This is a genomic window from Amycolatopsis sp. NPDC048633 (genome assembly GCF_040650695.1).
GTDB lineage: Bacteria > Actinomycetota > Actinomycetes > Mycobacteriales > Pseudonocardiaceae > Amycolatopsis.
Genome location: NZ_JBEZHS010000012.1, coordinates 1 through 111,864, shown reverse-complemented (window position 1 = coordinate 111,864; position 111,864 = coordinate 1). Strand labels below are relative to the sequence as shown.

General features: G+C 71.0%; 112 protein-coding genes (1 of these 112 only partly in view). 59 read left to right on the top strand and 53 right to left on the bottom strand.

Going from position 1 to position 111,864, the window contains the following annotated elements; all coding sequences use genetic code 11:
* A protein-coding gene (locus AB0C38_RS22650) for a short-chain fatty acyl-CoA regulator family protein (RefSeq protein ID WP_360676507.1) crosses the window boundary here: on the top strand, positions 1–1,184 show its 3' portion. The gene continues 241 nt to the left of window position 1, outside the view; 1,184 of the gene's 1,425 nt are visible here — the last part of the coding sequence; its start codon lies off the left edge, out of view; the stop codon is at positions 1,182–1,184.
* Here the strand turns inward: AB0C38_RS22650 and AB0C38_RS22645 are convergent, their stop codons facing one another.
* Together AB0C38_RS22645 and AB0C38_RS22640 are read right to left on the bottom strand one after the other, a co-directional pair.
* Positions 1,185–2,159: a hypothetical protein gene (locus AB0C38_RS22645; RefSeq protein WP_360676504.1), complete on the bottom strand. Its 975-nt coding sequence runs from the start codon at positions 2,157–2,159 to the stop codon at positions 1,185–1,187. It abuts the gene before it with no gap.
* Positions 2,156–2,650, bottom strand: coding sequence for a SigE family RNA polymerase sigma factor (locus tag AB0C38_RS22640; RefSeq protein ID WP_360676501.1), 495 nt, complete (start codon positions 2,648–2,650; stop codon positions 2,156–2,158). The genes AB0C38_RS22645 and AB0C38_RS22640 overlap by 4 nt, the downstream gene beginning before the upstream one ends.
* An 86-nt stretch (positions 2,651–2,736) precedes the next feature.
* On the opposite strand from AB0C38_RS22640, the gene ilvA reads away from it, so the two are divergent.
* Together ilvA and AB0C38_RS22630 are read left to right on the top strand one after the other, a co-directional pair.
* Positions 2,737–3,993, top strand: coding sequence for a threonine ammonia-lyase IlvA (gene ilvA, locus AB0C38_RS22635; RefSeq protein WP_360676498.1), 1,257 nt, complete (start codon positions 2,737–2,739; stop codon positions 3,991–3,993).
* 20 nt (positions 3,994–4,013) lie between these two features.
* Entirely contained in the window at positions 4,014–4,583 is a 570-nt protein-coding gene (locus tag AB0C38_RS22630; protein ID WP_360676495.1) for an NADAR family protein, read from the top strand.
* Between the two features lies 1 nt (position 4,584).
* Here AB0C38_RS22630 and AB0C38_RS22625 read toward each other — a convergent pair whose 3' ends face one another.
* On the bottom strand, positions 4,585–5,982 hold the full coding sequence (locus tag AB0C38_RS22625; protein WP_360676492.1) for an alpha/beta fold hydrolase: 1,398 nt from the start codon (positions 5,980–5,982) through the stop codon (positions 4,585–4,587).
* 362 nt (positions 5,983–6,344) lie between these two features.
* On the bottom strand, positions 6,345–7,076 hold the full coding sequence (locus AB0C38_RS22620) for an FCD domain-containing protein (RefSeq protein WP_360676489.1): 732 nt from the start codon (positions 7,074–7,076) through the stop codon (positions 6,345–6,347).
* A gap of 75 nt (positions 7,077–7,151) precedes the next feature.
* Here AB0C38_RS22620 and AB0C38_RS22615 point away from each other — a divergent pair, with 75 nt between their 5' ends.
* Both AB0C38_RS22615 and AB0C38_RS22610 read left to right on the top strand, forming a co-directional pair.
* Positions 7,152–8,027, top strand: a complete 876-nt coding sequence (locus AB0C38_RS22615) for a carbon-nitrogen hydrolase family protein (RefSeq protein ID WP_360676487.1) — start codon at positions 7,152–7,154, stop codon at positions 8,025–8,027.
* On the top strand, positions 8,024–9,349 hold the full coding sequence (locus AB0C38_RS22610) for an APC family permease (RefSeq protein WP_360676484.1): 1,326 nt from the start codon (positions 8,024–8,026) through the stop codon (positions 9,347–9,349). Before AB0C38_RS22615 ends, AB0C38_RS22610 begins: the two co-directional genes overlap by 4 nt.
* Here the strand turns inward: AB0C38_RS22610 and AB0C38_RS22605 are convergent, their stop codons facing one another.
* Positions 9,350–9,727: a hypothetical protein gene (locus tag AB0C38_RS22605; protein ID WP_360676481.1), complete on the bottom strand. Its 378-nt coding sequence runs from the start codon at positions 9,725–9,727 to the stop codon at positions 9,350–9,352.
* A 43-nt stretch (positions 9,728–9,770) separates the two neighbouring features.
* Positions 9,771–10,523 carry an acyltransferase gene (locus AB0C38_RS22600; RefSeq protein WP_360676478.1) on the bottom strand — a complete coding sequence of 251 codons (753 nt, stop codon included), beginning with the start codon at positions 10,521–10,523 and terminating at the stop codon, positions 9,771–9,773.
* A 52-nt stretch (positions 10,524–10,575) separates the two neighbouring features.
* On the opposite strand from AB0C38_RS22600, the gene AB0C38_RS22595 reads away from it, so the two are divergent.
* The 7 genes from AB0C38_RS22595 to AB0C38_RS22565 all read left to right on the top strand — a co-directional run bounded on the left by AB0C38_RS22595 (position 10,576) and on the right by AB0C38_RS22565 (position 17,004).
* A complete protein-coding gene (locus AB0C38_RS22595) occupies positions 10,576–11,538 on the top strand; it encodes a nucleoside hydrolase (RefSeq protein ID WP_360676475.1) in 963 nt (320 codons plus the stop codon).
* Positions 11,539–11,561: 23 nt separating this feature from the next.
* Entirely contained in the window at positions 11,562–12,692 is a 1,131-nt protein-coding gene (locus tag AB0C38_RS22590; RefSeq protein ID WP_360676779.1) for a C40 family peptidase, read from the top strand.
* A 205-nt stretch (positions 12,693–12,897) separates the two neighbouring features.
* Positions 12,898–14,340 carry a rifampin monooxygenase gene (gene rox / locus AB0C38_RS22585; RefSeq protein WP_360676472.1) on the top strand — a complete coding sequence of 481 codons (1,443 nt, stop codon included), beginning with the start codon at positions 12,898–12,900 and terminating at the stop codon, positions 14,338–14,340.
* A 63-nt stretch (positions 14,341–14,403) separates the two neighbouring features.
* Positions 14,404–14,808: a YciI family protein gene (locus AB0C38_RS22580; RefSeq protein WP_360676468.1), complete on the top strand. Its 405-nt coding sequence runs from the start codon at positions 14,404–14,406 to the stop codon at positions 14,806–14,808.
* 86 nt (positions 14,809–14,894) lie between these two features.
* The gene (locus AB0C38_RS22575) at positions 14,895–15,392 is read left to right on the top strand and encodes a pyridoxamine 5'-phosphate oxidase family protein (RefSeq protein ID WP_360676465.1); all 498 of its coding nucleotides are present in this window, start codon (positions 14,895–14,897) and stop codon (positions 15,390–15,392) included.
* A gap of 13 nt (positions 15,393–15,405) precedes the next feature.
* A complete protein-coding gene (locus AB0C38_RS22570; RefSeq protein ID WP_360676464.1) occupies positions 15,406–15,855 on the top strand; it encodes a VOC family protein in 450 nt (149 codons plus the stop codon).
* 3 nt (positions 15,856–15,858) lie between these two features.
* Positions 15,859–17,004 carry a DUF6596 domain-containing protein gene (locus AB0C38_RS22565; protein WP_360676460.1) on the top strand — a complete coding sequence of 382 codons (1,146 nt, stop codon included), beginning with the start codon at positions 15,859–15,861 and terminating at the stop codon, positions 17,002–17,004.
* A 140-nt stretch (positions 17,005–17,144) separates the two neighbouring features.
* Here the strand turns inward: AB0C38_RS22565 and AB0C38_RS22560 are convergent, their stop codons facing one another.
* Positions 17,145–17,966 (bottom strand): hydrolase, encoded by an 822-nt coding sequence (locus AB0C38_RS22560; protein WP_360676457.1) that lies wholly within the window; start codon positions 17,964–17,966, stop codon positions 17,145–17,147.
* Between the two features lie 69 nt (positions 17,967–18,035).
* Between AB0C38_RS22560 and AB0C38_RS22555 the strand changes: the two genes are divergently transcribed.
* The gene (locus AB0C38_RS22555; RefSeq protein ID WP_360676454.1) at positions 18,036–18,494 is read left to right on the top strand and encodes a hypothetical protein; all 459 of its coding nucleotides are present in this window, start codon (positions 18,036–18,038) and stop codon (positions 18,492–18,494) included.
* Positions 18,495–18,571: 77 nt separating this feature from the next.
* Here the strand turns inward: AB0C38_RS22555 and AB0C38_RS22550 are convergent, their stop codons facing one another.
* On the bottom strand, positions 18,572–18,940 hold the full coding sequence (locus AB0C38_RS22550; RefSeq protein ID WP_360676451.1) for a VOC family protein: 369 nt from the start codon (positions 18,938–18,940) through the stop codon (positions 18,572–18,574).
* A 60-nt stretch (positions 18,941–19,000) separates the two neighbouring features.
* On the opposite strand from AB0C38_RS22550, the gene AB0C38_RS22545 reads away from it, so the two are divergent.
* Positions 19,001–19,630 (top strand): winged helix-turn-helix transcriptional regulator, encoded by a 630-nt coding sequence (locus AB0C38_RS22545; protein WP_360676448.1) that lies wholly within the window; start codon positions 19,001–19,003, stop codon positions 19,628–19,630.
* Position 19,631: 1 nt separating this feature from the next.
* Here AB0C38_RS22545 and AB0C38_RS22540 read toward each other — a convergent pair whose 3' ends face one another.
* Positions 19,632–20,480 carry an NAD(P)H-binding protein gene (locus tag AB0C38_RS22540; protein WP_360676445.1) on the bottom strand — a complete coding sequence of 283 codons (849 nt, stop codon included), beginning with the start codon at positions 20,478–20,480 and terminating at the stop codon, positions 19,632–19,634.
* Positions 20,481–20,558: 78 nt separating this feature from the next.
* Between AB0C38_RS22540 and AB0C38_RS22535 the strand changes: the two genes are divergently transcribed.
* Positions 20,559–21,350: a helix-turn-helix transcriptional regulator gene (locus tag AB0C38_RS22535; RefSeq protein WP_360676442.1), complete on the top strand. Its 792-nt coding sequence runs from the start codon at positions 20,559–20,561 to the stop codon at positions 21,348–21,350.
* Here the strand turns inward: AB0C38_RS22535 and AB0C38_RS22530 are convergent.
* Entirely contained in the window at positions 21,340–22,491 is a 1,152-nt protein-coding gene (locus AB0C38_RS22530; protein ID WP_360676439.1) for an MFS transporter, read from the bottom strand. The genes AB0C38_RS22535 and AB0C38_RS22530 overlap by 11 nt on opposite strands.
* 21 nt (positions 22,492–22,512) lie before the next feature.
* On the opposite strand from AB0C38_RS22530, the gene AB0C38_RS22525 reads away from it, so the two are divergent.
* From AB0C38_RS22525 to AB0C38_RS22500, 6 genes are all read left to right on the top strand, one after another.
* Positions 22,513–22,908, top strand: a complete 396-nt coding sequence (locus tag AB0C38_RS22525) for an MmcQ/YjbR family DNA-binding protein (protein WP_360676436.1) — start codon at positions 22,513–22,515, stop codon at positions 22,906–22,908.
* 66 nt (positions 22,909–22,974) lie between these two features.
* The gene (locus AB0C38_RS22520; RefSeq protein ID WP_360676433.1) at positions 22,975–23,370 is read left to right on the top strand and encodes a YciI family protein; all 396 of its coding nucleotides are present in this window, start codon (positions 22,975–22,977) and stop codon (positions 23,368–23,370) included.
* A complete protein-coding gene (locus AB0C38_RS22515) occupies positions 23,370–24,587 on the top strand; it encodes a sigma-70 family RNA polymerase sigma factor (RefSeq protein ID WP_360676430.1) in 1,218 nt (405 codons plus the stop codon). The genes AB0C38_RS22520 and AB0C38_RS22515 overlap by 1 nt, the downstream gene beginning before the upstream one ends.
* A gap of 42 nt (positions 24,588–24,629) precedes the next feature.
* Complete coding sequence (locus tag AB0C38_RS22510) at positions 24,630–25,400, top strand: maleylpyruvate isomerase family mycothiol-dependent enzyme (protein WP_360676427.1); 771 nt, start codon at positions 24,630–24,632, stop codon at positions 25,398–25,400.
* A gap of 87 nt (positions 25,401–25,487) precedes the next feature.
* Positions 25,488–26,063 (top strand): PadR family transcriptional regulator, encoded by a 576-nt coding sequence (locus tag AB0C38_RS22505; protein ID WP_360676424.1) that lies wholly within the window; start codon positions 25,488–25,490, stop codon positions 26,061–26,063.
* 10 nt (positions 26,064–26,073) lie between these two features.
* Positions 26,074–27,546: an FAD-dependent monooxygenase gene (locus AB0C38_RS22500; protein ID WP_360676421.1), complete on the top strand. Its 1,473-nt coding sequence runs from the start codon at positions 26,074–26,076 to the stop codon at positions 27,544–27,546.
* Between the two features lie 235 nt (positions 27,547–27,781).
* Here the strand turns inward: AB0C38_RS22500 and AB0C38_RS22495 are convergent, their stop codons facing one another.
* Positions 27,782–28,300 (bottom strand): GNAT family N-acetyltransferase, encoded by a 519-nt coding sequence (locus tag AB0C38_RS22495; RefSeq protein ID WP_360676418.1) that lies wholly within the window; start codon positions 28,298–28,300, stop codon positions 27,782–27,784.
* A 157-nt stretch (positions 28,301–28,457) separates the two neighbouring features.
* Here AB0C38_RS22495 and AB0C38_RS22490 point away from each other — a divergent pair, with 157 nt between their 5' ends.
* Positions 28,458–29,423 (top strand): chitinase, encoded by a 966-nt coding sequence (locus tag AB0C38_RS22490; RefSeq protein WP_360676415.1) that lies wholly within the window; start codon positions 28,458–28,460, stop codon positions 29,421–29,423.
* 96 nt (positions 29,424–29,519) lie between these two features.
* Entirely contained in the window at positions 29,520–29,903 is a 384-nt protein-coding gene (locus AB0C38_RS22485) for a class I SAM-dependent methyltransferase (RefSeq protein ID WP_360676412.1), read from the top strand.
* Here AB0C38_RS22485 and AB0C38_RS22480 read toward each other — a convergent pair.
* From AB0C38_RS22480 to AB0C38_RS22450, 7 genes are all read right to left on the bottom strand, one after another.
* Positions 29,893–30,723, bottom strand: coding sequence for a LysR family transcriptional regulator (locus tag AB0C38_RS22480; protein ID WP_360676777.1), 831 nt, complete (start codon positions 30,721–30,723; stop codon positions 29,893–29,895). The genes AB0C38_RS22485 and AB0C38_RS22480 overlap by 11 nt on opposite strands.
* Before the next feature lie 16 nt (positions 30,724–30,739).
* Positions 30,740–31,120 (bottom strand): DUF427 domain-containing protein, encoded by a 381-nt coding sequence (locus AB0C38_RS22475; protein ID WP_360676409.1) that lies wholly within the window; start codon positions 31,118–31,120, stop codon positions 30,740–30,742.
* Positions 31,121–31,182: 62 nt separating this feature from the next.
* Entirely contained in the window at positions 31,183–31,947 is a 765-nt protein-coding gene (locus tag AB0C38_RS22470; protein ID WP_360676406.1) for an HAD family acid phosphatase, read from the bottom strand.
* An 85-nt stretch (positions 31,948–32,032) separates the two neighbouring features.
* Complete coding sequence (locus AB0C38_RS22465; RefSeq protein ID WP_360676403.1) at positions 32,033–33,196, bottom strand: class I SAM-dependent methyltransferase; 1,164 nt, start codon at positions 33,194–33,196, stop codon at positions 32,033–32,035.
* On the bottom strand, positions 33,197–34,162 hold the full coding sequence (locus tag AB0C38_RS22460) for a class I SAM-dependent methyltransferase (RefSeq protein WP_360676400.1): 966 nt from the start codon (positions 34,160–34,162) through the stop codon (positions 33,197–33,199). It abuts the gene before it with no gap.
* Between the two features lie 4 nt (positions 34,163–34,166).
* Complete coding sequence (locus AB0C38_RS22455) at positions 34,167–34,946, bottom strand: enoyl-CoA hydratase-related protein (RefSeq protein WP_360676397.1); 780 nt, start codon at positions 34,944–34,946, stop codon at positions 34,167–34,169.
* Positions 34,947–35,001: 55 nt separating this feature from the next.
* Positions 35,002–35,823, bottom strand: coding sequence for an ABC transporter ATP-binding protein (locus AB0C38_RS22450; protein WP_360676394.1), 822 nt, complete (start codon positions 35,821–35,823; stop codon positions 35,002–35,004).
* Positions 35,824–36,149: 326 nt separating this feature from the next.
* Between AB0C38_RS22450 and AB0C38_RS22445 the strand changes: the two genes are divergently transcribed.
* Positions 36,150–36,695: a cysteine dioxygenase family protein gene (locus tag AB0C38_RS22445; RefSeq protein ID WP_360676391.1), complete on the top strand. Its 546-nt coding sequence runs from the start codon at positions 36,150–36,152 to the stop codon at positions 36,693–36,695.
* Positions 36,692–37,087, top strand: a complete 396-nt coding sequence (locus AB0C38_RS22440) for a rhodanese-like domain-containing protein (RefSeq protein WP_360676388.1) — start codon at positions 36,692–36,694, stop codon at positions 37,085–37,087. Before AB0C38_RS22445 ends, AB0C38_RS22440 begins: the two co-directional genes overlap by 4 nt.
* Here the strand turns inward: AB0C38_RS22440 and AB0C38_RS22435 are convergent.
* Both AB0C38_RS22435 and glgP read right to left on the bottom strand, forming a co-directional pair.
* Positions 37,084–38,070, bottom strand: a complete 987-nt coding sequence (locus tag AB0C38_RS22435) for an LLM class F420-dependent oxidoreductase (RefSeq protein WP_360676386.1) — start codon at positions 38,068–38,070, stop codon at positions 37,084–37,086. The two genes, AB0C38_RS22440 and AB0C38_RS22435, sit on opposite strands and share 4 nt — an antisense overlap.
* 102 nt (positions 38,071–38,172) lie before the next feature.
* Positions 38,173–40,701 carry an alpha-glucan family phosphorylase gene (glgP, locus tag AB0C38_RS22430; RefSeq protein WP_360676383.1) on the bottom strand — a complete coding sequence of 843 codons (2,529 nt, stop codon included), beginning with the start codon at positions 40,699–40,701 and terminating at the stop codon, positions 38,173–38,175.
* A gap of 134 nt (positions 40,702–40,835) precedes the next feature.
* Here glgP and AB0C38_RS22425 point away from each other — a divergent pair, with 134 nt between their 5' ends.
* Positions 40,836–42,269 carry a neutral zinc metallopeptidase gene (locus AB0C38_RS22425; RefSeq protein ID WP_360676775.1) on the top strand — a complete coding sequence of 478 codons (1,434 nt, stop codon included), beginning with the start codon at positions 40,836–40,838 and terminating at the stop codon, positions 42,267–42,269.
* Positions 42,270–42,341: 72 nt separating this feature from the next.
* Here the strand turns inward: AB0C38_RS22425 and AB0C38_RS22420 are convergent, their stop codons facing one another.
* Positions 42,342–43,322: a tetratricopeptide repeat protein gene (locus AB0C38_RS22420; RefSeq protein WP_360676380.1), complete on the bottom strand. Its 981-nt coding sequence runs from the start codon at positions 43,320–43,322 to the stop codon at positions 42,342–42,344.
* A 91-nt stretch (positions 43,323–43,413) separates the two neighbouring features.
* Between AB0C38_RS22420 and AB0C38_RS22415 the strand changes: the two genes are divergently transcribed.
* On the top strand, positions 43,414–43,821 hold the full coding sequence (locus AB0C38_RS22415; protein ID WP_360676378.1) for a hypothetical protein: 408 nt from the start codon (positions 43,414–43,416) through the stop codon (positions 43,819–43,821).
* A gap of 113 nt (positions 43,822–43,934) precedes the next feature.
* Here the strand turns inward: AB0C38_RS22415 and AB0C38_RS22410 are convergent, their stop codons facing one another.
* Positions 43,935–44,237 (bottom strand): thiamine-binding protein, encoded by a 303-nt coding sequence (locus AB0C38_RS22410; RefSeq protein ID WP_360676376.1) that lies wholly within the window; start codon positions 44,235–44,237, stop codon positions 43,935–43,937.
* 77 nt (positions 44,238–44,314) lie between these two features.
* On the opposite strand from AB0C38_RS22410, the gene AB0C38_RS22405 reads away from it, so the two are divergent.
* The gene (locus tag AB0C38_RS22405) at positions 44,315–44,815 is read left to right on the top strand and encodes a MarR family transcriptional regulator (protein ID WP_360676373.1); all 501 of its coding nucleotides are present in this window, start codon (positions 44,315–44,317) and stop codon (positions 44,813–44,815) included.
* 61 nt (positions 44,816–44,876) lie between these two features.
* On the opposite strand, the gene AB0C38_RS22400 is transcribed toward AB0C38_RS22405, so the two are convergent.
* From AB0C38_RS22400 to AB0C38_RS22390, 3 genes are all read right to left on the bottom strand, one after another.
* On the bottom strand, positions 44,877–45,242 hold the full coding sequence (locus AB0C38_RS22400) for a DUF3817 domain-containing protein (protein ID WP_360676370.1): 366 nt from the start codon (positions 45,240–45,242) through the stop codon (positions 44,877–44,879).
* Between the two features lie 228 nt (positions 45,243–45,470).
* On the bottom strand, positions 45,471–47,858 hold the full coding sequence (locus AB0C38_RS22395) for a GH92 family glycosyl hydrolase (RefSeq protein WP_360676368.1): 2,388 nt from the start codon (positions 47,856–47,858) through the stop codon (positions 45,471–45,473).
* 69 nt (positions 47,859–47,927) lie between these two features.
* Complete coding sequence (locus tag AB0C38_RS22390) at positions 47,928–51,152, bottom strand: GH92 family glycosyl hydrolase (RefSeq protein WP_360676773.1); 3,225 nt, start codon at positions 51,150–51,152, stop codon at positions 47,928–47,930.
* Between the two features lie 314 nt (positions 51,153–51,466).
* Between AB0C38_RS22390 and AB0C38_RS22385 the strand changes: the two genes are divergently transcribed.
* The 12 genes from AB0C38_RS22385 (at position 51,467) to AB0C38_RS22330 (ending at position 63,331) form a co-directional block, all read left to right on the top strand.
* A complete protein-coding gene (locus AB0C38_RS22385; RefSeq protein ID WP_086673103.1) occupies positions 51,467–52,450 on the top strand; it encodes a LacI family DNA-binding transcriptional regulator in 984 nt (327 codons plus the stop codon).
* A complete protein-coding gene (locus AB0C38_RS22380; protein ID WP_360676364.1) occupies positions 52,447–53,484 on the top strand; it encodes a class I mannose-6-phosphate isomerase in 1,038 nt (345 codons plus the stop codon). The genes AB0C38_RS22385 and AB0C38_RS22380 overlap by 4 nt, the downstream gene beginning before the upstream one ends.
* Entirely contained in the window at positions 53,481–54,245 is a 765-nt protein-coding gene (locus tag AB0C38_RS22375; protein ID WP_360676361.1) for an ATP-binding cassette domain-containing protein, read from the top strand. The genes AB0C38_RS22380 and AB0C38_RS22375 overlap by 4 nt, the downstream gene beginning before the upstream one ends.
* Positions 54,242–55,279, top strand: a complete 1,038-nt coding sequence (locus AB0C38_RS22370; RefSeq protein ID WP_360676358.1) for an ABC transporter permease — start codon at positions 54,242–54,244, stop codon at positions 55,277–55,279. Before AB0C38_RS22375 ends, AB0C38_RS22370 begins: the two co-directional genes overlap by 4 nt.
* A gap of 29 nt (positions 55,280–55,308) precedes the next feature.
* The gene (locus tag AB0C38_RS22365; protein ID WP_360676355.1) at positions 55,309–56,307 is read left to right on the top strand and encodes an ABC transporter substrate-binding protein; all 999 of its coding nucleotides are present in this window, start codon (positions 55,309–55,311) and stop codon (positions 56,305–56,307) included.
* Positions 56,308–56,555: 248 nt separating this feature from the next.
* The gene (locus tag AB0C38_RS22360) at positions 56,556–57,263 is read left to right on the top strand and encodes a hypothetical protein (RefSeq protein WP_360676352.1); all 708 of its coding nucleotides are present in this window, start codon (positions 56,556–56,558) and stop codon (positions 57,261–57,263) included.
* A 45-nt stretch (positions 57,264–57,308) separates the two neighbouring features.
* Complete coding sequence (locus AB0C38_RS22355; protein WP_360676349.1) at positions 57,309–58,361, top strand: histidine kinase; 1,053 nt, start codon at positions 57,309–57,311, stop codon at positions 58,359–58,361.
* Positions 58,358–59,113: a LytTR family DNA-binding domain-containing protein gene (locus AB0C38_RS22350; RefSeq protein WP_360676346.1), complete on the top strand. Its 756-nt coding sequence runs from the start codon at positions 58,358–58,360 to the stop codon at positions 59,111–59,113. The genes AB0C38_RS22355 and AB0C38_RS22350 overlap by 4 nt, the downstream gene beginning before the upstream one ends.
* Complete coding sequence (locus AB0C38_RS22345) at positions 59,110–59,460, top strand: hypothetical protein (protein ID WP_360676343.1); 351 nt, start codon at positions 59,110–59,112, stop codon at positions 59,458–59,460. Before AB0C38_RS22350 ends, AB0C38_RS22345 begins: the two co-directional genes overlap by 4 nt.
* Positions 59,461–59,569: 109 nt before the next feature.
* Positions 59,570–61,294 carry a cation acetate symporter gene (locus AB0C38_RS22340; RefSeq protein ID WP_360676340.1) on the top strand — a complete coding sequence of 575 codons (1,725 nt, stop codon included), beginning with the start codon at positions 59,570–59,572 and terminating at the stop codon, positions 61,292–61,294.
* Positions 61,295–61,364: 70 nt separating this feature from the next.
* A complete protein-coding gene (locus AB0C38_RS22335; protein WP_360676337.1) occupies positions 61,365–61,727 on the top strand; it encodes a DUF485 domain-containing protein in 363 nt (120 codons plus the stop codon).
* A complete protein-coding gene (locus tag AB0C38_RS22330) occupies positions 61,724–63,331 on the top strand; it encodes a cation acetate symporter (protein ID WP_360676334.1) in 1,608 nt (535 codons plus the stop codon). The genes AB0C38_RS22335 and AB0C38_RS22330 overlap by 4 nt, the downstream gene beginning before the upstream one ends.
* 57 nt (positions 63,332–63,388) lie before the next feature.
* Here AB0C38_RS22330 and AB0C38_RS22325 read toward each other — a convergent pair whose 3' ends face one another.
* Entirely contained in the window at positions 63,389–64,126 is a 738-nt protein-coding gene (locus AB0C38_RS22325; RefSeq protein WP_360676332.1) for an isocitrate lyase/phosphoenolpyruvate mutase family protein, read from the bottom strand.
* On the bottom strand, positions 64,123–64,584 hold the full coding sequence (locus tag AB0C38_RS22320; RefSeq protein ID WP_360676330.1) for a carboxymuconolactone decarboxylase family protein: 462 nt from the start codon (positions 64,582–64,584) through the stop codon (positions 64,123–64,125). The genes AB0C38_RS22325 and AB0C38_RS22320 overlap by 4 nt, the downstream gene beginning before the upstream one ends.
* Positions 64,585–64,629: 45 nt before the next feature.
* Between AB0C38_RS22320 and AB0C38_RS22315 the strand changes: the two genes are divergently transcribed.
* Complete coding sequence (locus tag AB0C38_RS22315; protein ID WP_360676327.1) at positions 64,630–66,012, top strand: PLP-dependent aminotransferase family protein; 1,383 nt, start codon at positions 64,630–64,632, stop codon at positions 66,010–66,012.
* 258 nt (positions 66,013–66,270) lie between these two features.
* Here AB0C38_RS22315 and AB0C38_RS22310 read toward each other — a convergent pair whose 3' ends face one another.
* Entirely contained in the window at positions 66,271–66,996 is a 726-nt protein-coding gene (locus tag AB0C38_RS22310) for a peptidylprolyl isomerase (RefSeq protein ID WP_360676324.1), read from the bottom strand.
* Between the two features lie 196 nt (positions 66,997–67,192).
* Here AB0C38_RS22310 and AB0C38_RS22305 point away from each other — a divergent pair, with 196 nt between their 5' ends.
* The gene (locus AB0C38_RS22305; protein WP_360676321.1) at positions 67,193–67,744 is read left to right on the top strand and encodes a hypothetical protein; all 552 of its coding nucleotides are present in this window, start codon (positions 67,193–67,195) and stop codon (positions 67,742–67,744) included.
* A 149-nt stretch (positions 67,745–67,893) separates the two neighbouring features.
* On the opposite strand, the gene meaB is transcribed toward AB0C38_RS22305, so the two are convergent.
* Both meaB and AB0C38_RS22295 read right to left on the bottom strand, forming a co-directional pair.
* The gene (meaB, locus tag AB0C38_RS22300) at positions 67,894–68,859 is read right to left on the bottom strand and encodes a methylmalonyl Co-A mutase-associated GTPase MeaB (protein ID WP_360676318.1); all 966 of its coding nucleotides are present in this window, start codon (positions 68,857–68,859) and stop codon (positions 67,894–67,896) included.
* On the bottom strand, positions 68,860–70,047 hold the full coding sequence (locus AB0C38_RS22295) for an acetyl-CoA C-acetyltransferase (RefSeq protein WP_360676771.1): 1,188 nt from the start codon (positions 70,045–70,047) through the stop codon (positions 68,860–68,862).
* Between the two features lie 137 nt (positions 70,048–70,184).
* On the opposite strand from AB0C38_RS22295, the gene mce reads away from it, so the two are divergent.
* Positions 70,185–70,640, top strand: coding sequence for a methylmalonyl-CoA epimerase (mce, locus tag AB0C38_RS22290; protein WP_360676315.1), 456 nt, complete (start codon positions 70,185–70,187; stop codon positions 70,638–70,640).
* A gap of 301 nt (positions 70,641–70,941) precedes the next feature.
* Here mce and AB0C38_RS22285 read toward each other — a convergent pair whose 3' ends face one another.
* Together AB0C38_RS22285 and AB0C38_RS22280 are read right to left on the bottom strand one after the other, a co-directional pair.
* Positions 70,942–71,514: a TetR/AcrR family transcriptional regulator gene (locus AB0C38_RS22285; RefSeq protein ID WP_360676312.1), complete on the bottom strand. Its 573-nt coding sequence runs from the start codon at positions 71,512–71,514 to the stop codon at positions 70,942–70,944.
* Positions 71,515–71,542: 28 nt separating this feature from the next.
* Positions 71,543–71,911, bottom strand: coding sequence for an SPW repeat protein (locus tag AB0C38_RS22280; RefSeq protein ID WP_360676309.1), 369 nt, complete (start codon positions 71,909–71,911; stop codon positions 71,543–71,545).
* Between the two features lie 205 nt (positions 71,912–72,116).
* Here AB0C38_RS22280 and ccrA point away from each other — a divergent pair, with 205 nt between their 5' ends.
* The 4 genes from ccrA (at position 72,117) to AB0C38_RS22260 (ending at position 76,473) form a co-directional block, all read left to right on the top strand.
* Positions 72,117–73,457 carry a crotonyl-CoA carboxylase/reductase gene (gene ccrA, locus AB0C38_RS22275; RefSeq protein ID WP_360676306.1) on the top strand — a complete coding sequence of 447 codons (1,341 nt, stop codon included), beginning with the start codon at positions 72,117–72,119 and terminating at the stop codon, positions 73,455–73,457.
* A gap of 147 nt (positions 73,458–73,604) precedes the next feature.
* Complete coding sequence (locus AB0C38_RS22270; protein ID WP_360676304.1) at positions 73,605–74,822, top strand: chromosome segregation protein; 1,218 nt, start codon at positions 73,605–73,607, stop codon at positions 74,820–74,822.
* A gap of 93 nt (positions 74,823–74,915) precedes the next feature.
* Complete coding sequence (locus tag AB0C38_RS22265) at positions 74,916–75,368, top strand: universal stress protein (RefSeq protein WP_360676301.1); 453 nt, start codon at positions 74,916–74,918, stop codon at positions 75,366–75,368.
* Between the two features lie 4 nt (positions 75,369–75,372).
* A complete protein-coding gene (locus AB0C38_RS22260; RefSeq protein ID WP_360676298.1) occupies positions 75,373–76,473 on the top strand; it encodes an adenylate/guanylate cyclase domain-containing protein in 1,101 nt (366 codons plus the stop codon).
* Here AB0C38_RS22260 and paaE read toward each other — a convergent pair whose 3' ends face one another.
* From paaE to paaZ, 6 genes are read right to left on the bottom strand one after another with little or no spacing between them, the layout of a single operon-like run.
* Positions 76,474–77,523 (bottom strand): 1,2-phenylacetyl-CoA epoxidase subunit PaaE, encoded by a 1,050-nt coding sequence (paaE, locus tag AB0C38_RS22255; protein WP_360676295.1) that lies wholly within the window; start codon positions 77,521–77,523, stop codon positions 76,474–76,476.
* A 1-nt stretch (position 77,524) separates the two neighbouring features.
* The gene (gene paaD / locus AB0C38_RS22250) at positions 77,525–78,013 is read right to left on the bottom strand and encodes a 1,2-phenylacetyl-CoA epoxidase subunit PaaD (RefSeq protein WP_360676292.1); all 489 of its coding nucleotides are present in this window, start codon (positions 78,011–78,013) and stop codon (positions 77,525–77,527) included.
* Positions 78,007–78,864 (bottom strand): 1,2-phenylacetyl-CoA epoxidase subunit PaaC, encoded by an 858-nt coding sequence (gene paaC / locus AB0C38_RS22245; RefSeq protein ID WP_360676290.1) that lies wholly within the window; start codon positions 78,862–78,864, stop codon positions 78,007–78,009. The genes paaD and paaC overlap by 7 nt, the downstream gene beginning before the upstream one ends.
* Positions 78,861–79,175, bottom strand: coding sequence for a 1,2-phenylacetyl-CoA epoxidase subunit PaaB (gene paaB / locus AB0C38_RS22240; RefSeq protein ID WP_360676769.1), 315 nt, complete (start codon positions 79,173–79,175; stop codon positions 78,861–78,863). The genes paaC and paaB overlap by 4 nt, the downstream gene beginning before the upstream one ends.
* A gap of 38 nt (positions 79,176–79,213) precedes the next feature.
* Complete coding sequence (paaA, locus tag AB0C38_RS22235; protein ID WP_360676288.1) at positions 79,214–80,149, bottom strand: 1,2-phenylacetyl-CoA epoxidase subunit PaaA; 936 nt, start codon at positions 80,147–80,149, stop codon at positions 79,214–79,216.
* Positions 80,146–82,173 carry a phenylacetic acid degradation bifunctional protein PaaZ gene (gene paaZ, locus AB0C38_RS22230; protein ID WP_360676285.1) on the bottom strand — a complete coding sequence of 676 codons (2,028 nt, stop codon included), beginning with the start codon at positions 82,171–82,173 and terminating at the stop codon, positions 80,146–80,148. The genes paaA and paaZ overlap by 4 nt, the downstream gene beginning before the upstream one ends.
* Positions 82,174–82,342: 169 nt before the next feature.
* On the opposite strand from paaZ, the gene paaI reads away from it, so the two are divergent.
* From paaI to AB0C38_RS22215, 3 genes are read left to right on the top strand one after another with little or no spacing between them, the layout of a single operon-like run.
* On the top strand, positions 82,343–82,759 hold the full coding sequence (gene paaI / locus AB0C38_RS22225; RefSeq protein ID WP_360676282.1) for a hydroxyphenylacetyl-CoA thioesterase PaaI: 417 nt from the start codon (positions 82,343–82,345) through the stop codon (positions 82,757–82,759).
* Positions 82,756–84,033: a phenylacetate--CoA ligase PaaK gene (gene paaK / locus AB0C38_RS22220; protein ID WP_360676279.1), complete on the top strand. Its 1,278-nt coding sequence runs from the start codon at positions 82,756–82,758 to the stop codon at positions 84,031–84,033. Before paaI ends, paaK begins: the two co-directional genes overlap by 4 nt.
* Positions 84,030–84,629 (top strand): TetR/AcrR family transcriptional regulator, encoded by a 600-nt coding sequence (locus AB0C38_RS22215; RefSeq protein ID WP_360676275.1) that lies wholly within the window; start codon positions 84,030–84,032, stop codon positions 84,627–84,629. The genes paaK and AB0C38_RS22215 overlap by 4 nt, the downstream gene beginning before the upstream one ends.
* Here the strand turns inward: AB0C38_RS22215 and AB0C38_RS22210 are convergent.
* Both AB0C38_RS22210 and AB0C38_RS22205 read right to left on the bottom strand, forming a co-directional pair.
* Positions 84,618–85,793 (bottom strand): hypothetical protein, encoded by a 1,176-nt coding sequence (locus AB0C38_RS22210; protein WP_360676272.1) that lies wholly within the window; start codon positions 85,791–85,793, stop codon positions 84,618–84,620. The two genes, AB0C38_RS22215 and AB0C38_RS22210, sit on opposite strands and share 12 nt — an antisense overlap.
* A gap of 20 nt (positions 85,794–85,813) precedes the next feature.
* Entirely contained in the window at positions 85,814–86,125 is a 312-nt protein-coding gene (locus AB0C38_RS22205) for a hypothetical protein (RefSeq protein WP_360676269.1), read from the bottom strand.
* A 195-nt stretch (positions 86,126–86,320) separates the two neighbouring features.
* Here AB0C38_RS22205 and AB0C38_RS22200 point away from each other — a divergent pair, with 195 nt between their 5' ends.
* Positions 86,321–86,992 (top strand): helix-turn-helix domain-containing protein, encoded by a 672-nt coding sequence (locus AB0C38_RS22200; RefSeq protein ID WP_360676266.1) that lies wholly within the window; start codon positions 86,321–86,323, stop codon positions 86,990–86,992.
* Here the strand turns inward: AB0C38_RS22200 and AB0C38_RS22195 are convergent.
* Complete coding sequence (locus tag AB0C38_RS22195) at positions 86,913–87,968, bottom strand: AraC family transcriptional regulator (protein WP_360676263.1); 1,056 nt, start codon at positions 87,966–87,968, stop codon at positions 86,913–86,915. The two genes, AB0C38_RS22200 and AB0C38_RS22195, sit on opposite strands and share 80 nt — an antisense overlap.
* Positions 87,969–88,047: 79 nt before the next feature.
* Here AB0C38_RS22195 and AB0C38_RS22190 point away from each other — a divergent pair, with 79 nt between their 5' ends.
* The 3 genes from AB0C38_RS22190 (at position 88,048) to AB0C38_RS22180 (ending at position 92,345) form a co-directional block, all read left to right on the top strand.
* Positions 88,048–89,145, top strand: a complete 1,098-nt coding sequence (locus tag AB0C38_RS22190; protein ID WP_360676260.1) for a winged helix DNA-binding domain-containing protein — start codon at positions 88,048–88,050, stop codon at positions 89,143–89,145.
* Between the two features lie 75 nt (positions 89,146–89,220).
* On the top strand, positions 89,221–90,684 hold the full coding sequence (locus tag AB0C38_RS22185) for an NAD(P)/FAD-dependent oxidoreductase (protein WP_360676257.1): 1,464 nt from the start codon (positions 89,221–89,223) through the stop codon (positions 90,682–90,684).
* Positions 90,684–92,345, top strand: a complete 1,662-nt coding sequence (locus AB0C38_RS22180) for a GMC family oxidoreductase (protein ID WP_360676254.1) — start codon at positions 90,684–90,686, stop codon at positions 92,343–92,345. The genes AB0C38_RS22185 and AB0C38_RS22180 overlap by 1 nt, the downstream gene beginning before the upstream one ends.
* Before the next feature lie 53 nt (positions 92,346–92,398).
* On the opposite strand, the gene AB0C38_RS22175 is transcribed toward AB0C38_RS22180, so the two are convergent.
* Complete coding sequence (locus AB0C38_RS22175) at positions 92,399–93,889, bottom strand: glycosyl hydrolase family 18 protein (protein WP_360676251.1); 1,491 nt, start codon at positions 93,887–93,889, stop codon at positions 92,399–92,401.
* Between the two features lie 150 nt (positions 93,890–94,039).
* On the opposite strand from AB0C38_RS22175, the gene AB0C38_RS22170 reads away from it, so the two are divergent.
* Entirely contained in the window at positions 94,040–96,460 is a 2,421-nt protein-coding gene (locus AB0C38_RS22170; protein ID WP_360676248.1) for a Tex family protein, read from the top strand.
* 651 nt (positions 96,461–97,111) lie between these two features.
* Here the strand turns inward: AB0C38_RS22170 and AB0C38_RS22165 are convergent.
* Genes AB0C38_RS22165 through AB0C38_RS22145 form a run of 5 tightly spaced genes read right to left on the bottom strand, consistent with a single transcriptional unit; the run spans position 97,112 to position 101,142 of the window.
* On the bottom strand, positions 97,112–97,714 hold the full coding sequence (locus AB0C38_RS22165; protein WP_360676244.1) for a helix-turn-helix domain-containing protein: 603 nt from the start codon (positions 97,712–97,714) through the stop codon (positions 97,112–97,114).
* Positions 97,715–97,768: 54 nt separating this feature from the next.
* Positions 97,769–98,182 (bottom strand): hypothetical protein, encoded by a 414-nt coding sequence (locus AB0C38_RS22160; RefSeq protein ID WP_360676242.1) that lies wholly within the window; start codon positions 98,180–98,182, stop codon positions 97,769–97,771.
* A gap of 28 nt (positions 98,183–98,210) precedes the next feature.
* Positions 98,211–98,993, bottom strand: coding sequence for a fumarylacetoacetate hydrolase family protein (locus AB0C38_RS22155; RefSeq protein WP_360676239.1), 783 nt, complete (start codon positions 98,991–98,993; stop codon positions 98,211–98,213).
* On the bottom strand, positions 98,990–99,439 hold the full coding sequence (locus tag AB0C38_RS22150; protein ID WP_360676236.1) for a nitroreductase family deazaflavin-dependent oxidoreductase: 450 nt from the start codon (positions 99,437–99,439) through the stop codon (positions 98,990–98,992). Before AB0C38_RS22150 ends, AB0C38_RS22155 begins: the two co-directional genes overlap by 4 nt.
* Positions 99,436–101,142 (bottom strand): acyl-CoA dehydrogenase, encoded by a 1,707-nt coding sequence (locus AB0C38_RS22145; protein ID WP_360676234.1) that lies wholly within the window; start codon positions 101,140–101,142, stop codon positions 99,436–99,438. Before AB0C38_RS22145 ends, AB0C38_RS22150 begins: the two co-directional genes overlap by 4 nt.
* A gap of 237 nt (positions 101,143–101,379) precedes the next feature.
* Here AB0C38_RS22145 and AB0C38_RS22140 point away from each other — a divergent pair, with 237 nt between their 5' ends.
* Both AB0C38_RS22140 and AB0C38_RS22135 read left to right on the top strand, forming a co-directional pair.
* Positions 101,380–102,936: a DEAD/DEAH box helicase gene (locus AB0C38_RS22140; RefSeq protein WP_360676231.1), complete on the top strand. Its 1,557-nt coding sequence runs from the start codon at positions 101,380–101,382 to the stop codon at positions 102,934–102,936.
* Between the two features lie 99 nt (positions 102,937–103,035).
* Positions 103,036–103,392, top strand: a complete 357-nt coding sequence (locus AB0C38_RS22135; protein ID WP_360676228.1) for a hypothetical protein — start codon at positions 103,036–103,038, stop codon at positions 103,390–103,392.
* A gap of 21 nt (positions 103,393–103,413) precedes the next feature.
* Here AB0C38_RS22135 and AB0C38_RS22130 read toward each other — a convergent pair whose 3' ends face one another.
* From AB0C38_RS22130 to AB0C38_RS22120, 3 genes are read right to left on the bottom strand one after another with little or no spacing between them, the layout of a single operon-like run.
* The gene (locus AB0C38_RS22130) at positions 103,414–104,298 is read right to left on the bottom strand and encodes an ABC transporter permease (protein ID WP_360676225.1); all 885 of its coding nucleotides are present in this window, start codon (positions 104,296–104,298) and stop codon (positions 103,414–103,416) included.
* The gene (locus AB0C38_RS22125; RefSeq protein WP_360676222.1) at positions 104,285–105,076 is read right to left on the bottom strand and encodes an ABC transporter ATP-binding protein; all 792 of its coding nucleotides are present in this window, start codon (positions 105,074–105,076) and stop codon (positions 104,285–104,287) included. Before AB0C38_RS22125 ends, AB0C38_RS22130 begins: the two co-directional genes overlap by 14 nt.
* A gap of 19 nt (positions 105,077–105,095) precedes the next feature.
* Positions 105,096–106,157: an ABC transporter substrate-binding protein gene (locus AB0C38_RS22120; RefSeq protein WP_360676219.1), complete on the bottom strand. Its 1,062-nt coding sequence runs from the start codon at positions 106,155–106,157 to the stop codon at positions 105,096–105,098.
* Positions 106,158–106,449: 292 nt separating this feature from the next.
* On the opposite strand from AB0C38_RS22120, the gene AB0C38_RS22115 reads away from it, so the two are divergent.
* The gene (locus AB0C38_RS22115) at positions 106,450–106,836 is read left to right on the top strand and encodes a hypothetical protein (RefSeq protein ID WP_360676216.1); all 387 of its coding nucleotides are present in this window, start codon (positions 106,450–106,452) and stop codon (positions 106,834–106,836) included.
* A gap of 180 nt (positions 106,837–107,016) precedes the next feature.
* On the opposite strand, the gene AB0C38_RS22110 is transcribed toward AB0C38_RS22115, so the two are convergent.
* The 3 genes from AB0C38_RS22110 to AB0C38_RS22100 are packed head-to-tail and all read right to left on the bottom strand — an operon-like array spanning position 107,017 to position 110,089.
* Positions 107,017–108,015, bottom strand: a complete 999-nt coding sequence (locus AB0C38_RS22110; protein WP_360676213.1) for an S-adenosylmethionine:tRNA ribosyltransferase-isomerase — start codon at positions 108,013–108,015, stop codon at positions 107,017–107,019.
* Complete coding sequence (locus AB0C38_RS22105) at positions 108,012–108,677, bottom strand: SDR family NAD(P)-dependent oxidoreductase (RefSeq protein ID WP_360676210.1); 666 nt, start codon at positions 108,675–108,677, stop codon at positions 108,012–108,014. Before AB0C38_RS22105 ends, AB0C38_RS22110 begins: the two co-directional genes overlap by 4 nt.
* Positions 108,678–108,721: 44 nt before the next feature.
* On the bottom strand, positions 108,722–110,089 hold the full coding sequence (locus tag AB0C38_RS22100) for a cytosine permease (protein WP_360676207.1): 1,368 nt from the start codon (positions 110,087–110,089) through the stop codon (positions 108,722–108,724).
* Positions 110,090–110,260: 171 nt separating this feature from the next.
* Here AB0C38_RS22100 and AB0C38_RS22095 point away from each other — a divergent pair, with 171 nt between their 5' ends.
* Positions 110,261–111,793 carry a sensor histidine kinase gene (locus tag AB0C38_RS22095; protein ID WP_360676767.1) on the top strand — a complete coding sequence of 511 codons (1,533 nt, stop codon included), beginning with the start codon at positions 110,261–110,263 and terminating at the stop codon, positions 111,791–111,793.
* The last annotated feature ends 71 nt before the right edge of the window (positions 111,794–111,864 follow it).

The window sequence follows — 111,864 nt, the reverse complement described above, 5'->3', positions numbered from 1 at the left end:
TCGACGAGGTCCTCGGCGTCGACGTCACGACCAGCGAGCTCAACGAACTGGCGTCGAACCTGCCGGCGGTCGCCCAGGCGCTGGTCAAGCTGCACCGCAGCTACCGCAACGCCGTCGAGAACACCGCCGCGCTGACCACCGAAAACGGCCTGGGCATGCACGGCAGTGCGGCTTCAGCGCTACCGCACGAGGAGGTCCGGGACTTCTTCTACGAACGCGAGAACTACGTCGCCGAACTGGACGAACGCGCCGAGAAGATGGCGGCCGACATCCCGCTGCAGCGCGGCCAGGTGCTCGGCGCGCTGAAGGAACGGCTTTGGCAGCGCTACGGCGTCGAGGTGACCAACGACGGGATCGACGAGTCCGCCGGTCAGCAGCACCGCTACGAGCCGGTGACGCGGGTGCTGCGGCTGGCGCCGAGCCTGCGGGTCGGCCAGCAGGCGTTCCGGATGGCTTCGCAGATCGCGCTGCTCGAGTACGACGACCTGATCACCGAGCTGGCCGACTCGTGGGCGTTCTCCGGGCCGGCCGCGCGCTCACTGGCACGAGTGGGCCTGGCGAACTACTTCGCGGGGGCGCTGATCCTCCCCTATGGACCATTCCTGGCCACAGCCGAGCGGTTCCGCTACGACATCGAGCGGCTGTGCGACCACTACGGCGTCGGCTTCGAGACCGTGTGCCACCGGCTGTCCACCCTGCAGCGTCCGAAGCAGCGCGGGGTGCCGTTCTCGTTCGTGCGGGTGGACCGGGCGGGGAACATGTCGAAGCGCCAGTCGGCCGCGGGCTTCCACTTCTCCCGGGTGGGTGGCGCCTGTCCCTTGTGGAACATCTACGAGGCGTTCACCCAGCCGGGGAAAATCCTCACCCAGATCGCGACGTTGCCCGACGGGAAGAGCTACTTCTGGATCGCGCGGACGATTTCGCGCAACATCGGCGGGTACGGCAGCCCCGGGAAGACGTTCACGGTCGGCCTGGGCTGCGAACTGCGCCACGCCGGGCGGCTCGTCTATTCGACCGGTCTCGATCTGGACGAGCCGGCCGCCGCGACACCCATCGGGATGGGCTGCAAAGTCTGCGAACGGCCGGCTTGCTCCCAGCGCGCGTTCCCGACGATCGGCAAGCAGCTCACCGTCGACGAGAACACCAGCACCTTCGTCCCCTACCCGGCGGTGCCGAAGGGCTGATCACCCGATCACGTGCGTGGTCCACTTCGCCTCGTCCGGGCCGAGCAGCGTGATGCGGTCGAGCAGGCTTTGCGCGTCGATGCCCGCCGCCGCCGGCTGGTCGATCCGGACGCAGGCCTGCAGGCTGTTGCCCTTCGTGCAGAGCGGCGAGCCGTAGTCGGTTTTCCGGCCACCCGGTACGGAGACGGTGATCTCTGCGTGCGTCCCGTTCGACGCGTACGCCAGCATCACCCGCCACGGGACGCCATCGGTGTCCGGGCGGCGCGTCAAGAAGCCGTCCTCGAGGCGGAACGTCCCCGGCAAGCCGGCGATGCGCAGCGGCAGCGGCACCGGCCGGTCCGCGAAGACAGCGTGCTCGGCCACCCGGACCAGCACCTGCTGCCGGTCCGGGCCGGTGAGGTGGAAGGCGAGCAGCTCGGCCCACCGGCCGTCCGGCGTCCGCCACCGCAGGTGGCTCTGGCCGTGGTTGAGCGGGTCGTTCGCGTAGCTCGTGAGCCAGTAGCCGTCGCGGTCACCGATCCGGACCGGGATCCGCGTCGCCTGGTCGCCCAGCTCACCCGGCACGGGCGGCTCCTGGTCGGAAACCGACAACGAGATCTGCGGCGGCTGCTCGCCACGGCCGACGGCCTCCGTCGTGTCACCGTGCGCGCCCACGGAGTACCCGATGCCGGCGACCTCCTCCGGCAGCCAGCCGAAGCCCGTCTTGGCCACGATCGGATCACGGGACGGATCCGGGGTCGGCGGGAGCGCGGTCCCCACGGCGTCCGTGGCCGCGGGCACCGAGGGGCGCGAGACCGACACCGCGGTCACACCCCCGGCCGCGACCACCGCGGCACAGCCCAGGACCAGCGCCGTGGTCCGAACGCGACGACGACGTCCGCCGGCCCGGCGCGCGCGGTCGATGTCGATCCGGGGCGGCGGCGCGGGCGCGTCGGCCAGGTCCTTCAGCATCGTGGACAGCTCGGTGTCGGTCATGTTCGTCCCTCCGCGATCGGCTCGCCCAGCAGCTCGCGGAGCGTCTCCACGGCTTTCGCGGTCTGGCTCTTGACGGTGCCTTCGGAACACCCGAGGGTCCGGGCGGTGTCGGCGACCGGCAGGTCGCCGAAATAGCGCAGGACGACGGTCGCCCGCTGGCGCGCGGGCAGCCGGTCCAGCGCGGCCCGCAGGTCGAGCGCCGAGTCGACGTCCGGGCCGGGCGCCGGCGGCGGGTCGTGGTCGGCGCCGCGCAGGTCCACCCGCCGCCACCACGACGTCCGCTGCTCGGCCAGGTACGCGTTGACCAGCGTGCGGCGCGCGTAGCCGTCGAGGTTGTCCGCCCGGGAAGCCCGCGGCCAGTTCGCGTAGAGCCGGGTGATCGCCGTCTGGACGAGGTCGTCGGCCCGGTGCCAGTCCCCGCAGAGCAGGTACGCGACCTTGCGCAGCCAAGCCGACCGCGCCGTCACGTAGTCCGTGAAGCCCGCCTCCATGGAACCCCCATCCTGTTCGTCACCCCTTTGATGCGGCCGGAGGGCCGGGCGGTTGCCCGGGACGCGCGAGTCGTAGATTCATCGGGGTGCACGACATCGACACGGTGACCGCGGCGACCATCGAAAAGGCCGCCGAGCGGCTGGCCGGGGTGGTGACCCGCACGCCGCTGGAGCCGAGCGCGCGGCTGTCGTCCCGGGTGAACGCCCAGGTCTGGGTGAAGCGCGAAGACCTGCAGACCGTCCGGTCGTACAAGATCCGCGGCGCCTACAACTTCATCGTCCAGCTCGAAGCGGACGTACGCGCGCTCGGCGTGGTCTGCGCCAGCGCCGGCAACCACGCCCAGGGCGTCGCGTACGCGTGCCGGAGGCTCGGCGCGAACGGCCGCGTGTACGTCCCGGGGACCACGCCGCGGCAGAAGCGCGAACGCATCGCGACGCTCGGCGGCGCGCACATCGAGGTCATCGTCGTCGGCGAAACGTACGAAGACGCCTTCGCCGCGGCCAACGAGGACGCGCAGCGCACCGGCGCGACGCTCGTGCCGGCCTTCGACGACGTCCGCACCGTCGCCGGCCAGGGCACGGTCGCTTTGGAGGTCATCGAGCAGCTCGGCTTCGTCCCCGACGTCGTGGTCGTCCCGGTCGGCGGCGGCGGGCTGCTCGCCGGCGTCGGCAGCTTCCTGCGCGAACGGCACCCGGACGTCCGGATCGTCGGCGTCGAACCCGCGGGCGCGGCGTGCATGGCGGCCGCTTTGGAGGCTGGGCAACCGGTGCGGCTGCCCGAGCTCGACTCGTTCGTCGACGGCGCCGCGGTGCGCATCGCCGGCAACGTCACCTACCCGCTGATCCGCGAGAGCGGCGCCGAGCTGACCTCGGTCGCCGAGGGCGCGATCTGCACCGAGATGCTGGCGATGTACCAGTCCGACGGGATCATCGCCGAGCCCGCGGGCGCGCTGGCCGCGGCCTCGCTCGGCTCGGTGGTCGAGGTGGAGCCGGGGCAGACCATCGTCGTCGTGGTCTCCGGCGGCAACAACGACGTCAGCCGCTACAGCGAGATCCTCGAACGCTCGCTGATGCACGAAGGGCTGAAGCACTACTTCCTCGTCGGGTTCCCGCAGGAGCCGGGCGCGCTGCGGCGGTTCCTCGAGCAGGTACTCGGGCCCGAGGACGACATCACCCGCTTCGAGTACGTCAAGCGCACCAACCGCGAAATGGGCCCGGCGCTGGTCGGCGTGGAAATCGCCCGGTCGTCCGACCTGCCGGGCCTGCTGTCGCGGATGGACGCGAGCCCGCTCCAGGTGGAGCGGATCGAGCCGGGCAGCCCCCTGTTCCACTTCCTGCTCTGACCACGTGGTCCACTAGGCGGATGGTGAAGGTCGACGGGGTCCGCAGTGTCGAGGCGTTGCGCGAAAAGGTCCACGAGGGTGCGGAGCCCGAATACCTGCTGTTCTACGGGCACACGCCCACGAAGTCCGGGCGGGTGACGTCGAGCTGCCTGAGCCAATGGTGGGTCGACCCGTTCGAGGCCGACGGCGTCGTCTACCCGACCGCCGAGCACTACATGATGGCCGGCAAGGCCGAGCTGTTCGGCGACCACGAGAAGGCTGCGCTGATCCGGGAGACGCCCGACGCGAAGGCGGCGAAGGTGCTCGGCCGCGAGGTCGCCGATTTCGACGCCGCCCTCTGGGAGCGGCACCGGTTCGACATCGTCGTCGACGGCAACCTGGCCAAGTTCCGCGCTCACCGTGACCTGCGCCGGTTCCTGCTCGCCACCGGCGAGGCGGTGCTCGTCGAGGCGTCGAAGAAGGACCTCGTGTGGGGCACCGGGCTCGCGCGCGAGGAGAAGAACGCGACCAAGCCGGACTACTGGCGCGGGTTGAACCTGCTCGGCTTCGCCCTGATGGAGGTTCGCGAGCAGCTGCGGGCTCGCACCTGAGTCACGGCTTGGGGGTCGGTGCGCCCGGGCACGACTCCGACGTCGTCTCGCCCGTGTCGAAGAAAGTGACAGCGGCTTCGGCGCAGGGCAGCGACGACAGCGAGCCGTGCGCGTCGTCCTCGACGGTCATGAGCGTGCCACCGATCTTCTGCTGCATCCGGATCGCCCAGCCGATGGGCGTGACCGGCTCGTAGGCGTGGCCGACGAGCTGCAGCGGGCTTTGCCCTTTCGCGAACGACCACGGCCGCGCGTCCAGCGGCCAGCCGACGCAGAGCTGTTCGTAGAGGCCGTAGCCGCCCGCGACCGGGAGGCGCTTCATCCGGTCGAGGCGGTGCTGCCAGACGGTGTCGAAGTCCCGGGGGCTCGGCGACTCGTTGCAGAGCAGGGCCGTCTGCTGGAAGTGGTTGAACGCTTGCGGCTCGCCGTCCCAGCCGAAGCCCGTGGTCTTCTTTTCGACAACGGGCGCGCCGCCGTCTCGGATGGCCGCGAGCTGCTTCGCCAGGCCTGCCCACTCCCGGCGCGGGTTGGCGAGCATGCCGTTCACGGTCGCGCCGAACTCGGCGCGCAGGTCGAGGAGAGCTTTCGCGACTACAGGCTCAGTGGTCCCGAAGTGGTAGACGGCGTCGTAGCGGGCGATCCAGGACGCGAACTCGTGGAAAGTGTTCTCACCGGCGGTTGCCTGGTCGTCGTCCATTTCGGTGACGTTCAGGTCCGGTGACATGACGGAGTCGAGCAGCATCTTGTCGACGTGGTCGTCGAAGAGCGACCGGTACTGCGCGCCGAGCGCGGTGCCCCAGGAGACGCCGTAGTAGCCGATCTTGTCCTCGCCGAGGGCCTGCCGGATCCGGTCCAGGTCGCGGGCGATGGTCGGCGTGGTCAGGTTCCGGACGAAGGCGGGGTGCGCGGCGACGCACTCGCGGTTCGCGGCGGCCGCGCGCTCCGCGGCTTCGCGGGCCTTGTCTTTGTCGGGGACGCCGGGGTCGGGCTCCGGGAAGTCGACCGCGCACGGCAGGTCGGCGCTGTAGCCGACGCCCCGCGGGTCGAAGCCGATGAGGTCGTGATGGACGCCGATGCCACCGGCCCGACTGCCGGCGATACTGCGCGGCATGGTCAGCCCGGACTGACCGGGGCCGCCGGGATTCAGCAGGACGGCGCCGGTGCGCGCACCGGTCGCCCGGATCCGGCTCACGGCGATGTCGATTTTCGGACCACCGGGGTCGGCATAGTCGAGCGGGACCGGGACGAGGGCGCACTCGCTGCGCTGGTCATCGGAATCCCAGCCTTTCGCGACGGCGGAGCAGAGCTGCCAGGAGACACCCTCCGCAGCGGCAACCGCGGGAGCAACAGGGACGAGCGCCACGGCGGCGAGCAACGGGACGGCGAACCGGGTGATCGACATGGGCCCAGGCTGCCGGGAGTGCGCCGGCGGGAGATCGGCCGATCAGCCGATGATCACCGCCGAACGGCCGGGGACCGAGGAGATGGTCGCCTTCCGGACCACAACGGCGGCCGCGGCTCAGCTGGGCTGTGGTCGGGTTCCGGACCATCGCCCTGCCGAGCCCGGCTCACTGCGGGGCGGGCCAGTTGGCCCCATGGTCGAGTTCCGACCATCGCCGAGCCGGGCAGGCCGCGAGCCAGGATCAGCCGAGCCTTGGCCGATTCCGACCATCACCGGACCGAGCCCAGCCGACTGCCCGTAAGACGGATCGAGCTCCTCCGTTCCGACCGTCGCCGTGCCGAGCCAGATCGGCCGAGCCGTCGTCAGTTTTCGGCTATCGGCGAGTCTCCTCCGCCGAGGCCGACGAACATTGTCTGGTGCAGGCCGCGTACGTGCTTCCTCGTCACCCTCGCCGCCGCATCCGGGTCGCCTGCCGCCAGTGCCTTCACCAATCGCGCGTGGTCGCGGTTCGACTCTCGCAGCTTCGCCATTGGGTACGGCAAGTAGAACCGGTACAGCTCGGCCAGCACCGCCTCGTACTGGGCCACCGCCGCGGGCGGGCCGGGGGCGGCTACCGCTCGGTGGAACTCCGCGTCCAGCTCGTGGAACTCCGCCCAGCCCGTCGCCGTGTCCATGCGGGCGACCAATGTCCGCAAGCGCGGTAGGTCCGGTGACCGCTTCGCCACCAGCTGGACCAAGCCCGCCTCCAGGACCAGGCGGTGGTCGATCAGCTCGCGGACCTCGGCCGCCGACTCGCGGTAGGCGCCGACCTCGCGGACTCGCTCCGCCGGTGGATCCGCGGCCACCAGCGTTCCGCCTCCTCGGCCGCGGCGGCGCTCGATCAGGCCCTCGCCGACCAGGGACTCCAAGGCCCTCCGCACGGTGATCTCCGCGACGCCGAGGGCCCGCGCGATCTCGGCGTTCGCCGGTAGGCGCTCGCCCGGCTTCAACAGGCCCAGCTCCACCGCGAGCGCGATGCGGGCGCGGACCGTGTCCAGTGCCGACAGCCGCCGGATGCCGGTCAGGGCCGCCGCGCTCAGGTCTGCCGTCGCCATGAACCGACCGTACCGCACAAATTGCTCACCTTGAGCAGTCTTGTTTAAGTGTTCAAGATGGACTATTTTTCGTCCATGCCGCGACCACTGCCGATCGCCCTTGTGCAAGCGCCGCCCCGGCCCGTCGGAGACGCCGGGTTCGCGGGCGAGGTCGAAGCGGTCCTTCGCCGGTTTCCGGACACGCGCCTGGCCGCGTTCCCCGAGTTGCACCTCTGCGGCGTCGACGGCGAAGGCGACGAACGCACCGAGCAGCTCCGGGCCGCCGCCCAGCCCCTGGCCGGAAAACGGACCACGGAACTCGCCGAGCTGGCCGGCGACCTGGGGATCTGGCTCGCGCCCGGCACCGTTTGCGAAGAAGGCGACCACGGCGAGCTGTTCAACACCGCCCTGGTCTTTTCCCCGCGAGGCGAGCTGGCCGGCTGGTACCGCAAGGTCTTCCCCTGGCGGCCGCACGAGCCCTACGACCCCGGCGACCGGTTCGTCGTCGCCGATCTGGCCGACGCCGGCCGCGTCGGCTTCTCCATCTGCTACGACGCCTGGTTCCCCGAAGTGACCCGGCACCTCGCCTGGATGGGCGCCGAGATCGTGCTCAACCCCGTCCAGACCACGACCCCCGACCGCGCCCAGGAGCTCGTCCTGGCCCGGGCGAACGCCATCGTCAACCAGGTCTTCGTCGCCAGCGTGAACACGGCCGGCCCGTTCGGGATGGGCGACAGCCTGCTCGTCGGGCCCGAGGGCGACGTGCTCGGCGCGCTGCCCGGACCCGGCGACGGCGTTCTCGCCCACACGATCGACCTCGACGAGGTGGCGCACGTTCGTCGCGACGGCACCGCGGGCACCAACCGCATGTGGGCGCAGTTCACCCCCGCCGACGCGCCCCTCGACCTGCCGCTCTACCAGGGCCGGATCGACCCGGACCGCTGGCGTCCACGAGAAGGAGACGACCGATGACCTCCACGGCCGCGGCCCCGGCCGCCCTGCAGCGCCGGCTCGGCCTGCCCGGCGTCGTCCTGTTCGGGCTCGCCTACATGGCTCCGCTGATCGTGCTCGGCACGTTCGGCATCGTCGCGACGACGACCGAGGGCACCGTTCCCTCGGCGTACCTGCTCGCGCTCGTCGCGATGCTGTTCACCGCGGCGAGCTACGGGAAGATGGCCGCGACCCACCCCGTCGCCGGCTCGGCCTACACGTATGTCCGGAAAGCGGTCGACGCCCGCGCCGGGTTCCTCGTCGGCTGGGCCGTGCTGCTCGACTACTTCTTCCTGCCGATGGTGATCTGGCTGATCGGCGGCGCCTACCTCTCGGCCGAGTTCCCGGGCGTGCCCAATTGGATCTGGTTGATCACTTTTATCCTGCTGACGACCATCCTCAACGTCCTGGGCATCAAGATCGCCGAGAAAGCGAACTTTGTGCTGATGGCGTTCCAGATCCTGGTGATCGGGTTCTTCGTCGTTCTTTCGGTCAAGCAGGTGCTGCACGTCGGGGGCTCGCTGGCCAGCACCCAGCCGTTCTTCCACCCGGGCGCCACGCTGGGGACGATCTCCGGCGGCGCCGCGCTCGCGACGTACTCCTTCCTCGGGTTCGACGCCGTGACGACGTTGACCGAAGAGACGACCGAGCCGCGCAAGACGATCCCCCGCGCCATCCTGCTGACCGCGCTGATCGGTGGCGGCATCTTCATCGTGCTGGCCTACTTCACCCAGCTCGCGCACCCGGGCAGCGCGTTCACCGACGAGTCGTCCGCCGCGTTCGAAATCGCGACGACGATCGGCGGCAACCTCTTCGCGTCGTTCTTCCTCGCCGGTCTGGTCGTCGCGCAGTTCGCGTCGGGGATCGCCGCGCAGGCGAGCGCGTCGCGGCTGATGTTCGCCATGGGCCGCGACGGCGTGCTGCCGCGGATCTTCGGCAAGCTCCAGCCGAAGTTCGCGACGCCGGTGTTCGGCATCGTCCTGACCGGGCTCGTCGGACTGGTCGCGCTGTCGCTGGACGTCAGCACGTCGACGTCGTTCATCAACTTCGGGGCGTTCACGGCGTTCACGTTCGTCAACGTCAGCGTCCTGGCGACGTGGCTGCGCGACCGCTCCGGGAAACGCGTCCTGACCTGGGTGGTCTTCCCGGTGATCGGCGCCGTGGTCGATTTGTGGCTACTGGTCAACCTGGACGGCGTTGCGCTGATCTTCGGGCTGGTCTGGCTGGCGATCGGCATCGTCGTGCTGGCGGCCATCACCCGCGGGTTCCGGCGGCCGCCGCCGGAGATGACCTTCGAGGAGTAGTCAGCCGCCCGGGCAGTCGTTGCCGCCGCCGCTGCGCTCGACGCAGTGGCGCGGCTCCGGCGGGGGCGGCGGGGCGTCCCGGACGTGGTGGACCCTGACCATCACGGCGACCACGAGGGCCAGGACCACGCAGATCCCGAAGAACCAGGCATACCCACGGCGCCGCCCGAAGGCCGCCACGACCACGCCCACCAGCGACATTCCCGCGCCGAGCCATGCCGACCAGGTCAGGTAGCCGTCGCCCGCGTGACTGCTCGTGCCGAACAGCGAGAAGCTCGCCGCGAAACCCTGCAAGAACAAGAACGGGACGACGAGCAGCAGGCCCACGGTGCACAGCGCCAGCACGAGCGACGACCAGACGGTCCGGTGTTCCCCCACGCGGCCATCTTGCCCAGGCGAACAAGAGAAAACCTGAGTAGATCTACTGCTCGAGGGTCTTCTGCAGTGCCTTGTTCGCCTTCCGCGCCATGTCGGCGACGGCTTCACGACGGGCAGCGTCGGCCGCGTAGTCCTCTTCGCGGTTACGCACCACGCGGGCCGGCATGCCGACCGCGATCGAGTAGTCCGGAATGTCACCACGGACGACCGCGTGCGCGCCCAGCACCGAGCCGCGGCCGATGCGGGTGCCCTTCAGCACGCTGACCTTCGTGCCCAGCCACGTGTCCGGCCCGATGCGCACCGGCGACTTCACGATGCCCTGGTCCTTGATCGGGACGTGGATGTCGGCGATGACGTGGTCGAAGTCACAGATGTACACCCAGTCGGCGACCAGCGTCGCCGCGCCGAGCTCGATGTCGAGGTAGCAGTTGATCACGTTCTGGCGGCCGAACACGGACTTGTCGCCGATCCGCAGCGAACCCTCGTGGCAGCGGATCGCGTTGCCGTCGCCGATGTGCACCCAGCGGCCGATCTCCAGCCGCCCGTAGCCCGGCCGGCAGTGGATCTCGACGTCCTTCCCGAGGAAGAGCATTCCGCGCAGGATGATGTGCGGGTTCGCGACCCGGAACTTGAGCAGCCGGTAGTACCGGACCAGGTACCAGGGCGTGTACGCGCGGTTGCGCAGCACCCAGCGCAGCGAGTCGGCGGTCAGGAACTTCGCCTGCCGCGGATCGCGCCGCGCGCGCCGCCAGGCCCGCACCCGCGACAGTGCGGGCGCACCCCACATCGACGTCATGCCCGTGACCGTAACCTGTGTACGGGACGGGTTCACAGGCAAGGGGAGCTGGATGGGCACGAAGCTGATCATCGACACCGACCCGGGCGTCGACGACGCGCTGGCGATCGCGCTGGCGGCACTGTCCCCGGACGTCGACCTGCTGGGCGTGACGTCGGTGTTCGGCAACGTGCCGCTGGACCGCACCACCGCGAACGCGCGCCGCCTGCTGGAGCTGTTCGGCCGCACCGACGTGCCCGTGGCCGCCGGCGCCGCGCGGCCGCTGGTGTATTCGAAGCCGCGCGACGCCAAGGAGGTCCACGGCGGCGACGGCCTGTCGGGCCACTCCTACACGCTGCCGGAGGCGACCCGCCCGCTCGAGGAGCGCGACGCCGTCAGCCTGATGCTGGACCTCCTGGAGTCGTCGGACGAGCCGGTGACCATCGCGCCGATCGGGCCGCTCACCAACATCGCCGCGCTGTTCGCGGCCCACCCGGGCGCGGCGGCGAAGATCGCGCGGCTCGTGATCATGGGCGGCGGGGTGACGTTCGGCAACAGCACCACCGCCGCCGAGTTCAACATCTGGAGCGACCCCGAATCGGCCCGCCGGGTGCTGGTCGAGGAGGACGTCCCGGTCGTGCTGGTGCCGCTGGACCTCACCCACCGCTGCGCGGTCGACGCCGACTGGCTGGCGAAGCTCGCCGCGTCGGGCCCGATCGGTGCCACCCTCGAGGGCCTCACCTCCACCTATCGGCAGCACTACACGCGCGTGTTCGGCGAGGACCGGATGGTCATGCACGACGCCGTCGCGGTCGCGGAGGCGATTTCGCCGGGAATCCTCCACACCGAGACCTACCGCGTCGACGTCGACTGCGGGCTGGGCCCGGCGCGCGGGCAGACCCTGGTCGACCGGCGACGACTCGGCGAAGACGATCCGCAGTTCAGTCCCGGCCGCCCGATCGAGGTCGCGATGGACACCGACCTCGACGGCCTGCGCGGCTTCGTCCTCGACCGGCTGACCGGAGCCGCCCGGTGAGCGAAGAGCCCGACGTCGTGCCGATCGAAGAGCCCGAGGCCGCACCGGCGGAGAAGCCCCGCCGCCGGAAGGCCGCTGTCGTGGTGGCCGCGGTGGTGGTGATCGCCGCCGCGCTCGTGGTCGGCGTCCAGTTCGCGCCGAAGCAGCAGGAGACGACGAACGCCGCCGCGACGGTCACGCGGTCGACGTCTGTCCCGAAAACGACCACGCCCCCGCAGACGTCCGCGCCGCCGAAGGTGCCCGAAGCGAGCGAGTTCGACGCCTGGGCGTCCAAGACCAGCCAGTGGCTCGACATCCCGCTGCGCGCGATGGTCGGCTACGCGAAGGCGACGACGAAGCTGGCCAAGGACGTCCCCGGCTGCCACCTGTCGTGGGTGACGCTGGCCGCGGTCGGGAAAGTGACCACGGACCACGGCCGCGCGCAGGGCGGGCAGGTCGGCGCCACCGGCGTCCTCGACAAGCCGCTGCCGACGATCGAGGTGCGCGACTTCTACGACAAGGTCGTCTCGACGGCGAACGCCGCCGGGCCGATGCAGGTCGCCCCCGCGATCTGGGCCAAGTACCAGGCGAGCTACGCGGGCGGGAAGCCCGATGTCCAAAACATCGACGACGCCGCGCTGACCACCGGCCGCGCGCTGTGCGACGGCGGCACCGACCTGTCCCAGGGCCAGCCGTGGTGGGACTCGGTCGCGAAGCTGCAGTCGGCGCCGCTGTTCCTGCACCGGACGCTGGCCACGGTCAACGTCTACGGCACGGTCGGCCAGGGCTCGGCGGCCCCGAACGCCGCGGTGCTGAGCGCGGTGAACTTCGCCATCGACAAGATCGGCCTCCCCTACATCTGGGGCGGCAACGGCACCGGCGGCAACGACCCGGGATTCGACTGCTCCGGCCTGACGACGGCGGCGTACGGCAGCGCCGGCCTCAAGCTGATGCGCACGGCCGACACGCAGTTCCGGAGCGTCCCGCACGTGACCGACCCGCAGCTGGGCGACCTGATCTTCTACGGCGAGCCGGCGACGAAGATCCACCACGTCGGGCTCTACATCGGCAACCAGCAGATGATCGACGCGCCGCAGACCGGCCAGGCGGTGCAGGTGCACTCCTACCGCAAGGACGGCGACGACTACGCGGGAGCCGGCCGCCCGACGGCGTGAGCCGTGGTGCTTTTCCGCGCGAAAAGGATTGGACGCGGTCATACCCGGGCTTGTAGCTTGCCGTTGCCCGTGACACGCCCGAGGAGGTGAGACCCATGAACGCTGCATCGCTGTGGGTGCTCCCCCGTCCCGTCACGGCCGGGCGGCTGACTTAGGTGTCGCCGGGAGCGCCTCGACCACAAGGCACTCCCGAAAGGCACCACCCATGGACTCCCCGAAGTTCGACGTGATCATCGCCGGCTGTGGGCCGACCGGCGCGTTGCTGGCCGCCGAGCTGCGGCTGCACGATGTGCGGGTACTCCTTCTGGAGAAGGAAACCGAGCCCGTTTCGCTCGTCCGCATCGTCAGCCTGCACATCCGCAGCATCGAGCTGATGGCGATGCGCGGACTGCTGGATCGCCTGCTCGAACACGGACGACGGCGTCCGGCCGCCGGATTCTTCGCCGCCATCGCCAAGCCCGCGCCCCAGGGCCTGGATTCCGCGCACGCCTACCTGCTGGGCATCCCGCAGCCGGTCATCGTCCGCCTCCTCGAAGACCACGCGATCCGGCTGGGTGCGCAGGTCCGGCGCGGTTGTGCGGTGGCCGGTTTCGAGCAGGACGACGACGGCGTGACCGTCGAACTGGCCGGCGGGCAGCAGCTGCGTTCGCGATATCTCGTCGGCTGCGACGGCGCGCGCAGTACGGTGCGCAAGCTGCTCGGCGTCGGCTTTCCCGGCGAGCCCTCGCGGAACGACACTCTCATGGGCGAAATGGAAGTGGGTGTGCCGCCGGAGGAGATCGCCGCCAAGGTGACTTCGATCCGCGAGCGCCCTCAGCGATTCTGGCTCCGCCCCTTCGGCGAAGCGGTCTACAGCGTCGTCGTCCCCGCCGAGGGAGTCAGCGACCGCGCGGAACCGCCCACCCTCGACGATTTTCGGCACCAGTTGCGCACCATCGCCGGAACGGATTTCGGCGTGCACTCCCCGCGCTGGTTGTCCCGCTTCGGGGACGCCACCCGGCTGGCCGAAAGTTATCGCGTCGGGCGGGTGCTGCTGGCCGGCGACGCGGCGCACATCCATCCGCCCATCGGCGGGCAGGGCCTCAACCTGGGCGTTCAGGACGCGGTCAACCTCGGCTGGAAGCTGGCCGCCCGGGTCCGCGGCTGGGCGCCGGACACATTGCTGGACACCTACCAGGCCGAACGTCATCCCGTCGCCGAGGACGTGCTGGACAACACCCGCGCCCAGACGGAACTGCTGTCCACCGGACCGGGCCCGCGGGCCGTGCGCAGGCTGCTCACCGAACTGATGGACTTCGACGAGGTGAACCGCCACCTGCTCGAGAAGATCACCGCGACCGGGATCCGCTACGACTTCGGCGAAGGCCCTGACCTGCTCGGCCGCCGCCTGCCCGACATCGACGTGCAGCACGGCCGGCTCTACGGTCTGCTGCATCGCGGCCGCGGACTGCTGCTGGACCGCACCGCACGCCTGACCGCCGGCGGCTGGTCGGACCGGGTCGACCACCTCGCGGATCCCACCGCGGCGCTGGACGTTCCGTGCGTCCTGCTCCGCCCCGACGGCCACGTCGCCTGGATCGGCGACGATCAGCGGGACCTGGACGACCACCTCGCCCGCTGGTTCGGCCCGCCCGCCGGGATCGCGTGACCGGCTGCGCCCTCCGGCGAGATGTGGCCAAGATGGGAAGCCCCCGTACCGAGGAGAACCACGATGGCCAAGTACCTCCTGCTCAAGCACTACCGCGGCGCCCCGGCCGCGGGCAACGACGTGCCCATGGACCAGTGGACGCCGGAAGAAGTCGCGGCGCACGTGAAGTACATGGAGGACTTCGCGGTCCGGATCGCGGAGACCGGCGAGTACGTCGACCACCAGGCGCTCGCCCCCGAGGGGACGTTCGTCCGGTTCGACGGCGAAGGGCGCCCGCCGGTCACCGACGGCCCGTTCGCCGAGACCAAGGACCTCATCGCCGGCTGGATGGTGATCGACGTCGACGGCTACGAACGCGCCCTCGAGCTGGCCGGGGAGTTGTCGGCCGCCCCCGGAGCGGGCGGCAAGCCGGTGCAGGAGTGGCTCGAGCTGCGTCCCTTCTACGGGTCACCCTGCATCACCGAGTGACCCACGTCACACAAAGCCGGGGTCGAGAAGCCGCCCACGACTCCGTCCCCGGCACGAACCACAGCCGATCCGACGAGGAGACCGACATGCAGCAGAGCACGATCGACGAGATCCTGAACCGCCCGCTCAGCCAGGAGCTGCTGGCCCGGGACCTGACCCGGCTCGCCTACACCGCCCTCGACGGCACGCCCCGCTCGATCCCGATCGGGTTCACCTGGAACGGCACGCACGTCGTGCTGTGCACCCCGAAGAACGCCCCCAAGCTGCCCGCGTTGCGCCGCAACCCGGCGGTCGCCCTGACGGTCGACACCGAGGTGCACCCGCCGAAGATCCTGCTGATCCGCGGCACGGCCGAGCTGGATGTCGTCGACGGCATCCCGGATGAGTACCTGCAGTTCAGCGGCACTTACAAGATGACGCCCGAGCAGCGGGCCGAGTGGGAGGTGGGCGTGCGGTCGCTCTACGACGGCATGGTCCGGATCGTGATCACCCCGACCTGGGCCAAGCTCATCGACTTCGAGACGACCCTGCCTTCCGCCGTCGAAGAGCTGGTGCAACAGCAGAAGGAACGTCAGCACGCCTGAGAGGGAGATCATCATGAGTGACAACCGCGTGCTGGCCCGGCTCGAACACATCGGCATCGTCGTCGACGACCTCGCGGCCGCGAAAGCGTTCTTCACCGAGCTCGGGCTGGAGCTGGAAGGCGAGATGACGGTCGAGGAGCGCGTCGTCGACCTCATCAACGGGCTCGACGGCGTCCGCTCGGACGTCGCGATGATGCGGACCCCGGACGGCCACGGATGCCTCGAGCTGATCCGGTACCAGACGCCCGCGGGCCCGGCGGGCGACCCGGCCGCGCCGGCGAACACGCCCGGCATCCGGCACATCCTGTTCGAGGTGGCGGACATCGACGACGTCGTCGCCCGCCTGCGGAACCACGGCGCCGAGCTCGTCGGCGAAGTCACGCAGTACGAGAACAGCTTCCGGCTCTGCTACCTGCGCGGTCCCGCGGGGATCATCGTCGAGCTGGCCGAAAAGATCGGGTGAACTGTGGACGAGGTCCTGCTGCGGAGCCTGACGCCGCACGTGCTCGGGATCCTCGTGCGGCGCGGAGCCGACTTCGCGTCGGCCGAGGACGCCGTGCAGGACGCGCTGGTCGAGGCTTTCCGCGTCTGGCCGGCCGAGCCGCCGCGCGACCCGAAGGGCTGGCTGGTCACGGTCGCCTGGCGCAAGTTCCTCGACGTCGCCCGGTCGGACACCGCCCGGCGGCGGCGCGAGGACCTCGTCGACGTCGAGCCGGAGCCCGGCCCGGCGGCCACCGCGGACGACACGCTCCAGCTCTACTTCCTGTGCGCGCACCCGTCGCTGACGCCGTCTTCGGCGGTCGCACTCACCCTGCGTGCCGTCGGCGGGCTGACCACCCGTCAGATCGCGCAGGCCTACCTGGTCCCCGAAACGACCATGGCGCAGCGCATCAGCCGGGCCAAGCGCACGGTCGGAGAGGTGCGGTTCGACCAGCCCGGTGACGTCGCGACCGTGCTGCGCGTCCTCTACCTGGTGTTCAACGAGGGCTACTCGGGCGATGTCGACCTGGCCGCCGAGGCCATCCGGCTGACCCGGCAGCTCGCGGCCGCGATCGACCACCCCGAGGTCGCGGGGCTGCTGGCGCTCATGCTGCTCCACCACGCGCGCCGCGCCGGGCGGACCGAGGCCGACGGCAGCCTGGTGCCGCTCGCCGAGCAGGACCGCGGCCGATGGGACACCGCGGCGATTGCCGAGGGCGTGGGGATCCTGCAGAAGGCCCTCGCCCGCGACCGGCTGGGCGAGTTCCAGGCCCAGGCGGCCATCGCGGCCCTGCACGCCGACGCGCCGGCCGCCGAGGAGACCGACTGGGTGCAGATCGTCGAGTGGTACGACGAGCTCGCCCGCCTGACCGACAGCCCGGTGGTCCGGCTCAACCGCGCGGTGGCGGTGGGCGAGGCCGACGGACCGCGCGCGGGCCTGGCGGCCCTCGCGGAGCTGGACGACGCGCTGCCCCGCCACGCGGCGGTGGCGGCGTACCTCCACGAACGCGACGGCGACCTGGCGACGGCGGCGCGGCTGTACGCCGAAGCGGCCGAGAAGGCGACCAACCTCGCGGAGCGCGGTCATTTGACTCGCCAGGCCGCGCGGCTCAACACCCGCCTGCGTGGTTGAGGGGATGCCCGCGTTGTGGAGAGTGGCGGCCGTCGGCCTGGGTGGCCGCGCGGGCCGCCTCGTGATCAGTCGCCGCCGGCCAGACCCGGCCCTCCTGAACCGGGCAACGGCGGCCCTGCCCGGTCCGAGGCGCGTCGCCCTCAGCCGAGGTGGTCGTTCGCTCCGCTGACCCAGCCGATGTAGCGCTCGGCCGAGCGGCGGACCGCGCCCTTGGCGTCGCCCAGGATCTTGCCGCCCAACAGGCCGTAGAGGCGGTCGAACTCGTACGGCTCGAGGCGGTCCACGATGCGCCGGACCAGGCCGGCCGACAGCGGGATCTTGTTGGGGTAGCTGCGCATGAAGGTCACCCAGCCCGCCGCCGCCACCGGCACCATCGTGTCGCCGACCAGCAAGAAACCGCCGGTCTCGGTTTCGACGTGGGCCACCGCCGCACCCGGGAAGTGCCCGCCCGCCTCAACAAGCGTCACGCCCGGGAGGACCCGCTCGGTGCCGGACCACGCCCGGATCACCGGGTCCTCGCGCCGCACCCACTGCCGGTCCGCGGCGTGCACCAGCACGGGGACGCGCCCGAGCCGATGGCTCCAGCTGACCTGGGAGCCGTACATGTGCGGGTGGCTGGCCACGATCACCGCGGCGCCGCCGAGCTCCTCGATCTCGGTGGCGAGCGCCGGGTCGAGGTGGTTCGGCGGGTCCCACAGGAGGTTGCCCTCGGCGGTCCGGACCAGGTGCGTCCACTGGCCGATGCCGAACGGTGGTTCGCGGTTGAACCGGTGCAGCCCCGGTTCCAGTTCCTCGTGCACGACTTCGTGGCCGCCGGCCGAAAGCTTGTCGAGGGTCGTCCACGCCTGCCCGGAGGCGGGCACCCACTGGCGGTCGTCGGCGCAGATGGCACACGTGCCGGCCGGGGGCCGGTCGGTGTCGGGGTGTTCGACCCCGCAGGTTCCGCAGATCCAGATCGTCATGACGTCAGTCTTGAAGCTCAGGCAAGGTCGAGGTCAACCCCGGTCCGGGAGCCCTGGGACAATCCCGCCATGGACTCGGGGACGACCACGCAGCTGATCACCGTGGGGGCGACGCTCGGCGGCGTGCTGCTCACGCTGCTGACCACCACGCTCGTGGAGGGCCGGAAGCTGAAGGCAACCCAGCGTGCCGAGGAACGCAAGCGCGCGGCCGAGCACGCCACCTGGCTGCGTGACGAACGGGTCAAGGCCTATGCGGGCCTGTCGAACGCCGGCGAAGAGGCCTTCCAGCTGATCCGCTCGGAGTTCGTCAAGCTGCCGGAGAACCGCGACGAGGTCGAGGCCCGGTGGCGGGAACGGCGCAACGACCTGCGCAAGGCGCACAACCAGGTGGCCCTGTTCGGCACCGGAGAACCACGCCGGCGCGGCAAGGAACTGTGGAAAGTAGCCCGCAACGGGGTGAACGACGTCCTCGCCGAACTGGACTCCGGGGAACGAAGGTGCGGCGGGCCAGTCTGGACCGCGTGCTGACCGGGATCAGCGAGACCGGCGACCGGTTCCTCGAAGCCTGCCGCGCCGACATCCAGGGCACGACGACGGACGACTAGTCAGGCCGGGCCGGCGAGACCGATCAGGTTGCCTTCGGGGTCGGTGAAGTGGGCGACCACCAGGTCGCGCCCCTTCGCGCGGTCCGGGCCCATCCGGCGCGTTCCGCCAAGGCGCTCGGCCTCCGCCAACGCCGCTTCAACGTCCGGGACACCCACGTAGAACACCACGTGCCGCTCGTGTCCCGCCCCGCCGCCGACGCCGCCCGGGATGGTCTCCGTTTCGACGAAACCGTAGTTGCCCGCTTCGGACACCTGGTCCGACACCGGCCCCGAGGTGTCGAACTCCCAGCCGAAGAGCTCGCCGTAGTACCCGCGCAGCCCCGCGGGGTCGGTGCCGATGATCTCGAAGTGCACGACCGGATTGCCCATGACGGCCACCGTACGCCGCCATAGTTGTTAAAAACAACCTTAGAGTTGTAAATTGGAACCATGCCGACAAGCCGGAGCTACGGGGACGCCTGCGCCACCGCCCGCGCGCTGGACGTCGTCGGGGAACGCTGGGCACTGCTCGTCGTGCGCGAGCTGCTGCTCGGGCCGCAACGCTTCTCCGACGTCCGCCGCGCGCTGCCGGGCGCCAGCTCGAACCTGGTCACCGACCGGCTCCGCGAACTCGAAGGCCACGGCGTGGTGACCCGCCGGAAGCTGCCGCCCCCGGCGGCGTCCACGGTCTACGAACTGACCGAGTGGGGTCGCGAGCTGGAGCCGATCGTGCTGGCCCTGGGCGCGTGGGCCGCCCGCGTCCCGCTCCCCCGGCCCGCGACGCTCGGCGCGACGTCGATGTTGCTCTTCCTCCGCGGCTCCGCCCGCCCACGCGCGACGGCCTGCTACCGCGTCGAACTGGACAGTCGCGTGTGGACGGTCCGCACCGAGCCGGGCCGGCTGACGGTCGAGCCGGGCGAACCAGCCGCGCCGGACGCGACGATCCGGACCGACCCGCCGACGTTGAACGCCCTGCTCGAGCGTCCCCAAGACCTGGACCAGGCGACAGAAGACAGCCGGGTGGCGGCGGAAGGTGATCTGAGAGCCGTCCGCCGGCTGCTTCGCGAACACGAAGGCTGACTCACGCGAAGTCCCCGGCATGGTCGTCGGCCCAGTCCGCGAAGCTCCGCGCCGGACGGCCGGTGACCGCAAGGACCGTCTCCGTCGTCGCCTGCGGCCGGTCCACCAGGGCGGCCAGCCGCCGGATCCGGGCTTCGACCACCTCCGCCGAACCGACGCGGCCGAGCCCGCGAGCCTCGAACGCCGCGGTGAGCTCGCGGCGGTAGTCGTCGAGGTCCTGGGTCTCGACGCGGACCGAACGCCCGGCAGCCTGACCGACCAACAAGGCCTGGCGCCGAACCGTGAGCGATTCGGGCCCGGTCAGCGAGTACACCGCACCGAGGTGCCCCGACGACGTCAGCGCACACGCGGCGACAGCGGCGATGTCCGCTTCGTGGACCAGAGCCGAGTGCGAGTCCGGGAACGGGTCGCGCACGACGCCGGCGCGGATCGAGTCCGCCCACAGCAGCCGGTTGGCCGCGAAGCCGCCGGGCCGCAGGAACGTCCACGGGATCCCCGCAGCGCGCACGGCTTGCTCGGCTTCGCCGTGGGCGCGGGTGATGGCGTCCTCCGACGCGGGATCCGCGCCCAGCGCGGACAGCAGCACGACCTGGGTCAGTCCGCTTGCCCGGGCGAGGAACCCGCCGAGCCCGGCCGTGCCCGCGTAGAGGAACGCCTTCGTCACGCCGTCCAAGGCCACGTCCCAGCTCTCGGGCCGGCCCAGATCGGCCGCGACCACCTCGACCCCGCCGGGCAGCCGGGCCCGGCCCGGGTCGCGCCCGGCCGCGCGCACCTCGTGTCCGTCTTCGAGCAGTCGTCCCACCAGCGCGCGGGCGACGTTCCCGCGGGCGCCGGTCACCAGAATCGTCATGCCCGAAGGCTCGTCCCCGGTGGCCGGAACGGGGTAGGCACTGGCGGTACCACCCCGGTGCGGGGTGATGATGGAAGCGTGGACAGGGTGGAGCTGAGCGGGTTCCTGCGCAGCCGGCGGGACCGACTGAAACCCGCCGACGTCGGTCTCGCTCCCGGCGGGCGGCGGCAGACGCCGGGGTTGCGGCGCACCGAAGTCGCGCTGCTGGCCGGGATCTCCGTCGACTACTACGTGCGGCTCGAGCAGGGCCGTGGACCGCAGCCGTCGGACCAGGTCCTCACCGCGCTCGGCCGCGCGCTGCGGCTGACGGGCGACGAACACGCGTACCTGCGGCGGCTGGCGCGGCCGGCTCTCACGCCGTCGCCGCGGCCGGTGCCCGGGAACGTCCTGCGGCTGCTCGACCGCCTCGGCGACGTGCCGGCCATGGTGATCGACGCGAGCTACGAACTGGTGGCGTGGAACCGGATGCTGGTCGCGCTGATCGGCGACCCGGCCGCGTGGTCGCCGCGGCGACGAAACCGGCTGCGACGGCTGTTCGACACCGGCGACACGGTCACCGGCAACCGCCTGGACCTGGCCCGGCTGTGCGTCGCGGACCTGCGGGCGAGCGGGCGGTACCCGGCCGATCCCGCGGTCCGGTCGCTCGTGGACGAGCTTCTCGAGGACAGCCCCGAATTCGCCCGGCTGTGGGCCGAGCGGGAGGTCGTGGTGCAGCGGACGCTGACCAAGCGGACCGTCCACCCGGTCGCGGGCCCGCTGGAGCTCGACTGCGAGATCCTCGCCGTCCCGGGCCACGAGTACCGGGTCGTCGTCTACACGGCGGCGCCGGGCACGCCGTCCGCCGAAGGGCTGAAACGACTCACCGCGTGAGCGCCTCCTCGCGGACCCGCAGCGACGGCGCCAGGAACACGATCGCGAACGTCACCACGACCGCCGACGACAACGCCCAGTGCAGCCCGATCCGCGTCGCCAGCGCGCCCACCAGCACCGGCTCCACCAGGAAACCCAGGTACCCGCACGCGGCGACGGCGGCCACCGCGCGGCCTGGCGCGTCCGCCTGCTTGCGGCTCGCCGCGCTCCACGCGATCGGCACGATCCCGGCCACGCCGAGGCCGACCACCGCGAAGCCGAACACCACCGCGACCGGCCATGGCGCGAAAAGGACCACGGCGAAACCCAGCACCGCGAGCGCGGTCGCCACGCGGACGAACCGCACCGCGCCCGTGCGCGCCACGAGCCGGTCGGCGACCAGGCGGACCGCGATCATCGTCCCGGAGAACGCGAAGTAGCCCAGTGACGCGAGCGCGGGCGTCGCGCCGGTGACGTCCGCGAGGTACACCGCGCTCCAGCTGTTGACCGCGCCTTCGGCGACGAACCCGCAGAACGCGATCACGCCCAGCGGCAGCAGCGCCCGGCTCGGCCACGCGAACGCCGCGTCGCCCTGGCCGCGGTCGGCGCCCGTGAGGAAGCGCGTCTTGGCCCACAGCGCCAGCGCGAGCAGCACCGCGCCCGCGATCGGGAAGTGCACCGAAACCGGGACGTGCAGGGCCTCCATCAGCGCGTCGACGCCGGAGCCCGCGAGGCCGCCGATGTTCCAGAACGCGTGGAAGCCGGCGAAGATCGGTCGGCCGTAGCCCTCCTCGACGCGGGCCGCGTGCGCGTTCATCGCGACGTCGAGCAGGCTGTTGCCCACCCCGAGCACGACGAGCGCCGCGACGAACACCGGCGCGGACCACGCGAACGCCACCAGCGGCAGCCCGCCGCACAGCACGACCGCGCCGAGCACGACCGCCGCGCGGCTGCCGATCCGGGTGAGCAGCGCCCCCGCGCCCACCAGGGCGACGACCGATCCCAGGGCGAGGCCGAAGAGCCCGGTCGCCAGCTGGCCAGTGGTCAGCCCCAGCTGCTCCTGCACCGCCGGCACCCGCGCCAGCCAGGTCGCGAACGCCGCGCCGCACACGGCGAAGACGACGGAGACTCCCAGTCGAGCGCGTTTCAGTTCTCCGGTCACTTCGGCGATTATCCTGATCTCGTGGCCAGCTGGGACGACGCCGGCCGGATCGCGCGCGGGCTGCCTGAAGTGATCGAGGACAGCTCGCGCGGGCATCTGGCCTGGCAGGTCGGCAAGAAGGGCTTCGCCTGGGAGCGCCCGCTGCGCAAGGGCGACGTCGAGGCGCTCGGCGCGCGGGCGCCCGCCGGGCCGGTGCTCTGCGCCTACGTGCCGGACGTCGGCGTCAAGGACGCGCTGGTCGCCGACGACCCGGCCGTCTTCTTCACGACCCCGCACTTCCGCGGCTTCCCCGCGATCCTCGTCGAGCTCGACCGGATCGACCGGCCGACGCTGGAAGAAGTGCTGGTCGAGGCGTGGTTGTGCCGGGCGCCGAAGCGGCTGGCGAAGACGTGGCTCGAAAATCGACCAACCATGTAGAGAACGCGGACCGGACTCCGTCCTTTCCCGTGAACGCGCTCACCGGGGCGCGGAAAGGAGCCGATCATGGCGAAGTACATGCTGCTGATGAGCTACAGCGGGGACACCGCGTGCGATCTCCCGATGGGCGAATGGCCGCCGGAGGACATCCGCGCGCACATCGACTTCCAGCACGCGCTCGACGCCGAGCTGCGGGACAAGGGCGAGCTCGTCGACGCGCAGGGCCTGGCCGGGCCCGACCTGGCGAAGACGGTGGTCTCCGACGGCCGGACCAGCCCCGTGGTCACCGACGGGCCGTACCCGGAGGGCAAGGAGCTGCTGGCCGGCTACTGGCTCGTCGACGTCGAGAGCGAGGAGCGCGCGCTGGAGATCGCGGCGAAGGCCTCAGCCGCGCCCGGGCCGGCCGGGGTGCCGATCCGGCAGCCGATCGAGGTGCGCCAGGTGATGAGCGCGCCCGCCTGATGGCCGGCGACCGGGTCGAGGACCTGCTGCGCACGCTCGCGCCGCAGGTCCTCGGCGTCGTCGCGCGACGGTTCCGCGACTTCGACGCCGCGGAGGACGCCGTGCAGGAGGCGCTGCTCGCGGCCGCGCGGCACTGGCCGTCCGGCGGATTGCCGGACAACCCGCGCGGGTGGCTGCTCCAGGCGGCCGTCAACCGGCTGACCGACCAGCTCCGCAGCGACCAGGCCCGTCGTCGCCGGGAAGACGCGGCGGCGCTCGAACCACCGCCGCCGCATGTCCCGGAAACCGACGACACGCTGACGCTGCTGTTCCTCTGCTGCCACCCGGCGCTCACGCCCGCGTCGGCGATCGCGCTGACGCTGCGCGCGGTCGGTGGCCTGACCACGGCCGAGATCGCCGGGGCGTTCCTGGTCCCGGAAGCGACGATGGCGCAGCGGATCAGCCGGGCCAAGGCGCGGATCAAGGCGTCGGACGTGCCGTTCCGGCTGCCCGCGCCCGAAGACCGCGAGGCCCGTCTGCGGTCCGTGCTGCACGTGCTCTACCTGGTGTTCAACGAGGGCTACACGAGCAGCGCGGGCGGCAGCCTGCACCGGACCGAGCTGTCCGGCGAGGCGATCCGGCTGACCCGGCTGCTGCACGGGACGCTGCCGGCCGACGGCGAGGTCACCGGGCTGCTGGCGCTGATGCTGCTCACCGACGCGCGGCGCCCGGCGCGGACCGGGCCGTCGGGCGAGCTGGTGCCGCTGACCGAGCAGGACCGGGCGAAGTGGCACCGCGGCCAGATCCGGGAGGGCGTCGCGCTGGTCACCGAGGCGCTCGCGCTCGGCGACGCGGGCGAGTACCGGCTGCAGGCCGCGATCGCCGCCGCGCACGACATCGCACCGCGCGTCGAAGACACCGACTGGGACCGCATCCTGCGGACCTACCGGCGGCTGGAGCGGCTGACGGACAACCCGGTGGTGACGCTCAACCGCGCGATCGCGACGGCGATGGTGCACGGGCCCGCCGCCGGGCTGGCGCTGCTGGAGACCCTCGAGCTGGGCGGGCACCGGCTCGACGCCGTCCGCGCGCACCTGCTGGAGCTGGCCGGGGACGTCGCCGGCGCCGTCCGGCACTACGACGCCGCGGCCGCGCGGACCACGAACACCCCGGAACAACGGTATCTCCTGACGCGGGCCGCTCGGCTCCGGTCGTCGAGCTCCTTCCAGAGCAGCTGAAAACAACCCCACGGCCGCCTCCGTCCGGACTATCTTGGCGGGGTGAAATCCTTGAGCCATGATCGGCTGGCCGAGGCGCTCGTCGCCGAGGCGGAGGAGTTCGGGATGGCGATCGAAGGCGCCGCGCCGGACGCGCGCGTCCCGACGTGTCCCGAATGGACGCTGCAGGACCTGACCCGCCACGTCGGGCTGGCCTACCACAAGTCCGCCGCCATCATCGCGAGCCGGCCCACCGGGTACGTGCCGTTCGACGCGGTCACCGTCGACGACCCGCCCGGCTTCGACGCTCTCGGCGACTGGCTGGTCGACGGCGCGGAACGGCTCGTCGAGGCCGTGGCCGACGTCGGTCCCGAAACGCCGACGTCGACCTGGACCCCCGATCGCCGCGCCGGGTTCTGGACGCGCCGGCTCACCCACGAGACCGTCGTCCACCGCGCGGACGCCGCGTTCGCGACCGGCGCGCCGTACGACGTCGACGGTGATCTGGCCGCGGACGGGATCGCCGAGGGCCTCGACCTGGTGGCCGTCTTTTCGCGGCTCGAGCATCCGGCGCTGGACCGGACGTCGCTGCGGGGTGACGGCGAAACCCTGCTGTTCCGGTCCACCGCGCCGGAGCTGGCCTGGCTGGCCCGCCGGACGCCGTCGGCCGTCGAGGTGAGTCAGTCGCAGGGAGACGCGGACGTCGTCGTCGAGGGCCGCGCCGTCGACCTGCTCCTCGCGCTGAACGGGCGCATCCCCACCGACGACCCGCGGCTGACGATTTCGGGCGACGCGGGCCTGTTCCGGCATTGGCGGGAGAACACGAAGTTCTGAGGCGCGCTGCCGCCCGTCGCACACCGGTGACGGCGGCCTGCCTTGACGGCTGTCATATAGTCGGTTCCGACTGATAGGGAGCGACTAGTGCCGCCACGCAAGATCCGCAACACCCTCGCGCTGGCCCTGCTCGGCCTGCTGCTGGAACGCCCGATGCACCCGTACGAAATGGCGTCCACGCTGCGCGAGCGCTTCAAGGACAGCAGCTTCAAGATCAACCCCGGCTCGCTCTACGACACCGTGGAGTCGCTGGCGAAGCACCGGTGGATCGAGCCGGTCGAGACGGTCCGGGAGGGCAATCGGCCGGAGCGGACGGTCTACGCGCACACCGAACTCGGCCGCCAGGAGTTCATCGCGTGGCTCGACGAACTGGTCCGCGAGCCGGTCGCGGAGTACCCGAAGTTCGTCGCGGCGGTGAGCTACCTCGGCGCGCTCGGCCCGGAGCGCGCGGCCGACGCGCTGGAGGAACGCGCCCGTCACCTGGCCGCCCGCATCGACGGCGCGAACACCGCGCTCGACGAAACCGTCGGCAAGGGGGCGCCGCGGCTGTTCATGATCGAGGTCGAGTTCGTCCGCCACGCGTGGCAGGCGGAGCTCGACTGGGCCCGCGCCACCGCCGCCGAAATCCGCGCCGGCTCGCTGCCCTGGCCCGACCACTTCTGAGGGGAAACTCGTGCTCGAAACCGATGTCCTCGTCGCCGGCGCCGGTCCGGCCGGCCTGCTCGTCGCCGCGGAGCTCGCGCTGGCCGGCGTCCGCGCCACGATCGTCGAACGCCATCCTTCGCGGCCGCCGTACTGCCGCGGTTTCAACCTCAACTCGCGTTCGCTGGACCTGCTGGCCCGCCGTGGGCTGGCCGAGGGCCTGGTCGCCGAAGGCCACCAGGTGCCGCACGCCCCGGTGACCGGCCTGCCCGGCCCGCTGTCACTCACCGACGCGGCGACCGGCCACCCGTTCTCGCTGGGGATTCCGCAGACCCGCGTCGAAGAGGTCCTGGAAGGGTGGGCCGCCGACCTCGGCGTCGAAATCCTGCGGGGGCACGAGCTGCGGTCCTTCACGCAGTCCCCGGAAAGCGTTTCCTCAGTCGTCCACAACGGACAATTCGGCCGCACGATCTCCGCCCGTTTCCTGGTGGGGTGCGACGGTGGGCGCAGCACGGTGCGCAAGCAGGCCGGGATCGGCTTCCCGGGCGTCGACGCGCGCTGGTACGCGCTGCTCGGCGACGTCGAATGCGAGCTGCCGTACGGGGTTTCGGCCGGGCCGGACGGCCGCACGGTGTTCGTCATCCCGCGGCCGGGCTACGTCCGGATCGTGGTGCGCGAGGACGACCCGCCGGCCGACAAGTACGCGCCCGTGACGCTCGAACGGCTCCAGGCCCAGGTGGACGCGGTGCTCGGCCGGCACGTCGAGCTGCGCGAACCCCGCTGGCTGACCCGCTTCGGCGACGCGGCGCGCTTGGCCACGCACTATCGCGAAGGCCGGGTGCTCCTGGCGGGCGACGCGGCGCACATCCACCCGCCGGCGGGGGCGATCGGGGTGAACGTGGCGCTCGACGACGCGTTCAACCTCGGCTGGAAGCTCGCGGCGACGGTGCTCGGGACCGCGCCGGAGGGGCTACTGGACACGTACCACACCGAGCGGCACGAGGCGGGCTCGCGGATTCTGGCGAACACGCAGGCGCAGGTGGCACTGGGCGAGGCCCCCGACGAGCCGCTCGCCGACCTGATGCGGCGGGTCGCGGCGCATCCGGCGGGGAACCGGGCGCTGGCGGAGATCATCACGGGGCTGGACGCGTGTTACTCGCCGGGAGGGCACCCGTGGCTGGGGCGACTGGCGCCGGACGTGCCGCTCGTGGTCGATGGTCGCGAGACGCATTTGGCCGCGCTGCTGCATTCCGGACGTCCGGTGCTGGTGGATCTGGCGGGATCCTTTGCTGCCTGGTCGCCGGCGGTTGAGGTGGTTGCCGCGTCGAGTCCGTCCGCTTCGGACATCGACGCGGTGTTGTTGCGGCCGGATGGGCACGTGGCTTGGGTCGGTACGTCCGGCTCGGGCGACGAAGGGCTGGCGGAGGCGGTGCACCGCTGGATCGGCGACGCGGCTTCTGCCCTTTCTCTGCAGGGAAACGTTGGGTCCGCGCGGCCGGCTTGACGGCCAGCGATGCTGACCCGAGGGCCGTGGTCGCACGATTGTGTTGTTGTGAATGACTCTTTCACCTCGTCGGACGAGGTGAAAGAGTCATTCACGGCGTCCGAACCGCAGCAGCACCCCCGCCCTTCCCTTGGGGGGCGTCCCCGGCTCCAGTCTATCGGCCAGGTAGGTCCGAACCGCGGGATCGCTCGGCGAGCACCCGAGTTGTCCACATCGGGGCCGGGCTGGGGAAAGGTCAGCGCGGGCGGTCCAGGACCGCCCGCTGCTCGACCCGTCCGTCGAGCGTGAAACGGCTGTGCGGGGTGAAGCCGAGCTTCTCCACCACTCGCGCCGAGGCCTTGTTCACCGGCTCGTACACCGCCAGCAGACGCTCCGCGAAGCCGGCCGAGAAGACGTGGTCGCGGACCGCCGTCGTCGCCTCCGTTGCGTAGCCCCGGCCCCAGCCCGATGGGGCGACCCACCAGCCCATCTCCACCGCCGGCAACCCCAAGCCGGACTCCTGGGGGCTGCGGCTGACCAGCGATACCACTCCGTCGAACGAACCCGGCGCCGCGGACACCGCGAACCAGCCGAAACCGTGCGACGCCCAGTGCGCGAGCGTCGCCTGGTGCTTGGCGAGCGTGTACTCGTGGGTCCACGGCTCGCCCGTGCCCACGAACCGGACCGTGTCCGGAATCTGGGCCAGCGCGAACAAGTCGTCGAAGTACTCCTCGGCCCACTGGTGGAGCGTGAGCCGTTCCGTGGTGATCAGCACCACCGACAGTTTAGGCGCGCGCCGGTTTTCCGCCATCGATTACCGCCGGTCACGAAGAGGTAGCCCGTTCGGCCTATGGTCCGGACCACATTAATGGTCTATACCAATTAGGTCCGGTAGTCCCCGCCGCCGCGCTCGTCGTCGTGGAGGTTCCACCATGCGTCTCCGTTCCCTGCTGGCCGGGCTGGCCGGCTTAGCGCTCGTGAGCACCGGGCTCGGCGCTCCCGCCGAGGCCGCCGCCGGGTCACCGATCCCCGTCGGGCCCTACGTCGACATGGGGGCCTGGCCCACGCCCAGTTTGTCCGCGATGTCCGCCGCGAGCGGCGTCAAAGGATTCACGCTCGCCTTCGTCAACTCCTACGGCTGCAAGGCCAGCTGGTTCGGCGCCTACGACCCGCGCACCGCCTGGCAGAAGGACGAAATCACCAAGATCCGCAACGCCGGCGGCGACGTCAAGATCTCCTTCGGCGGCGCGTCCGGCATCGAGCTGGCCCAGGCCTGCAGCACGTCCGCCCAGGTGGCGGCCGAGTACGACGCCGTCGTCAAGGCGTACGGCCTGAAGTACGCCGACTTCGACATCGAGGGCGCGGCCGTCGCGGATCCGACGTCGATCGCCCGCCGCTCTCAAGCCCTGAAGACGCTCCAGAACAACAACCCGGGGCTGAAGATCTCGCTGACCCTGCCTGCGCTGCCGACCGGCCTCGACGCGAACGGGCTCAACGTCGTCAAGGCGGCCAAGGACGCCAGCGTCACCCTCGACCTCGTCAACATCATGGCGATGGACTACTACCAGGGTGCCGGTGACCAGGGCGCGAAAGCGATTTCCGCAGCCAAGGCGACGCAGGCGCAGCTCAAGTCGCTCTACGGGCTGAGCGACGCGGCGGCGTGGAAGAAGGTCGGCGTGACCCCGATGATCGGCGTCAACGACTCGCAGAACGAGATCTTCTACCAGAAGGACGCGAAGGCGCTGGTGGCGTTCGCGAAGACCGTCCACCTGGGCATGCTCTCGTTCTGGGAGGCCGGGCGTGACGCCAACGCGTGCACCGGCGCGCTCTACAAGTGCACCAACGTGCCGCAGGCGAAGTACGAGTTCGCGAAGATCTTCGCCGGCTACACGGGCTGATCCGGCGCCGGGCGGGGTCCACGGACTCCGCCCGGCGGGCAGGATGGTCACGCCTCCTCGTTCGGTGCCGCCGCGGCCGCGTACGCCGAGGCCGCCGTGCGGTGGGCGCTCGAACCCGCCGCCGGGGTGCGGGTGCTCGATCTCGGCGCCGGGACCGGAAAGCTCACCGCCACGCTGGTCGCGGTCGGCGCCGACGTCACCGCGGTGGAGCCCGATCCGGCGATGCTGGCCGAGCTGCGCGGAGAACTGCCCGACGTCCGGGCGCTGCCGGGGCGGGCCGAGGCGATCCCGCTGCCCGACGCCTCCGTCGACGCCGTGGTGGCGCTCCTCGCGACCAGGGCGGGGATGCTGGTCATGCCGGAACAGGAACGCACCGTCACGCTCGAACGAATCCGCGCTTACCTCGCGCGCACCCCGGAAACCGCCGACGGCGAGTTCACGCTTCCGATGCTGACCCGCGTGCTGCGCGTCACCAGCTGACGGCGTCCGCGATCAGCGCGTCCCGCACCGCCGCGGGCCCCGCCCGGCAGGGTTCCGCACGAGTGACCACGAAGAGCGTGTTGATCGGCGGCTCGACCGGGTCCAGCAGCGCCACCAGGTCACCCGAAGCCAGCTCGGCCGCGCACAGGTACCGCGGGAGCACGCTGACGCCGAAGCCGGCCAGCACGCACGTCAGGACGCCGCGCAGGTCCGGGACGACGACGGATGGCCCGGCGGGCGGCCGGACACCCAGCACCGAACGCCAGTAGCGGCGGATGATCGGCAGGTCCTCGGCGTACGCCACCAGCGGTGCCGTCCGCGGGTCGCCGTCGAAGCCGCGCGGGCCGACCAGGACGAACTCCTCGTCGGTCAGCGGTGTCGCCGTGAGACCGCGGCCGCGCGGCCGGATCGTGGACACGACCAGGTCGGACCGGCGCTGCGAAAGGCCCGCCAGCAGGTCGTCGGCCAGGCCGAACGTGACCCGCAGCTTCAGCCCGGAAGCGACCAGGCCGGCCAACGCGGGCAGCACGCGCGCGGTGGTCAGCTCCGCCGGTCCGGCCAGGTGCACCGGCGCGGCGAAGGGGTCGGCCTCGCCGACGGTCAAGGAAGAAAGCGCGTCGACGTGCGGGGCGACCCGGGCAGCCAGCTCGTCGGCCGCCGGGGTGGGGGTGACGCCGCGGGCACGCCGGACGAACAGCTGCCGCCCGAGCTGCTCCTCCAGGGCTCTGACCTGCGCGGTCACCGTCGGCTGGGACAAGCCCAGCGACGGCGCCGCACCGGTCAGCGAGCCCGCGCGGTGGACCGCGAGGAACGTCCGCAGCAGGTCGAGGTCCAGCTCAGTCCTCGATCAGCTCGATCGAGTCCACGACATTCGGGTAGAACGCGACGTGGTCCTTGATCGCCGCGACCGCGTCGTACGGCTTCTCGTACGTCCAGATCGCGTTTTCCGCCTGCACGTCACCGACGTTCAGGCTGTAGTAGCTGCTGTCGCCCTTGTACGGGCAGTACGTCTCGTGGTCGGTCCGCTCCAGCACGCCGAAGTCGACGTCCGCCCGCGGAATGTACTGCGCCGCCGGGTAGTTCGACTCCTGCAGGGTCAGCGCGTTGCGGCTGTCGGCCACCACGCGCCCGCCCGCCTTGACCACCACGCGGGCCTTGGTCGGCTCGACGGTGATCGGGTGGTCCGGGCCCGGGACCAGCACCTTCTTCTCCGGCATGTCAGCTCCTCGAAAAAGTCGTGTAGTGGGAGCAGCACCCGGGACCCGGCCGTTATTCCGGGTCAGGGCAGGTAGTACATCGGGTTCGGCAGCTTCACCGGACGCAGCCCGTAGCCACCCTCGAGGTCGCTGAACTGGTCACCGACGTTCAGCACGATCTTCGCGCCGGTCGCCTCGATGTGCGCCCGCGTGCCCGACTTGTACTGGACGGTGGTGCAGGTCAGCCCGCACGGCAGGTAGTCCGGCGCGGTCACCTTCGGCTTGAAGAACGCGCCGGCCGGGGCCGGGAAACCCTCGTTGGCGAGGTTCTTCAGCGACTGCGGGCCCTGCAGCTCGTTGCGGCCGGTCAGGAAGTACACCTTCACACCGTGCTGCGCGGCCCAGTTGGTCAGCTCCAGCACCGGCTTGTTCGCGACGAAAGTGCCGTTGTCGATGGCCTGCTGCTGCTTGACCGGGTCGAAGCCGAAGTCGTTGTCGGCTTCCCAGCCGTAGGTGACCTCGGAGGTGTCGTCGACGTCCAGCACGATCGCCGGGTTCTTGACCTTGCCGAGCTGCTGCTGCAGGTAGCGCTTCGCGTCGGCGACGACGTTCTTGGTGTCCTTCACGAACTTGCTCGTGTCGGAGTAGTGGTGCTTGCCCGCGGCGTCGAGGTAGTCGCCGTAGTACGCCTTGACGTCGTTCTTGACCTGGCCGATGTTGGCCGGTTCCTTCGAGCGGGCGGCGGTGGCTTCGTCCGAGCCGGCCAGCGCGGTGGCCCCCGAGGCGACGGTGGCGCCGATGGCCGCGGCGGCGGCGAGCTTGACGAGACCTGACCATTTTCCGGACACGGCGACCCTCCAGTGAAGACTTGACGACGGAGGGAACCTACGTCACGTTCACCCGGAGTTCCACCCTCCGTTGGTTCCTGTTCACCTAGACCCGTTCGGCCCGGCACAAGAACGCCACCGGCGCGCGGCCGATCCGCGTCAGAACCACCGAAACTTCCGCCTCGCCGCGTGGTTTCAGCCTGCGGCGCAACGCGTCCGGGTCGACGTCGAGGCCGCGGATCAGGATTTCCAGCCGTCCGACGGCGTGTCGCTTGAGGACGGCCTTCAACGCCTTCTCGGTGTACGGCCCGTACTCCAGGACGCGGAAGGCCCGCACGCCCGGCGGCGGGGTGTCACCGGTCAGGTACGCGATGCGTTCGTCCAGCTGCCACAACCCGTGCCGCGCCGCGTAGTGCCGGACCAGCCCGGCGCGGACGACGGCGCCGTCCGGGTCGACGATCCACTCCCCCGGCTCCCGTGTGGGCAGTTCGTCCGGTTCGGCGTCGGTGACCGTCCACTGTGTCCCGTCCGAGCGCAGCACGGTGGCCCGCCGGGTGACGCCGGTGCCGAGGCCGCGCCAGAGGCAGGATTCGCGGACCTGGCCGTCGAGGGACACCAGCTCGACCTCGTCGGCCCACGGCGTGATCGCGAAGTCGAGCCCGGGCGCGCACTTCACGGACAGCGCGCGCCCCGGGTAGGCGTCGACCAGCCCGTCCAGCGGCGGGGCGAAGTCCGCGGGTTTCCAGGCCCGGCGTCCGGCGGAGTCGCGGCGAGCGGGGTCGGCGACGACGACGCCCGAGCGGCTCACCGGGTGCAGCGCGTCGGCGCGGGCGAGTCCGAACGCGACACCCGCGGTGGTTCCGTTGTGCCGGGCCATCTCCAGTCGCACCGGGTCCAGATCGGACCCGAGCGCGCGCCGCGCCACCCGGGCGATCTCGACCAGATCGGCGCCCACGGAACACGTGACGTCGTGGACGTCGAGGCCCGCCAGCCGCGAAGCGCGATGCCGGGCGACGGGGGACGCGCTCGCCTGCTGGAGCGCGTCCGAGGTGAACAGCCAGCCCGCCGAATCCACTTTGGACACGGCCTTCCGGCGCAGCAGCACGGTTTCCAGCACCGCGGCCGCGTACTCCTCGCCGGCGATCCGGCGCACGCGGGCGACGTCGGCGATCCGGTCGGTCAGCGGCAGGGCCGAGACCTCGGCGAGCGCCGCCTCACCCGCGCCGGAGCGCAGGTGGGCGACGTCGCCGAGGGTGAAGGAATAGCCCACTCAGGACGGCCGCTTGGTCCCGGTGATCATCACGTTGTAGAACAGCTCGCGCGGCAGCACCCTCGCCAGCAGCTTCTTGTCCACAGCGGACAGCCGCAGCCACAGCTTGTAGGCGAACAGCCGCCACCGGACGGTCAGCTTCTCCTGCGGCACCGCGGCCTCGAACGTCCGGATCGGCCAGCCCGCGAGCGCCGCGGCGAACTCCTCGGTGACCGCGTGGACGTCCTGGGCGCCGGCCCCGCGGGCCCACGACTCCAGCTCCGACGGGTCGAAGGTGTGGATGTCGACGACGGCTTCCAGCGCGGCGGCGCGCGACGACTCGTCGAGCTCCTCCTGCGGACGGCGCCAGCCGCTCAGCGCGGGCAGCTTCGTCACCCGGGTCGTCAGGAACCAGGTGAACTGGCCGAGCTTGCGGGCGTAGAAGTCGCCGATCTTCGTCGGCTCGCCGGCGAAGACGAACCGGCCGCCCGGCTTGAGCACGCGCAGCACCTCGCGGAACGCCGCCTGGACGTCCGGGATGTGGTGCAGCACGGCGTGCCCGACGACGAGGTCGAACGTGTTGTCCTCGTACGGGATGCGCTCGGCGTCGGCGACCCGGCCGTCGACGTCGAGGCCGAGCTTCTCGGCGTTGCGCAGCGCGACCTGCACCATGCCGGGCGAGAGGTCGGTGACCGAGCCCTTCTTGGCGACGCCGCCCTGCATGAGGTTCAGCAGGAAGAACCCGGTGCCGCTGCCCAGCTCCATCGCGTGCTGGTACGGCTGGCCGTCATCGCCCGCGACGGCGTTGAACACGTCGGTGGCGTAGGAGATGCAGCGCTCGTCGTACGAGATCGACCACTTCTCGTCGTAGGTGCCGGCTTCCCAGTCGTGGTACAGCACGTTCGCCAGCTTGGGGTCGGCCCAGGCGGCCTTGACCTCTTCGGCGGTGGCGTGCGGGTTCGGCGCCGGGTCGTTCACGTCGGTCAAGGCGTCATTTCCCTTCGAAAGTGGCCTTGCCGGGCCCGTTTTCGATGAACGACTTCATGCCGTTCTGCTGGTCTTCGGTCGCCCAGAGGGCGGCGAACAGGTGCGACTCGAGCTTGAGCCCGTTCGCCAGGTCCGTGTCGAGACCGCCGTCGATGGCCGCCTTCGCCGCGCGCAGCGCGACGGCGGGGCCGTTCGCGAACTGGGACGCCCACTTGTGCGCGGCCGCGTAGACGTCGTCGGGCGCGACGACCTCGTCGACGATCCCGAGGCGCAGTGCTTCTTCGGCCTTGACGAACCGTCCCGTGTAGACGATGTCCTTGGTCTTGCTCGGGCCGATCAGCCGGGCCAGGCGCTGGGTGCCGCCCGCGCCGGGGATGACGCCGAGCTGGATCTCGGGCTGGCCGACCTTGACGTTGTCGCCGGCGACCCGGCGGTCCGCGGTCAGCGCCAGCTCGAGGCCGCCGCCGAGGGCGTAGCCGGTGATGGCCGCGACGACCGGCTTCGGGATCTCCGCGATCGCGGCGAGGGTGCCGGTGAGGCGGGCGCCGAACTTGGCGATCTCCGGGTAGGTGCGGGTGGCCATCTCCTTGATGTCCGCGCCGCCGGCGAAGGTCTTCTCGCCGCCGTAGAGGATCACCGCGCGGACGTCGTCGCGCTCGGAGACCTCCTTCGCCAGCTCCGCGAGCTCGGCGGTGACCTGGGCGTTCAGGGCGTTGACCGGCGGCCGGTCGAGCCGGATCGTGCCGACCCCGTCCTTGACCTCGAGGGTTACGAACTCTCCCACGCCACTCCTCCTCATTGACGGACTGCCAGCAGGCTACCGGCCGGTAAGCGCCAGCTTAGCGACGGCGGGCGAAGAAGCGATCGCCGGAACGCTCGAGCACGAGGTCCTGGTCGAACGTCTTCGACAGGTTTTCGCTGGTGATGACGTCGTCGACCAGCCCGGAGACGACGGCGTGGCCGTCACGGAGAAGCAGTGCGTGGGTGAACCCGGGCGGGATCTCCTCGACGTGGTGGGTGACCAGCACGAGCGCCGGCGCGTCCGGGTCGAGGGCCAGCGCCGAGAGCCGCGCCACGAGGTCTTCGCGGCCGCCCAAATCCAACCCGGCCGCCGGCTCGTCGAGCAGCAGCATCTCCGGGTCGGTCATCAGCGAGCGGGCGATCAGCGCGCGCTTGCGCTCCCCTTCGGACAGCGTGCCGAAGGTGCGCTCGGCGAGGTTGCCGATGCCCATCGCGTCGAGCAGCTCGGTCGCGCGGGCGGTGTCGAGGGTGTCGTATTCCTCACGCCAGCGGCCGAGCACCGCGTACCCGGCGCTGACCACGACGTCCTTGACGAGCTCGTCGCCCGGCACGCGCTGGGCGATCGCCGCCGAGGTGAAGCCGATGCGCGGGCGCAGGTCGAAGATGTTGACCCGGCCGATCCGCTCGCCGAGCAGGTCGACCTCGCCCGTGGTCGGGTGCAGCTCGGCCGCGGCGAGGCGCAGCAGGGTGGTCTTGCCCGCGCCGTTCGGGCCGAGCACCACCCAGCGTTCGTCCAGTTCGACGCTCCAGTCGAGACCGGCGAGGAGGTCGTTGGTCCCCCGGCGGACGCCGACACCGGCCATCCGGACCACGAGGTCGTCAAGTTCGCTGGGCTGGATCGGCTCGCTCACGAACCCCATTCTGTCTGCCGTCGCGCGCGCGTGCGCACCCGCCCGGGTGAGACGGCGATCCGGCTGGTCGGAGCGTGTCCACGACGTGGAACGGCGCACGCCGGAAGTGCCGTGCGCCACTCGGTTGTGGCAGGATCACCGGCATGTCAGCCGACGTGCACGCCACCCCGGTCACCCGGGGCTCGTTCTGGCGCCGTCGTGCGATCGACCTGCTCCTCGTCGCTTCGGCCGGGTGTACGCGGGCGCGGCTCCGCTGATCCCACGCGTCCTCGTGACGGGTGCGGTGCCGCGCTGGTCCCGTGTCCCCATCACTTCGCGTCCGAGGAGCACCCGCGTTGACCACTTCGATCATCCGTCCCGCCGTCGAGATCCACCCGCAGCTGACCGATCCGCTGCTGCCCGAGCTGCTGCACCCGTCGCGGCTGCTGTGGACCCCGCGTGAGCTGGCGGACCTGACCGCCACCGTCACCACCGAGCTGACCGCGAGCGTCAAGGACATCCTGCGGTTCGACGAGGACCGCCGCTGGTGGGCCCGGCTGGCGCTGACCGACGGCGTCGAGCTGTGGCTGCTGTCGTGGCTGCCCGGCCAGCAGACCAAGCCGCACGACCACGGCGGCGCGTCCGGCTCGTTCACCGTCCTGCAGGGCGAGCTGGGCGAGGAGTACCGCTACCCCGGCGGCCCGGTCCGGCGGCGCACGCACGTCGCCGGCGAGGGCATCGGCTTCGGCGCCGGCCGCGCCCACCAGGTCACCGGGATCGGCGACGCGCCCGCGGCGAGCGTCCACGCGTACTCGCCGCCGCTGGTGCCGACGCGGGAGTACGCGACGCTCGCCGACGTCCCGGCCGAAATCCCGCCGCTGCCGGTTATCGTCCAAGGATGAGCGCGATCGATTCGTTCCTGGAGCAGGCCCGGTCCGGACTGGACCGGGTCGGCCCCGCCCGGGCCCGCGAGCTGCAGGAGGCGGGTGCGCTGCTCGTCGACATCCGGCCTCATCGGAACCGCGAGGCCGAGGGCGAGATCCCGGGCTCGGTGGTCGTCGAGCGGATCCACCTGGAGTGGCGGCTGGCCCCGGACAGCGACTGGCGGCTGCCCGGCGTGACGGCCGATTCGACCGTCGTCGTGCTGTGCAACGAGGGCTACTCGTCGAGCCTGGCGGCGGCGGACCTGCAACGGCTGGGGCTGCCGAACGCGACCGACCTCGAAGGTGGCTTCCGCGCCTGGGCCACCGCCGGCCTGCCCGTGCAGACCGGCGGCAGCCCGGCGGTGCCTTAGGCCAGCGCCGGGGCGACCTGCTTCGCGAACAGGTCGATGCCGGAGCGGTCGTACGCGGCTTCCGGGAAGTTGAAGATCGCGTACGACATGCCCAGCTCGCCCATCGCGGCGAGCTTCTCGGTGACCTGCTCCGGGGTGCCGGTGGTCGGGCTGTTCTCGAAGTTGCCCGCCCAGCGCGCGACGGCGTCGGCCTCGATGTACTTGCCGAGGTGGGACTTCAGCCAGGCCAGCTTGTCCTGGACGTCCTTTTCGGTCTCGCCGAGGACGATGTTGTGGTTGGCCGAGCGCACGATCGCGTCGAAGTCGGTGCCGACGTCCTTGCAGTGCTGCGCGAGGATCTCCGACTTGCGGGTGAACGTCTCCGGGTCGGCGGCGAAGTTCGTGTACTTCGCGTACTTCGCCGCGATCTTCAGCGTCTTCTTCTCACCGCCACCGGCGATCCACAGCGGGATGCCGCCTTCCTGCGGCGGCAGCGGGCGCAGGATCGCGCCGTCGGTCTGGTAGTGCTTGCCGTCCAGTGTGGACGTCCCGGTGGTCCAGAGGTCGCGCATGATCTGCACGCCCTCGTCGAGCTGGCCGAGGCGGTCGCCCGCACCGGGGAAGCCGTAGCCGTAGGCCCGCCACTCGTGCTCGTACCAGCCGGCGCCGATCCCCATCTCGACGCGGCCGCCGGAGATGATGTCGGCGGTGGCGGCCACCTTCGCGAGGTAGGCCGGGTTCCGGTACCCCATGCAGGTGCACATCTGCCCGAGCCGCACGGTGTCCGTCGCGGCGGCGAACGCCGACATCAGCGACCAGGCCTCGTGCGTGGCCTCCTCGGTCGGGACGGGCACGGTGTGGAAGTGGTCGTAGACCCAGATCGATTCGAAGGGCCCGGCCTCCGCGTGCTTCGCGAGGCCGAGCATGGTCTTCCAGTGGTCCGCGGGATCGATGCCGGCCAGGTCCAGCCGCCACCCCTGCGGGACGAACATTCCGAAGCGCATGCCCCCAACTTAACGCGGGCGACGCGGTGGCGCGGTGTGATTTCCGGGGGTCGCGGGGTGGAGTAACTCCAGGTCAGTCCGGTTTTCCGGAGCGGCTCCAGCTCAGGCCAGCACGACGCGTGCCAGTTCGGCCGGGGCCGCCAGCAGGCCGTGCTTCGGGAGCACCCGCACCGTGTAGCCGATCGACCCCGGGCGCGGCAGCTTCAGCCGCGCCGCGAACGCGCCGATGCCGTCCGCCGTCATCGGGACCGTGACCGCGTCGCGCAGCTCGTCGTCGTCGCCGACCTGCCCGACCACCGCCTGGATGTCCACTTCGGACGGATCCAGCCCGGCCAGGTCGATGCGGGCCCGGATGGTCACCTCCGTGCCGACGACCAGCGGCTCGGTCGCCTCCACCTGCAGCTCCGAGTCGAAGATCCGCAGCCGCGGCCACGACACCTCGAGCTTGGTGCGGTAGTCCGCCAGCGACAGCGCGCCGCGGTAGCCGTCACCCGTGGCCGCCGCGACCATCCTCGACGCGGGCAGGTACCCGTTGTCGACGTACTCTCGGACCATCCGGGACGCCTGGACCCGCGGGCCGAGCGTCTCCAGCGTGTGCCACACCATCGACAGCCAGCCGGTGGGCACGCCGTCGGTGGACCGGTCGTAGAACAGGGGCGAGATCTGCTGGCCGAGCAGCTCGTACAGCGCCGCGGCCTCGAGGTCGTCGCGGCGCAGGGGGTCGGTGACGCCGTCCGCGGTCGGGATGGCCCAGCCGTTGCTGCCGTCGTAGCACTCGTCCCACCAGCCGTCGCGGATGGACAGGTTGAGGCCGCCGTTGAGCGCCGACTTCATGCCCGACGTGCCGCACGCCTCCAGCGGCCGCACCGGGTTGTTCAGCCAGACGTCGCAGCCGCGGTAGAGGTACCGGGCCATCGACATGTCGTAGTCCGGCAGGAAGACGATCCGGTGCCGCACGTCCGCGCCGTCGACGAACCGGACGATCTGCTGGATCAGCTGCTTGCCGTTCTCGTCGGCCGGGTGCGACTTCCCGGCGACGACGACCTGGATGGGACGGTCCCCGTCGAGCAGCAGCGTGCGCAGCCGCTCGGGGTCGCGCAGCATCAGCGTCAGCCGCTTGTACGTCGGGACGCGGCGGGCGAACCCGACGGTCAGCACGTCCGGGTCGAACACGGAGTCCACCCAGCCCAGCTCCAGCGGCGACGCGCCGCGCTGCAGCCACGCCGCGCGCACCCGGCGCCGCACCTCGGACACGAGCTTTTCGCGCAGCTCGCGCCGCAGCCCCCACAGCTGGGCGTCCGAGACGCCGTCGCGCAGCGGGCCGTCGCCGACGTCGAGACCCCATTCGCGCCCGAGCAGCGTGCTCAGCTCGCGGGCCACCCACGTCGGGCCGTGGACGCCGTTGGTCACCGACGAGATCGGCACCTCGTCGTGGTCGAACCCGGGCCACAGCCGCGAGAACATCTTGCGGGTGACGCGCCCGTGCAGCTGCGAGACGCCGTTCGCGCGCTGCGCCAGCCGCAGGCCCATGTGCGCCATGTTGAACAGGCCGGGGTTGTCCTCGGCGCCGAGCGCGAGCACGCGCCGCGGGTCGATGTCCGGCACCAGGCGCCCGTCGTTGAAGTACCGCTGCACCAGGTCCACCGGGAACCGGTCGATCCCGGCGCTGACCGGGGTGTGCGTGGTGAACAGCGTCCCGGCCCGGACCGCGGGCATGGCCTCGTCGAACGCGAGGCCGTCGGCCTGCACGATCTCGCGGGCACGTTCGAGGCCGAGGAACCCCGCGTGTCCCTCGTTCGTGTGAAAGACCATCGGTTGCGGGTGGCCGGTGATCTCGCAGTACTTGCGGACCGCGCGGAACCCGCCGATGCCGGCCAGGATCTCCTGCCGCAGCCGGTGGTCGGCGTCGCCGCCGTAGAGCCGGTCGGTGACGCCGCGCAGGTCGTCGTCGTTGGCCTCGGTGTCGGTGTCGAGCAGCAGCAGCGGCACCCGCCCGACGCGGGCCTGCCAGATCTGCGCGCACAGCTCGCGCCCGCCCGGCATCGCGACGCCGATGAGCACCGGGCGCCCGCCGACGGTCAGCAGCTCCAGGGGGAACGCGTTCGGGTCGATCACCGGGTAGTGCTCGACCTGCCAGCCGTCGAGCGAAAGCGACTGCCGGAAGTAGCCGTTGCGGTAGAGCAGCCCGACGCCGACCATCGGCACGCCCAGGTCGGACGCGGCCTTGAGGTGGTCGCCGGCCAGCACGCCGAGGCCGCCGGAGTAGTTCGGCAGCGCTTCGGTGACGCCGAACTCCATGGAGAAGTAGGCGACCGCAGGCGGCAGCTCCGCGTCTTCACGCTGCTGGTACCAGCGCGGCTCGGACAGGTAGTTCTCCAGGTCGGCGGCTGCATCCCGGGCGCGGGCGAGGAAGTCGTCGTCGACGGCGAGCTCGTCCAGCCGCGACGGCGGCAGCGCGGTGAGCATCCGCAGCGGGTCGCGCACGGCGTTGAACAGCTCGGCGTCCATCGAGGCGAACAGGTCACGCGTCGGCGGGTGCCACGTCCAGCGCAGGTTGGTGGCCAGCGCGCCCAGGCCGGACAGCGACTCCGGGAGACTGGCGCGGACGGTGAACCGGCGGACTGCACGCATGGGAAGCGACGATATCGGGCCGCGGCCCGGCCTGCGCAGGGAGTAGTTCGGGGATAACGTGCACGCTCCGCGTATGCCCTGGGTATGGTCCTGCCCAGTCGGTTACGGGCGGTTCGGGAGTGGAGCAAGTGACGATGATCCGAGGGGGAGGACGGCGCGCGCTGGTCGCGTTGCTCGCGGTCGCGGCGGTGGCCGTGAGCGGGTGCAACGACAAGAGCGCGTCGGGCAGCGGACCGGTGCCGGACACCGGCGCCGGGTCGGTCGCCGGGCTGCCGGTGACGCACTTCGAGAGCGGCCTGAAGCCGGACGCGCCGACGCCGGGCGTCGAGGTCAAGAACGCCGACGGCGGCGAGGACGACAAGCTCGCCACCGCCGCGATCGACGACGTCCAGACGTACTGGGCCGAGATGCTGCCGGCCAACTTCGGCGAGCAGTTCGAGCCGGTGAAGTCGCTGCTGTCCTACGACTCGCAGACCGACACCGAGAAGACCGGCTGCGGCAGCGTGAAGAAGCTCGTCAACGCGTTCTACTGCTCGGTCGACGACTCGGTGGCGTGGGACCGCGGCGTGCTGCTGCCGATGCTGCGCCAGCGGTTCGGGCCGATGTCGGTGGTCGTCGTGCTGGCGCACGAGTTCGGCCACGCCGTCCAGTTCCGGCTCGGCGACAAGGCCGGGATCTCCAAGAGCACCCCGACCGTCGTGAAGGAGCAGCAGGCCGACTGCTTCGCGGGCGGCTACTTCCGCTGGGTCGCCGAGGACAAGAGCAAGTTCTACCGGGTGTCGACGTCCGAAGGCCTGAACCAGGTGATGGCGGCGATGTTCCTGATCCGCGACCAGGCGGGCACCAGCGGCGCGGACCGCGGCGCGCACGGCACGGCGTTCGACCGCACCTTCGCGTTCCAGACCGGGTTCGAGAAGGGCCCGAAGGAGTGCGCGGCGATGAACGACCAGAACGTCAAGGCGCGGCTGACCGAGCGCCCGTTCGACAAGGGCGACACCGGCAAGGGCGACGCGAAGTTCAACGACCAGGCCGTCGACCTGCTGAAGAAGAGCCTCGACGAGGCGTTCAAGGGCGCCGGGGTGGCCGCGCCGGAGATCGCCGACGGCGGCAGCTGCCAGACGACGCCGCCGGCGTCGTACTGCCCGGGCGACAACACGGTGAGCATCGACCTGGCGAAGCTGTCCGACCTGGCGCAGCCGATCGACCGCCAGGCCGAGATGCAGGGCGAGGACCCGGGCGGCATGGGTGACTTCGCGGCGTTCTCGGAGGTCGCTTCGCGGTACGCGCTGGGCATCCAGAAGGGCGTCGGCGCGTCGATCGACAACGCGAACGCGGGGCTGCGGACGGCGTGCCTGGTGGGCGCGTGGGCGGCGTTCACGAACCGGCCGGGCGACCTGCGGCTGTCGGCGGGTGACCTCGACGAGGCGATCGCGGACCTGCTGCTGCCGGACAGCCTGGTGTCGGCGGACGTCAACGGGAAGCGCCCGGACAGCGGTTTCGACCGCGTCGAGTCGCTGCGCCGGGGATACCTCGAAGGCTCGTCGGTCTGCTCGAAGCAGTACGCCTAAGTCACCTGAACGCCGTGAAGGCCTCCTTACCGGCTCCTATGGCCGGTAAGGAGGCCTTCACGGCTTTTGGGCTCAGAAGAGGGCGGACGCCAGGTCGCGGCGGGCCTTCATGACGCGGTCGTCGGCCGGGTCGAAGAGGTCGAACAGCGCCACCAGGTGCTCGCGGACCTTGTTCCGGTCGTCGCCCGCGGTGCGCCGGATCGCGTCGATCAGGCGCTTGAAGCCCGCCTCCACGTTGTTCTCCGCGATCTCCAGGTCGGCCGCGTCCAGCTGGGCCGACAGGTCGGCCGGGTCGGCGTCGGCCTTCGCGCGCGCATCCGGATCGGCGCTCTCCGCGCGAGCGGTGAACTTGACCTGGGCCAGGGCGTTCTTGGCCAGCTCGTTCGCCGGTTCGACGTCGAGGATGCGCTCGTACGCGGCCTGCGCCCCGGCGAAGTCGCCCCGCTCGAAGGCCTCCTCCGCCTCGGTGAAGCGCGGGTCCTCGGGCTCCTCGACCGGGCCGGCGCCGTTGGCCTCGGCCTCGCGGATCGCCGGCAGCTTGTCGCGCAGGGCGTCGAGCAGGGAGTTGATCCACTTGCGGATCTCGGGCTCGGGCAGCGCGCCGGAGAAGGCGTCGACCGGCTGGCCGCCGCCGATGGCGACGATCGTCGGGATCGACTGCGCGCCGAACAGCTGCGCGATGCGCGGGTTCGCGTCGACGTCGACCTTCGCCACGACCCAGGCGCCGCCGGACTCGCCGGCCATCCGCTCCAGCACCGGGGACAGCTGCTTGCACGGGCCGCACCACTCGGCCCACAGGTCGACGATCACCAGCTGGTGCAGGGACCGCTCCACGACCTCGGCCTGGAAGGTGGCCTCGGTGACATCGATCACGGCACCGGACGACGGGGCGGGCGGGGGTGCGTCACCCGCCGGGCCGGGGCCGCTCGCCGGCGGGGCCGGCTGCCTCTGCGCCGTTTCGGCGCGGGCCTTGAGCGCGGACAGGTCCACCGCGCCGGAAAGGGCGGCGGACAGGGCCGCTGACTTCGCTGCAGATCCGCGTGGTTGTGTCACGCTTCCATCCTGGCACGCGCGCCGGAGCGTTTCACCGGGTGCCCGGCCCGTCCGCTTGGCAGGACGGCGCCGCTGGGGCAGGCTCGGCCGGGTGCACATCCGGCGTGACGTGAAGGTGGGCCTGTCGATCGCGGCCGCCGTCGCCTGGATCGGCGCGGTGACGCTGCTCATCGTGCACCAGCCGGACCCGGGCGCCGCTTCGCCCGGCGAGCTGCGCGACCGCCTCGCCGCGGCTTTCTCGGGGCACGACGCCGACGCCCTCGCCGGCCTGCTCGACTACCCGGGATCCGGCGGGGACGACTTCGCGAAGGACTACGTCACGGTGCTGGCGGACCACGGCGTCCACGACGTCCACGTGGACCTGGGCCCGGACGCGGCGGCCCCGGCCCGCGCGACGGTCACGGGCGCGCTCGGCGACGGCAAGGTGTTCAGCTACCCGCTGACGGTGACGACCGAAGACGGCCGCTGGACGATCGCCTTCACCCCGCCCCTCCCCTGACCCGAGCACCTGACCCGAGCGCCCCAATGTGGCCTTCGGTGCGCTCAACGCACCCAAGGCGGCCTTCGGTGCGTTGAGCGCAACCAAGGCCACATTGGGGCGCTTGAGTCCGGTCAGGAGTCGCGGAGGTGGGCTTCGATGCGGTCCACCTTGGTCTCGAGCTGGTCGGTGAAGCCCGGGCGGATGTCCGCCTTCAGGACCAAGCCGACGCGCGCCGAGCCCTCCCCCGCGGCTTCGACCGCGCGCTTCACGACGTCCATGACTTCGTCCCACTCGCCCTCGATGTTGGTGAACATCGCGTTGGTCGAGTTGGGCAGGCCGGACTCGCGGACCACCTTGACGGCGCGGGCGACGGCCTCGCTCACCCCGCCGTCGGGCTCCCCGCCGGACGGGCTCACGCTGAACGCGACGATCATGTCGGAAGTCCCTTCTTCGGTGTTCTTTCCGCCGGTCGTGGGACACGCGCTGGTACCCGCTGGTAACTTCGCGTGTCATGAACCGTCCGCTGCCGTTCGACCCGATCGCCCGCGCGGCACAGCTCTGGGAGGCCCGGATCGGGCCCTCCGGCACCATGGCCGCGGTCACCGGCGTGATGCGGGTCCAGCAGATCATCCAGTCCGCGGTGGACGGCGCGCTCAAGCCGCACGGCCTGACCTTCGCCCGGTACGAAGCGCTGGTGCTGCTCACCTTCGCCCGCAGCGCCAGCCTGCCGATGCGGGTGATGGGCGAGCGGCTCCAGCTGCACCCCACCAGTGTCACCAACATAGTCGACCGGCTGGAGCGCGACGGGCTCGTGAAGCGGGTCCCGCACCCGACGGACCGCCGCACGACGCTCGTCGAGATCACCGACGAAGGCCGGAAGCGCCGCGAGAGCGCGACCGTCGCGGTCACCGAGATCGACTTCGGGCTCAGCGGGCTGACCGACCGGCAGACCGAGCAGCTGACCGAGCTCCTGACGAAGGTGCGCCGCGCCACCGGCGACTTCACCGAATAGCAACTGCGCCTTATAAAAGAAAGGCCCGCACCGAAGTGCGGGCCTTTCTCACATACCGGGATCAAGCGGCGACGGGCTCCGCGACCTGGAACAGGCCGACACCGCCGTGGGACAGCCGCTGCGGGCCGTCGAGCTTGCCGTTGCGCAGCGCCCACTTCTCGAACAGCCACGTGAACAGCGGCGGAATGCTCGAGAGCAGGGCGAGGACCAGCGTCTTCGGGCGCCAGCCGAGCGGCTTCGCCACGGACAGGGAGACGACCACGTAGAGGACGAAGATCACGCCGTGCACCATGCCGATGACGGGCACGCCGCCCTCACCGGAGGAGTGCACGACGTACTTGAGGAACATCCCGACAAGCAGCGCCGCCCAGGAAAGGGCTTCGGCAACTGCGGCCACGCGGAACACTAGAGCGGCCTTGCTGGACACTTCTTCCTCCTGTGGGGTCTCACCACTGTGGTCGTGACACGAGCTGTGCTCATGAAAAAACGCCCGACGCACCGTCCAAGGCGGACTGCCTGTGGACGTCAACGGCGCTGTCGGACGTGCTGATACCCAGTGTGAGGCGTGACGGCCCTCACGGGAACACCGGGGCCCGTGACGATGCTCACGGCCGTGGTCCACTGTGGTCTGAACCACGGCCGTGAGCGTCGGTGTCTACTCCGCGCAGGGCGAAACCGGGGCGGACGACGGTGATGTCCCCCACGTCGCCTTCGCGGCGTCGGTGGTCAGGCGGAAGTCGAGCGTCGTGCCACGCTTCAGCTGGTCCACATTGACGTACACGCGATCACTCGGCTTCGAACCGACCTCGAGGCCCGAGACGTACTGCAGCTTCGAGCCGTCCGCGCCGGGCGCCTTGATCGTGATGTCGCGCCCGTTCTCCAGGTGCAGCACGGACTTCGCGAACCGCGGTGAGTTCAGCACGAAATTCCCAGTCCCTGGGACGGCGGGATAGAGACCCAGCGCGCTGAAGACGTACCAGGCCGACATCGTGCCGAGGTCGTCGTTGCCGGTGACGCCGTTGGGCGCGTTGGTGAACAGCGTGTGCGCCGCGCGCACGACCGTCGACGTCTTCGCCGGCTGCCCGGTGAGCGCGTACATCCACGGCGAGTGGAGGTCCGGCTCGTTGTTCGGGTTGTAGCGGAACTGGTCGTAGTAGTCATAAGGGCCCACGACCCAGTTCTCACGGACCGCCGTCGCGGGGTTCTTCACCAGCTCGTCGTAGGCGAAGAAGTCGTCGAGGCGCTTGCCGGTGGCCGCCGGGCCGCCCATCCGCTGCTCCAGGCCGGGGATGTCCTGCTGCACCAGCCACTGGTACTGCCAGGCCGTGCCCTCGTGGAAGCCGTCCTGGCTCTGCGGGCTGTACGGCTTGTCGGCGGGGCTGAACCAGTCGCCGCCGGCGACCTTCGGCCGGAAGAAGCCGTCGAAGCCGCGGTCGGTCTGCGACGAGTCCCACAGCGTCCGGTAGGTCCGGCCCTTCGCCGCCAGCGCCGCCGCGTCGGACTTCTTGCCCAGCGCCGCGGCCATGACCGACAGCGAACAGTCACCGAGCGCGTACTCCAGGGTGGCCGACGCGCCGTGGTTCGGGTCGGTGTCCTGGCCCTTCTTCGGGAAGTTCGGGTCGTACTGCACGAAGCCGTCGGCCTGGTAACTGGCGTTGCCCGAGCGCCCCTGGAACGGCGACGACGCGGGCGGGATCTGCGTCGAGTTCTGCAGGAGCGCCTGGTAAGCGTGCATCTCGTTGCCCGACAGCGCACCGAACCGCCAAAGATCCACCAGGAACGGCGTGACCGGGTCACCGGTCATCGTGTTCGTCTCCTGGCTCGCGTACGCCCACCGCGGCAGCCAGCCACCCTGGTCGTGGATGGCGAGGATGCTCTTGGCGATGTCCTTCGCGCGGTCCGGCTTCAGGAGCGCGAGGAGCTGGTTCTGCGTGCGGTAGGTGTCCCACAGCGAGAAGAAGTCGTAGTAGGTCCAGCCGACCGCGCGGTGGATCTTCTTGTCGAAGCCGTAGTAGCGGCCGTCGGCGTCGTTCGCGGTCAGCGGCTGCAGCAGCGCGTGGTAGAGCGAGGTGTAGAACACCGTGCGGTCGTCGGTCGCGCCGCCCCTGATGTCCACACTGGACAGTTCCTTGCGCCAGGTGCGCTGGACGTCGGCCTTGGCCGCGTCGAACGACCGGACGTGCTCGGCCGCCAGGTTCCCCCGCGCGCCCTGCGCGTCCACCTGGGAGATCGCCGTGGTCGCGGTGACCTGGCTCGAACCACCGAACGTCAGCCACGCGCCGCGCAGGCCCGCGCCACCGCTCGACTCCTTGCTGCCGGGGGTGCCGCCGGTCGGCGACCACGTGCCCGAGGACTTGAAGGGCTTGTCGAACTTCGTCGTGAAATACGTCGTGTAGGACTTGCCGCCGCAGAACGCCTGTGACTCCACGGTTCCTTCGACGGTCCGGTCGTCGACGACGCGGATGCTGCTGCCCGTGACCGGTTCCTTGTCGTTGGCCTGCCCGACGTTGACGAAGACGTTGTTGTCACCGGGTTTGGCGAAGGTGTACCGCTCCACACCCGCACGGGTCGCCGCGGTCGTCTCGACGTCGACGCCGCCGTAGCCGGTCAGGTGGACCTTGTAGTAGCCGGGCTTGCCGACCTCGCCGTCGTGGGTGAACGGCGCGGCGTACTTCGTCTGGTCGAAGGTCGCGGGCTTGGTCGTGTCGAACGCCTTGCCGGGCCCGATCTCACCGGTCGTCGGCAGCGTCGAGACGAGGCCGCCCTGCTCCCAGCAGCCCGCGCCGGAGAGGAAGAAGTGGCCGAAGCCGCGGATCGCGGTGTCGGTGTAGCGGTAGCCGGCGTAGTGCGAGGTGATGGGGCTGACCTGCGTCATCCCGAACGGCGCCGAGGCACCGGGGAAGGTGTTCCCCTCGTCCTGAGTACCGATGAACGTGTTGACGGCGTCGAGCGCGTCCCCGCCGGAGGCCGAAGCGACGGCGGGGCTCACCCCCGTCGCCACCACGGCGAGCGTCAGCGCGCCCGCCAGGATCTTGCTCTTCACTGAGCTTCCTCCGAAGTCCGCGAAAGGCCGCCCGCGCGAGGCGGGCGGCCTTTCAGGGGTGGGTCATCACTAGCCGACAGCGATGGCGAAGACGTGCAGCACGCCGCCACTGACGTTCGACGGCAGCGTCACGCTGGCCACCGTCTTACCGGCGTCGAGCGTGATCGGCGCCGTGCCGAAGATCATCGTGCGGATCTGCTGCGGGTCGCTGCCCGCCGCGTTGCGGTACGGCGTGGACAGCACGATCCGGTTGCCGAACGACGGCTGGGCGCCGCCGCCCCCGAGCGTCCAGTCGGACGTCCCGATCGTGGCCGTCGACTTGCTGCCATCGGTGTAGGTGATGGTCAGCGTGCCCTGCGCGTTGCCGTTCGAGCCGGAGCCGAGCAGCGCGAGCCGGGTACCGGTACCCGTGACGTTCACCGTCTGGCCGTTGGCGACCGCGTTGTCGGGGTCGCCGACCGGGAACGACGGCCAGGTGAACTTGATGCCGTCACTGGTCACCGTGCCGCCCGGGGTGGCGCCGGCCGCGGCCAGCGCGTCGGCCGAGTAGCTCCAGCCGCCGCCGTCGAAGTTGGCCGCCGACGAGTCGGAGTCCGGCGAGATGCCGGCGTTGTCGACCGTCGCGAGCCAGCTGTTCGGCTGCGCGACCAGTACCGTCAGCACGGCTTGCGTCGAAGCCACGCCCGGCGACGAGAACGTCACCGGGATGCGGCGGGCGCCGTCGGCCAGCCCGGCCGGCACCGAAACCGTCAGGTCGGCGTGCGCCTTGCCGCCCGCCGGGACGGCGATGCTGCCCGACGCCGGGGTCAGCGTGACCCCGTCGACGCTGCCCGCGCTGTAGGTCCAGGTCCGGGCGGTACCGGAGAGGTCCTGAACGCCCACCGACGCCTGGGACGTCGACCCCGCGGGCGTCACCGCGCGGGCCGGGTCCACAAAGGACAGGCTCGGCTTCTCCTGCTCGCGGAAGGACGGCGGCGCGTCGGCCGCGGCGCTGCCCCACGAGGTCGCCGTGGCGGACCGCGTGTAGTCGAGCGTGCCACCGCCGGAGATGAGCGCCTCCGGCAGCCACGCCTTCGAAGCCGCGCCACCGTTGACCTTCAGGCTGCCCACGTAGTCACCGGTGCCCGGCGCGTTGATGGTGATCTTCTTGCCCGCGCCGGTGGTGAGCACGGCGTGCTCGAAGCGCGGGGTGACGAGCAGCGTCTCGGCGCGGCCCGGGATCTCCGGGTAGATGCCGAGCGCGGACCAGACGTACCAGGCCGACATCTGGCCGAGGTCGTCGTTGCCGATCAGGCCCTCGGGATTCGGGTTGTACAGCTCGTCCATCGAGCGGTGCACGATCGACTGGGTCTTGGCCGGGGCACCCGCGTACGAATACACGTACGGCGCGTTGGAGTTCGGCTCGTTGCCCATGAAGGCGTACGGCTCCTGCGTGCCCGCGTTCAGGTCGGTGAAGAAGGTGTCCAACCGGGCCTGGGTCGCGGTGTTCCCGCCGAACGCCGTCACGACGCCGCCGAGGTCGTAGGGCACCATCCACTCGTACTGCGCGCCGTTGCCCTCGACCCAGCCCTGCGAGCTGGCGGGGTCGTAGGTGCCGGCGAACGAGCCGTCCGCGTTGCGCGGCTGCAGGTGACCGGTGCCCGGGTTGTAGAGGTTCTGCCAGTTCTGCGCGCGCTTCATGAACGTCGTGTACGTCGCGCTGTCGCCGAGCCGCTTCGCGAACTCGGCGATGGAGAAGTCGGCGCTGGTGTACTCGAGGGTGTCCGCGCCGGCGCCCGGCACGTAACCGAGCTTCTGGTAGTCGTCGAGCCCCGGCCGCTCGGTGTAGCCCTGCGTCGGCTGGGTGGCGCCCTTGATCATGAGCAGCAACGCCTTCTGGGCGTCGAAGTCACGCGCGCCGAACGCGTACGCGCTGGACACGATGATGTGGTACGGGTCGCCGTTCATCACGCCGGTGTAGTCGTTGGCCACCGTCCAGCGGTCCCACGACCCGCCCTGCTCGGCGTAGGCCATCATCGACCGGACGATGTCCGAGGTCTCCTTCGGGTCGATCGTCGCCAGGAGGGGGACCTCCGAGCGGTAGATGTCCCAGCCGGAGAAGTTGGTGTACATCGCGTGGCCTTTGTCGGCCTTGTGGATCCGCCCGTCGAAGCCCGGGTACTGGCCGTCCACGTCGGAGAAGACGTTCGGCTGGATCAGCGAGTGGTACAGCGAAGTGTAGAACGTCGTCATGTCGGCGTCCGAGCCGCCGGAGACGGCGATCTTGCCGAGCTGGTCGTTCCACGCCTTCCGCGCGGACGCGGCCACGGTGTCGAACGACTTCTTGGTGTTCTCGGCCTTGAGGTTGGCCTTCGCGCCGTCGACGGACACAAAGGACAGTCCGACCTGGACGTTCACCTGAGCGCCGTTGAGGTTCGCGAAGGTGACGTACCCGCCGCTGCCCGGGCCGGACACGGTGGTGTCCTGCTGCTTGGCCTTGGCCGGGCGCGCGATGGACGCGTTGACGCCGTTGGGCTGCGCGACCTTCGCCTTCGCCCCACCGGTTTCGGCGGACTTGCCCGGCGTCACGGCGCCGTTCTTCCAGGTGCCGATCGACTCGAACGGCGTGTCGAACTTGGCCGAGAAGTAGACGCGGTAGCTGTTCTGCGCCCCGCAGAAGCGGCCGCTCGTGGCCCAGCCGCTGATGCTGTCCTTGCCGATGGTGATCGACGCGTCGTCGGTGCCGTTGACCGAGCCGGAGGTGTTGACCAGCAACGTCGAGGACGCGCCGGCCGGGTAGGTCAGCCGCGCGGAGCCTGTGCGCTGAGTCGCGCTCAGCTCGACCTTCGCGCCGCTGTCGAGGGTGACGTCGTAGGCGCCGGCCGTCGCGTGTTCGTTGGCGTGCGAGAACTTCGACGTGTAGTGCCCGGGGTCGGTCGCCGGCGAGGTCGACACTTCACCGACATAAGGGATGAACGGGATGTCCTGATAGGTCGAACAGCCCGCGCCCGAAAGGTGCGTCAGGCTGAACCCGGTCAGGGCGTTGTCGTCGTAGAAGTACCCGCCGGGCTGGGACTTCACCGTGTCGGGACTCCACTGCACCATGCCGAACGGCGCCACCGCGCCCGGGAACGTGTTGCCGGCACCGCCCCCGGTGCCGTGGTCGGCGCCGCCGGGACGGGTGCCCACGAAGGGGTTGACCCACTTCGCGAAATCCGTCGCCTGGGCCGCCGCGGCGGGCACAGCGGGAGCCACCGCTGCGGTCACCGCCAATGTCAGGAAAGCCAAACCGGCTCTGAAGCGCGCTCGCGCCATCGCCATCGCCTCTCACCTCATCAGCGCGACCCAGAAACGGTGTCATGACAACCTTGTCGCGCAGTCGGTCGAACCGGGTCACCTTGGGCAGCGGCTCACCAGACAGTCAAGGGTCCCGTCAAGACCTGTCCACTTCGGGACAGCATGATCAGCCGTCTGACCTACGACGTCAGTAGCCGAATCGGCACAATCCGCGCGCAGACCGTTGACAACCCACCGGCGGGTGGCGTTCAATCCCGTGCACTATGACAACGTTGTCTCCCCCCGGCCGGGACCGGGACGGCGCCCCGCGCACCGCGAGCAGGCGAGCCACGATGAGCGACGTGGCCCGGCTGGCGGGCGTGAGCATCAAGACCGTCTCGCGCGTGGTCAACGACGAACCGGCGGTGCACCCGGACACCGCCGAGCGGGTCATGGCGGCCATCGAGCAGCTGGGGTTCCGGCGCAACCTGGGCGCGCGCAACCTGCGCCGCGGGTCGACGACCGGCACCATCGGGCTGATCGTCGAGGACGTCGGCAACCCCTTCTACTCCGAGCTGAACCGGGCGGTGGAGCGCATCGCGACGTCGTTCGGCCGCCAGGTGCTCACCGGCTCGTCCGAGGAGAACTCCGACCGCGAGCGCGAGCTCGTCCTGGAGTTCTGCGCGCGGCGGGTGGACGGCATCCTCGTCGTCCCGGCCGGCCTGCAGCACGGCTACCTGGTGCCGGAGATGCGCGCGGGCACGCCGGTGGTGTTCATCGACCGGCCGGCCGGCGACATCGTGGCCGACACCGTGTTGGTGGACAACCTCGGCGGCACCATCGAAGCCGTCACCCACCTGGCGAAGCACGGGCACCGGCGGATCGCGTTCCTCGGCGACAGCCCGGACATCTTCACCGCGGCCGAGCGCCTGCGCGGGTTCCGCGAGGGCTGCGTCCGCAACGGGATCTCCTACGACGAGTCCCTGGTCTCCATGCGGACGCCGACGCAGGAGGGCATCGGCGACGCCGTGAAGCGGCTGCTGCACGGCCCGGACGCGGCCACGGCGGTGATCGCGGGCAACAACCGGGTCGCCGTGCACCTGCTCCGCGCGCTCGCCCACGCCGAGTACCGCCCGGCGATGGTCGGCTTCGACGACTTCGAGCTGGCGGACCTGCTCGACCCGCCGGTCACCGTCGTCGCGCACGACGTGAGCGCCCTCGGCCACGCCGCGGCCGAGCTGCTCTTCGCGCGCGTCCAAGGAGATCAGTCCCCGCCCAGAAAGGTAGTCCTGCCCGTGCATCTCGTCGCCCGCGGTTCCGGTGAGGTCGCCCCGTGACCCTCGAACCCATCCGGCTCCCGGCCAACCAGCCGCCGCAGTTCTACCGCGGGGGCGACGCCATCGCGGCGCTGCGCGGCGCCTCGCCGGAGAAGAAGTTCGGCCCGGAGGACTGGGTCGCCTCGGTGAGCACCATGTTCGGCCAGGACACCAACGGCCTGACCCGGCTCCCCGACGGCGGCTGGCTGCGCGACGCCGTCGAGCGCGACGCCCCGGCGTGGCTCGGCGCCAAGCACGTCGAAGCGCTCGGGACGTCGACCGGCCTGCTGGTCAAGCTGCTCGACGCGGGCCAGCGGCTGCCCGTCCACTTCCACCCGTCGGACGCCTTCGCGAAGCAGCACTTCGACTCGCACTTCGGCAAGACCGAGGCGTGGATCGTGGTCGGCACCTACGGCGACGACCCGCGCGTCTACCCCGGCTTCAAGGAGACGCTGTCCAAGGACACGGTCTCCGAGTGGACGCGGGAGCAGGACGTGCCTTCGATGCTGGGCGCGTTGAACAGCATCCCGGTGACCGCCGGTGACACCGTCTACATCCCGGCCGGGCTGCCGCACGCGATCGGCGAGGGCGTGTTCGTCGTCGAGCTCCAGCAGCCGACGGACTTTTCGCTGACCATCGAGTGGCGGGACTTCCTGGCGTCGCCGGAGAAGGGCCACCTCGGCCTCGGCTTCGACACCGCGATCCAGGCGCTGGACACGTCCGGCTGGGACGCGGACCGGCTCGAAACCATCATCAAGCGCACGGCGGGCGACCCCGGCTCCACGGTGGACCTGCTGGCCGGCGGTTCGGAACAGTTCTTCCGAGCCGACCAGCTGCGCACGGACAAGGTGACAACGTTGTCACTCGATCCGTCGTTCTCGGTGCTGGTCGTCCTCGACGGCGAGGGCACGCTGCGCACCGAGCACGGCGGCGAACACGCGCTGGCGAAGGGCGACACGTACGTGGTCCCGTTCGACGCTGGCCAGACGGAACTGGCCGGCGCCGCGACGGTGATCCGCTGCCGGCCGCCGGCGCTGGAAGGACGGACGGGATGAGCGAAGTCCTGCTGGACGCGGTCGACCTGACGAAGCACTACGGCTCGGTCGAGGCGCTGCGCGGCGCATCGTTCCAGGCACGCGCGGGCGAAGTGACCGCGCTGATCGGCGACAACGGCGCCGGCAAGTCCACTTTGGTCAAGTGCCTCTCCGGCGCGGAACAGCCGACGTCGGGGAAGATCCTCCTCGACGGCGCCGAGGTGCGCTTCGACTCCCCCACCACGGCCCGGCGCCTCGGCATCGAGACCGTCTACCAGGATCTGGCCGTCGCCCCCGAGCTGGATCCGGCCGCGAACCTGTTCCTGGGCCGCGAAATCCACCGCAAAGGCATCCTCGGCAAGCTCGGCATGCTCGACAAGGCCGAGATGCGCCGCCGCGCGATCGAAGAGTTCCAGCGGCTGGGCGTGACGCTGCAGAGCACCGACGTCCCGATCGGCTCGCTGTCCGGCGGGCAGCGCCAGAGCGTCGCAGTCGCCCGCTCGGTCGTCTGGGCGTCGAAAGTCGTCTTCATGGACGAGCCGACGGCGGCACTGGGCGTCGTGCAGCGCGAGCGCGTGCTCGACGTCATCAAGAAGGTGCGCGACAAGGGCATCGCCGTCGTGCTGATCAGCCACAACATGCCCGAGGTGTTGTCGGTCGCCGACCGCGTCGAGGTGCTCCGGCTCGGCAAGCGCGTGGCCCGGTTCGCCGGGTCCGACACCAAGCTGGAAGACCTCGTCGCCGCGATGACCGGTGCCCTCGTGCAGGAGGAGGCCGCGTGAGCGCCCCCGAAATCCAGACCACCGTGGACGAGGGCTTCGGCAAGGTGCCTCTGCGCAAGCGCCTGGTCGGGGCCAACACGTTCTGGATCGCGCTGGTGCTGGTGGCGCTGATCATCGTGTTCAGCGTGCTCGCGCCGAACGCGTTCCCGACGCTGTACAACTTCCAGCTGCTGCTCATCGAGACCGCCGTGCTGCTGGTGCTCTCGGTCGGGATGACGTTCGTGATCATCACGTCCGGCATCGACCTGTCGGTGGGTTCGGTGCTCATCTTCGCCGGCATGGTCGGCGGCAAGACGATGGAGGCGATGTCCGGCGGCGACGCGGCGAACGCGGGCTGGGGCGTGATCATCACCGGGCTGGTCGTCGCGATCCTCGCCGGGACGGTGTGGGGCCTGATCAACGGCTTCCTCATCGCCGTCGCCGGCATCCCGCCGCTGATCGTCACGCTCGGCACGATGGGCGCGGCGCTCGGTGCGTCCCTGCTGATCAACAACGGCAGCGACGTCCGCACGGTCCCGGTCGTGCTGAACAAGGAGCTCGGCTACGGCACGTCGTTCGGCATCGTCCCGAACCTGGTGCTGATCGCCGTGGTGATCACCCTGGTCGGCGCCTGGCTGCTGCACACCACGAAGTTCGGCCGCTACACCTTCGCCATCGGGTCGAACGCCGAAGGCGCGCGGCGGGCCGGCATCGGCGTCACCGCGCACCTGATGAAGGTGTACACGCTGACCGGCGTCCTGGCCGGGCTCGCCGGGTTCCTCTCGCTGGCGTACTACAACTCGACCACCATCACCGGGCACACCAGCGACAACCTCAACGCCATCGCCGCCACGGTGATGGGCGGGACGAGCCTCTTCGGCGGCGTCGGCTCGGTGCTCGGCACGGTGATCGGCGTCTTCATCCCGGCGGTGCTGAAGAAGGGCTTCAACATCACCGGCGTCCCGGACTTCTGGCAGATGATCGCGGTCGGCGCGGTGCTGATCGCGGCGGTCTGGTTCGACCAGCGGCGCCGTCGCCAACGCAACTCCCGCTGAATCCCCCTGAGTACAAAGAGGTGCTTACGATGAAGCTGACCAAGACGCTCGCCGCGGCCGGGGCGCTGGCGTCCGCCGCCGCGCTGCTCACCGCCTGCGGTTCGGGCACGGTGGGCGAGACCGGCTCCGGCACCAGCCCGGCGAACTCGGCCAACGCCAAGAAGCTGGCGCTGATCCCGGGCGTGCAGGCCGAGCCGTTCTACATCTCGCTGCAGTGCGGCGCGCAGGCCGAGGCGAAGAAGCTCGGCTACGAGCTGAGCACGCAGGCGCCCCAGAAGTTCGACGCGCCCCTGCAGACCCAGCTGGTCAACGCCCTCGGCGCGAACCCGCCGGCCGCGCTGCTCATCGCGCCGACCGACGACACGGCGATGCTGGCGCCGATCCAGCAGGTCAAGGCCCGCGGCGCGAAGATCGTGGAGGTCGACACCGCGCTCAAGGACACGAGCGTCGCGGCGTCGTCGATCTCCTCCGACAACGCCCAGGGCGGCAAGCTCGCCGCCCAGACGATGGGCAAGCTGGCCGGCGGCAAGGCCGGCTCGGTGCTGGTGCTCGACACCATCGCCGGCACGTCGACGACGGCGGCGCGCGCGAAGGGCTTCGAGGAGGAGCTCAAGAACACCCCGAACCTCAAGTCCATCGGCATCCAGTTCACCCAGAACGAGCCCGACCAGGCCGCGTCCAAGGTGACCGCGGCGCTCGCGGCCAACCCGGACCTCATCGGCGTCTTCGCGACCAACCTCAACACGGGCGAGGGCGCGGCGACCGGCCTGCGGAACTCGGGCAAGGTCGGCGCGGTGAACCTGGTCGGCTTCGACGCCAGCCCGTCCGAGGTCGAGGGCCTCAAGAGCGGCCAGTACCAGGCCCTGATCGCCCAGGACCCGGCCTCGATCGGCACCCAGGGCGTCCAGCAGGCCGTGGCGGCCATCGAGGGCAAGCCGGTGACGCGGAACCTGACCGCGGAGCTGCACTCGATCACCAAGGCGGACATGGACGCCAACTCGCAGTACTTCTACAAGCAGTCCTGCTGACCCCTGGTCCAGCGGCGGGGCCGTGCCGCGATCCGGCACGGTCCCGCCGCTTTCATTTTTCTGTCCGTCAACTCCATGTGATGGCTGTACGAACCGCTCACCAGGCAGTTTCACCAGGAGTGATCGCTCACTGCCGGTCACCGCGGTGAAGGAACCGCTCACCGCACGACCCGTTCCCCCGGACGGGTGTGCGGCGTCACACTCACTTGCACATGCATCGGCACATGCATGATCGCAGGGAGGGTGCGATGAACTACGAGCGACCGGCCATACACCGGACGATCTTCGCCGTGGACGTCGAGGGCTACGGCGACCAGCGCAGGACCACACCACACCGCTTGGCGTTGCGCGAAGGGCTGTACCACGCGCTGTTCCGGGCTTTCGACGACGCCGGCGTCCCGTGGCGGCACTGCCGGAGAGAGGACTGCGGGGACGGCGTCTTCGTCCTCGCCCCGGCGGAGATCCCCAAAGGACTCTTCGTCGAGTTCCTGCCCAACGCGCTCGCCGTGGCGCTGCACCGGCACAACCTGACCCACCACCCCGGGGCTCGGATCCGGCTCCGGATGGCGCTGCACGCGGGCGAGGTCGCCTTCGACGAGTTCGGCGTCACCGCGCCGGCGATCAACCAGACGTTCCGGCTCCTGGAAGCCGCGCCGCTGAAGGACGCGCTCAAGTCCTCGCGCGGCGTGCTGGCGCTGATCACGTCGGCCTGGTTCTTCGACGAGGTCGTCCGGCACAGCGACGGGCTCGACCCGACGACGTTCCGGCCGGTGCCGGTGGCGGTCAAGGAGACCCGCACGACCGGCTGGATCTCGCTGCCGGACCGGCCGTACCCCGCCGACGCGCGCCTGCTGGCCCCGGAGCGCGTCCCGGTCACGACCATCGCCGACTACCGCACCTGGCGCCGCTTCCGCCGCCACGCCCAGGTGCTGGCCGACCGCGACGACCCCGCGTAGCCGTAGGATCTGGTCCCCTGGACACCGCCGCCGACGGGAGGCCCGATGACCGTGCACCTGCGCCCGGCCTCCCGCGCCGACCCGCTGCCGGTGCTCGCCGCCGCCCGCCGGATCACCGACGACCTGCGCGACGGCCTCGCGGGCACCCGGGCCCGCCGCGCCGCGCACGGCCTGCGCCGGCTCTTCGGCGTCCCGGGGCTCGGCCTCACCGACCTGTCCGGCTCGCTGCTCTGGTCGGGGCGGCCGGGGCCGGACGCGGTCGTCGCGACGGTGCTGGACGGCGTGCTCCACACCGAGGAACCCGGCTCCGCGCCGGACGTCCTCGTGCTGCCGCTGCACGTCCACGACGAACTGGCCGGGGCGCTGCTGGTCGTCGGCGACGTCCGGGATGCCGTCGCCGGCCAAGCCGCCGACCTCGTCGTGCGGGCGCTGGAACGCGGCCGGCTCGAGGCGTCGGCGGAACAGGCGGCGCAGGCCGAACTGCGGGCGCTGCGGGCCGAGATGTCCCCGCACTTCGTCTACAACGCGCTGACCGTCATCGCGTCACTGGTGCGTTCGGACCCCGACCGCGCCCGCGACCTCATGCTCGACTTCGCCGACTACACCCGCTACAGCCTCGCGCGGCACGGCGAGTACACGGTGGTCGCCGAGGAGTTCCGCGCGATCGAGACGTACCTGGCGCTGCAGCGGGCGGTGCTCGGCGAACGGCTGCGCGTCCAGGTGCGGGTCGCGCCGGAGATCCTCGCCGTCGCCGTCCCGTACCTCGTGCTGGAGCCGTTGGTGGAGAACGCGATCCGGCACGGCATCGAGCCGCGGCCGGAAGCCGGGCTGGTCCAGGTGCACGGCCAGGCGGAAGGGAACGACTGCGTGATCTTCGTCGAGGACGACGGGGTCGGCATGGACCCGAAGCGGGTGGCGGACATCCTGGCCGGGCGCACCGGCGACGACGATGCCGCGGGGATGGGATTGGCCAATGTGGACAGACGGCTGCGGGACGTCTACGGCGCCTGGTACGGGCTGACCGTCGAGACCGAGGTCGGTGCGGGCACCCGCGTGGTCGTGCGGGTGCCGCGGTTCCAGCCGGGGGTGCTGCCGTGACCGGTCTGCGCGTCCTCGCCGTCGACGACCTCCGGCCCGCGTTGGACGAACTCTGCACCATGCTGCGCGAAGCGCCCGAAGTCGGCGAAGTCGTCGGCGCGGCCGACGCGCTGAAGGCGTTGAGGCTGCTTCAGGCCGACGGGTTCGATGCGGTGTTCCTCGACATCTCGATGCCGGGCCTCGACGGTCTCGAGCTCGCGTCGCTGCTGGCGAAGCTGAGCGAACCGCCGGTGATCGTGTTCGTCACGGCGCACAACGGGCACGCGGTGACGGCGTACGGCATCGGCGCCGTCGACTACCTGCTCAAACCGGTCCGCGCCGAACGGCTTTCCGCCGCGCTGGCGAAGGTGACGCGCAACGCGACGCCGTCGTCCCGCTCGACCCCGGACGCGATGGCGGCACTCCCGGTCGAGTCCGGCGGGCGCACTCGTTACGTCCGCCGCGACGACGTCCTGTTCGTCGAGGCCCACGGCGACTACGTCCGGCTGCACACCCGCGGCGGCGTGCACCTGGTGCGGATGCCGATCTCGCGGCTCGAGGAGTACTGGGAGGGCACCGGGTTCAGCCGGGTCCACCGCGGGTTCCTGCTCGCGGTGGGGGCGGTGCTGGAGCTGCGGAGTGACTCGGCGGGCGGCCTGCTGGCCCACACCGAGGCGGGCGACGTCCCGGTCAGCCGCCGGCACGCGAGGGACTTGCGGGACCGGCTGCTGGAAGCCGCCCAACGGGGTCAGCTCGGGCCGGGCCCGCGATGAGCAGGATCCGGCGGGTAGCCGTCACGAGCCCGCAGACGCGGCTCGCCCACGCCCGGCGCCGCTCCCGTCACCGCTGGCGCCAGCCCCGCCTCCCCGTGGGCGACACCCAGCGCGCGACGGCGCTGTACCGCGCCCAGCGCCGCCACGGCATCCCCGCGCTCGTCCTCATGTTCGCGCTGCTGCTCGGCCTGCCCGGGGTGTTCGCGATCTTCCCCGGCCTGGACACCGTGCGGCTGCTGGGGATCCCGGTGTCCTGGCTGATGATCGCGGTGCTCCCGTACCCGTCGATGGCCCTGCTGGCCCGCTGGCAGCTGCGCCGCGCCGAGCGCCTCGAGGACGACCAGTGACCCGAGCGCCCCAATGTGGCCTTCGGTGCGCTCAACGCACCGAAGGCCGCCTTGGGTGCGTTGAACGCAACCAAGGCCACATTGGGGCGCATGAGAGCGGAGCCGGCTAGTGGGGGTCGCGCTCGCCGTCGCGCCGGTCGTGCTCATGACGCTGCTCATCGGCGTCCGCGGGGTCGCCGCCATGCGCACGACGTCGGACTTCCTCGTGGCCTCCCGGCGGATCTCCCCGCTGGTCAACTCGGCCGCCGTCTCCGGCGAATACCTGTCGGCGGCGTCCTTCCTCGGCGTCGCCGGGCTCGTCGTCAAGGACGGCATCGGGGCGCTCTGGTACCCGGTCGGCTTCACCGCCGGCTACATCGCCATGCTCGTGCTGGTCGCCGCGCCGATGCGGCGCTCGGGCGCGCTGACCGTCCCCGACTTCGCCGAGGCCCGCCTCAACTCCCCCGCGCTGCGCCGCCTCACCGCGGTTGTCGTGCTCGTGATCGGCACCATCTACGTCGTCCCGCAGTTCCGCACCGCCGGCCTGGTTCTCACCGCGGTGGGCGGCACGCCGTACTGGGTCGGCGTCGTCCTGGCCGGCGCCGCGGTGAGCATCACCCTCGCCCTGGGCGGGATGCGCGCCGCGACGTACGTGCAGGCGTTCCAGTTCGTGCTGAAGCTGCTGCTGTTCCTCATTCCGGCGATCTGGCTGGTGCTGCAGGCCGGCGCGGTCAACCGGGCCGACGCGCTGAACCCCGTCGAGTTCACCCACTTCGCCCGCGAGACGCCGGTGAAGTTCGAGGTCGACGTCACCATGGAGATCCGCGAGCCGACCGCCGTGCACCGCAACGGCGTCGCGGAAACCCTGTCCCCGGGCGAATTCACCGCGCACAGCCAGGACGAAGTCGTGTTCGGCGAAGGCACCGCGGTCCCGGCGGTCCGCGGCGGCGCCCCGCTCGGCGGCGCCGACTGGCAGCGGCCGCTGCTCGACCTCGGCGACCAGGGCTACCCGCTGCTCGGCACGTGGGCCGTGCTGATCGCGACCATGCTCGGCACGATGGGCCTGCCGCACGTGCTCATGCGCTTCCACACCAGCCCGGACGGCCGCGCCGCCCGCCGCACCGCCGCGATCACGGTGGCGCTGCTCGGAATCTTCTACCTCTTCCCCGGCGTCTACGGCGTTCTCGGCCGGGTGCTCGTCCCCGGGCTGTACCTGTCCGGCGCGACGGACACCGTGGTCGTCGCGCTGCCGTACCAAGTGGACAGTGGCTGGGCCGGCGGCCTCTTCACGGCGTTGCTCACCGCGGGCGCGTTCGCCGCCTTCCTGGCGACGTCGCTCGGCCTGCTGCTGGTGATGTCCGGCGCGATCGCGCACGACCTCGTGCCCGGCGGGCTGCGGCGGCTGCGGATCGCCGTGTTCGGTGTCGCCGGCGTGATGGTGCTGCTGGCGCTGCGTTCGGCCGAGCTCGACGCCGGGGTGCTCGTCACGTGGGGCTTCACCGTGGCCGCGTCGACGTTCTGCCCGCTGCTCGTGCTCGGCATCTGGTGGCCGCGGCTGACCGCGGCCGGCGGCATCGCCGGGGTGCTGACCGGCCTCGTCGCGTCGTCCGGCTCGATCCTGTTCGCCCTCGCCGGGCCGCCGCTGCACGGCTGGGTGGCGATCTTGGTGCAGCAACCGGCACCCTGGTCGGTGCCGCTCGCATTCGGCGTAATGGCGCTAGTCTCGCTACGGGGCCGGCCACCGGCCTGGTCGACGGCCGCCATGCTGCGCCTGCACCTGGACGAACCCCGTTCGACAGGACCCCGGGACCGTTCGTCAACCGTTCGTCGTCTGGCCCGGCTGTTGAGCCGCTGAATCTTCACGCGAGACTCACACGTCCCTACGGTGTCGCACGTCACTTTCCGCAACGTCGCAGGGAGCAGCGATGAGCACGACGGACACCGGCGGCGGGCCCCCGGACACGTCAGAGACCATCTGGGAACGAGCGCACGAAAGCACCGAGTTCCGCGAGCTGCGCAGCCGTCTGCGCCAGTTCGTCTTCCCGATGACGGCGGTTTTCCTCCTCTGGTACCTGCTCTACGTGCTCCTCGCGGACTACGCGCACGGCTTCATGAGCACGAAGGTGTTCGGCAACATCAACATCGGCCTGATCTTCGGCCTGCTGCAGTTCGTCTCGACGTTCGTGATCACCGGCCTCTACGTCCGGTACGCGAACCGGAAGCTGGACCCGATCGCCGAGAAGATCCGTGAGGACATCGAAGGCGAATCCGCGAAGGAGCAGGCATGACGAACATCGCCGCGGGTGTGGAAGGCAGCAACCCGCTCCTCAACATCCTCATCTTCGCCGCCTTCGTGGTCATCACGCTGGTGATCGTGTTCCGGGCCAGCCGCAACACGAAGACGGCGTCGGACTACTACGCCGCCGGTCGCGCGTTCACCGGTCCCCAGAACGGCATCGCGATCTCGGGTGACTACCTGTCGGCGGCGTCGTTCCTCGGCATCGCGGGCGCGATCGCCATCAACGGCTACGACGGCTTCCTCTACTCCATCGGCTTCCTCGTCGCGTGGCTCGTCGCGCTGCTGCTGGTCGCGGAACTGCTGCGCAACACCGGCAAGTTCACGATGGGCGACGTCCTCGCGTTCCGCATGAAGCAGCGGCCGGTGCGGGCCGCGGCCGCGACGTCGACGCTGATCGTGTCGTTCTTCTACCTGCTGGCGCAGATGGCCGGCGCCGGTGGTCTCGTCGCACTGCTGCTCGGCGTCGAAGGCGGTGGCGCGCAGGCCCTGGTGATCGCCGTGGTCGGCATCATCATGATCGCCTACGTCCTGATCGGCGGCATGAAGGGCACCACCTGGGTGCAGATCATCAAGGCCGCGCTGCTGATCGTCGGCGCGCTCGTGATCACCCTGTGGGTGCTCGGCAAGTACAACTTCAACTTCTCCAGCCTGCTGCAGGCCGCCGTCGACAAGGCGGGCAAGGCCGGGGAGACGCTGCTCGGCCCGGGCAAGCAATACGGCGCCACCGGGACGTCCAAGCTGGACTTCTTCTCCCTCGGCATCGCGCTGGTGCTGGGCACCGCGGGCCTGCCGCACGTGCTGATGCGCTTCTACACGGTGCCGACGGCTCGCGACGCGCGCCGCTCGGTGGTCTGGGCGATCGTGCTGATCGGCGTGTTCTACCTGTTCACGCTGGTCCTCGGCTACGGCGCCGGTGCGCTCGTCGGACCCGACGTGATCAAGAAGGCGCCGGGCGGGGTCAACTCCGCGGCCCCGCTGCTCGCGCTCGAGCTGGGCGGTCCGGTGCTGCTGGGCCTGATCTCCGCGGTCGCGTTCGCGACGATCCTCGCGGTGGTCGCCGGCCTGACGATCACGGCGTCCGCGTCCTTCGCGCACGACGTCTACGCGAACGTCGTCAAGCGGGGCAAGACGTCGCCGGACTCGGAGGTGAAGGTCGCCCGGATCACCGCGGTGGTGATCGGCGCCCTCGCGATCGGCGGCGGCATCCTGGCCAACGGGCAGAACGTCGCGTTCCTCGTGGCGCTCGCGTTCGCGGTGGCGGCGTCGGCGAACCTGCCGACGATCCTCTACTCGCTGTTCTGGAAGCGATTCAACACCCAGGGCGCGCTGTGGTCGATCTACGGCGGCCTGGCCATCACGATCGTGCTGATCGTGTTCTCGCCGGCGGTGTCCGGCAAGAGCACGTCGATGATCAAGACCGTGGACTTCGCCTGGTTCCCGCTGAGCAACCCCGGCCTCGTCTCGATCCCGGCCGCGTTCTTCCTGGGCTGGCTGGGCACGGTCCTGTCCAAGGAGCACAACGCGAAGAAGTACGCCGAGATGGAGGTCCGTTCCCTGACCGGCGCGGGCGCGGAGAAGGCCGTCTCGCACTGACGGCCCCCGAGACACCGAAGGCCGTCGCGAGTCACCCTCGCGGCGGCCTTCGGCCATTCAGTAGGGCAGCTTCCCCGCGGCGACGCCCGCGACGACCGCTTCGAACTGCTTGCGGACGTACTGCCACAACCCGCCGCCCAGGGAGATCCGGGCGACCCCCAGCTCGGCGAGCCCGGCGAGGCCGGGGCTGCCCGGCCACGCCGGCACGTTGACGGCGCCGCCGACGCCCGGCACGAACTCCGCGATCACCTCGGGCGTGCGCAGGTGGATCGGGTAGACGCAGTCGGCGCCCGCCTCGAGGTAGGCCTTCGCCCGGGCGACGCCGTCGGCGAGGTGGTCCTTCGGGTCGACACCGCGGAAGGAGTCGACGCGGGCGTTGATCACCAGTCCGTCACCCGCCGCCTCGCGCAGGGCGGCGATGCGCTCCGCCTGCTCGGCGACCGGCCGCACCCCGCCCGTGGCGTGGTCGGTGTCCTCGAAGTTGCAGCCGACGGCCCCGGCGTCGAGCAGCCGCCCCGCCAGCTCGGCGCCGGACAGGCCGTAGCCCGACTCGGCGTCGACGGTCACGGGGATGCCCACCGCATTCGCGATGCGCTTCGCCGCGGCGAACATCTCCTCGACGGGGGCCTCTTCGCCGTCGGGGAAGCCGAGCGCGGAAGCCACGGCGACCGAGCTGGTCGCCACGACCGGGAACCCGGCGGCCTCGACGAGCCGGGCGGTGTCGGCGTCCCACACGTTCGGCAGCACCAGCGGCTTGCCGGGCACGTGCAGCGCCTTGAGCGCGGCGGCGGTCACGCGTCGCGCTTCGGGAGCGGGCTGTGGCTGGTGACGGCCACGCGGTTCCAGCTGTTGATCGCGATGACCTCCCACGCGACCGCGCGGTACTGGTCCTCGGTCAGCACCTTCGTCGCCCGCTCGTAGACGTCGTCGGGCACGCTCTGGGTCGCCGACAGCTTGGTCATCGCCTCGGTGAGGGTGAGGGCGGCCTCTTCCTCTTCGGTGAACAGGTCGGTCTCGCGCCAGCCGTCGAGCACGAACAGCCGGCGGGCCGACACGCCCTGCTCGAGAGCGTCGCGGCTGTGCATGTCGAGGCAGAACGCGCAGCCGTTGAGCTGGGAGGCCCGCATCCGCACCAGTTCGATCAGCTTGGGGTCGACGCCCGCGTTCGCGGCGGCCTTGTTCACCTCGGCCTGCAGGTTCGCCATCGCCTGGTAGATCTCGGGCGCGCGCCCGAGACTGATTCGCTTCGTCATGTGTCCACGCTAGCCCGCACTGGTCCACCGGTATGGTCCAGTGACATGGCAGATTCGTGGTCCAGTTCCGGGATCGACGTCCACCTCGGCTGGCAGCCGTCGACGGGCCGGAACGGCCTCGCGGCGGCGATCCGCGAGGCCATCCGCGAGGGCCGGTGGCAGGCGGGCGCGGCGGTGCCTTCGACCCGTTCCCTGGCCCACGACCTGGGCGTCGCCCGCGGCACGGTCACGCGGGTGTACGCCGACCTGGCCGCCGAGGGGTACCTGCGCACGGCCCAGGGCGCGCCGACCCGCGTGGCGACGGCGGGCTCGCTCCCCCAGTCCGCGCCGCGGCAGGCACCCCGCGACCCGGCGCCGCGCTGGGACCTGCGGCCGGGCCGCCCGGACCTGACGGCGTTCCCCCGCCAGGCGTGGATCACCGCGACCCGGCGGGCCTTGCTGCGGACGCCGGCGGCGGCGTTCGGCTACGAGTCGGCGCTGGGCACACCCGAGCTGCGGGACACCCTCGCCGGCTACCTCGCCCGGGCCCGCGGGGTGGTCGCCGACCCGGCGCGGATCGTCGTGTGCCACGGGTATTCGCACGCCATCGCCGTGCTGTCCCGGGCCCTTGCCGACCTGGGCAGCGGCGAAATGGCGTTCGAGGACCCGTCCCTGGAGATGTACCGCTCGATCGCGGCGGCCCAGGGCCAGCGGGTCGTCGGCGTCCCGGTCGACGAGCACGGCCTCGACGTGTCCGCTTTGGACAGTCCGGCGGTGGTCGTGACGGCGGCGCACCAGTACCCCACCGGCGTCACGCTGGCCCCGCCCCGGCGGGCGGCCCTGGCCCGCTGGGCGACCGAGTCGGGGGCGTTCGTGCTGGAGGACGACTACGACGGCGAGTTCCGCTTCGACCGCCAGCAGGTCGGGGCGCTGCAGGCGCTGGCGCCGGAGCGGGTGGTGTACGCGGGGACGGCGAGCAAGACCCTGGCGCCGGCCCTGCGGCTGGCGTGGCTGGTGCTGCCACGGACGCTGGTGGAGCCGGTCCGCGCGGCGATGGCCGGCAGCGGCTCGCGGCCGGCGGTGCTGAACCAGCTGGCCCTGGCCGAGCTGATCGACTCGGGCGCGTACGACCGGCACGTCCGCCGCAGCCGCGCCGAGTACCGCTCCCGCCGCGCCCGGCTGCTGGCGGCGCTGCCGGACTCGGTGCGGCCGCAGGGCATCGCGGCCGGCCTGCACCTGCTGCTGATCCTCCCGCCGGACGGCCCGTCGGAGGCCACGGCCCTGGCGGCCTGCCGCCGCCGCGCGCTCGGCATCGAGGGCCTGGACGGCTACTGGATGACCCCGGACCGCCCGGGAGGCCTGATAGTCGGCTACGCAGCGACCCCGAAACACGCGTTCGCCGGCGCAACCCAGACTCTGGTGGAAGCCCTCTGGGAAATCACCGCTTGATCTTGCCCCCGGCCACCCGAGATCCGGCTCGAATCACGCAAGTCCCGCCCCCAGTCACGCAAGTCCCGCCCCCAGTCACGCAAGTCCCGCCCCCAACCACGCAAGTCCCGCCCCCACCCACACAAACCGACCCTCCAAGCACGCGAGCCGATCGCCTGGGTACGCGAGTCGACCCTTCAATCACGCGAGTCGACCTCCCAATCACACGTGATGCCCGAGCGGGCCACCTCCGAGCCGGGAGGTGGCCCGCGGTCGCTGTCAGAACCAGCAGCCGGGCCGGACGCGGAGGAGTTCGGTCCGCAGCGACGGCGTCCCGTCGACCGGCGCCGGGTCGTCCGCGGTCGGCTCGATCCCGCCGGCGGCCACGCGATCCAGGGTCTTCAGCCCTTCGGTGCCGACCGTGCCGAACACCGTGTAGTCCGGCCGCAGCGCGGAATCGCCGTAGACGACGAAGAACTGCGAGCCGTTCGTGTCCGGCCCCGCGTTCGCCATCGCCAGCAACCCGCGCGCGTAGACCTTGCGCGCGCCGGTCGGGTCGGTCGGCGACGGCGGCAGGTCGACCGGCAGCTCGTCCTTGTACTTGTAGCCCGGCCCGCCCTCGCCGGTCGCGCTCGGGTCGCCGCACTGCAGGACCTTCAACGTCGGGTAAGTGGTCAGCCGGTGGCACACCGTGTGGTCGTAGAACCGGTGGTTCGCCAGGTGCAGGAAGCTCTGCACGGTGCACGGCGCCTTCGCGCGATCGAGCCGCAGCGGCAGCGCGCCCTGGCTGGTCGGGACGGCGACGTCGACCTTGCCGTGGCTCGGCGTGTGCCGCGGGTCGGGCGGCAGCGGAACCGGCCGCGCGGGCGGTTCGTCCGGGGTCTCGGTGTACTGGCACGGCCCGTGCGTCGTCTTCGGCGGTGGCGCGTCGGCCGCGGTGGCGACGCCGTTGCCGGCCACGAACAACGCGCCTGCCGCCAGCGCCGTGACGAGTGTCTTCTTCATCCTGCACGCCCTCCCAGTGATCGCCCGGTTCCGGAGCGCCCCGCAGTCTAGGGCCCGGCACCGACGACAAGAACCGGCGAAAGTCGCCCATGTCAGCCGGTCGGGTGAACCTCGGCGCCCGAGCCCCGGAAATTGTCGGACCCCCGGAGCACGATGGCCATCACGCGGCAGAACGCCGCCCGGCGAAGGGGGAGACATGACGGTGCACGTGGTCAACCGCAGGAGAAACGCTGTGGCGGCAAGGTATCCGGAGGCGGTGGTCGTGGACGTGACGTCGCGCGGGCCAGAGCCGTGGGTGCGGTTCAGCCCGTTCTACCCGCACGGCGGCATCCCGGTGCCGTACTCACCGGGGGTGGAGAGCGCGTCGGTCGAGGGGATCTGGCAAGCGCTGAAAGTCTTTCGCGGCACGGGAATCGACGAGGAGAAGCTGAAAGTCAAGTCGATGAAGGGGCTGAAGCGCACGGTCCGCAAGTACGGCGAAGTGGTCGGCCACCGCGCCGGCGTGGCGGGCACCGAACTGCTGGCGTACGAGCAGGCCCGAAGACGGATATACCTGCCGTCCTACCGCTGGGTGCTGGAGAACAGGCTGGCCGACCTGGTCACCGAGCTCCGCGAAACGAGCGCCGAGCGCGACATCGTCCTGCTGGACTACACGACCAACGGCGCCGTCGAGGACCTGGCGAAACCGTTGTCCCACGCGGCCTTGCTGCGCGCGCACCTCGCCGGGGAGTGGCCGTGGACGCTGTGACTTCGGCACTCGCCCGGATCCGGGACGTACTCGGCGACCGGGTACGCGCCTGGCTCGCCAATGGCCGTATCGCCGGAATCCGCAACCGACTCACCATCGGCCGCGGCCTGGTTCCGCGCGTCGCGTCCCGGCTCACCGCCGGCTGTTCCTCAGCTCCGCAGGTCCGCGATCAGCTCGTCGGCGGCGGCGAACGGATCGATCTCCCGAGCCACCACGCGCTCGGCCACCCCGGCGAGCCGTCCCCCGCCCCGCAAGTCCGCGAGCTCGGCCCGCAACCGGCGCACGGCGATGGCCTCGACCTCGTCACGCGCCCGCGCGACCCGGCGCCGGGCCAGCTCGTCGTGTTCCACCAGCCAGTCGTGGTGCGCGGCCAGCGCCCGCACGACCTCGTCGACGCCCTCGCCCTTCGCCGCGACCGTCCGCACGATCGGCTGGCGCCAGCTCGCGCCCCGGATCTCGCGGCGCACCAGCGAGATCATCTGCTTGAGGTCGTGCACCGTCGCGTCCGCGCCCTCGCGGTCGGCCTTGTTCACGACGAAGACGTCGGCGATCTCCAGCACCCCGGCCTTCGCGGCCTGGATGCCGTCGCCCATCCCCGGCGCGAGCAGCACCACCGTGGTGTCGGCCAGCTTCACGACGTCCACTTCGGACTGTCCGACGCCGACGGTCTCGATCAGCACCACGTCGAAGCCGGCGGCGTCGAGCACGCGCACCGCCTGTGGGGTCGCCCACGACAGCCCGCCGAGGTGCCCGCGCGTGGCCATCGAACGGATGAACACGCCGGGGTCGGTGGCGTGCTCGGTCATCCGGATCCGGTCGCCGAGCAGCGCGCCGCCCGAAAACGGCGAAGACGGGTCGATCGCGAGCACCCCGACCCGCTTGCCTTCCGCGCGCAACGCGGTGAGCAGCGCCGACGTCGAAGTCGACTTGCCGACGCCGGGTGGCCCGGTGAGCCCGACGACCCGGGCCCGCCCGGTGTGCGGGGTCAGCGCCCGGGCGATCTCGGCGACGCGGGGGTGGGCGTCCTCGACGAGCGACAGCAGCCGCGCGACGGCACGGGGCTGCCCGTCCCGCGCGCGGCCGACCAGGTCGTCGAGGTCGAGTGCGCCGGCCACTTACGCGGACGGCACCCGCAGCAGGAGGGCGTCGCCCTGGCCGCCGCCACCGCACAGCGCGGCCGCGCCGAGCCCGCCACCGCGACGGGTCAGCTCGTGGATCAGGTGCACGGCGAGCCGGGCCCCGGAGGCGCCGATCGGGTGGCCGAGGGCGATGGCACCGCCGTTGACGTTGACCTTCTCCGGGTCGAGGCCGAGCTTCTCGGTGGACACGAGCCCGACCGCGGCGAAGGCCTCGTTGATCTCGACGAGGTCGAGCGCGTCGACGCCGAGGTTCGCCTTCGCCAGCGCGGCGAGGATGGCGTTCGACGGCTGCTCGTGCAGGCTGGCGTCCGGCCCGGCGACCACACCGTGCGCGCCGATCTCGGCGATCGCCGTGAGGCCCAGCTCCTCGGCCTTCGCCTTGCTGGCCACGACGACCGCGGCAGCACCGTCGGAGATCTGCGAGGCCGAGCCCGCGGTGATGGTGCCGTCGGAGGCGAAGGCGGGGCGCAGCTTGGCGAGGCCTTCGGCGGTGGTGTCGGCGCGGACGCCCTCGTCGGTGTCGAAAACCACCGGGTCACCCTTGCGCTGCGGGATGGAGACCGGCGCGATCTCGTCGGCGAAGTAGCCGTTCTTGATCGCCTCGGCCGCGCGCTGGTGCGAGCGGGCGGAGAACGCGTCCTGCTGCTCGCGGGTGACGCCGTAGCGGGAGTTGTACTTCTCCGTCGAGGCGCCCATGGCGACCTGGTCGAAGGCGCAGAAGAGCCCGTCGTAGGCCATGTGGTCGACGAGCGTGGTGTCGCCGTACTTGAAGCCGGAGCGGGACTTGGGCAGCAGGTGCGGCGCCTGGGTCATCGACTCCTGGCCGCCGGCGACGACGATGTCGAACTCGCCGGCGCGGATCAGCTGGTCGGCGAGCGCGATGGCGTCGAGGCCGGAGAGGCAGACCTTGTTGATCGTCAGGGCGGGCACGCTCATCGGGATGCCCGCGGCGACCGCGGCCTGGCGAGCCGGGATCTGGCCGGCGCCGGCGGTCAGCACCTGGCCCATGATCGTGTACTGCACCGCGTCCGGGGCGACCCCGGCGCGTTCGAGGGCCGCCTTGATCGCGACCCCGCCCAGCTGTGCCCCCGTGAAGTCCTTGAGGGATCCGAGCAAGCGCCCGATCGGTGTACGGGCGGCACCCAGGATCACGGAACCGGACACGGCGTCCTCCAAGCTTCGGCGCATGGGCAGTTTTTCCGACCATACCCGGAGGGCGGGCTTCTTGATGGAGCCAGTGTGAGGCGGGGCACGCGACGATTCTGGGGGAACGCCGGGCGGGCGCCGCCTATCCTGCCCCCATGAATGACGCCCTGCGGCCGTTCGTGACGGCCATCGACCACGTCGGCATCGCGGTCCCGGACCTGGACGCGGCCATCGAGTTCCACCGCGCGCACTTCGGCCTCGAAGTGGCGCACGAGGAGGTGAACGAGGAGCAGGGAGTGCGGGAGGCGATGCTGCGCGCACCCGGCACGGCGGGCACGGAGACCCAGATCCAGCTGTTGGCCCCGCTGCGCGACGACTCGGCGATCGGCAAGTTCCTGGCCAAGAGCGGCCCGGGGCTGCAGCAGCTGGCGTACCGCGTGTCCGATGTGGACGCGGCGTCGGCGGCACTGCGCGAGCAGGGCCTGCGCCTGCTGTACGAGGCGGCGAAGCGCGGAACGTCGAACAGCCGGGTGAACTTCATCCACCCGAAGGACGCGGGCGGCGTCCTGGTGGAGCTGGTGGAGCCGGCCGAGGACGGCGCGGCGCACTGACGCGGACCCGTTCCGGCGCAACAACTCCGGCGCGAGGAACCTGCACGCTCATGACAAGAGGGCGCGGCCTCAGGCCGAGAAGGGCGGCGGGTACGCGGGTCAGCCGCGGAGCGGAGGGTGCGCGGTTCAGCCGCAGGGCGGAGGGTGCGCGGTCAGCGGTGGCGGCGGCGAGTTCGGCGGCGAGCCGCCGCCTGCCCGCGGGCGGCACCATCGCGCCCTGGTCATGCCGAGTCCGGCTGCTCCCCGACGCGTCGGGGAGCACGTCCGGGCCGGAGCCGCGGGCGCACGGCCCCGGCCCCGGCTAAGCCGGCGGCGTCTTCGAGACGAGGGCGTCGGCGATGAACGTCAGCTCGCCGTCGAACTCGGCGGGCAGGTCGTCGTCGGAGTGGCGGGCCGTGGCGTGCCGGTGGCTGACCGCGCGGGCCAGCAGGCCCGATGCGCGGTCGACGTCGGCCGCGGGCACGCCGCCGCCCGTTGCCGCCAGGATCACCGCGTGGACCTGGCGCACCAGGACCTGGAAGCGCTCGTGGAGGGCGTCGCGGACGACGTGGTGGGTGTCGGCCTCGCGCCAGAGCAGGTGCGAGAGCCCGAGCGACCGGCTGAAGCGGTGGTCGAGTTCGCGGACGAGCCGCCGCAGGCTGCCCACGAGGTCGCCCGGGACGACGACCACGGCCGGCTCGATGCGCTCGTCGGGCAGGCGCTCGACGAGCGCCGTGAGCAGGTCCGCCTTGTGCCGGAAGTAGTAGTGCACCAGCCCCTTCGGCACCCCGGCCCGCTCCGCGATGCGGGAGGTCGGGGTGGCGTCGAAGCCGGACTCGGCGAAGAGCGCCTCGGCGGCGCAGAGAATGCGCTCCTTCGCCGAATCCTCGGTCATCCGGGTGCCTCCTGGTTCGCCGAAACCGTCAGTGCTGACCTGCCGTGCGGTGCGCGGCGCTCGCGACCGGCATCGCTGCCGCGCCGGCGATGACCGTCAGCACCCCGGCGATCCAGGACGTCCAGGAAGCGCCGTTGAACTCGGTGTACGCCAGCACCCACGGCGCGATGAAGAACAGCACGCCGAGCGCGATCTGGATGCCTTCGCCGTAGACCATGCCCGGCATCGCCAGCGACACCAGGCCGTCGAGTGCGATCAACGCGCCCAGGACGACCATCGTCCACATCGCGGTCGAGTCCGTGCTCAGCCAAAGGGGTGAAAGAGCGGCGACGACCCCGATGACGACCTCGGCCCAATCATGGGGCCGGGCCCATGCGCGCGTAGAGACTTCACTCATTCGTGCTCACCTCCGTCGGTGAAACTGCTGGTCGGGTGGGTGTTCCCACTGCCGATGGTCCGCTTGACTGGCCAGCCGGTCAAGACTGATCGGTCACAGTTCGACGTGTAATCGTGCTGTCCGTCTCGTACAGTTGTGTGCGCGAGTTACCGGCGAGTAATTTCTGCCGCCAACGCCGTTGACCCCCATCTCCGCGGAGGAACCGATGACGCAGCTCGGCGAGATCCAGCAAGCCATCCTGAACGGCGAGTCCGCCGAGGTCGGCTCGTTGCCCGTGCCCGAGAGCTACCGCGGGGTGACCGTGCACGCCGACGAGGTCGACATGTTCGAGGGCCTCGAGAGCCGGGACAAGGACCCGCGCAAGTCGCTGCACGTCGACGACGTCCCCGTCCCCGAGCTCGGCCCGGGCGAGGCGCTGGTCGCGGTGATGGCGAGCGCCATCAACTACAACACCGTGTGGACGTCGATCTTCGAGCCGATCCCCACGTTCAAGTTCCTGAAGAAGTACGGGAAGCTCTCGCCGCTGGCCAAGCGGCACGACCTGCCCTACCACGTCGTCGGGTCCGACCTGTCCGGCGTCGTGCTGCGCACCGGTGTCGGCGTGCACAACTGGAAGCCGGGCGACGAGGTCGTCGCGCACTGCCTGAACGTCGAGCTGGAGAGCCCGGACGGGCACAACGACACGATGCTCGACACCGAGCAGCGGATCTGGGGCTTCGAGACGAACTTCGGCGGCCTCGCCGAAGTCGCGCTGGTCAAGTCGAACCAGCTGATGCCGAAGCCGGACCACCTCACCTGGGAGGAGGCCGCCTCCCCCGGGCTGGTCAACTCCACCGCCTACCGGCAGCTGGTCTCGCGCAACGGCGCCGACATGAAGCAGGGTGACGTCGTCCTGATCTGGGGCGCTTCGGGCGGCCTCGGCTCCTACGCGACGCAGTACGCGCTGAACGGCGGGGCCATCCCGGTGTGCGTCGTGTCCAGCCCGGAGAAGGCCGCGATCTGCCGCAAGCTCGGCGCCGAGCTGATCATCGACCGCAGCGCCGAGGCCTACAAGTTCTGGAAGAGCGACACCGAGCAGGACCCGAAGGAGTGGCAGCGCCTCGGCGCGAAGATCCGCGAGCTGACCGGCGGCGAGGACCCGGACATCGTGTTCGAGCACCCGGGCCGGGAGACGTTCGGTGCCTCGGTCTACGCCGCGCGCAAGGGCGGCACGATCGTCACCTGCGCGTCGACCTCGGGTTACATGCACCAGTACGACAACCGCTACCTGTGGATGAACCTGAAGCGGATCATCGGCTCCCACTTCGCGAACTACCGCGAGTCCTGGGAGGCGAACCGGCTGATCGCGAAGGGCCTCATCCACCCGACGCTGTCGAAGACGTACTCGCTCGAGGAGACCGGGCAGGCCGCGCTGGACGTCCACCGCAACGCGCACCAGGGCAAGGTCGGCGTGCTCGCGCTCGCGCCGCAGGAAGGGCTCGGCGTCCGGGACGAGGAGAAGCGCGCGAAGCACCTCGAGGGGATCAACGCGTTCCGCGGCGCCTAGCCGCGACGACCAGGCCGGATCCGGGTGTCGGGAACCGCCCGGATCCGGCCCGATCCGGCAAGATCCTTTCGCCGCATCAGACGCCACTTTCGGCGCAGGCCCCGGGTGCTCACCCTTTGGTGACCGGGCTGCGACTACGGTAGGCGCATGAGCCTTGGCGATGAACGGGAGCTTGTGCCGCTGGGAGCCGGCTTCGACGTGGCGAAGCGCGGGTACAGCCGAGCACAGGTCGACGAGCACCTCGAACGGCTGGACGCCGACCTGAAGATGCTCACCGCGGATCGGGACGCCGCCATCGCGCAGGCCGGCGACCTGGCTCGCCAGCTGGAGATCGCGCGCGGCGAGATCGCGGACCTGCGCGGGCAGGTCGACCGGCTGGCCCAGCCGCCGACGAGCGTCGAAGGCCTGTCCGAGCGGCTGCAGCGGATGCTGCGCCTCGCACAGGACGAGTCCGCCGACACGCGCGCCCGCGCCGAAGCCGAGGCCGGGCACATCCGGGCCAAGGCCGAGACGGACGCGAGCGCCATGCGCGCCCGCTACGAGCAGCTGCTCACCGAGCTCGACCTGCGCCGCAAGGAGATGGAGGCGGAGCACCGCAAGGTGCTCGAGGACGCCCGCGCGCAGGCCAAGGAGATCACCGACAAGGCCGAGGCGGAGCGCACGCGGCTCGACACCGAGTCGTCGGACCGCCGGACCAAGGTCGAAGAGGACTTCGAGATCGCGATGGCCTCGCGCCGCACCGAGGCGATGCGCGTGCTGGCCGAGCAGGAGGCGGCGAGCAAGGCCGAGGCCGCCCGCCGCGTCCAGGAAGCGACGCAGGACGCCGCCGACATCCGCGCGAAGATCCTCGAAGAGGAAAAGACCACGAAGGCCGAGATCGACCGCCGTCAGCGGGAGTCGGTCGCGGACGCGAACAAGCGCCGTCAGGATTCGCTCAACGAGGCGAACGCCCGGCTCGCGGAGGCCGCCGACGAGGCGCGGCGCCGCGTGACGACGGCGACCGAGGAGTCGAACCGGCGGATCACCCAGGCCAACGAGCGCGTCGACAGCCTGCGCAAGGTGCGCGGCGGGCTGGCCGAGCAGGTCCGCGCGGCGCGCGCGGTGCTGGCCGAGGCCCACACCGTCCTCGGCGACGAGGTCAAGGTGCCCGCGGACGTCACGACCGACCTCAAGGCCGAGGACCTGAAGGCCGAGGACAACGGCAAGACGAAGCCGGTGGGCGACGTCGAGGAGACCATCCGGATCAAGGCGTCCGACGTCCCGAAGCCGCAGCCGACCCCCAAGCAGGCACCCAAGCAAGCGCCCAAGCCGGCTCCGAAGCCCAGTCCGCGGCCAAGCGGAGCGCAGAAAGCGACTGGCGAGTAACCTTCCACCCGACAAGGGCGCGGACGAGCCTGCGCGGTCGCTGCCGACCGGTTATCGTCCCAGCTCACGCGGGATCACCTGGAGGTTTTGCGCATGGGTGCGGCATATCGGACCGTGGTGGTGGGCACGGACGGCTCGGAGTCCTCGTTCGCGGCGGTGGACCGCGCGGCGGCGGTGGCCGGCGACGCCGGGGCGACGCTCGTCATCACGTGCGCGTTCTACCCGGCCAGCAAGACCGACGTCGACAAGGCCCAGGACGTCCTCGGCGACGAGGCGTACCAGGTCGTCGGCTCGGCGCCGGCCGAGGACACCCTGCAGTCGGCGCGGGACCGCGCGGTGCGGGCCGGCGCGGAGAAGATCGACACGGTCGCGGTCAAGGGCGACCCGGTCGACTCGCTGCGCAAGGTCGTGCACGAGCGCGAGGCCGACCTGCTGGTGGTCGGCAACCGCGGGCTGAACACGATCGCCGGCCGGATCCTGGGCTCGGTGCCGGCGGAGGTCGCGCGCAAGTCCGGCGTGGACGTGCTGATCGTCCACACGACCTGAGCGCGTGACCGATTCGAGCGAAGAGCTCCAGCAGCGGCTCGAACGCGTCCTGCTCGGCGGCAGGCGGAAGTACACGCGGCTCGAAGTGGCCGAGAAAGCCGGCGTGCCCGAAGAACGGTCACGCCGGCTCTGGCGCGCGCTGGGGTTCGCGACGGTCCGCGACGACGAGGTCGTCTTCACCGACGCGGACGTCGAGGCGATGCGGACGGCGGACCAGCTGGTCCAGTCGGGGCTGATCGACCCGACCATCGAGGTGTCGGTGACCCGCGCGCTCGGCCAGCACCTGTCGCGGCTGGCCGAGTGGCAGGTCGACATGCTGTTCGAGCTGATCAAGGAGCAGCCGGAGCTGGGCCGCAGCGAGCGCCAGGTGGCGCGCCTGGTCGACCGGCTGCTGCCGGAGCTCGAGCGGGTGCAGAACTTCGTCTGGCGCCGGCACCTGGCGGCGTACGCCGGCCGGGCGTTCGCGGCGCCGGACGAGAGCCTGGAGGCGCGCACCCAGGTGGTCGGGTTCGTCGACATGGTCGGCTACACGCGCCTGACGCGCCAGATCGACGAAGAAGAGCTGAGCCGGGTGCTCGACGCGTTCGAGCTGCTCGCGGCGGAGACGATCGCCGAGCACCACGGCCGCGTGGTGAAGATGATCGGCGACGAGGTCCTGTTCGTCGCGGACGCGGCGGTCGACGCGGCGGAGATCGCCCTGGCGCTGACGGAACGCACGTCGGCGGACGAGAGCCTGCCGGCGGTCCGCGCGGGAATGGCGTCGGGCCGGATCCTGTCGCGCTTCGGCGACGTGTACGGATCGGTGGTCAACCTGGCGGCCCGCCTGACGTCGGTGGCCCGCCCGGGCACGATCCTGGTGGACCGGGAGCTGGCTTCGGAGCTTTCGGGGGAGAAGGCGTACGAGCTGCGGCCGCGCCGGCCGGTGACGGTCCGCGGGTACAACCGCCTCCGCCCGGCGGCGCTGCGGCGAGCCGGCGAGGCGCCGACGGGGATGTTCGCGAGTTCGCAGGCACTGGCGGCGGAGATGCTGGGTCTCACGGATCCGGCTGCCGAGAACGAGACCGAGTCACGCCCTCGCCGCCGGCGGCGAGGGCGTGTCCGCTGATCAGGCGTCGAAGTCGACCGTGATCGTCTCCGAGACCGGGTAGGACTGGCACGTCAGCACGAAACCCGCCTCGACCTCCGCCTCTTCCAGCGCGAAGTTCCGCCGCAGATCGACCTCGCCCTCTGTGACGCGCGCCCGGCACGTGCCGCACACCCCGCCCTTGCACGCGAACGGCAGGTCCGGGCGGAAACGCTGGGCGCCATCCAGGACCGAGGACGACCGGGGCAGCGTCATGGACGAAGAACGGCCGTCCAGGACCACACGGACTTCCGAAGACTCCCCCGCCACCGTCGGATCGAGATGCTCCACCGGCGCAGGTGGGGTGTCGACGTAGAACAGCTCCTGGTGGATCCGCGCGCGCGGTACCTCCAGGGACGCCAGCAGCTCCTGCGCGCCCGTCACCATCTCGAACGGGCCGCACAGCCACCAATGGTCCACAGAGGACACCGGGACCAGGGAAGAGAACAGCGTACGCAGCTTCGGCACATCCAGGCGCCCTGTGAACAGCTCCGCCTCGCGCGGCTCGCGCGACAGCACGTGGATCAGCTCCAGCCGTGATGGCGCCCGGTCCTTCAGATCCGCCAGCTCGTCCGCGAACATCACCGTGTCCGTGCGGCGGTTTCCGTACAGCACCGTCACCGTCGCGTCCGGCGTCGCCAGCAGCGACGACACGATCGACAGCACCGGGGTGATGCCCGAGCCGGCCGCGATCAGGACGTGGTGGCCGCCTTCCGCCAGGTCCGGGGTGAACGACCCGGTGGGCGTGGCCACCTCGATCGTGTCGCCCGCGCGGACGTCGTTCACCAGCCAGGACGAGAACAAGCCGTCCGGGACCAGCCGGACGCCCACCCGGGGCGCCGTGCCCGCCGCCGCGCAGATCGAGTACGACCGGCGCTCGTCGCGGCCCTCGACCGAACGGCGCAGCGTCAACGACTGGCCCGGTTTGAAGGCGAATTCGGAGGACAAAGCAGTCGGCACGTCGAACGTCACGGCGACCGCGTCGTCGCACAACCGCGTGACGCCCGCGACCTTCAGGGGATGAAACGCCACCTCAGAGCTCCTTGACGTGCTCGAACGGCTCGGCACACGCACGGCAGCGCCGCAGCGCCTTGCACGCCGTCGCGCCGAAGCGGGACTGCTCCTCCGTGTCCGCCGACCCGCACAACGGACAGCGAACCACCGACACCGGCGCCGACAGCGTCAGCGGGATCGGCCCCGCCCGCCGCGGTGCCGCGCCCGGCGGGGCGATGCCGGCCGAGGCCAGCTTCTGGCGCCCCATGGCCGAAATCCAGTCCGACGACCAGGCCGGCGACAGCTGCGTTCGGATCTCGACGTCCGCGAAGCCCGCCGAAACCAGCGCGTGCTCCAGGTCGTCGCGCATCGTGTCCATCGCCGGGCAGCCCGTGTACGTCGGCGTGATCGCCACGACGACGCGACCGTCCGATTCGGACACCGAGCGCAGCACGCCCAGGTCAGCCAGCGTCAGCATCGGCAGCTCGGGGTCGGTGACCGTCGCGGCGACAGCCTCGGCGGTCACCATTTCGCGTCCGGCATCGCCCGGGCCACGCTCTGCAGCTCCGCCACCAGGAACCCCATCTGCTCGGTGTGGACGCCGTCGCGGCCCGTCCGGCCCGAGACGCCGGCCAGCTCACCGGCGGCAGGCAAGACCAGCGTCGCCGCGGAAAGCGCCTGCTCCACGACAAGATCGAACTCCGGCCGCAGCGTGGCCGCGTCCAGCAGCTCCAGCGGGTGCGTGCGGAACAGCTCCCCGACGTACGGCCACACCGCGTCGAGCCCTTCCTGCATCCGCTCGTGCGACAACGGCGTGCCGTCGCCCAGGCGGACCAGCCACTGCGCCGCGTAGTCGCGGTGGTAGGTCACTTCCTTGACGCCCTTGTCCGCGATGGCGGCCAGCACCGGGTCGACCGACGACACCAGCCGCTGCAACAAAGCCAGCCGCCACGTCGAGAACACGAACAGCCGCGCGATCAGGTGCCCGAAGTGCCCGCCGCCCAGCTCCGCGAGCCGGACGTTGCGGAACTCGTTCTCCATGCGCTCGAACGCGAACGAGTCTTCCGAACGCGACGAACCGTCGGCCTTGCCGGCGCGCGCGAGCAGCAGCCGCGCCTGGCCGAGCAGGTCGAGGCCGATGTTCGCGATCGCGACCTCGTCCTCCAGCTCGGGCGCGTTCGTGCACCACTCCTGCAGCCGGTGGGAGAAGATCAGCGCGTCGTCGCCGAGCATGAGGCAGTAGGCGGCGAGGGCCGCACCGTCCACACCGGATGGAACGGAAGTGTCCACACCGGACAGCGGGTCCTCGAAACCGGTGCCGAACGCCCAGCGGGCGTCGTTCTCCTCGGTCAGCGACTCGTAGACGTTGTCGAAACTCATATGTGCGGCACCTCCTCGGGGATTTCGTAGAACGTCGGGTGCCGATAGACCTTGTCGCCGCTCGGCGCGAAGAACGGGTCCTTCTCGTCCGGCGACGACGCGGTGATGTCCGAAGCCCGCACGACCCAGATCGACACGCCTTCGTTGCGGCGGGTGTAGAGGTCACGCGCGTGGTGCAGCGCCATCTGGTCGTCGGCCGCGTGCAGCGACCCGACGTGCACGTGGTTCAGCCCGCGCTTGCCGCGGACGAACACCTCGTACAGCGGCCAGTCGTGCTTGACCGGGCCGGGAGCGGCGGGAACGCCCTCCAGCGGGACGGCCCCGTGGCCGCCTTCGGCAGTCAGGTCACTCACTTCCGCTCCTCCTTCTTGGCCGCGTGCGCCACGGCGGCCTCGCGGACCCACGCGCCGTCGTCGTGCGCGCGACGCCGGTGGGCGACGCGCGAAGCGTTGCACGGACCGTTGCCCTTCAACACGTTCTTGAACTCGTCCCAGTCCACCGCACCGAAGTCGTAGTGCTCACGTTCCGAATTCCACTTCAACGAAGGGTCCGGGAACGTGACGCCCAGCGCGGCGGCCTGCGGCACCGACATGTCGACGAAGCGCTGGCGCAGCTCGTCGTTGGTGTGGCGCTTGACCTTCCACGCCATCGACTGCGCGGTGTTCGGCGAGTCGGCGTCCGGCGGGCCGAACATCATCAGCGACGGCCACCACCAGCGGTTGACGGCCTCCTGGACCATTTCGCGCTGCTGCGCAGTCCCGCGCATCATCGTCATCAGCAGCTCGAAACCTTGCCGCTGGTGGAAGGACTCTTCCTTGCAGATCCGAATCATCGCCCGCGCGTACGGCCCGTAGGACGAGCGGCACAGAGGCACCTGGTTGCAGATCGCCGCGCCGTCGACCAGCCAGCCGATCACGCCGACGTCGGCGAAGGTGAGCGTCGGGTAGTTGAAGATCGACGAGTACTTCTGCTTGCCCGTGATCAGCTTGTCGGTGAGGTCCGCGCGGTCGGCGCCCAGCGTCGCCGCCGCGGAGTACAGGTAGAGGCCGTGGCCGGCTTCGTCCTGGACCTTGGCCAGCAGGATCGCCTTGCGCCGCAGCGACGGCGCGCGCGTGATCCAGTTGCCCTCGGGCTGCATGCCGATGATCTCCGAGTGCGCGTGCTGCGCGATCTGCCGGATCATCGTCTTGCGGTAACCCTCGGGCACCCAGTCGCGCGGCTCGATCCGCTGGTCGCGCTCGATGGTGTGCTCGAAGTGCTCCTCGAGCGAGACGGTGGCGGTCACGGCTGCTCCTTCGACACGAGCGTCAGGACGTCGTACTTGGCGACGGACTCGCCGTCGGCGTTGGTGACGTCGGCGTCCCAGCGGACCTCGCCGTACTCCTGGTCGATCCGCGGGGTGATCTGCTTGGCGGTGAGCGTCACCGTCAGCGAGTCGCCGACCTTGACCGGGGTGAGGAACCGCAGGTTCTCCAGGCCGTAGTTGGCCAGGACCGGGCCGGGCTCGGGCGAGACGAACAACCCGGCCGCGAACGAGACGACCAGGTAGCCGTGCGCGACGATCCCGCCGAACAGCGGGTTCGCGGCCGCGGCCGCGGGGTCGGTGTGGGCGTAGAACGTGTCGCCGGTGAACTCGGCGAAGTGGTCGACGTCTTCCTGGCTGACGGTCCGCGGCCCGGCGACGACCGAGTCACCGATGCGAAGCTCGGCCAGGGATTTCCGGAACGGGTGGACGTCGCCTTCGGTGCGCGGCGCGCCGGTCACCCAGCGGCCGGTCACGGACGAAAGCACGGCCGGCGAGCCCTGGACCGCCGTGCGCTGCATGTGGTGCAGCACGCCGCGGATGCCGCCCATCTCCTCGCCGCCGCCCGCGCGACCGGGGCCGCCGTGGACGAGCTGCGGCATCGGCGAGCCGTGGCCGGTCGACTCCTTCGCGTCGTCGGCGTCCAGCACCAGCAGGCGGCCGTGGAACGGTGCCGCGCCGAGGACGACGTCGCGCACGAACTCCCTGTCGGCGGAGACCACGGATCCGGCGAGGCTGCCGCCACCGCGTGCCGCGAAGTCGATGACCTGCTCGGTGGACGTGTAGGGCATCAGCGTCGAGACCGGGCCGAACGCCTCGACCTCGTGCGGCTCCGACCGCTCCGGGTCCGCCTTCAGCAGCACCGGGGAGATGAACGCGCCACGCTCGGCGTCCGCGTCGACGACCTCGACCTTCTCCGGGTCGCCGAACACGACGCTGCCGGCGTCCAGCAGCGCCTTCAGCGACCGCCGGACCTCCTCGCGCTGCTCCAGGCTGGCCAGCGCGCCCATCCGGACGCCCTCGGCGGTGGGGTTGCCGACGGTGACCTTCGCGAGCCGCTCGGACGCGGCGGAAGCGACGTCGTCCAGCAGCGAAGCCGGGACGAACGCGCGGCGGATGGCGGTGCACTTCTGGCCCGCCTTGACCGTCATCTCGGAGGTCAGCTGCTTGACGAACAGGTCGAACTCGGTGGTGCCCTTGACCGCGTCCGGGCCGAGGATCGAGCAGTTCAGCGAGTCGGCCTCGGCGTTGAACCGGACGGCGTTGCGGATGATCGCCGGGTGCGCCCGCAGCTTCTGGGCGGTCGACGCCGAGCCGGTGAAGGACACCAGGTCCTGCGCGGTCACGTGGTCGAGGAGGTCGCCGACGCTGCCCGCGACGAACTGCAGCGAGCCCTCCGGCAGGATCCCGGACCCGATGATCAGCTCGACCAGCCGCGCGGTCAGGTACGCCGTCGAGCTCGCCGGCTTGACCAGGCTCGGGACGCCGGCGAGGAACGCGGGGGCGAACTTCTCCAGCGGCCCCCACACCGGGAAGTTGAACGCGTTGATCTGCACCGCGACGCCCCGCAGCGGGGTCGCGATGTGCTGCGCTACGAACGTGCCGCCCTTGCTCAGCGGCTCGACGTTGCCCTCGACGTAGACGGTGTCGTTCGGCAGCTCGCGCTTGCCCTTCGAGCCGTAGCTGAAGAGGACGCCGATGCCGCCGTCGATGTCGAACTTCGAGTCACCCAGCGTGGCGCCCGTGCGCGCGGAGAGTGCGTACAGCTCCTCGCGGTGCTCACGCAGGTGCGAGGCCAGCGCCTTCAGCAACGCCGCACGCTGGTGGAACGTCAGCTCGCGCAGCGCCGGGCCACCGACCCGGCGGCCGTACTCCAGCGCACCCGCGAAGTCGACGCCCGCCGACGAGATCCGGGCGACCTCCTCGCCCGTGGCCGCGTCGTGCAGCGGGACGCCGTCGTCCGCCGTGTGCCACTCCCCGGAGACGTAGCTGCGCAGCACTGCCATCAGGTCCCGACCTCCACCGAATTACCTACCGGACGTTCAGTTATTTGCATGGTAGCCGCCGGGCCCCGAGATCGGAAGGGGCGGCGCTTGACACCGGCGGGGGCCACTGCCTTTACTGAGCGGCACCCCCAGGTGACCGTCCATTCGGTAAGTCAGGCACGGAGGACGAATGACCAACGCCGCGCACACCATGTTCGCCGCCGACGAGGCCTCGCGCGCGCTGGGCATCGAGCTGGTGGAAGCCGGAGACGGCCGCGCCGTGGCGACCATGACGATCACGCGCGAGATGGTCAACGGCCACGACATCGCGCACGGCGGGTACGTCTTCCTGCTCGCCGACACCGCCTTCGCGTGCGCCTGCAACACGCACGGCCCGGTGACGGTCGCCGCGGGCGCTGAAATCTCCTTCGTCGCGGCCGGCCGGCTCGGGGACCACCTCGTCGCCACGGCCACCGAGCGCACTCGCTACGGCCGCAACGGCATCTACGACGTCACGGTGCACCGGGAGACCCCCGACGGGCCCGAGGTCGTCGCCGAATTCCGCGGCCGCAGCCGCGTCCTCTCCGCGAAACGGGAAGAAGCATGATCGAGGCGAACATCTCCGCCGACGAGCTGGCCGCGCTGCAGCTCGAACGTCTGCAGTGGACGCTCCGGCACGCGTACACGAACGTGCCCGCGTACACGAAGAAGTTCGACGAGGCCGGCGTCCACCCGGACGACTGCAAGGAACTCTCCGACCTCGCCAAGTTCCCGTTCACGACCAAGCAGGACCTGCGGGAGAACTACCCCTTCGGGATGTTCGCCGTGCCGCAGGACCAGGTGCGGCGCATCCACGCCTCCAGCGGCACCACCGGCAAGGCCACCGTCGTCGGGTACACCGAGCAGGACATCGACACCTGGGCGACGGTGATGGCCCGGTCGATCCACGCGGCGGGCGGCCGTCCGGGCCACAAGGTCCACGTGGCGTACGGGTACGGCCTGTTCACCGGCGGGCTGGGCGCGCACTACGGCGCGGAGAAGCTGGGCTGCACGGTGATCCCGGCGTCCGGCGGGATGACGGCGCGGCAGGTGCAGCTGATCACCGACTTCCGGCCCGAGGTCATCATGGTGACGCCGTCGTACATGCTGACGCTGCTCGACGAGTTCGAGCGCCAGGGCGTCGACCCGCGGGCGAGTTCCCTGAAGGTGGGCATCTTCGGCGCCGAGCCGTGGACCGAGCAGATGCGCGCCGAGATCGAGGAGCGGTTCGCGATCGACGCCGTCGACATCTACGGGCTGTCCGAGGTGATGGGCCCGGGCGTCGCGCAGGAGTGCGTCGAGACGAAGGACGGCCTGCACATCTGGGAGGACCACTTCTTCCCCGAGGTGATCGACCCCTTCGACGAGCACGTCCTGGGCGGCGGCGAGACCGGCGAGCTGGTGTTCACGTCGCTGACCAAGCAGGCGCTGCCGATCATCCGCTACCGCACCCGCGACCTGACGGCGTTGAACCCGGGGACCGCGCGCCCGGCGTTCCGGCGGATGGACAAGGTCACCGGCCGCACCGACGACCTGATCATCCTGCGCGGGGTCAACGTCTTCCCGACACAGATCGAGGAGATCGTGCTGCGCACCGCCGGGCTGAGCCCGCACTTCCAGCTCGTCCGGTCCACGCGCGGGCGGCTCGACCACCTGACCGTGCTGGTCGAGGCGCGGCACGACGCCACCGAGGCCGACCGCTCGCAGGCTGTCACCTCGCTGGTCGCGGGGGTCAAGGACGGCGTCGGGGTGACGGTGTCGGTGGACGTCGTCGAACCGGACACCCTGGAGCGGTCCATGGGCAAGATGCGGCGGATCATCGACCAGCGGGAGACGTCGTGACGGCGCCCCGGCGCGGACGTCCCGGCTACGACCTCGAATCGCTGCTGCAGGTAGCGGTGAAGCTCTTCAACGAGCGCGGCTACGACGGCACGAGCATGGAGGACCTCTCCCGCAAGCTCGGCATCACGAAGTCGGCGATCTACCACCACGTGCCCAGCAAGGAGGAGCTGCTGCGGCTGTCGGTCGACCGGGCGCTGGACGGGCTGTTCGCCGTCGCGGCGGAGACGACCGAACTGGACGGGCGCGCGATCGACCGGCTGGAGCACCTGGTGCGCGGCAGCGTGCTGGTGCTCGCCGACCGGCTGCCGTTCGTGACGCTGCTGCTGCGCGTGCGCGGCAACACGAAGGTGGAGCGAGCGGCTTTGCTGCGGCGGCGCGAGTTCGACCGCCTGGTGACGGATCTGGTGAAGCAGGCGGAAGCCGAGGGCGACATCCGCCCGGACGTCGACCCGGCGGTGACCGCCCGGCTGATCTTCGGCATGGTGAACTCGCTGATCGAGTGGTACAAACCGCGGCGCGGCTCGTCGGCGACCGAGGTGGCGGACGCGGTGTGCAAGGTGGCTTTCGAAGGCCTGCGCACCGGATCAGGACGCTGAACCGCCGGGTAGGAACGCTTCGGCACCTTCAATGTGGGTCGGATCGACCCCGGTGAAGTCCGCCCCCTCGGGGATTTTCGCATCGGTGAAGAACGACTGGTCCTTGAATTCCGCCTGGGCGAACTTCGTGCCGGCCTGGAAGTGGCACAGCGCAAAGGACGCGCCACCCAGGAACCTGGTGCGGTCGAAGGAGGCATTGCGCCGAAACCTGCACCCGAAGAACCATGTTCGCCCAATGAAGGCTGCTGCGTCGAAGAAGGCGGAATCGAAGTGCGCTTGCACGAACCTGGAAGTGCCGGTGAACACCGCGTCCCTGAACACGGCCGTGTCGACGAACGTGGCCCGTTCGAAGTCGGCGCTTCCGACGTGACAGCCTCTGAAGTCGAACCCGACCAGCGTGGCACCCCGGAGGTCGATGTCCGTGTCCGGCCAGAAGCGCAGGCTGGTTGAACTCTCCGGAGACGGCTCGTCAGGCTTCTTGAGGTGCTTCGTCAACAACCGTTGCGCGGTGAGCCGCACTTCGAGCTCGGCCAAGAATTCTTCGGTTCCCGGCCGCTGCACTCTGGGATTCGGTCTCATCCGGTGCGCGACGCCCGGTTTCACCGCACGAGAGGGCACCCCTCGCACCTGTTCGACGCGGACCGCATCGAAAGGTGCCCGGAGGTACGCGCAGAACACCTCGACGATGGTCTGGCGTTGCGCGACATTGTCCTGAGCCACGCGCTCGAGGGCGTACAAACCGCCTTGCCTCACGGCCGCCTTGTCCGAACCCAGTTGCTCCACCGCCTTCACGTACAGGTCGGTCAAGCGACGTTCCGCCGCGTCGTGCTCGGTGGCGGCGGCGACGCGCTCCAGGTGCAGCCGGTTCTGTTCCGCGATGCGCTGCTGGAACTCGAAAGCCCGGTCGGCCGCCTCCTGGTCGACGTGCTTCTGGTTCAGAGCTATCTCGCCGGTCCGCTGGCGGCGGGCCGCCAGCCAGAGAGCGGCCGCGCCGCCGGTGCCGAGGACGATCGTTCCCGCCGTCTTGACCGCGTCGAGCTGGTCGGTGTGCTTGCCGTCGCCGAAAAGGAGCAGCAGGAGCACAGCCAGTCCGATACCGAGGACGATCAGCCCGATCACGAAGAGCGTGATGGCCCGGCTCGAGAGCACGGGGTACGGCTGCACAGGGCTTCCCCGGCGCCTCATCAGTCGTCGGCCTTCTGGGGCGGACGTTCCGCTTGCCAGAGAAGGGCTTCGCGCAGCTGCTCGATCAGCTGCTCGTCGTCCGCTTCGGACGGGTCGATGCCCAGGGGGATCCAGCGCTCGGAGACTTTCGAGCCCTCGTCGTAGCCCGTGATCACTATTCCCGAGTACGACAGGGACTCCTCGTCCGCGCAGTCGCCGTCGGGGAGGGGCTCGTCCGCTTCGAAACCGTCGTCGAAGCTGACGTGGCGATGCTGCAGGCGGACGCTCACCCAGCGTCCGGCCGGCCGGATCGGCGCGTCTTCCTCGGTCATCTGGTTCCTATCCCCCGGTCGCTGGCCTCTGCCGTCTCGTCGCATCCGGGCGCCGGGAAGTTACCGGCCGGTTGTTCCGGTTGCGTAACGACAAAGGTTGGCGCGAAACACCCGTTGCCCGCCACCGGAGTCACTCTCTTGACGAGAAGTCAACTGCTTGTTGACAGCGTGCCGCTCCCCGGCGAGGCTGAGCGGATGACCAGTGGGACCCGGCCGCGGCGCCGCCGCCTCGAACCGGCCGAACGGCGCGCGGAGATCCTCGCCGCCGCCCGGCACCTGTTCGGCGCGGGCAGCTACGCGTCGGTGTCCACTTCGGACATCGCCGAGGCGGCCGGGGTGGCGCGCCCGCTCATCAACCACTACTTCGGCGGCAAGCGCGAGCTGTACCTGGAAGTCGTGCGGCAGCTGATGATCGTGCCGGCGCCGGTCACCGAAGCGCTGCCGGACACGACGATGGAAGAGCGGCTGGCGATCGGTGTCGGGCGGTGGATCGACGTCGTGGACCGCAACCGCGACGCCTGGCTGACCGTGATCGGCCCCGAGTCCGCGGGCCGCGACCCCGAGATCGAGCGGATCATGCTGGAGGCCGACGAAGTCGCCGCCGACCGCGTCCTGGAAGCCGCGCTGATGACCGGCGTCACCGAAGGCCGGGAGGAGCTGCGCGCGATGATCCGGTCGTTCGGCGGGCTGCTGCGGGCCGCGTCGCGCGAGTGGCTGATCCGCGGCACGCTCGACCGCGCGGCCCTGCGCACCTTCCTCACCGATTCGCTCCTCAACCTGCTGAAGATCACCTACCCGGCGGTGCTTGCCGAGCGGCCCGGAAGCGCCGGGCGAACGCCGCCGGCGTCATCCCGGTCCAGCGCTTGAACGCGTAGATGAAGCTCGATGCCTCTGCGTACCCGAGCCGGTACGCGACGTCTTCGACCGACAGGACACCCGTGTCGAGCAGCTCCTCGGCCAGCGCCTGGCGGACCTCGTCGACCAGCGCGCGGTAGCTGGTGCCGGACTCGCTCAGGCGCCGCCGCAGCGTGCGCGTGCTGAGCGTCAGCTGGCGGGCGATCTCGTCCATCCCGGCGTCGACGCCGCCGAGCCGGACCAGGCGCTCCCGGACCTGCTGCGAGATGCCCGAACGGCGGCGTTTGCGCGCGACGAGCGCTTCGCACTGCGCGGCGCACAGGGCGACGGTCTGCTCGTTGGCCTGCGGCAGCGGCAGCGCCAGCAGCGCGGAGTCCAGCGTCGCGCGGCAGGCGTCGGCACCGAACCGCGGCACCAGCCCGAACGCGGTCCGGTAGGCGTCCACTGTGGACGCCTCGTGCCGGAAGCTCAGGTCTTCCAGCACGATCTCCGGCAGCAGGTCGCGCATGACCGAGAAGATCGCCGCCAGGTCCCGCAGCACCAGGAAGCGGGCGACGTCGGCCGGCACGCGGCTGTCGTCGAGCTCCAGCGTCAGGCGGCCGGCCTCCAGCTCGACGTACGGGATGCAGAAGGCGAAGCTGAGGTCGAAGTAGCGCAGGGAGAACAGCATCGCGTCGCGCAGGGTCGGACTGCTGATGCAGGCGAACCCGAAGATGCCGAAGGTGGTGACGCAGTAGCGGCGGCCGAGCTCCAGAGCCGTCGCGTCCGAGCCGTCCAGCTCGGCCAGGGCGCGGACGACGGCCAGCTCCTGACGGGCGTCGACCTGCACCGACGGGTCGGCGAGGAGCTCCGGCGAGAGCGTCGTCGCGGCCAGCAGCTTCCCGGCGGGCAGGCCGCGGTCGGCGGCGAACCGGGTCATCAGCTCGATACTCGCGGTGCCGCGCGGGAAGTCCCAGTCCCCGACGGCGGGCGCGGCGAGCTCGGCCATGGCCGGAAGTATGGATGACGGCCGTTCGCGCGTCGAATCGAGGACCGGAACTGTCCGGGGTGATCGTTAAAGTGACGGCGTGGAGACCTTGAGCCGGCGGGCCGTCAACCGCGCGACGCTGGAGCGCCAGCTGCTGCTGCGCCGCGCGAAGATGTCCGCTCACGACGCCGTCGAGCACCTGGCCGGGCTGCAGGCGCAGGCACCGTTCCCGCCGTACTACGCGTTGTGGTCGCGCCTTCACGGGTTCAAGCCGCAGGAGCTGGCCTCGTTGCTGGAGGAGCGGCGCGTGGTGCGGATCGCGTTGATGCGTGGCACGGTCCACCTGGTGACGGCGGCCGACGCGCTGGCGTGGCGGCCGGTGGTGCAGGTCCTCTACGACCGCGATCTGAAGACCAACACGCAGCACGCCCGTGAGCTGGCCGAGCTGGACCACGACGTCGTCGCCGAGGCGGCGCGGGAGCTGCTGACCCGGTCGGCGCTGTCCTCCACGGCGCTGGGTGCCGAGCTGGCGCGGCGCTGGCCGGACCGCGCTCCGGCGTCCCTGACGCACCTCGCCCGCGGCCGGCTGCCGCTGGTGCAGACTCCGCCCCGGGCGATCTGGGGCAAGGCCGGGCAGACGACGTACGCGTGTCTCGACGAGTGGGTGGGTGTGCCGCTGCCGCCGCCTTCGCCTGCGTCGCTCATCTCGCGGTACCTGCGCGCGTTCGGGCCGGCGACGGTGGCCGATGTGCAGGCGTGGGCGGGCATCACCCGCCTCGGCGAGGTGGCTTCTTCGATGGACCTCCGGCGGTATCGCGACGAGGACGGCCGGGAGCTGCTGGACCTGCCGGAGCTGACCGTGCCGGACGAGGACGTCCCGGCGCCGCCCCGGCTGCTCGGGCCGTTCGACCAGCTGATCCTCTCCTACGCGGACCGGACGCGGGTGATCTCCGACGACTACCGCAAGCGCGTGATCACCCAGAACGGCCTGGTCAAGGGCACCCTGCTGGTCGGCGGGCAGGTGCGGGGCTTCTGGGAGACCACGAAGGCGAAGAAGGCGTCGATCATCGAGCTGTCGCCGTTCGAGAAGCTCCCGAAGCGCGATCTCGCGGCGTTGGAGAGCGCGGCCGGACGACTGCTGAACTGGGCGGAGCCCGACGCGGAGACTCAGGAGGTGCGCACCCACCCGCCGGGATGACGGCTGGCCGGAATTCTCGATCAGGTGACCGTTCGTGGCCTGTTGTCACAGCCTCCGGCTGCGTAGCTTTTCGACATGAGTAGTTCGGCGAAGGGGCCGTCGGTGCTGATCGTGGGCACCGGTTTCGGTGGCATCGGGACCGCGATCGAGCTGAAGCGCGCCGGGTTCACCGACTTCACGATCCTGGAGAGCGCAGCCGAGCCCGGCGGCGTCTGGCGGGACAACACCTACCCCGGCGCCGCGTGCGACATCCCGTCACCGCTCTACTCCTTCTCCTACGAACCCAACCCGCGCTGGCCGAAGCGGTTCTCGCACCAGCCGGACATCCTGGGCTACCTGCGGCGCGTCATCGCCAAGTACGGGCTCGAGCCGCACATCCGCTACCGAACCGAGGTCACCGGGGCCGCGTTCGACGAGGAGCGCGGCGCCTGGCGCATCGAGACGCAGGACGGCGAAACGCACGAAGCAAACGTTTTCGTCCCCGCCGTCGGCCAGCTGTCGCGGCCGGTCCTGCCCACCATCCCCGGGCAGGACCGGTTCGCGGGCGACGCCTTCCACTCGGCGCGCTGGGACCACGGCGTCGACCTGGCCGGCAAGCGCGTCGCCGTCATCGGGACCGGGGCCAGCGCCGTCCAGTTCGTGCCCGAGCTGCGCAAGCACGCGAAGCACGTCACGGTCTTCCAGCGCACGCCGCCGTACGTCATGGCGAAGTCCGACCCGACCTACCGGCGGTGGCAGCACTGGCTGTTCGAACACCTGCCGCCCACGCAGCTGCTCGGCCGGCTGCGGATCTTCCTGCTCGCCGAGTACGCGACGTACGCGATGACGAAGCACCCGTTCCTGGCGAAGATGTTCGAGCTGCGGACGGCCCAGTTGCGGCGCCGGCACATCAAGGACCCGGACCTGCGCGCGAAGCTGAAGCCGGCCTATCCCCTAGGCTGCAAGCGGATCCTGTTCACCAACGACTACCTGCCCGCGCTGGCGCAGCCGAACGTCGACGTCGAGACGCGGCGGATCTCGTCGATCACGTCGAGCGGCGTGCGCGTCGAGGACGGGACCGAGCTCGAGGCGGACGTCCTGGTCTACGGCACCGGGTTCGCCGCGACGGAGTTCCTCGGCCGGATGACCGTGACCGGGCTCGGCGGCCGGTCGCTGCGGGACGCCTGGTCCGGCGGCGCGCGGGCGTACCTGGGCATCACCGTGCCCGGGTTCCCCAACATGTTCTGCGTCTACGGGCCCAACACCAACCTCGGCGCCGGGTCCATCATCTACATGATCGAGCGGCAGGCGCGCTACATCCGCCAGGCGGTCGAACAGCTCGCGCGGCCCGGCGTGTCCTATGTGGACGTGCGCGCCGACGTCGAAGAGCGGTACGACCGGGAGGTGCAGCGGCGGCTGGGCGACAGCGTGTGGAGCGCCTGCACGAGCTGGTACCGCCAGGCCGACGGCCGGGTGACGACGAACTGGCCGGGCCTGGTCACCGAGTACGACCGCCGGACCCGGCGGCTGGACGTGGGCGACTACCGGGTGGTGGCGTGATGGACTACGACGTCCTGGTGATCGGTTCGGGGTTCGGCGGGAGCGTCACGGCGCTGCGGCTGACCGAGAAGGGCTACCGCGTCGGCGTGCTGGAGACCGGCCGCCGGTTCGCCGACGACGAGTTCGCGAAGACGTCGTGGCGGCTGCGGAAGTACCTGTGGGCGCCCGCGCTGGGGTGTTTCGGCATCCAGCGGCTGACGCTGCTGAAGAACACGTTCGTGATGAGCGGCTCCGGTGTCGGCGGTGGTTCGCTGGTGTACGCGAACACGCTGTACGAGCCGCCGGACAAGTTCTACGCCGATCCCCAGTGGGCGCACATCACAGACTGGAAGGACGAGCTGGCGCCGTACTACGACCAGGCGAAGCGGATGCTCGGCGTGGTCGAGAACCCGGCGACGACGGCCGCGGACCGCGTGCTGCTGGACGTCGCCGAGGACATGGGCATCGGGCACACGTACCGCCGCACGCCGGTCGGCGTCTACTTCGGACAGTCCGGGGTGGACCCGTTCTTCGGGGGCGCGGGACCCGCGCGCTCCTCGTGCACGTTGTGCGGCGAGTGCATGACCGGCTGCCGGGTGGGCGCGAAGAACACGACCGTGAAGAACTACCTGTACCTGGCCGAGCAGGCGGGCGCGGTGGTGCACCCCCTGACGACGGCGGTGTCGGTGCGGCCGATCGCCGGCGGCTACGCGGTGGACACGCGCCGCACCGGGCGCCGCTCCCGCCGGACGTTCACGGCGTCACAAGTGGTGTTCTCCGCGGCCGCGTTGGGAACGCAGCGGCTGCTGCACCGCATGCGCGACAACGGGACGCTGCCTCTCGTGTCGCCCCGGCTCGGGCTGCTGGCGCGCACGAACTCCGAGGCGGTGCTGGCCGCGCGGTCACTGCGGTCGGACACGGACTACACGCGCGGGGTGGCGATCACGTCGTCGATCCACCCGGACGAGGTGACGCACGTGGAGCCGGTGCGGTACGGGCGCGGCAGCAACGTGATGGGGTTGCTGGCGACGGTGCTGGTGGACGGTCAGCCGGGCCGCCGGCGCTGGGTGCTGGGGGTGCGCGAGCTGTGGCGTCAGCGTCGTCAGTTGGTACGGATCCACAACCCGCGGCACTGGTCCGAGCGGATGATCGGGCTGCTGGTGATGCAGACGCTCGACAATTCGGTGACGACGTACACGAAGCGCGGGTTGTTCGGCCGCCGGATGACGACTCGCCAGGGTTCGGGTGCGCCCTCGCCGTCGTGGATCCCGGCGGGGCACGAGGTGACGCGCCGGGTGGCCGCGAAGATCGGCGGCCTGCCGCAGGGCGCGTGGACGGACATGGCGAACATCCCGATCACGGGCCACTTCATCGGGGGGTGCGCGATCGGCGATTCGGCTTCCACCGGGGTCGTGGATCCGTATCAGCGTGTCTACGGGTATCCGGGGCTGCACGTGGTGGACGGGTCGGCGATCTCGGCGAACCTGGGGGTGAACCCGTCGCTGACGATCACTGCTCAGGCCGAGCGGGCGATGGCGTTCTGGCCGAATCGCGGGGAAGCGGACCCGCGGCCTGAGCTGGGTTCGCCGTACGAGCGGGTGGCGGCGGTGACGCCTGCGCATCCGGTGGTCCCGGCTGACGCACCGGGCGCCTTGCGGCTGCCGATCACGCCGCTCCCATGACCTGAAAGGCCCCTCCCGGACCGCGCGCCGGGGAGGGGCCTTTCAGCGAATGGTTACGGCAGGCCCGCGAGCCCGGCCGACACCGTGTTGGCGAACGCGTAGCCGTTCGACGCGTCCCAGTTGATCGACCACGTCATCGCGCCGCGGATGGCCGGGTACGTCGTCGACGGCTTGAAGCTGCCGCACGACGTCCCCTTGGCCAGGCAGTTCAGCGCCGACACCGTGTTGGCCGGGGCCTGGTAGCCGCCGCCCGCCGCCTGCGAAGACGCCGGGAGACCCAAGCCCACCTGGTCCGCTCGCAGGCCGCCCTGGAGCTGGATGCAGGCCAGCGCCGTCAGGAAGTCGACCGTGCCCTGGGCGTACACGCTGCCGTTGCAGCCGAGCATCGTGCCGGAGTTGTAGTACTGCATGTTGACGACCGTCAGGATGTCCTTGATGCCCAGCGCCAGCTGGAAGTAGCCGCCCTGCGTGGACTGCATGTCGATCGTCTGCGGCGCCATCGTGATGACCTTGCCGCCGCCGTTGTGGATGCTGCGCAGCGCCTGGCCCATGTACGTCGCGTTGATGCCGTTCTCGAGGTCGATGTCCACGCCGTCGAAGCCGTAGTTCGAGATCAGCGACTTGATGCTGTTCGCGAAGTTGTTGGCCGACGAAGAGTCGCTCACGCTGATCGTGCCGTTCTGGCCGCCGACCGAGATGATGACCCGCTGGCCGCGCGCCTGGACCGTCTTGATGTCCGCCTTGAACTGCGCGTCCGTGTAGCCGCCGAGCTGCGAAGACAGGCCCGAGTCGAGCGTGAAGCTCACCGCGCCCGGCGTGCCCGTCGCGTCCGCGAAGGACACCGCGATGATGTTGTACTTCGTCGGGACGTCGGCCAGCTTCAGCGCCTTGGCGCCGTTGTAGAAGTTCTGCCAGTAGCCGGTCAGGACGTGCTTCGGCAGGTCACCCTGGGTCGGCGGCGGCGTGGTCGTCGTCGGCGGGGTGGTCGTCGGCGGGGTGGTCGTGGTGGGCGGCGTCGTCGGAGTCGTGGGGGTGGTCGGCGTCGTCGGCGGCGGGGTGCCCGGGCCGTCGAGGCTGACGTCGTCGGCGTAGTACGTCGGCTGGCCGTACCAGCCGTGCAGGTACACCGTCAGCGACGTGCTCGAGCCGGTCGTGAAGCTCAGCGACAGCTGCGAGTAGCCGCTGGTGCCCGGCGTCCACGTGCTGGTCGTCGCCGAGCCGGAAACGCCCAGGTAGACGTAGCTGCCCTGGACCCAGGCCGACAGCTTGTAGGCGGTGTTCGCCGAGACGGTGAGCGTCTGCGAGCACTGCGCGTTGTCCGACGACGTCGGCGTCGCGTTCAGGGCGCGGCTGCCGCTGTGGACCGGGGTGCTCACCGCCGTCGGGGCGGTGGTGCAGGTCCAGCCCGACGTGCCGGACTCGAAGCCGGGGTTGGCCAGGATGTTCGCCGCCGAGGCGCTCCCGGCCAGGACGAACGTCACGCCGAGACACAGCGCGACCGCGGAAAGTAACGACAGGAGAGCTAGGCGAACTCTGGGGACCACGGGGCGACCTCCACTGGTGGTGAGGCAGGTCACCACAAAATGGACTAGACCAATCTGATTGTCAAGGAGCCCCATCCGAAAGTCGGGGTGGTCGGAACGGCAGAATGTGAGGATCGGATCCACCAGAGGGCGAAGCAGGAGCGTGTTGCAGTGAGCGTGTCGGTCGAGCAGAGGATCGCCGAAGAACTGGGCGTGCGCGAAGGACAGGTCAAGGCCACCGTCGAGCTGCTCGACGGCGGTTCGACCGTCCCCTTCATCGCGCGGTACCGCAAGGAAGTCACCGGCATGCTCGACGACGCGCAGCTGCGCACGCTCGAGGAGCGGCTGCGCTACCTGCGGGAGCTCGACGAGCGGCGGCTCGCGGTGCTCGAGTCCATCCGCAGCCAGGGCAAGCTGGACGAGGCCCTCGAGGCGTCGATCCTCGCCGCGGACACGAAGTCGCGGCTGGAGGACATCTACCTCCCGTTCAAGCCGAAGCGCCGCACGAAGGCCATGATCGCGCGCGAAGCGGGCCTCGAACCGCTGGCCGACGGCCTCATGAACGACCCGAACACCGACCCGCTGGCCGCGGCCGCGGTGTTCGTCGACGCGGACAAGGGCGTCGCGGACGCGCAGGCCGCCCTCGACGGCGCCCGCTCGATCCTCGTCGAACGCTTCGCCGAGGACGCCGACCTCATCGGTGACCTGCGCGAGAAGATGTGGGGCCAGGGCCACCTGGTCGCCAAGGTCCGCGCCGGCAAGGAGGAGGAAGGCGCGAAGTTCTCCGACTACTTCGACTTCTCCGAGCCCTACACCAAGCTCCCCTCGCACCGGATCCTCGCGATGCTGCGCGGCGAGAAGGAAGAGGTCCTCGACCTCACGATGTCGCCGGCCGAGCCCACCGACGAGCCGCAGGTCGGGCCGACCGACTACGAGACGCGCATCGCCGCGAAGTTCGGCGTCACGCAGCAGGGCCGCCCGGGCGACAAGTGGCTGAACGACACCGTGCGCTGGGCGTGGCGCACCAAGATCCTCCTGCACCTGGGCATCGACCTGCGGATGCGGCTGCGCCAGGCGGCCGAGGACGACGCCGTGCGCGTGTTCGCGTCCAACCTGCGCGACCTGCTGCTCGCCGCCCCGGCCGGCACCCGCGCCACGATGGGCCTCGACCCGGGCTTCCGCACCGGCGTCAAGGTGGCCGTCGTGGACGCGACCGGCAAGGTCGTCGACACGCACGTCATCTACCCGCACCAGCCGGCGAACAAGTGGGACCAGTCGATCGCCGAGCTGGCCGCGCTGTGCGCCCGCCACCGGGTCGACCTCGTCTCGATCGGCAACGGCACGGCGTCGCGCGAGACGGACAAGCTCACCCAGGAGCTCATCAAGAAGCACCCGGAGCTGAACCTGACCAAGGCGATCGTGTCCGAAGCGGGCGCGTCGGTGTACTCGGCGTCGGCGTTCGCCTCGGCGGAGCTGCCGAACATGGACGTCTCGCTGCGCGGCGCGGTCTCGATCGCACGGCGGCTGCAGGACCCGCTGGCCGAGCTGGTGAAGATCGACCCGAAGTCGATCGGAGTCGGCCAGTACCAGCATGACCTGTCCGAGGTCTCGCTGTCGCGCTCGCTCGACGCGGTGGTCGAGGACTGCGTGAACGCGGTCGGCGTCGACGTCAACACGGCGTCCGCGCCGCTGCTGACCCGCGTCTCGGGCATCACGACCGGGCTGGCGGAGAACATCGTCTCCCACCGCGACACGAACGGCCCGTTCCGCTCCCGGACGTCGCTGAAGGAGGTCGCGCGGCTCGGCCCGAAGGCGTTCGAGCAGTGCGCGGGCTTCCTGCGCATCCCGGACGGCGACGACCCGCTCGACTCGTCGTCGGTGCACCCGGAGGCGTACCCGGTGGTGCGCCGGATCCTGACGAAGACGGGCACGGACCTGCGGTCGCTGATCGGCAACACGCGGACGCTGACCTCGCTTCGCCCGGCGGAGTTCGTGGACGAGACGTTCGGTCTCCCGACGGTGACGGACATCCTGGCCGAGCTGGACAAGCCGGGCCGCGACCCCCGCCCGGCGTTCAAGACGGCGACGTTCGCCGAGGGCGTGGACAAGATCGGCGACCTCAAGCCGGGGATGCGCCTGGAGGGCGTGGTCACGAACGTGGCCGCGTTCGGGGCGTTCATCGACGTCGGGGTGCACCAGGACGGGCTGGCGCACGTTTCGGCGCTGTCGAAGAACTTCGTTAAGGATCCGCGCGAGGTCGTGAAACCCGGGGACATCGTGAAGGTGAAGGTCCTCGACGTCGACGTGCCGCGGAAGCGGATTTCGCTGACGCTGCGGCTGGACGACGAGCCGGGTGCTCCCGCCGGCAACCGCGGCGGTGGCGGCGGTGGCGGTGGCGGTCGTGACCGCGGCCAGGGTGGCGGCGGTGGCGGCGGCGGCCAGGGTGGCGGCGGTCAGCGTCGCGGCGGTTCGGGCGGCGGTCAGCGTGGTGGCGGCGGCGGTGGCGGTCAGCGCGGCGGCGGCGGGAACTCCGGCTCCGGCGGCAGCGGCTCCATGGCGGACGCGCTGCGGCGGGCCGGGTTCGGCAAGTAGAAAGCCCGATTGCCCACAGGCCGGCGGAGATGTGGACAACTCCGCCGGCCGGTGGCTGTTCCGGCGGTTTCGTCAGGGAGCGGCGATAGACTGGAGCCGGGACGTCCCCCCTGGGTGTGGCGGGGGCGCGGCCGGTCCCGGTTCGGCACCAGCTTCAGGCGGTGTTCGGGTGTTCCGCTCGGGGGTGTGGTCGCGCGGTTGTGGTGTCGTGAATGACCCATTCACCTCATCCGACGACAGGAATGAGTCATTCAAGACGTCCGCCGCCACCCTTGCCGAGCCCCGGCTAAGTCGGGTCTGCGTGGCCGGCACTAGGACCTGGCCGGTGTGCCGTTCGGAGTGTGCTCACGCGTTTGCAGTGCTGTGAAAGACCCTTTCACCTCGTCCGACGAGGTGAAAGGGTCTTTCATGACGTCCGGGCCACCGCGACCGGGCCCGCGCCACCCCGACTTTGCCGGGCCCCTGCCTGAAAGCGGCGGGGACGGTTCGCCACCAGCCTCAGGCCTGTCTCGACGAGGAGCCACCCGAGGCGCTGCCGCCGCGTTCCGGCTCGGCTGGGGTGGCTCACCCTGGCCACGCCCCGTCTCAGTTCGGTTTCCCGTTCGCGGACCAGGTCTTCCGCCTGCAGAAAGTGCACCACGTTCGTCCCCCTCATTCGGACTTCGATGTGCCGGGTTCCTCCGGCTGCGCTTGCCGGGGGAAGGCCGACCAGTGCGCGATCACGTTGTGGTCGCCTGGCCTGGTATCCCGGCGGTAGCGGCCGACCACTTCTTCGACCTCGGCGCTCATCGCGGCCGCCTCCTCGGGTGTGAGGGACAGCCTCGCGTCGTTGAAAACCGCCTTGTCGTGCCACTGCTCCATCCACCGCGGGAGCTCGCTGAGGAACCGCGACTCCGTCTGGTAGCGGTGCTCGATCACGGACCGCAGGTAGCTGTCCAAGGGCGCGGCGAGATCCGGGTCGTCGATGAAGTCGGCGGCCCGGATTCGCGTTGCCTCCTGCACGGAGCGCCACCAGCGTTCGCGCTTGTTCCCGCGTTCGGTGTCCTCTTCGACCAGGCCGGCTTCAGCCAGCAGGCGCAGGTGCCAGCTGGTGGTTCCGGAGCTTTCGCCGACCCGCTTCCCCAGCCCGGTCGCGGTCGCGGGGCCGTCCGCCTGCAGCAGTTCGAGCATCCGCATCCGCAACGGGTGAGCCAGCGCCCGGAGCATCCGCGCGTCGATCGGTCGTGACGCCTCGGTCCGGCGGTCCTTGGTCATACCGGCCACCCTAGACCGCAGAGACCTCTTTGCAAAGGATCCTCTGCGATATGGTCAGCGAAGAGCGGCCAGCCCGACGGCGAACAGCACCACCGGCACCACCGCGGCGGCCGAGCTGACGAGTCCCGTCCCGCCGCGCCAGCCCACCGGTGAAGCGTCGAGCACCAGCCGGCGCACCAGGGCCGCCTCCACCACCGCGGCCAGCAGGAACCCGAAGCCGACGCTGAAGATCGCCGCCGCGCCGACGAAGAACAGGCCCGACGTCGACGCCGCGCCCAGCGGCGCCGCGATCTCCCAGCGGACCAGGCCCGCGGACACCGCGAGCAGCGCCAGTAGCAGCACGAACGCGACGAGGAAGCCGATCCGCGCGGTCGTCTGGTGCTGGGCGTGCGCGAACCACCAGAACCCGGCGTCGAGCACCGCCACGACCGCGGCGAGCGTCAGGAACCCGGCACGGAACGTCAGCACCCGATCACTCTAGCCAGATCCGGCTCGCTCACGCGTCGCCGACAGTCCCCCCGGCGAACCGTGCCTCGACGCTGCCCAGCGGGCCGAAGTCCGCCACCACGTGGCCGCCGGCGTGGATCGGGCAGGGCGGGGTCGCCGTCCCGGTCGTCACCACGTCGCCCGGGTTCAACGACCGGCCGTGGCGGGACAGCTCCATCGCCAGCCAGTGCAGCGCCAGCCGCGGGTCGCCGAGTACCAGGCTGCCGCTGCCGCGCGAGAACTCCTCGCCGTCCGCGTGCAGGACGACCGCCTGCCGCGGCAGTTCGAGGTCGCGCCAGCCCGGGACCGCCCGGCCCTCGACGAACCGGCCCGCGCACGCGACGTCGGCCAGCAGCTGAGGGCCGCCCGCGTGCTGGTGGTCGGTGTAGCGGCTGTCCGGCATCTCCAGCGCCAGGAACATCGTGTCGACGGCGTCGAGCACCGCGGTCAGCGACGGCGACGACCCCGGGTCGGCCTTGAGCCGGAACGCGAACTCGGGTTCGGCGACGCCCATGGTCATGGTGTCGGCCGGTACCGGCTCGCCCTCGGCGTGGCGGAACCGCTCGAACATCACCCCCGGCAGCGGGCCGGGGACGTCGAGGTACTGCCGGGCGTACGCGGTGGTCGCGGCGATCTTCCAGCCGGACACCGGCCCGGCCAGCTCCGCGAGCGCCGCCTGCGCGGCCATGCCCTCGGCGAGGTCGCGCGGGCGGGCGTCGGCCGGGAGACCGTCCAGGCGTTTCCCGGTCTGCCACGCGTCCCAGATCAGTTCCGCCGCCCGCTCTCGGTTCACGCTCCTGATCTTGCCAACCGGAAGACCGGGTGTCGATCGGCTTCCGCGGCGAAGGCCTCGGGCGGGTCACCCCGCTTCGCGTCGAAGAACGGCGCGGTGACGGGCAGCAGCCGGACGTAGTGCCGGAGGACGGGCGCGGCGGTCGTGGCGTCGGCTTCCTCGACCTCCCACGTCTCCGTGGTGCTCCCCCGCCGCAACCGGGCGACGCCGTCCGCGCGCAGGTTGTGCACCCAGCCGACGATCCCGTACGGCGAAACCAGCCACCGCTCACCGCCGGTCTCGACGACGTTGACCGGGGTCGTCCGGTCGAGACCGCTCTTGCGGCCCTTCGTGGTCAGCAGGAACCCGGTCTTCCCGGCGACCGGCAGGCCCTGGGAAAGCAGCCCGCCGATCACCGCGTTGACCGTCTTCCGCAGCGGTCCCAGCTTGTACGCCCTGGCCATCATGGCTGCATAGCGTAGGCCCCCGAGAGGTCGCGGACGAGCGACCAGACGTTCTCGAAGCGCCCGGCGTCGACCACCGGCTTGCGCAGTGCGGCCAGGGCGATCGCCTGCTGGGCCTCGGTCGAGCTCGGCTTCCCGTTCAGGTCCACCGCGGCCAGGCTGAAGTCCTGCACCAGCACCGCGAAGATCTGGTCGACGACCTGTTCGTCGAGCCCGGTGATCCCCGCCTGCTCCAGGATCAGCTGGCCGTACACGACGAGCGTGAACAGCTCGGTGAGCGCGAGACCGAAGTCGAGGTCGGCCTGCTGGGCCTCGTCCGGCGTCGCCTCCGTGAGCAGCTTCACCAGCGCGCCTGCCTGTTCGGTGAACAGCGCGACGTTCGGGATGTGCGACGCCTGCGCGTACGCGGTCTTCCAGTCGTGGAAGCGGATCTTCGACAGCCCGCGCGCCGGGCCCTGGCGGAAGAGGAACTCGTCGTCGGCGGCATCGGTGCGCGTCGGGACCGGCGCGTACTCCTGCGGCGCGAAGAGGTACGCGGGCATGAACTTCGCGATCAGCGCGAGGTTCACCGCCACCGTGCCTTCGAGCTTGGGCAGGCCGTCGATGTCGTTCTTGGACATCGACAGGTACGTGTCGGCCTCGAAGCCCTTGGCCGCCACGACGTCGGCGACCAGGCCGATCACCTTCTGCGCCTCGGTCGTCACCTTCATCTTGGTGATCGGGTTGAACAGCAGGTAGCGGCGGTCTTCGGCGGTGGCGCTGCGGAAGTAGTCGACGGCACGGTCGGAGAACAGCTTCATCGCGGTCAGCCGCGCGTAGGCCTCGACGAACTCGCGGCGCACGTGCGGGAAGTTCGTGACGGGCTTCCCGTAGAGCACGCGGTTGTGCGCGTGCGTGATGGACTCGTACAGCGAGTGCGTCGCCATGCCGATGCCGCCGAAGCAGAGGTTGAACTTGCCGATGTTGACGGTGTTCAGCGCGGCGCTGAAGGCCTCCGCGCCGACGTGCAGGATGTCGTCGGCGTGCACCGGGTAGTCCTCGAGCCGGAACTCGGCGACGTACATCTGCGACGGCACGACGTTCTTCACGACGTGGTAGTTCGGGTGCTCGGAGTCGGCGTAGAAGAAGACGTACTGGTCCGGGCCCTCGACGCCGTCGATGCGACCGAAGACCGACACCGTGCGCGCGCAGTTGCCGTTGCCGATGTAGTACTTCGAGCCGGTGGCGCGGTAGCCGTCGCCGTCCTTGGTGAGCACCAGGTCCGACGAGTAGATGTCGGCGCCGTGGTCCTTTTCGGACAGTCCGAACGCGCCGACGCCGCCGGCGTCGAGGGCGGCCGCCGCGCGCTCGCGCGCCGTGGCGTTGCCGCTCTGCCACACCGGGCCGAGGCCGAGGATCGTGACCTGCCACGGGTACCAGTAGTTCAACCCGTAGAAGCCGAGGATTTCCGACAGCGCGGCGACGCGGGCGGTGTCCCAGCGCTTGTCCGGGTGGCCGCCGGCGTTCGCGGCCGGCGTCAGGAAGGTCGAGAACAGGCCTTCCTTGCCCGCGAACTCCAGGAAGTCCGCGTAGAAGGTGCGGGCGTGGTAGTCCTCGACCAGCTTCGCCTTGCCGCGCTGCTCGAACCAGTCGATGGTCGCCCGGAGCAGCCGGCGCGTCTCCGCGTCGAAGTGGGCCGGGTCGTACTCGTGCGGGTTCAGCAACATGGGGTGAGCCTCCTCGATTACCGACCGGTAACTTAGCAAGCCCCCTAGAGTGCGGGCAATCTCACTGGGGGTACGTCACCCCGACCGGCTACACTGATCTTGCGGGCCGCTCAGTTCTGCCTCGGCCCGCTGCTGTTGTCGACTACCACGCGCCGCGGCCGTTGACCGGTCTGCGCCGGGCAGGACAACCCTTCTCAGGTAACGGAGACCAGGGCGCGAGTGCGCCCGCATGCACTTATGAGCACCTTTGCCGAACTCGGCCTGCCCGCCACGCTCGTGGACTCGCTGGCCGCTCAGGGCGTCACTGAGCCCTTCCCCATCCAGGCGGCGACCCTGCCGCACACCCTCGCCGGGCGTGACGTGCTCGGCCGCGGCCGGACCGGCTCCGGCAAGACCTACGGCTTCGTCCTGCCCGTGCTGGCGCGCCTCTCGGCGGGCCCGACGCGGCGCAAGCCGGGCCGTCCGCGCGCGCTGATCCTGGCGCCGACCCGTGAGCTCGCGACCCAGATCGAAGCGGCGATCCTGCCGCTGGCCAAGCCGCTGGGCCTGCGCACGACCACCATCTTCGGCGGCGTTTCGGCCAACCCGCAGATCACCAAGCTGCGCGACGGCGTCGACATCGTCGTCGCCTGCCCCGGCCGGCTCGCCGACCACATGCGCTCCGGGCACGTGAAGCTCGACGCCATCGAGATCACCGTCCTCGACGAGGCCGACCACATGGCCGACCTGGGCTTCCTGCCCGAGGTGCGGCGGATCATGGACGCGACGCCGTCGCGTGGCCAGCGGATGCTGTTCTCCGCGACCCTGGACAACGGCGTCGACGTGCTGGTCAAGCGCTTCATGACCGACCCGATCACGCACAGCGTCGACTCGGCGCAGTCGCCGGTGTCGACGATGGAGCACCACGTCCTGCACCTCGAGGAGACCCACCGGCTGCCGGTGCTGGTCGACCTGACCGCGGCGCCGGGCCGCACCCTGGTGTTCACCCGGACGAAGAGCCGCGCGAAGGCGCTGACGCGCAAGCTCGTGGCGTCCGGCGTCCCGGCGGTGGAGCTGCACGGCAACCTCGGCCAGAACGCCCGCACCCGCAACCTCGAGGCGTTCTCCTCGGGCGCGGCGAAGACGCTGGTCGCGACGGACATCGCGGCCCGCGGCATCCACGTCGACGACGTCCGGCTGGTCATCCACGCCGACCCGCCGGTGGAGCACAAGGCCTACCTGCACCGCTCGGGCCGCACGGCACGCGCCGGCGCGTCGGGCACGGTCGTGACGCTGATGACCGACGCGCAGGTCCGCGACGTGCGCGACCTGACGCGCAAGGCGGGCATCAAGCCGACGACGACCCAGCTCGGCCCGGGTCACCCGCTGCTGGCGGAGCTGGCCCCGGGTGAGCGTTCGTTCTCGGCGGCGCCGAAGCGGCCGCCGGTGGACGACCGGCCCAAGAAGGTTTCGGCGACCGGCGCGGCGCCGGGCGGCGGCCGCGGCCGCCGGGGCACCGGCGCGCCGAAGGCGAACCAGGGCGGACAGCGCTCGCGCGCCCACGGCCAGGCGGAGTCGCGGTCGGCCAACCCGGAGAAGTCCGGTGGCCGCCGGTCGGGTGCCGCTTCGGGCGGCTCGCGACGGTCCGGTGCCGCGGCTGCTTCGGGCGGCGGGTCCCGGCGGTCCGGTGCGCCGGCCGCTTCGGGTGGTTCGGCGCGGTCGGGGGCTCCGGCCGCGGGCAACCGTCACTCGGGCTCCGGCGGCGCGGCGGCCTTCTCGTCCGGCACCCGCGCAGGCGGCCGCCGAGGCCGCTGAGCGACTCAGCTGAAAACGACCGGCCCCGGACTTCCCGTCCGGGGCCGGTCGTCGTCCCGGCAGGCAGCACTTCCGCGGATAGCGTGCGATGCTCTCGTGATGGACGACACGGACCTGGTGCAGACCGGCATCGGCCTGCTGGCTTCGGTCTACCGGCTTCGCCTGAACCTGCAGGGCGACGGCGACGAGCCCGGCTCGAGCGGCTATCCCGAACTGCTCGAAGGGGCGCTCGACTTCACCGTGACCGCGGAGTCCAGTGTGCCGCCGGAGTACACCGCCGAGGTCCAGGACGTCGTCAAGCAGACCGTCGACGAGCTGGCCCGGCGCCAGGAGGCGGTCCTGCGCGGCCTGCTGCTGGGGTTCGTCAAGGTCGTCGAAGCTTATGAAGAGGACCAGCCGGGACCGGACGTCCTGCAGCTCCTCCAGCAGCTGTCGCTCGAGGTCGCGGTGGAGTGAGCGCGGCCCGGGCCGGGCCCCTCAGAGCGAGGAAGTCAGCCCGCGGGCCCGCAGCACCGCGCGCTCCAGCGGGCGGAACACCAGCAGCTCGATCCCGACGCCGACCAGCAGGATCAGGAAGATCGCCGCGATCACCGTCTCGATGCTGTTGAGCGACGAACCCTGGTTGAGGTACGCGCCGAGCCCGACGCCGAGCTGCGGGGACAGCGCGATCAGCTCCGCGGCCATCAGCGAGCGCCACGAGAACGCCCAGCCCTGCTTCAGCCCCGCCAGGAAACCCGGCAGCGCGGCCGGCAGCAGGATGTGCCGGGCCGACGAGAGCCGGTTCGCGCCCATCACCTGGCCGACGCGCGGCAGGATCGGCGGGATCTGGTCGATGCCGGAAACCAGGCCGTTGGCGATCGACGGCACCGAACCGAGCAGGACGACGAAGTAGATCGCGCCGTCGTTGATGCCGAACCACAGGATCGCGGCCGGCACCCACGCCACCGACGGCAGGCTCTGCAGCCCGCTCAGCAGCGGCCCGATCGCCGCCCGCACCACGCGGACCTTCGCCACGACCAGGCCGAGCGGCGTGCCGATGAGCACGCCGGCGACGAAGCCGAGCGCGGCGCGGTGGACCGACGTCCAGACGAAGCCGAACACCTGGCCGTCGGCGACGCGGCTCCAGAACTCGTCCCACACCGCGATCGGCGCGGGCAGCTGGGCCTCCGACCAGAACGCCGCCGCCCAGAGGACCTGCCAGACGACGATCAGCAGGACGAGCGCGCCGACCGGCGGCAGGAAGCCCCAGGCGAACCGCTTCCAGAAGCTCGGGCGGCGGTCGCCGACCGGGGCGTCGAGCGAGTCCAGTCCGGCGCCGACCGCGTCGAGGTCGGCCTCCGCGGGCCGGTCAAGCTGCGGCATGGGTACTGATCACCTCGCGCAGGTGCCCGGTGATTTCCTCGGTCAGCTCTTCGGCGTCGGCCAGCGGCACGTCGGTCCACTCGCGCACGACCCGCCCGGGCCGCGACGACAGGAGCACCACGCGCTGCCCGAGCCGGACGGCCTCACGCACGTCGTGGGTCACGAACAGCACCGACGTGCCGGTGCTGCGGTAGACGCGCAGCAGCTCACCCTGTAGGACGTCGCGGGTGATGGCGTCGAGCGCGGCGAACGGCTCGTCCATCAGCAGGAGCGACTGCTCCGGGTCGCCGCCGACGCGCAGGGTCGCGGCCAGCGCGCGGGCCAGCGCGACCCGCTGCCGCATCCCGCCGGACAGCTCGTGCGGCCGCTTGCCGCCCGCGCCGTTCAGCCGGACGAGCTCCAGCAGCTCGGCGGCCTTTTCGCGACGCTCGGCGCGCCCGAAGCCGGCCAGCCGCAGCGGCAGCTCGACGTTGCGGGCCGCGGTCAGCCACGGCATCAGCGCGGCCTCCTGGAACATCACCGCGGGCCGCGACGTGTTCAGCGTGATCTCCCCCGCCGACGGCGCGTCCAGCCCGGCGACCAGGTTCAGCAGCGTGCTCTTGCCGCAGCCGGACGCCCCGAGCAGGCAGACGAACTCGCCGGGCGCGACCGTGAGGTCCACGCCGTCGAGCGCGACCACCGCGCGGCCGGCCGTGCCGAACGTCTTGCGGACGCCGTCGAGACGCACCGCGGTCGCGCCGGTGAAGTTGCTCCGGCCGGTCGGGAGGGTGGTGGTCATCGCTGGCTGCCTCTCCAGGTCACTTGGCGAGTTCGGGAGCGTTGACGGCGGGCTGGTTCTTCGCCTTGAGCACGTCGTTGAGCGGGCCGAAGTCGGCGAAGCCCTTGAGCGCGACGGCGGACTTCACGACCCCGGCGGTCACCGAGTCCTGCGCGAGCTGCGGGAACTCCGCGGGGATCGGGTCGGTGGTCAGCTCGATGCCGGAGAACGCGCGGTCCAGGACCGCCGGGCTGAGCGTACTGCCGGCCAGCTCCTTGAGAGCGCCGTTGACCACGGTCTTCGCGTCCGCCGGGTTCGCCTTCGCCCAGTCGATCGCGGCCAGCTGGCCCTTCAGCACGGCGCGGACGGTGTCCGGGTGCTGCTGCAGGAACTCGCTGCGCACGATGACGACCGTGGTCGGGAAGCGGCCGTCCGGCCACAGGGTCTTCTCGTCGACCAGGACCTTCGCGCCGGCGTCGAGCACCAGCCGCGACGACCACGGCTCGGGCAGCCAGCCGCCGTCGAGCTCGCCCTTCTTGAAGGCGTCGAGCGTCTTGGAGTTGTCCAGGTTGGTGATCTTGACCTGGTCGGTCAGCTGCTTGCCGGCCAGGAACTTCTTGAGCGCGACGTCCTGGGTGTTGGCCAGCTGCGGCGTGGCGATCGTCTTACCCTTGAGCTGGTCGACACTGGTGATGTCCGGCTTGACGACCAGCTGCGCGCCACCCGAAACGGCGCCCGAGATCAGCTGGATGGTGCCCTTCGACTTGGTGAAGGCGTTGATCGCCGGGCCGGAGCCGATGAAGGCGATGTCGAGGGAGTTGCCCAGCAGCGCGTTGACCTCTTCGGGGCCGGCGTTGAAGGTCTGGGTGGTGAGCTTGGTCGAGCCCAGCTCCTGCTTGAAGAAGTCCTTCTTGACGCCGATCAGCGCGGGCGCGTGGGTGACGTTCGGGAAGAACCCGAGCCGCACCTCGGTGGCGGCACCGGCGTTCGCGGCCGGGGCCGCGGTGTTCTCCGCGGCGCGGGAACAGCCCGCGAGCACGCCCACGGCGGTCAGGGCGGCCAGCGCCGAGGCCAGGAAGCGGGTTCTGTGGTGGGTGCGCACGTCGGCGTCGCCTTTCGGGGGTCGGTGTCGGGGCGAGGTTCGCACGGTCACCCACCCAGGCGCATAGCCATCCGCATCTCGGGAAATCCGGTGAGATTCCTTGACATCGGTGACCGGTGGGCCTACTGGGCTGCTCACGCTCGCTCTTCGGTGCTCGTTCGGTGCCGGCAGAGCATGCGGGCTGGGCCCGGTGGACGCGAGATGTTCCCGGCATCTGAAACGCCCGGGCGGTTTGGGCAACCCGTCGCGTCACCCGAACGTGGTACAGGTGACGACGGATTCAGGAGGGAACATGACGAGCCGACGGGGCCAGGGAGCCACCGGCGTCCGCGTGGCGCTGGTCGTGCTGTTCATCGGAATGGGCCAGGCGACGTTCGAGTGGTTCAGGTCGCTCGGGATGGACGCGGTGACGAGCCTGGTGGTCTGGGCGATCCCGGTGTTCACCGGGGCGGCGGTGACGCTGGTGCTGTGGCTGGCGTCCGACCGCGCGTTTTCGTTGAAGAACTGGCTGCCGGTGGCGGTGAGCATCCCGGTGTACCTGGGAGGGGCGTTCGGCATGGTCACGGGCGAGGCGAGCCTGGTGGCCTCGATCGTGACGGGGGTCGGGCTCGGGATCGCGGTGGTCTCACTGGCCGGGCTGGCCCGGTCGCGGCGGCGCGAGGAGCCGGCGCGCCGCTAGCTCTGTGGGTGGTCAGGTGGTGTGGCCGCGCGTTTGTGGTGTCATGAAAGACCCTTTCACCTCGTCGGACGAGGTGAAAGGGTCGTTCATGACACCCGGGCCACCGCCGCCGCCGCGCCCAGCCGCGCCTCCCCCGGCTTCGCCGGGACCCTGCCGGAGAGAGCGGGAGTTGAGGGCCGGTCAGCGGCGCAGCAACAAGGACACGTCGCCGAACTCGTGCCACAAGTACCGGCGCTCCACCGCAGCGTCGTACGCGCGCTGGACCAAGTCCCGCCCCGCCACCGCCTCCAGCAGCAGCAAGTGCGAAGCCTCCGGCGCGTGCAGGCCCGTGATGATGCCGTCCACCACCCGGGCCGGGCGGTCCGGGCCCAGGACCAGGTTCGTCCAGCCCGAGGCCGGTCCGTCGGGCATTGCGGACTCCAGCGCCCGCGCCGCCGTCGTGCCCACCGCGATCACGCGGCCTCCTCGCGATCGGACCCACGACACCAGGGCCGCCGTCGTCGGCGGGACCCGGTAGCGCTCGGCCTGCGGCGGCTCGCCCGCCTCCGGTGAGGACACCCCCGTGTGCAGCACCAGCGGTGCGAACAGCACGCCGTCCGTGACCAGGCGCGTCACCAGCGACGCCGAGAACGGCCGCGCCGCCGAGGGCATCTCCGCGCTGCCCGGCTCGCGGGCGAACACCGTCTGGTAGTCCGAAAGCGGCCACGCCCGAGGCACGTACCCGTAGCGGATCGGGCGGCCCACCTCCGTGAGCAAACGAGAACCCTCGACCGACACCTCCGCCCGCCAAAGCCGCGAGTCGCCCGGCGCGGCCGGAGCCAGCAAGGTCAGCGACGCGCCCCCGGGCAGCTCCAGGCGCTCCCCCACCCGGCCGTCGAGCAGCGGCCCGCCGGGCGCACGCAGCTCGACCACCCACGAGCCGTCATCGAGCGACGTCGAAAAGTGGACGACGACCGGATGCCCGCGTCGGACAGCGTCGACCGCCGCCGGCAGGGTCCCGGACGTGTTCACGACCAGCAGGTCCCCCGGAAGAAGGTGCGAACCCAGCGAAGAGAACACCGCGTGCTCGACCCCCGAGGGCGACGCGACCAGCAGGCGCACCTCGTCCCGCGCCACGCCGCGCGCCTCCGGTGGGGCCGACGCCGACAGCTCGTCCGGCAGGTCGAACCGGATGCTCATGCGCTCACCAGCAGGTCCGCGGCCCGGTAGCGGCCACTCGGCGGACGCTCGTCCAGCAGCCTCAGAAACGCCGGGACCACCGACGACGGCAGCGGCCGGTCCGAGATGTCCTCGCCCGGGAACGCGCGCTGGTGCATCGCCGTGCGCAGGTCGCCCGGGTCGACCGCGTACACCGCCAGGTCCGGGTTCTCCGCGCCGAGCACGGCGGTGACGTGGTCGAGCGCGGCCTTCGCCGAGCCGTAGCCGCCCCAGCCTTCGTACGCTTCGACGGCGGCGTCCGAGCTGACGTTGATGATCGCGCCGCGAGAAAGAGCCGACAGCAGCAGCTGCGTCAAGGCGAGCGGCGCGAAGACGTTCACGCGGTAGACGTTTTCCAGTTCCGCCAAGGGATAGCGAGCCAATGGTGGCAGCGGGCTGACGCCCAGGGAACTGGCGTTGTTGACGAGCAGGTCCAGCGATGGACAGGCGTCGGCCAGGGAAGCGCGGTGGGCCGGGTCGGCGACGTCGCCGGGGACGGCCGTGAAGCCGATCTCCCGGGCGGCGGCCGAAAGCGCGACCGGGTCCCGGCCGTCGCCGATGACCGTCCACTTGCGACCCACCAGGGCGGCGGCGAGGGCTCGGCCCAGGCCCGCGGATGCACCGGTGACGAGTGCGGTTGGCATGGTTCCTCCTTCGAGGGGTACCACACCATCGTCAGACCTCTACCTTACTCGATGTCAACCGAAGCCCGGCCGCGCAGCAGGAAATAAGCCACCAGCGAAACGACTAGCCCGACGTAGTACGCGAGATCCGCGCCGTGCAGCGCCGACGCGACCGGTCCGGTGTAGAGGGACGTGTTCATGAACGGCACCGCCGCCCCGAATCCCACGACGAACGCCACGAATGCGGCCCAGGGCCGCACGGGAACCGCGGCCAGCACGTCCACGCGCCGCCCGCGGCGGGTCCGCGCGAGCCAGTCCGGGATCACGACGCCGAGGAAGGGCGGGATCCAATAGCTGACGAACAGCAGCACGTTCTGGAACCTGGTCGACAGGTCGCCGCTGTGCATCCAGAGGATCAGCGCGAACGCGAGCACCGTGACGACCACCGCTGACACCGGGCGCCGCAGCCGGACGCCGACGGTCTGCAGGGCCAGCGAGCCGCTGTAGTCGTTCATCGCGTTCGACGACACCGCCGCGAGCGCGATCACGGCCAGCGCGAGCGAGCCCAGGAACCCACCGCCGAGCAGCGCCGCGACGCCGGTCGCCGTCTGGTCGCCCAGCGACGACCCCAGCGCGAGCCCGAGGCCCTCGCCGATCGCGTACGACGCCGTCAGGCCGAGCAGCGTCGCCCAGAAGACCGACCGCGACGACGTCCCGGCCGGCAGGTAGCGGCTGAAGTCCGACGCGTAGGGCGCCCAGGAGATCGCCAGCGACAACGTGATTGTCATAAACAGCACGACGCCGCCCGCCAGGTCGGCGCCCGAAGCGGTGTCGGCGGCGGCGATCGGGTGTCCGGAAAGGACTTTCACGGTGAGGGCGGCGAACGCGAGCACCAGCAGCACGCTCATCACCGCCTGCACGCGGTGGATCAGGGCGTAGCCGAACACGCCGAGCACGCACTGCAGCACCAGCACGATCAGCACCGCGGCCCAGAACGGCAGCCCGGTCAGCTCGGCCAGTGCCTCGCCGCCGAACAGGCCGACCAGCGCGTCCCAGGCGATCGAGCCGAGCCACTGGACGAGCCCCGGCAGCACGACGCCGCCGCCGAAGGGCAGCCGGGCGAGCGGCAGCTGGCCGGTGCCGGTGCGCGGCCCCCAGGTGGACAGGTACGCCACCGGCAGCGACCCGAGCACGGTGCCGGCGAGCATCGCGGCCAGGCCCGTCCAGAACCCGAGGCCGAGCGACGCCGCGAGCGTGCCGGTGAACACCGCCGTCATGGTCAGGTTCGGCGCGAACCACACGCTGAACAGGCGCCACGGCCGCCCGAACCGGTTGCCCTCCGGCACCGGCGCGATGCCGTGGGTCTCGATCGCCAGGTCACGACCTCCGGTGGGCATCCGCCCGCCGAAGACCTCGGCATCCAGTCCGCTCATGTGCTGCCTCCCGTTCCGGATCACCCTAAAGCGCGCCCGCGTGGTGTAACGCGACGGCCCGAACGGACGAATCACGGTTAGCCGCTGCCGGACCGCCGCACACACCCGCCAGGATTGCCCGGCGAGGCTCACCGGGAGGGTTGCGTGGTCCAGCATTCGCGGACGCTCGCCATGACCGGCCTGCTGGCCGCCGGTTTCGCGCTGGGCGTCACCGCGTTGACCCTGAAGGCGGCCGAGGGCAGCCATTCCGCGCTCGACACGGCGCTGAGCACCACCACGGGTTTCCTGTTCCTGCTCGCCGGCGCGGTCGCGCACGTGCGGCGCCCGGCGAACGCGATCGGCGTGCTCATCGCGCTCGCCGGCGTCGCGCTGTTCGTCGAGGACCTGCAGTTCACCCCCGACCCGGTGCTGTACACGGTCGCCGTGCCGCTGCGCGCCGCGTCCAGCCCGGTGATCGCGCACCTGGTCCTCGCCTTTCCCCACGGGAGGCTCCGGTCGCGGTGGGAGCGTCTGCTCGTCTCCGCGGCCTACTTGGTGGTCCTCGCCTCGGGCGTGCTCGGGCTGCTCGTCAACGACGACCCCCGCGACCTGCTGGCGGTTTCGGCCGGCCCGGCCGGGGGCGCGGTCGCCGACCGCGTGCTGGAGCTCGCCGCCACGGCGATCAGCGCCGGGGTGGTCATCGTGCTGCTCTACCGGTGGCTGACCGGCCGGCTGCCGCAGCGGCGGCTGCTGTCCCCGGTGATCGCCATCGCGCTGTTCGGCGCGCTCGCGTCGGGGGTCGGCACGGCGCTCGGCGACGGGCACCCGTTGTCGGAGCCGATGCTGCTGGGGTACCGGATCCTGTTCTGCCTGTGGCCGCTGGCGTTCCTGGCCGGCGTGCTGCGCGCCCGCGTCGGCAACGCCGAGATGATCCGGCTGCTGCTGGAGCGCGACGGCACCGGGCTGGCGGCGCTGGTGCAGGACGACGAGGTGTGGAAGGACAGCCGGTCGATCGACGCGCTGAACGCGGCGGCCGGGCTGGTGCTGGACAACCAGCGGCTGACGGCGGAGCTGGAGCAGCGGCTGGCCGAGGTGCGGGCGTCGCGGGCCCGGCTCGTCGCGGCCGGCGACGAGGAGCGCCGCCGCCTGGAGCGCGACCTGCACGACGGCGCCCAGCAGCGGCTGGTCAGCGTGGTGCTGCTGCTGCGGATGGCGGGCCGCCGGCACGGCGACGCACTGCCCCCGGAGGTCCGGGCGCTGCTGTCCGGCACGGTCGACGAGCTGCAGCGGGCGATCACGGACCTGCGCGAGCTGGCGCGCGGCATCCGCCCGGCGATCCTCACCGAGGCCGGTCTGGCGGCGGCGGTCCGGTCGCTGGCCGACCGGGTCCCGATGGAGGTGGCGCTGTCGGTGGGCACCGTGCCCCGCCTCGACGCGGCCGTGGAGGCGACGGCGTACTTCGTGACGTCCGAGGCGTTGACGAACGCCTTGAAGCACGCGCAGACGGAGTCCGTGGACGTCCGCATCGCGGTCGAGGGGGCGGAGCTGCGGGTGGAGGTGACCGACCCGGGCGTCGGCGGCGCGGACGTCGAGGGCGGCACGGGCCTGGCCGGACTGCGCGACCGCGTCCAGGCCCTCGGCGGTGAGCTGGCCTTGGACAGCGACACCCGCGGCACGGCGGTCCGCGCGGTCATCCCGCTCGCCGAGACCCCCGGAAAGCCGTGAAGGCCTCCTTACCGGCAAACAAAGCGCTCCCTTTAGAAGGTGGTGTACCAAAATAAGCCCATAATGCTGAA

Coding starts and splice junctions, on each gene's coding strand:
- AB0C38_RS22645 (WP_360676504.1), bottom strand. CDS start 2,159: ATGACCGACACCGAGCTGTCCACGATGCTGAAGGACCTGGCCGACGCG.
- AB0C38_RS22640 (WP_360676501.1), bottom strand. CDS start 2,650: ATGGAGGCGGGCTTCACGGACTACGTGACGGCGCGGTCGGCTTGGCTG.
- AB0C38_RS22630 (WP_360676495.1), top strand. CDS start 4,014: ATGGTGAAGGTCGACGGGGTCCGCAGTGTCGAGGCGTTGCGCGAAAAG.
- AB0C38_RS22625 (WP_360676492.1), bottom strand. CDS start 5,982: ATGTCGATCACCCGGTTCGCCGTCCCGTTGCTCGCCGCCGTGGCGCTC.
- AB0C38_RS22620 (WP_360676489.1), bottom strand. CDS start 7,076: ATGGCGACGGCAGACCTGAGCGCGGCGGCCCTGACCGGCATCCGGCGG.
- AB0C38_RS22615 (WP_360676487.1), top strand. CDS start 7,152: ATGCCGCGACCACTGCCGATCGCCCTTGTGCAAGCGCCGCCCCGGCCC.
- AB0C38_RS22610 (WP_360676484.1), top strand. CDS start 8,024: ATGACCTCCACGGCCGCGGCCCCGGCCGCCCTGCAGCGCCGGCTCGGC.
- AB0C38_RS22600 (WP_360676478.1), bottom strand. CDS start 10,523: ATGACGTCGATGTGGGGTGCGCCCGCACTGTCGCGGGTGCGGGCCTGG.
- AB0C38_RS22595 (WP_360676475.1), top strand. CDS start 10,576: ATGGGCACGAAGCTGATCATCGACACCGACCCGGGCGTCGACGACGCG.
- rox (WP_360676472.1), top strand. CDS start 12,898: ATGGACTCCCCGAAGTTCGACGTGATCATCGCCGGCTGTGGGCCGACC.
- AB0C38_RS22580 (WP_360676468.1), top strand. CDS start 14,404: ATGGCCAAGTACCTCCTGCTCAAGCACTACCGCGGCGCCCCGGCCGCG.
- AB0C38_RS22575 (WP_360676465.1), top strand. CDS start 14,895: ATGCAGCAGAGCACGATCGACGAGATCCTGAACCGCCCGCTCAGCCAG.
- AB0C38_RS22570 (WP_360676464.1), top strand. CDS start 15,406: ATGAGTGACAACCGCGTGCTGGCCCGGCTCGAACACATCGGCATCGTC.
- AB0C38_RS22560 (WP_360676457.1), bottom strand. CDS start 17,966: ATGACGATCTGGATCTGCGGAACCTGCGGGGTCGAACACCCCGACACC.
- AB0C38_RS22555 (WP_360676454.1), top strand. CDS start 18,036: ATGGACTCGGGGACGACCACGCAGCTGATCACCGTGGGGGCGACGCTC.
- AB0C38_RS22550 (WP_360676451.1), bottom strand. CDS start 18,940: ATGGGCAATCCGGTCGTGCACTTCGAGATCATCGGCACCGACCCCGCG.
- AB0C38_RS22545 (WP_360676448.1), top strand. CDS start 19,001: ATGCCGACAAGCCGGAGCTACGGGGACGCCTGCGCCACCGCCCGCGCG.
- AB0C38_RS22540 (WP_360676445.1), bottom strand. CDS start 20,480: ATGACGATTCTGGTGACCGGCGCCCGCGGGAACGTCGCCCGCGCGCTG.
- AB0C38_RS22520 (WP_360676433.1), top strand. CDS start 22,975: ATGGCGAAGTACATGCTGCTGATGAGCTACAGCGGGGACACCGCGTGC.
- AB0C38_RS22515 (WP_360676430.1), top strand. CDS start 23,370: ATGGCCGGCGACCGGGTCGAGGACCTGCTGCGCACGCTCGCGCCGCAG.
- AB0C38_RS22490 (WP_360676415.1), top strand. CDS start 28,458: ATGCGTCTCCGTTCCCTGCTGGCCGGGCTGGCCGGCTTAGCGCTCGTG.
- AB0C38_RS22475 (WP_360676409.1), bottom strand. CDS start 31,120: ATGCCGGAGAAGAAGGTGCTGGTCCCGGGCCCGGACCACCCGATCACC.
- AB0C38_RS22450 (WP_360676394.1), bottom strand. CDS start 35,823: ATGGGGTTCGTGAGCGAGCCGATCCAGCCCAGCGAACTTGACGACCTC.
- AB0C38_RS22440 (WP_360676388.1), top strand. CDS start 36,692: ATGAGCGCGATCGATTCGTTCCTGGAGCAGGCCCGGTCCGGACTGGAC.
- AB0C38_RS22435 (WP_360676386.1), bottom strand. CDS start 38,070: ATGCGCTTCGGAATGTTCGTCCCGCAGGGGTGGCGGCTGGACCTGGCC.
- glgP (WP_360676383.1), bottom strand. CDS start 40,701: ATGCGTGCAGTCCGCCGGTTCACCGTCCGCGCCAGTCTCCCGGAGTCG.
- AB0C38_RS22425 (WP_360676775.1), top strand. CDS start 40,836: ATGATCCGAGGGGGAGGACGGCGCGCGCTGGTCGCGTTGCTCGCGGTC.
- AB0C38_RS22410 (WP_360676376.1), bottom strand. CDS start 44,237: ATGATCGTCGCGTTCAGCGTGAGCCCGTCCGGCGGGGAGCCCGACGGC.
- AB0C38_RS22405 (WP_360676373.1), top strand. CDS start 44,315: ATGAACCGTCCGCTGCCGTTCGACCCGATCGCCCGCGCGGCACAGCTC.
- AB0C38_RS22390 (WP_360676773.1), bottom strand. CDS start 51,152: ATGGCGCGAGCGCGCTTCAGAGCCGGTTTGGCTTTCCTGACATTGGCG.
- AB0C38_RS22385 (WP_086673103.1), top strand. CDS start 51,467: ATGAGCGACGTGGCCCGGCTGGCGGGCGTGAGCATCAAGACCGTCTCG.
- AB0C38_RS22375 (WP_360676361.1), top strand. CDS start 53,481: ATGAGCGAAGTCCTGCTGGACGCGGTCGACCTGACGAAGCACTACGGC.
- AB0C38_RS22365 (WP_360676355.1), top strand. CDS start 55,309: ATGAAGCTGACCAAGACGCTCGCCGCGGCCGGGGCGCTGGCGTCCGCC.
- AB0C38_RS22360 (WP_360676352.1), top strand. CDS start 56,556: ATGAACTACGAGCGACCGGCCATACACCGGACGATCTTCGCCGTGGAC.
- AB0C38_RS22355 (WP_360676349.1), top strand. CDS start 57,309: ATGACCGTGCACCTGCGCCCGGCCTCCCGCGCCGACCCGCTGCCGGTG.
- AB0C38_RS22345 (WP_360676343.1), top strand. CDS start 59,110: ATGAGCAGGATCCGGCGGGTAGCCGTCACGAGCCCGCAGACGCGGCTC.
- AB0C38_RS22335 (WP_360676337.1), top strand. CDS start 61,365: ATGAGCACGACGGACACCGGCGGCGGGCCCCCGGACACGTCAGAGACC.
- AB0C38_RS22330 (WP_360676334.1), top strand. CDS start 61,724: ATGACGAACATCGCCGCGGGTGTGGAAGGCAGCAACCCGCTCCTCAAC.
- AB0C38_RS22320 (WP_360676330.1), bottom strand. CDS start 64,584: ATGACGAAGCGAATCAGTCTCGGGCGCGCGCCCGAGATCTACCAGGCG.
- AB0C38_RS22315 (WP_360676327.1), top strand. CDS start 64,630: ATGGCAGATTCGTGGTCCAGTTCCGGGATCGACGTCCACCTCGGCTGG.
- AB0C38_RS22310 (WP_360676324.1), bottom strand. CDS start 66,996: ATGAAGAAGACACTCGTCACGGCGCTGGCGGCAGGCGCGTTGTTCGTG.
- AB0C38_RS22305 (WP_360676321.1), top strand. CDS start 67,193: ATGACGGTGCACGTGGTCAACCGCAGGAGAAACGCTGTGGCGGCAAGG.
- mce (WP_360676315.1), top strand. CDS start 70,185: ATGAATGACGCCCTGCGGCCGTTCGTGACGGCCATCGACCACGTCGGC.
- AB0C38_RS22285 (WP_360676312.1), bottom strand. CDS start 71,514: ATGACCGAGGATTCGGCGAAGGAGCGCATTCTCTGCGCCGCCGAGGCG.
- AB0C38_RS22280 (WP_360676309.1), bottom strand. CDS start 71,911: ATGAGTGAAGTCTCTACGCGCGCATGGGCCCGGCCCCATGATTGGGCC.
- ccrA (WP_360676306.1), top strand. CDS start 72,117: ATGACGCAGCTCGGCGAGATCCAGCAAGCCATCCTGAACGGCGAGTCC.
- AB0C38_RS22270 (WP_360676304.1), top strand. CDS start 73,605: ATGAGCCTTGGCGATGAACGGGAGCTTGTGCCGCTGGGAGCCGGCTTC.
- AB0C38_RS22265 (WP_360676301.1), top strand. CDS start 74,916: ATGGGTGCGGCATATCGGACCGTGGTGGTGGGCACGGACGGCTCGGAG.
- paaD (WP_360676292.1), bottom strand. CDS start 78,013: ATGGTGACCGCCGAGGCTGTCGCCGCGACGGTCACCGACCCCGAGCTG.
- paaC (WP_360676290.1), bottom strand. CDS start 78,864: ATGAGTTTCGACAACGTCTACGAGTCGCTGACCGAGGAGAACGACGCC.
- paaZ (WP_360676285.1), bottom strand. CDS start 82,173: ATGGCAGTGCTGCGCAGCTACGTCTCCGGGGAGTGGCACACGGCGGAC.
- paaI (WP_360676282.1), top strand. CDS start 82,343: ATGACCAACGCCGCGCACACCATGTTCGCCGCCGACGAGGCCTCGCGC.
- paaK (WP_360676279.1), top strand. CDS start 82,756: ATGATCGAGGCGAACATCTCCGCCGACGAGCTGGCCGCGCTGCAGCTC.
- AB0C38_RS22205 (WP_360676269.1), bottom strand. CDS start 86,125: ATGACCGAGGAAGACGCGCCGATCCGGCCGGCCGGACGCTGGGTGAGC.
- AB0C38_RS22200 (WP_360676266.1), top strand. CDS start 86,321: ATGACCAGTGGGACCCGGCCGCGGCGCCGCCGCCTCGAACCGGCCGAA.
- AB0C38_RS22195 (WP_360676263.1), bottom strand. CDS start 87,968: ATGGCCGAGCTCGCCGCGCCCGCCGTCGGGGACTGGGACTTCCCGCGC.
- AB0C38_RS22185 (WP_360676257.1), top strand. CDS start 89,221: ATGAGTAGTTCGGCGAAGGGGCCGTCGGTGCTGATCGTGGGCACCGGT.
- AB0C38_RS22180 (WP_360676254.1), top strand. CDS start 90,684: ATGGACTACGACGTCCTGGTGATCGGTTCGGGGTTCGGCGGGAGCGTC.
- AB0C38_RS22165 (WP_360676244.1), bottom strand. CDS start 97,714: ATGACCAAGGACCGCCGGACCGAGGCGTCACGACCGATCGACGCGCGG.
- AB0C38_RS22150 (WP_360676236.1), bottom strand. CDS start 99,439: ATGATGGCCAGGGCGTACAAGCTGGGACCGCTGCGGAAGACGGTCAAC.
- AB0C38_RS22145 (WP_360676234.1), bottom strand. CDS start 101,142: ATGTTGCTGAACCCGCACGAGTACGACCCGGCCCACTTCGACGCGGAG.
- AB0C38_RS22140 (WP_360676231.1), top strand. CDS start 101,380: ATGAGCACCTTTGCCGAACTCGGCCTGCCCGCCACGCTCGTGGACTCG.
- AB0C38_RS22135 (WP_360676228.1), top strand. CDS start 103,036: ATGGACGACACGGACCTGGTGCAGACCGGCATCGGCCTGCTGGCTTCG.
- AB0C38_RS22130 (WP_360676225.1), bottom strand. CDS start 104,298: ATGCCGCAGCTTGACCGGCCCGCGGAGGCCGACCTCGACGCGGTCGGC.
- AB0C38_RS22125 (WP_360676222.1), bottom strand. CDS start 105,076: ATGACCACCACCCTCCCGACCGGCCGGAGCAACTTCACCGGCGCGACC.
- AB0C38_RS22115 (WP_360676216.1), top strand. CDS start 106,450: ATGACGAGCCGACGGGGCCAGGGAGCCACCGGCGTCCGCGTGGCGCTG.
- AB0C38_RS22110 (WP_360676213.1), bottom strand. CDS start 108,015: ATGAGCATCCGGTTCGACCTGCCGGACGAGCTGTCGGCGTCGGCCCCA.
- AB0C38_RS22105 (WP_360676210.1), bottom strand. CDS start 108,677: ATGCCAACCGCACTCGTCACCGGTGCATCCGCGGGCCTGGGCCGAGCC.
- AB0C38_RS22100 (WP_360676207.1), bottom strand. CDS start 110,089: ATGAGCGGACTGGATGCCGAGGTCTTCGGCGGGCGGATGCCCACCGGA.
- AB0C38_RS22095 (WP_360676767.1), top strand. CDS start 110,261: ATGACCGGCCTGCTGGCCGCCGGTTTCGCGCTGGGCGTCACCGCGTTG.